At 62.6% G+C, this 115343-nt stretch carries 89 protein-coding genes, 1 tRNA gene and 1 pseudogene (2 of these 91 only partly in view); 38 read left to right on the top strand and 53 right to left on the bottom strand.

What is annotated here, in order from left to right; all coding sequences use genetic code 11:
• The 3 genes in view from QQL85_RS01515 to QQL85_RS01505 are tightly spaced (each overlapping or abutting the next) and all read left to right on the top strand, a layout consistent with a single transcriptional unit that may run on beyond the window.
• Window positions 1-724, top strand: the 3' portion of a protein-coding gene (locus QQL85_RS01515) for a glycine betaine ABC transporter substrate-binding protein (RefSeq protein ID WP_284354883.1). Its footprint begins 191 nt before the window's first position; only the last 724 of its 915 coding nucleotides appear in the window; the start codon falls outside the window, past its left edge; the stop codon is at window positions 722-724.
• A complete protein-coding gene (locus tag QQL85_RS01510; protein WP_027609536.1) occupies window positions 721-1374 on the top strand; it encodes an ABC transporter permease in 654 nt (217 codons plus the stop codon). Before QQL85_RS01515 ends, QQL85_RS01510 begins: the two co-directional genes overlap by 4 nt.
• Window positions 1371-2528 (top strand): osmoprotectant ABC transporter ATP-binding protein OsmV, encoded by a 1158-nt coding sequence (locus QQL85_RS01505; RefSeq protein WP_284354882.1) that lies wholly within the window; start codon window positions 1371-1373, stop codon window positions 2526-2528. The genes QQL85_RS01510 and QQL85_RS01505 overlap by 4 nt, the downstream gene beginning before the upstream one ends.
• Window positions 2529-2634: 106 nt before the next feature.
• Here the strand turns inward: QQL85_RS01505 and QQL85_RS01500 are convergent, their stop codons facing one another.
• The 3 genes from QQL85_RS01500 to QQL85_RS01490 all read right to left on the bottom strand — a co-directional run bounded on the left by QQL85_RS01500 (window position 2635) and on the right by QQL85_RS01490 (window position 6640).
• Window positions 2635-5064 (bottom strand): TonB-dependent siderophore receptor, encoded by a 2430-nt coding sequence (locus QQL85_RS01500; RefSeq protein WP_284354881.1) that lies wholly within the window; start codon window positions 5062-5064, stop codon window positions 2635-2637.
• 107 nt (window positions 5065-5171) lie between these two features.
• Window positions 5172-6134: a FecR family protein gene (locus tag QQL85_RS01495; RefSeq protein WP_284354880.1), complete on the bottom strand. Its 963-nt coding sequence runs from the start codon at window positions 6132-6134 to the stop codon at window positions 5172-5174.
• Window positions 6135-6154: 20 nt separating this feature from the next.
• Window positions 6155-6640, bottom strand: coding sequence for a sigma-70 family RNA polymerase sigma factor (locus QQL85_RS01490; RefSeq protein ID WP_284354879.1), 486 nt, complete (start codon window positions 6638-6640; stop codon window positions 6155-6157).
• Between the two features lie 507 nt (window positions 6641-7147).
• Between QQL85_RS01490 and QQL85_RS01485 the strand changes: the two genes are divergently transcribed.
• Window positions 7148-8311, top strand: a complete 1164-nt coding sequence (locus QQL85_RS01485) for a type III PLP-dependent enzyme (protein ID WP_012270610.1) — start codon at window positions 7148-7150, stop codon at window positions 8309-8311.
• Window positions 8312-8468: 157 nt separating this feature from the next.
• On the opposite strand, the gene QQL85_RS01480 is transcribed toward QQL85_RS01485, so the two are convergent.
• Together QQL85_RS01480 and QQL85_RS01475 are read right to left on the bottom strand one after the other, a co-directional pair.
• The gene (locus tag QQL85_RS01480; protein ID WP_284354878.1) at window positions 8469-9218 is read right to left on the bottom strand and encodes a tetratricopeptide repeat protein; all 750 of its coding nucleotides are present in this window, start codon (window positions 9216-9218) and stop codon (window positions 8469-8471) included.
• A 3-nt stretch (window positions 9219-9221) separates the two neighbouring features.
• Window positions 9222-9902: a Fe2+-dependent dioxygenase gene (locus tag QQL85_RS01475; protein ID WP_284354877.1), complete on the bottom strand. Its 681-nt coding sequence runs from the start codon at window positions 9900-9902 to the stop codon at window positions 9222-9224.
• 222 nt (window positions 9903-10124) lie between these two features.
• Here QQL85_RS01475 and QQL85_RS01470 point away from each other — a divergent pair, with 222 nt between their 5' ends.
• Window positions 10125-12416, top strand: coding sequence for a TonB-dependent receptor (locus tag QQL85_RS01470; RefSeq protein ID WP_284354876.1), 2292 nt, complete (start codon window positions 10125-10127; stop codon window positions 12414-12416).
• Between the two features lie 102 nt (window positions 12417-12518).
• The gene (locus QQL85_RS01465) at window positions 12519-15074 is read left to right on the top strand and encodes a sulfite reductase flavoprotein subunit alpha (protein ID WP_284354875.1); all 2556 of its coding nucleotides are present in this window, start codon (window positions 12519-12521) and stop codon (window positions 15072-15074) included.
• 160 nt (window positions 15075-15234) lie between these two features.
• Here the strand turns inward: QQL85_RS01465 and QQL85_RS01460 are convergent, their stop codons facing one another.
• The 21 genes from QQL85_RS01460 to trmJ form a co-directional block, all read right to left on the bottom strand.
• Entirely contained in the window at window positions 15235-16026 is a 792-nt protein-coding gene (locus QQL85_RS01460; RefSeq protein WP_284354874.1) for an amidohydrolase, read from the bottom strand.
• A complete protein-coding gene (locus QQL85_RS01455; protein ID WP_284354873.1) occupies window positions 16014-17162 on the bottom strand; it encodes a pyridoxal phosphate-dependent aminotransferase in 1149 nt (382 codons plus the stop codon). Before QQL85_RS01455 ends, QQL85_RS01460 begins: the two co-directional genes overlap by 13 nt.
• 211 nt (window positions 17163-17373) lie before the next feature.
• Complete coding sequence (der, locus tag QQL85_RS01450) at window positions 17374-18837, bottom strand: ribosome biogenesis GTPase Der (protein ID WP_284354872.1); 1464 nt, start codon at window positions 18835-18837, stop codon at window positions 17374-17376.
• A gap of 116 nt (window positions 18838-18953) precedes the next feature.
• Window positions 18954-20096, bottom strand: coding sequence for an outer membrane protein assembly factor BamB (bamB, locus tag QQL85_RS01445; protein ID WP_003248513.1), 1143 nt, complete (start codon window positions 20094-20096; stop codon window positions 18954-18956).
• A complete protein-coding gene (locus QQL85_RS01440) occupies window positions 20097-20738 on the bottom strand; it encodes a tetratricopeptide repeat protein (protein ID WP_284354871.1) in 642 nt (213 codons plus the stop codon). It abuts the gene before it with no gap.
• A gap of 39 nt (window positions 20739-20777) precedes the next feature.
• Entirely contained in the window at window positions 20778-22067 is a 1290-nt protein-coding gene (gene hisS / locus QQL85_RS01435; protein ID WP_284354870.1) for a histidine--tRNA ligase, read from the bottom strand.
• A 25-nt stretch (window positions 22068-22092) separates the two neighbouring features.
• Complete coding sequence (gene ispG / locus QQL85_RS01430; protein WP_016713199.1) at window positions 22093-23202, bottom strand: flavodoxin-dependent (E)-4-hydroxy-3-methylbut-2-enyl-diphosphate synthase; 1110 nt, start codon at window positions 23200-23202, stop codon at window positions 22093-22095.
• Between the two features lie 3 nt (window positions 23203-23205).
• Window positions 23206-24240: a RodZ domain-containing protein gene (locus tag QQL85_RS01425; protein WP_284354869.1), complete on the bottom strand. Its 1035-nt coding sequence runs from the start codon at window positions 24238-24240 to the stop codon at window positions 23206-23208.
• A complete protein-coding gene (gene pilW / locus QQL85_RS01420; protein ID WP_284354868.1) occupies window positions 24237-24998 on the bottom strand; it encodes a type IV pilus biogenesis/stability protein PilW in 762 nt (253 codons plus the stop codon). The genes QQL85_RS01425 and pilW overlap by 4 nt, the downstream gene beginning before the upstream one ends.
• A gap of 14 nt (window positions 24999-25012) precedes the next feature.
• On the bottom strand, window positions 25013-26158 hold the full coding sequence (rlmN, locus tag QQL85_RS01415) for a 23S rRNA (adenine(2503)-C(2))-methyltransferase RlmN (RefSeq protein WP_284354867.1): 1146 nt from the start codon (window positions 26156-26158) through the stop codon (window positions 25013-25015).
• 28 nt (window positions 26159-26186) lie between these two features.
• Window positions 26187-26612, bottom strand: coding sequence for a nucleoside-diphosphate kinase (gene ndk / locus QQL85_RS01410; protein WP_012316140.1), 426 nt, complete (start codon window positions 26610-26612; stop codon window positions 26187-26189).
• Between the two features lie 88 nt (window positions 26613-26700).
• Window positions 26701-26901, bottom strand: a complete 201-nt coding sequence (iscX, locus tag QQL85_RS01405; RefSeq protein ID WP_003248529.1) for a Fe-S cluster assembly protein IscX — start codon at window positions 26899-26901, stop codon at window positions 26701-26703.
• Between the two features lie 10 nt (window positions 26902-26911).
• Window positions 26912-27253 (bottom strand): ISC system 2Fe-2S type ferredoxin, encoded by a 342-nt coding sequence (fdx, locus tag QQL85_RS01400; RefSeq protein WP_012270595.1) that lies wholly within the window; start codon window positions 27251-27253, stop codon window positions 26912-26914.
• A 3-nt stretch (window positions 27254-27256) separates the two neighbouring features.
• The gene (gene hscA, locus QQL85_RS01395; protein ID WP_284354866.1) at window positions 27257-29119 is read right to left on the bottom strand and encodes a Fe-S protein assembly chaperone HscA; all 1863 of its coding nucleotides are present in this window, start codon (window positions 29117-29119) and stop codon (window positions 27257-27259) included.
• Between the two features lie 42 nt (window positions 29120-29161).
• Window positions 29162-29683, bottom strand: coding sequence for a co-chaperone HscB (gene hscB, locus QQL85_RS01390; protein WP_284354865.1), 522 nt, complete (start codon window positions 29681-29683; stop codon window positions 29162-29164).
• A gap of 8 nt (window positions 29684-29691) precedes the next feature.
• The gene (gene iscA, locus QQL85_RS01385) at window positions 29692-30015 is read right to left on the bottom strand and encodes an iron-sulfur cluster assembly protein IscA (RefSeq protein ID WP_003248536.1); all 324 of its coding nucleotides are present in this window, start codon (window positions 30013-30015) and stop codon (window positions 29692-29694) included.
• A gap of 28 nt (window positions 30016-30043) precedes the next feature.
• Window positions 30044-30430 carry a Fe-S cluster assembly scaffold IscU gene (gene iscU / locus QQL85_RS01380; RefSeq protein ID WP_003248539.1) on the bottom strand — a complete coding sequence of 129 codons (387 nt, stop codon included), beginning with the start codon at window positions 30428-30430 and terminating at the stop codon, window positions 30044-30046.
• Between the two features lie 46 nt (window positions 30431-30476).
• Window positions 30477-31691, bottom strand: a complete 1215-nt coding sequence (locus QQL85_RS01375) for an IscS subfamily cysteine desulfurase (RefSeq protein ID WP_012270592.1) — start codon at window positions 31689-31691, stop codon at window positions 30477-30479.
• Window positions 31692-31737: 46 nt separating this feature from the next.
• Window positions 31738-32229, bottom strand: coding sequence for a Fe-S cluster assembly transcriptional regulator IscR (gene iscR, locus QQL85_RS01370; RefSeq protein ID WP_008092572.1), 492 nt, complete (start codon window positions 32227-32229; stop codon window positions 31738-31740).
• 179 nt (window positions 32230-32408) lie between these two features.
• The gene (gene cysE, locus QQL85_RS01365) at window positions 32409-33194 is read right to left on the bottom strand and encodes a serine O-acetyltransferase (RefSeq protein ID WP_284354864.1); all 786 of its coding nucleotides are present in this window, start codon (window positions 33192-33194) and stop codon (window positions 32409-32411) included.
• 3 nt (window positions 33195-33197) lie between these two features.
• Window positions 33198-33953, bottom strand: coding sequence for a tRNA (cytosine(32)/uridine(32)-2'-O)-methyltransferase TrmJ (gene trmJ, locus QQL85_RS01360; protein WP_284354863.1), 756 nt, complete (start codon window positions 33951-33953; stop codon window positions 33198-33200).
• A gap of 151 nt (window positions 33954-34104) precedes the next feature.
• Here trmJ and suhB point away from each other — a divergent pair, with 151 nt between their 5' ends.
• Entirely contained in the window at window positions 34105-34923 is an 819-nt protein-coding gene (suhB, locus tag QQL85_RS01355; protein ID WP_012270588.1) for a type III secretion system regulator SuhB, read from the top strand.
• Window positions 34924-35091: 168 nt separating this feature from the next.
• On the opposite strand, the gene QQL85_RS01350 is transcribed toward suhB, so the two are convergent.
• The 6 genes from QQL85_RS01350 to queA form a co-directional block, all read right to left on the bottom strand.
• A complete protein-coding gene (locus QQL85_RS01350) occupies window positions 35092-35634 on the bottom strand; it encodes a glycine zipper 2TM domain-containing protein (RefSeq protein ID WP_041166378.1) in 543 nt (180 codons plus the stop codon).
• 118 nt (window positions 35635-35752) lie between these two features.
• Window positions 35753-36661, bottom strand: coding sequence for a protein translocase subunit SecF (secF, locus tag QQL85_RS01345; RefSeq protein WP_284354862.1), 909 nt, complete (start codon window positions 36659-36661; stop codon window positions 35753-35755).
• Window positions 36662-36671: 10 nt separating this feature from the next.
• A complete protein-coding gene (secD, locus tag QQL85_RS01340; RefSeq protein WP_284354861.1) occupies window positions 36672-38534 on the bottom strand; it encodes a protein translocase subunit SecD in 1863 nt (620 codons plus the stop codon).
• Window positions 38535-38597: 63 nt separating this feature from the next.
• Complete coding sequence (yajC, locus tag QQL85_RS01335; RefSeq protein ID WP_056795769.1) at window positions 38598-38933, bottom strand: preprotein translocase subunit YajC; 336 nt, start codon at window positions 38931-38933, stop codon at window positions 38598-38600.
• A 42-nt stretch (window positions 38934-38975) separates the two neighbouring features.
• Window positions 38976-40091, bottom strand: coding sequence for a tRNA guanosine(34) transglycosylase Tgt (tgt, locus tag QQL85_RS01330; protein ID WP_284355083.1), 1116 nt, complete (start codon window positions 40089-40091; stop codon window positions 38976-38978).
• A gap of 14 nt (window positions 40092-40105) precedes the next feature.
• A complete protein-coding gene (gene queA, locus QQL85_RS01325; RefSeq protein WP_284354860.1) occupies window positions 40106-41155 on the bottom strand; it encodes a tRNA preQ1(34) S-adenosylmethionine ribosyltransferase-isomerase QueA in 1050 nt (349 codons plus the stop codon).
• A 107-nt stretch (window positions 41156-41262) separates the two neighbouring features.
• On the opposite strand from queA, the gene QQL85_RS01320 reads away from it, so the two are divergent.
• From QQL85_RS01320 to QQL85_RS01245, 16 genes are all read left to right on the top strand, one after another.
• A tRNA-Leu gene (locus QQL85_RS01320) sits at window positions 41263-41347 on the top strand.
• Window positions 41348-41554: 207 nt separating this feature from the next.
• Entirely contained in the window at window positions 41555-42763 is a 1209-nt protein-coding gene (locus tag QQL85_RS01315; RefSeq protein WP_284354859.1) for a tyrosine-type recombinase/integrase, read from the top strand.
• Window positions 42764-42784: 21 nt separating this feature from the next.
• Window positions 42785-43750, top strand: a complete 966-nt coding sequence (locus QQL85_RS01310) for a DUF6387 family protein (RefSeq protein WP_284354858.1) — start codon at window positions 42785-42787, stop codon at window positions 43748-43750.
• 131 nt (window positions 43751-43881) lie between these two features.
• A complete protein-coding gene (locus tag QQL85_RS01305) occupies window positions 43882-44106 on the top strand; it encodes a helix-turn-helix transcriptional regulator (protein WP_182139103.1) in 225 nt (74 codons plus the stop codon).
• A gap of 541 nt (window positions 44107-44647) precedes the next feature.
• Window positions 44648-44923 carry a hypothetical protein gene (locus QQL85_RS01300; protein WP_284354857.1) on the top strand — a complete coding sequence of 92 codons (276 nt, stop codon included), beginning with the start codon at window positions 44648-44650 and terminating at the stop codon, window positions 44921-44923.
• On the top strand, window positions 44920-45222 hold the full coding sequence (locus QQL85_RS01295; protein WP_284354856.1) for a hypothetical protein: 303 nt from the start codon (window positions 44920-44922) through the stop codon (window positions 45220-45222). Before QQL85_RS01300 ends, QQL85_RS01295 begins: the two co-directional genes overlap by 4 nt.
• Before the next feature lie 2 nt (window positions 45223-45224).
• Window positions 45225-45632, top strand: coding sequence for a virulence-associated protein E (locus QQL85_RS01290; protein ID WP_241804169.1), 408 nt, complete (start codon window positions 45225-45227; stop codon window positions 45630-45632).
• A complete protein-coding gene (locus QQL85_RS01285; RefSeq protein ID WP_284354855.1) occupies window positions 45629-46900 on the top strand; it encodes an AAA family ATPase in 1272 nt (423 codons plus the stop codon). Before QQL85_RS01290 ends, QQL85_RS01285 begins: the two co-directional genes overlap by 4 nt.
• Window positions 46900-47193, top strand: coding sequence for a hypothetical protein (locus tag QQL85_RS01280; protein ID WP_047594653.1), 294 nt, complete (start codon window positions 46900-46902; stop codon window positions 47191-47193). The genes QQL85_RS01285 and QQL85_RS01280 overlap by 1 nt, the downstream gene beginning before the upstream one ends.
• A 249-nt stretch (window positions 47194-47442) precedes the next feature.
• Window positions 47443-48732, top strand: a complete 1290-nt coding sequence (locus tag QQL85_RS01275; RefSeq protein ID WP_284354854.1) for a tyrosine-type recombinase/integrase — start codon at window positions 47443-47445, stop codon at window positions 48730-48732.
• A gap of 3 nt (window positions 48733-48735) precedes the next feature.
• Entirely contained in the window at window positions 48736-48966 is a 231-nt protein-coding gene (locus tag QQL85_RS01270) for a DNA-binding protein (RefSeq protein WP_284354853.1), read from the top strand.
• Between the two features lie 81 nt (window positions 48967-49047).
• Window positions 49048-50196 (top strand): phage major capsid protein, encoded by a 1149-nt coding sequence (locus QQL85_RS01265; RefSeq protein WP_284354852.1) that lies wholly within the window; start codon window positions 49048-49050, stop codon window positions 50194-50196.
• A 130-nt stretch (window positions 50197-50326) separates the two neighbouring features.
• Window positions 50327-50524 (top strand): hypothetical protein, encoded by a 198-nt coding sequence (locus tag QQL85_RS01260; RefSeq protein ID WP_033698165.1) that lies wholly within the window; start codon window positions 50327-50329, stop codon window positions 50522-50524.
• 255 nt (window positions 50525-50779) lie between these two features.
• The gene (locus tag QQL85_RS01255; protein WP_284354851.1) at window positions 50780-51139 is read left to right on the top strand and encodes a hypothetical protein; all 360 of its coding nucleotides are present in this window, start codon (window positions 50780-50782) and stop codon (window positions 51137-51139) included.
• A complete protein-coding gene (locus QQL85_RS01250) occupies window positions 51139-51726 on the top strand; it encodes a tail assembly protein (protein WP_284354850.1) in 588 nt (195 codons plus the stop codon). The genes QQL85_RS01255 and QQL85_RS01250 overlap by 1 nt, the downstream gene beginning before the upstream one ends.
• A gap of 386 nt (window positions 51727-52112) precedes the next feature.
• On the top strand, window positions 52113-53720 hold the full coding sequence (locus QQL85_RS01245; RefSeq protein ID WP_284354849.1) for a hypothetical protein: 1608 nt from the start codon (window positions 52113-52115) through the stop codon (window positions 53718-53720).
• Window positions 53721-53863: 143 nt separating this feature from the next.
• Here the strand turns inward: QQL85_RS01245 and QQL85_RS01240 are convergent, their stop codons facing one another.
• On the bottom strand, window positions 53864-54448 hold the full coding sequence (locus QQL85_RS01240) for a hypothetical protein (RefSeq protein ID WP_284354848.1): 585 nt from the start codon (window positions 54446-54448) through the stop codon (window positions 53864-53866).
• A gap of 182 nt (window positions 54449-54630) precedes the next feature.
• On the opposite strand from QQL85_RS01240, the gene QQL85_RS01235 reads away from it, so the two are divergent.
• The gene (locus tag QQL85_RS01235; protein WP_284354847.1) at window positions 54631-55323 is read left to right on the top strand and encodes a DUF6680 family protein; all 693 of its coding nucleotides are present in this window, start codon (window positions 54631-54633) and stop codon (window positions 55321-55323) included.
• Between the two features lie 366 nt (window positions 55324-55689).
• On the opposite strand, the gene QQL85_RS01230 is transcribed toward QQL85_RS01235, so the two are convergent.
• The 3 genes from QQL85_RS01230 to QQL85_RS01220 all read right to left on the bottom strand — a co-directional run bounded on the left by QQL85_RS01230 (window position 55690) and on the right by QQL85_RS01220 (window position 59735).
• On the bottom strand, window positions 55690-58170 hold the full coding sequence (locus QQL85_RS01230) for a TonB-dependent siderophore receptor (RefSeq protein ID WP_284354846.1): 2481 nt from the start codon (window positions 58168-58170) through the stop codon (window positions 55690-55692).
• Between the two features lie 117 nt (window positions 58171-58287).
• Window positions 58288-59229 (bottom strand): FecR domain-containing protein, encoded by a 942-nt coding sequence (locus tag QQL85_RS01225; protein ID WP_284354845.1) that lies wholly within the window; start codon window positions 59227-59229, stop codon window positions 58288-58290.
• Complete coding sequence (locus QQL85_RS01220; RefSeq protein ID WP_284354844.1) at window positions 59229-59735, bottom strand: sigma-70 family RNA polymerase sigma factor; 507 nt, start codon at window positions 59733-59735, stop codon at window positions 59229-59231. The genes QQL85_RS01225 and QQL85_RS01220 overlap by 1 nt, the downstream gene beginning before the upstream one ends.
• 295 nt (window positions 59736-60030) lie before the next feature.
• On the opposite strand from QQL85_RS01220, the gene QQL85_RS01215 reads away from it, so the two are divergent.
• The 3 genes and pseudogenes from QQL85_RS01215 to QQL85_RS01205 all read left to right on the top strand — a co-directional run.
• The gene (locus QQL85_RS01215) at window positions 60031-60678 is read left to right on the top strand and encodes a trypsin-like peptidase domain-containing protein (RefSeq protein ID WP_284355082.1); all 648 of its coding nucleotides are present in this window, start codon (window positions 60031-60033) and stop codon (window positions 60676-60678) included.
• A 170-nt stretch (window positions 60679-60848) separates the two neighbouring features.
• Window positions 60849-61328, top strand: a complete 480-nt coding sequence (locus tag QQL85_RS01210; RefSeq protein ID WP_284354843.1) for a GNAT family N-acetyltransferase — start codon at window positions 60849-60851, stop codon at window positions 61326-61328.
• Window positions 61329-61338: 10 nt separating this feature from the next.
• Window positions 61339-61515 (top strand): annotated as a pseudogene (locus QQL85_RS01205) (bestrophin family ion channel); the annotation flags it as partial.
• Between the two features lie 23 nt (window positions 61516-61538).
• On the opposite strand, the gene phnE reads toward QQL85_RS01205, so the two are convergent.
• From phnE to QQL85_RS01185, 4 genes are read right to left on the bottom strand one after another with little or no spacing between them, the layout of a single operon-like run.
• A complete protein-coding gene (phnE, locus tag QQL85_RS01200) occupies window positions 61539-62306 on the bottom strand; it encodes a phosphonate ABC transporter, permease protein PhnE (RefSeq protein ID WP_284354842.1) in 768 nt (255 codons plus the stop codon).
• Complete coding sequence (locus QQL85_RS01195) at window positions 62303-63130, bottom strand: PhnE/PtxC family ABC transporter permease (RefSeq protein ID WP_284354841.1); 828 nt, start codon at window positions 63128-63130, stop codon at window positions 62303-62305. Before QQL85_RS01195 ends, phnE begins: the two co-directional genes overlap by 4 nt.
• A complete protein-coding gene (locus QQL85_RS01190; RefSeq protein WP_284354840.1) occupies window positions 63124-63933 on the bottom strand; it encodes a phosphonate ABC transporter ATP-binding protein in 810 nt (269 codons plus the stop codon). The genes QQL85_RS01195 and QQL85_RS01190 overlap by 7 nt, the downstream gene beginning before the upstream one ends.
• Window positions 63930-64784 carry a putative selenate ABC transporter substrate-binding protein gene (locus tag QQL85_RS01185; protein ID WP_284354839.1) on the bottom strand — a complete coding sequence of 285 codons (855 nt, stop codon included), beginning with the start codon at window positions 64782-64784 and terminating at the stop codon, window positions 63930-63932. The genes QQL85_RS01190 and QQL85_RS01185 overlap by 4 nt, the downstream gene beginning before the upstream one ends.
• A gap of 126 nt (window positions 64785-64910) precedes the next feature.
• Between QQL85_RS01185 and selD the strand changes: the two genes are divergently transcribed.
• Both selD and mnmH read left to right on the top strand, forming a co-directional pair.
• Complete coding sequence (selD, locus tag QQL85_RS01180) at window positions 64911-65945, top strand: selenide, water dikinase SelD (protein WP_284354838.1); 1035 nt, start codon at window positions 64911-64913, stop codon at window positions 65943-65945.
• Window positions 65945-67057, top strand: a complete 1113-nt coding sequence (mnmH, locus tag QQL85_RS01175) for a tRNA 2-selenouridine(34) synthase MnmH (RefSeq protein ID WP_284354837.1) — start codon at window positions 65945-65947, stop codon at window positions 67055-67057. The genes selD and mnmH overlap by 1 nt, the downstream gene beginning before the upstream one ends.
• A gap of 122 nt (window positions 67058-67179) precedes the next feature.
• Here the strand turns inward: mnmH and QQL85_RS01170 are convergent, their stop codons facing one another.
• The 13 genes from QQL85_RS01170 to hmpA all read right to left on the bottom strand — a co-directional run bounded on the left by QQL85_RS01170 (window position 67180) and on the right by hmpA (window position 79727).
• Complete coding sequence (locus tag QQL85_RS01170) at window positions 67180-67566, bottom strand: lysozyme inhibitor LprI family protein (protein ID WP_284354836.1); 387 nt, start codon at window positions 67564-67566, stop codon at window positions 67180-67182.
• A gap of 20 nt (window positions 67567-67586) precedes the next feature.
• Entirely contained in the window at window positions 67587-68126 is a 540-nt protein-coding gene (locus QQL85_RS01165; protein WP_284354835.1) for a hypothetical protein, read from the bottom strand.
• Window positions 68127-68231: 105 nt separating this feature from the next.
• Window positions 68232-68795: a GNAT family N-acetyltransferase gene (locus tag QQL85_RS01160; protein ID WP_284354834.1), complete on the bottom strand. Its 564-nt coding sequence runs from the start codon at window positions 68793-68795 to the stop codon at window positions 68232-68234.
• Between the two features lie 196 nt (window positions 68796-68991).
• Window positions 68992-69375 (bottom strand): YkgJ family cysteine cluster protein, encoded by a 384-nt coding sequence (locus tag QQL85_RS01155; protein WP_284354833.1) that lies wholly within the window; start codon window positions 69373-69375, stop codon window positions 68992-68994.
• A gap of 126 nt (window positions 69376-69501) precedes the next feature.
• Window positions 69502-70629 carry a hypothetical protein gene (locus tag QQL85_RS01150; RefSeq protein WP_284354832.1) on the bottom strand — a complete coding sequence of 376 codons (1128 nt, stop codon included), beginning with the start codon at window positions 70627-70629 and terminating at the stop codon, window positions 69502-69504.
• A gap of 114 nt (window positions 70630-70743) precedes the next feature.
• The gene (gene alaC, locus QQL85_RS01145; RefSeq protein ID WP_284354831.1) at window positions 70744-71952 is read right to left on the bottom strand and encodes an alanine transaminase; all 1209 of its coding nucleotides are present in this window, start codon (window positions 71950-71952) and stop codon (window positions 70744-70746) included.
• A 338-nt stretch (window positions 71953-72290) separates the two neighbouring features.
• Window positions 72291-73178, bottom strand: coding sequence for a heme o synthase (gene cyoE / locus QQL85_RS01140; protein ID WP_063911282.1), 888 nt, complete (start codon window positions 73176-73178; stop codon window positions 72291-72293).
• 11 nt (window positions 73179-73189) lie between these two features.
• On the bottom strand, window positions 73190-73522 hold the full coding sequence (gene cyoD / locus QQL85_RS01135; RefSeq protein WP_016501428.1) for a cytochrome o ubiquinol oxidase subunit IV: 333 nt from the start codon (window positions 73520-73522) through the stop codon (window positions 73190-73192).
• Window positions 73522-74145: a cytochrome o ubiquinol oxidase subunit III gene (cyoC, locus tag QQL85_RS01130; RefSeq protein ID WP_043204143.1), complete on the bottom strand. Its 624-nt coding sequence runs from the start codon at window positions 74143-74145 to the stop codon at window positions 73522-73524. The genes cyoD and cyoC overlap by 1 nt, the downstream gene beginning before the upstream one ends.
• A 3-nt stretch (window positions 74146-74148) precedes the next feature.
• The gene (gene cyoB / locus QQL85_RS01125; RefSeq protein WP_284354830.1) at window positions 74149-76167 is read right to left on the bottom strand and encodes a cytochrome o ubiquinol oxidase subunit I; all 2019 of its coding nucleotides are present in this window, start codon (window positions 76165-76167) and stop codon (window positions 74149-74151) included.
• A 3-nt stretch (window positions 76168-76170) separates the two neighbouring features.
• The gene (cyoA, locus tag QQL85_RS01120) at window positions 76171-77115 is read right to left on the bottom strand and encodes a ubiquinol oxidase subunit II (protein WP_043204139.1); all 945 of its coding nucleotides are present in this window, start codon (window positions 77113-77115) and stop codon (window positions 76171-76173) included.
• Window positions 77116-77674: 559 nt separating this feature from the next.
• Entirely contained in the window at window positions 77675-78181 is a 507-nt protein-coding gene (locus QQL85_RS01115; RefSeq protein WP_284354829.1) for a disulfide bond formation protein B, read from the bottom strand.
• A 367-nt stretch (window positions 78182-78548) separates the two neighbouring features.
• Window positions 78549-79727 carry an NO-inducible flavohemoprotein gene (gene hmpA, locus QQL85_RS01110; RefSeq protein WP_284354828.1) on the bottom strand — a complete coding sequence of 393 codons (1179 nt, stop codon included), beginning with the start codon at window positions 79725-79727 and terminating at the stop codon, window positions 78549-78551.
• A gap of 154 nt (window positions 79728-79881) precedes the next feature.
• Here hmpA and norR point away from each other — a divergent pair, with 154 nt between their 5' ends.
• The 9 genes from norR to QQL85_RS01065 form a co-directional block, all read left to right on the top strand.
• Window positions 79882-81438 carry a nitric oxide reductase transcriptional regulator NorR gene (gene norR, locus QQL85_RS01105; RefSeq protein WP_284354827.1) on the top strand — a complete coding sequence of 519 codons (1557 nt, stop codon included), beginning with the start codon at window positions 79882-79884 and terminating at the stop codon, window positions 81436-81438.
• Between the two features lie 190 nt (window positions 81439-81628).
• Complete coding sequence (locus QQL85_RS01100; RefSeq protein WP_284368759.1) at window positions 81629-108028, top strand: BapA/Bap/LapF family large adhesin; 26400 nt, start codon at window positions 81629-81631, stop codon at window positions 108026-108028.
• Window positions 108029-108091: 63 nt separating this feature from the next.
• Entirely contained in the window at window positions 108092-109528 is a 1437-nt protein-coding gene (locus tag QQL85_RS01095; protein WP_284356215.1) for a TolC family outer membrane protein, read from the top strand.
• On the top strand, window positions 109525-111693 hold the full coding sequence (locus tag QQL85_RS01090; RefSeq protein ID WP_284356216.1) for a type I secretion system permease/ATPase: 2169 nt from the start codon (window positions 109525-109527) through the stop codon (window positions 111691-111693). Before QQL85_RS01095 ends, QQL85_RS01090 begins: the two co-directional genes overlap by 4 nt.
• Complete coding sequence (locus tag QQL85_RS01085) at window positions 111690-112874, top strand: HlyD family type I secretion periplasmic adaptor subunit (RefSeq protein WP_284356217.1); 1185 nt, start codon at window positions 111690-111692, stop codon at window positions 112872-112874. Before QQL85_RS01090 ends, QQL85_RS01085 begins: the two co-directional genes overlap by 4 nt.
• Before the next feature lie 114 nt (window positions 112875-112988).
• Window positions 112989-113888: a chemotaxis protein gene (locus QQL85_RS01080; RefSeq protein WP_284356218.1), complete on the top strand. Its 900-nt coding sequence runs from the start codon at window positions 112989-112991 to the stop codon at window positions 113886-113888.
• 88 nt (window positions 113889-113976) lie between these two features.
• On the top strand, window positions 113977-114288 hold the full coding sequence (locus tag QQL85_RS01075; RefSeq protein ID WP_284356219.1) for a hypothetical protein: 312 nt from the start codon (window positions 113977-113979) through the stop codon (window positions 114286-114288).
• Window positions 114285-115019: a YkgJ family cysteine cluster protein gene (locus tag QQL85_RS01070; protein WP_284356220.1), complete on the top strand. Its 735-nt coding sequence runs from the start codon at window positions 114285-114287 to the stop codon at window positions 115017-115019. The genes QQL85_RS01075 and QQL85_RS01070 overlap by 4 nt, the downstream gene beginning before the upstream one ends.
• A gap of 269 nt (window positions 115020-115288) precedes the next feature.
• Window positions 115289-115343, top strand: partial view of an efflux RND transporter periplasmic adaptor subunit gene (locus QQL85_RS01065; protein WP_284356221.1) — the start only. It continues 1109 nt past the right edge of the window; only the first 55 of its 1164 coding nucleotides appear in the window; the start codon lies at window positions 115289-115291; its stop codon lies off the right edge, out of view.

Below are 115343 nucleotides of genomic sequence, written 5' to 3'. Positions count from 1 at the left end.
CATCGCGCGCCAAGCCCAGGAGACCGGCCAGCTCGACCTGATGTGGGAATACACCGGCGTTTCGCTGGTGTCGTACAACCACATCGACGAGCGCATGCCCAGTGCCGAAGCCACCTTCGCCAGGGTAAAGGTGCTGGATGCAAAGAAAGACCTGATCTGGCTGGCCCCGTCGAAGTTCAGCAACACCTACGCGCTGGGCCTGCCTAAGCAAGTGGCCGAGGCCTACCCGCAGGTGAACACCATCAGCGACCTCAAGCAGGTGCTGCGTGACGAAAGCCAGCGTACCCACCTGGTGGCGCTGGATACCGAGTTCGCCAACCGCCCCGACGGCCTGGTCGGCCTGCGCGAGATGTACGGCCTGCCGCTGGACCGGCGCAACATCCGCCAAATGGACGGAGGGCTGGTGTACACGGCCATGCGCAACAACCAGGTGTTCGCCGGCCTGGTGTACACCACCGACGGCCGCCTGAACGCCTTCGACCTCAAGCTGCTGGAGGACGACAAGCATTACTTCCCCGACTACACCGCCGCCCCGGTGGTGCGCAAAGCCGTGCTCGACGCCAACCCGCAGCTGGCCGGCCTGCTCAAGCCGCTGGCCGAACAGCTGGATGACGAAACCATGCGCCAGCTCAACGCCAAGGTCGACGTCGAACACCAGAACCCGACCGCCGTTGCCGCCGCCTTCCTGCGTGAGCACCCACTGAACAGCGAGGGCCAGCCATGAACCTGATCGATACCTTCAGCCACCTGGACTGGGCCCAGGTGCTGCAACTGACTTGGCAGCACATCATGCTGGTAGGTGTTGCCGTGGGCCTGGCGATCCTCGTCGGAGTGCCATTGGGCATCCTCATGACCCGCTTTCCGGCACTCGCTGGCCCACTACAAGCCAGCGCCACGGTGCTGCTGACCATTCCCTCGATTGCCCTGTTCGGCCTGTTGCTGCCGTTCTATTCCAAGTTCGGCCAAGGCCTTGGACCACTCCCGGCGATCACTGCCGTGTTCCTGTATTCGCTGCTGCCGATCATGCGTAATACCTACCTCGCCCTGACCAATGTCGAACCCGGCATCCGCGAAGCGGCGCGTGGCATCGGCATGACGTTCGGCCAGCGCCTGCGCATGGTCGAGCTGCCCATCGCGGTGCCGGTGATCCTCGCCGGCGTGCGCACCGCCGTGGTGATGAACATCGGCGTCATGACCATCGCCGCCACCATCGGCGCCGGCGGCTTGGGCGTGCTCATCCTCACCTCCATCAGCCGCAGCGACATGTCGATGCTGCTGGTCGGCGCCGTATTGGTCAGCCTGCTGGCCATCATCGCCGACCTGCTGCTGCAAACCCTGCAACGTGCCCTGACTCCAGAAGGACTGCGCTCATGATCGAACTCAAGAACCTCAGCAAAACCTTCAACGTCAACGGCAAGGACGTCAAAGCCGTCGACTCGGTAAGCCTCACTGTGAATGAAGGCGAGATCTGCGTGTTCCTCGGCCCGTCGGGCTGCGGCAAGAGCACCACGCTGAAAATGATCAACCGCCTGATCACGCCCACCTCGGGCCAGGTGTTCATCAATGGCGAAGACACCACCGGGCTGGACGAAGTGACCTTGCGCCGACATATCGGCTATGTGATCCAGCAGATCGGCCTGTTTCCCAACATGACCATCGAAGAGAACATCACCGTGGTACCGCGCCTGCTCGGCTGGGACAAGCAAGCGTGCCACGAGCGCGCGCGCGAGCTGATGCACATGATCAAACTGGAACCCAAGCAGTACTTGCAGCGCTACCCACGCGAGCTGTCCGGTGGCCAGCAGCAGCGCATCGGCGTGATCCGTGCCCTGGCGGCGGAAGCCCCGGTACTGTTGATGGACGAGCCGTTCGGCGCGGTCGACCCGATCAACCGCGAAATGATCCAGAACGAGTTCTTCGAGATGCAGCGGGCGCTGAACAAGACCGTGATCATGGTCAGCCACGATATCGACGAAGCGATCAAGCTGGGCGACAAGATTGCCATCTTCCGCGCTGGCAAGCTGTTGCAGCTGGACCATCCGGACACCCTGCTGGCGCACCCGGCGGATGAGTTCGTCAGCAACTTCGTTGGCCAGGACAGCACTCTCAAGCGCCTGCTGCTGGTGCGTGCCGAGGATGCGGCGGACAACGCGCCGTCGGTAAGCCCCGAAAGGCCGGTCAGCGATGCACTGGAATTGCTGGATGAGCACGATCGCCGCTATGTGGTGGTGACCGATGCACAGAACAAGGCGCTGGGGTATGTGCGCCGTCGCGACATGCATCGCCAGCAAGGCACCTGTGGTGACTTCCTGCGACCGTTTAATGCCACGGCGTCGCATGACGAGCACTTGCGCATCCTGCTGTCGCGCATGTACGAGTTCAACCGGGCGTGGTTGCCGGTGCTGGATGCCGAGCAGGTGTTCTTGGGCGAGGTGACGCAGGAGTCGATTGCGGCTTACCTGAGCTCGGGGAGGTCGCGGGGGGCGAAGACTTCGATCGTGTCGCCGGCTGAAGCAGTGATTTCCTGAACCGGCCTCTTCGCGGGCAAGCCCGCTCCCACAGGGTCGGCACATGCCTCAGGGGCAGCGCTGTACCTGTGGGAGCGGGCTTGCCCGCGAATCAGGCGACGCGGTGTCAGAACCCTACACTGGCCTGCACATAGAAGGTCCGCGGCTCACCCACATAAATGCCGGCATTGTTGTCGCTGGAACGGGTGAAGTACTGTTTGTCGAACAGGTTCTTAACCCCCGCCGCCAGCTTCAGGTTGGACATCTCTGGCCCGAACTCATACCCACCACGGGCATGCCAGGTCACATAACCCGGAATATCACCATACTGCCCATCGGCACTCGGTTCGGTAATGTAGTCACCGTTGAAGCTGCCATCGGCATTGATCCCGGTACCCGGCGCACGCTGCTTGGATTGGGCGTAGGCGTCCAGGTTCCAGGTCCAGCGATTGACCGCGTAACGCACGCCGGCAGTGGCCACCTGACGTGAATAGAATGGCAAGTCACGGCCCTTGAAGCCCGGGATCTCACCTTCATAGGTGGCGCGGGTAAAGGTGTACCCACCACTCACCGACAGCCCTTCCAGACGCGGGTCCAGCCCGGCCAGGTCGTAGCGCACCGAGGCCTCGATGCCCTGATGCTTGGTCGCTCCGAGGTTGGTCCAGCCCACATCGTTGCTGATGTATTGCAGTTCGTCATCGAAGTCGATGTAGAACGCGGTCAGCTCACCGGCAAAGCCGCCATCGTCATAGCGCGTGCCGATTTCGTAGGTCTTGGCCTTTTCCGGCTCCAGGCCATTGGCCGTGCTGTTGCCGGTACCGCCCTGGCCCAGCTGGAAGTACTGCAGGCTGCCGAACGAGGTTTCGTAGTTGGCGAACACCTTCCACGCGTCGGAGAGGTGGTACATCACGCTCAGCGCCGGCAGCGGCTCGTTGCTGGTGATGCTGCGCTTCTTCTCCGCTACCAGGCGGTTGTTGGCATCCAGCACCGGGCGGTCGCGCCAGTCAGTGTTGATGTGCTCGAAGCGGATGCCCGGGGTGATGGTCCAGTTGCCCACGTCGATCTTGTCATCAATGTAGTAGGCGCTGGCCTCGGTGCCTCCGCTACGGTCCTGGAACACATGGCCGTCTGAGGTTGGAGTAACGGTGGGCACGTTGTCGATCAGCGCCAGGCGGGTCGATTGCTCACGCATCGCTTCTTTCAGGTAGCGATAACCTACGCTGACCTCCTGGGTAGTCGGGCCGGCAAAGAAGATACGCGACACTCGCGGCTCAATCGCGAAGGTATGGTAGTTGCGCGGGTACGACGACAAGGTCTTCATGTCACGCGAAGCGATGGCGCTGCCGCGGAAGCTGTCGGTGTAGTAGGTCAGCACTTCGAACTGGGTGGCATCGTCGAGTTGGCGCTGCCACTTGAACGACACGTCCTTGCGCCGCCCGGCGAAGTAGTCGTAGTCGCGCAGTGACTGGTAGGGGTTGCTGTCGTACTGAGCCTGGGTCAAGCCACCCGGCATGTCGGCGCGGCCATCGTAGTAATGGAAATTGAGCCAGAACTCGTCGACGTCGGTGGGTGCCCAGTGTGTTTTGAGGATCACGTCATCGATGTCGTTGCCGTTGTTGCTTTCACGGTAACCGTTGCCGTTCACCCCGGTGTACAGCAGCGCCACGCCCATGCCGTTGTCTGCCGTGCCGCCGGCGAAGGCCGACTCGGTGTGCTTCCAGCCGCCGTGCTGGGAGGTTTCCAGGGTGGTGGACAGTTCCGCCGACGCCTTTTCCGGAATCGCCCGGGTGACGAAGTTGATCACCCCGCCGACGTTCTGCGGGCCATAGCGTACCGAGCCGGCACCACGGACCACGTCGATGCTGTCAAGGTTGCCCGAGGAAATCGGCGCCATCGACAGCTGCGGCTGGCCATACGGCGCGAAGGCAGCCGGGATGCCATCGATCAGCACCGTGGAACGCGGCGACAGGCGCGAGGTGAGGCCGCGCACGCCGACGTTCAGCGACAGGTCGCTGCCGCCGGTGCCATTGGAGTCCTGTACCTGCACACCCGGAATGCCGCGCAGCACGTCGCGCACGTTCATCGCGCCCTTCTCCACCATCGCCTCACGGCGTACCACGGTGCGCGCGCCCGGATGGTTCTGTACCACGCTCTGTTGGGCATCGCCCAGCCAGTCACCGACTACCTTGATGTCGGTAGGCGCCAGCTCCAGGCTGCCACTGCCCAGGTCAAGGGTAGTCGGCAGCGGCTTTACCACGACGGTGTCCTGGGACATCTCGAAGGTCAGCCCGCTGCCTTGCAGCAACTGTTGCAGCGCCTGCACCGGCGCCAGGTTGCCGGACACCGCCGGGGCCTGCTTGCCTGCGACCAGCTCAGGGCTGAAGAACAGCTGCAGGTTGGTCTGCTGGCCAAGCTGGTTCAGCGCCGAACCCAGCGGTTGAGCCTGAATCTGGATGGCATCGCCGGCCTGTGCAGCCTGGCTGTTGACGGCCACGGCACTGACCGCCAGGGCCAGCGCCAAGGCGCGAAAGCGTGGGAAAGGCTTGTTGTTGTTCACGTCGTCGAAACTTCCTGAATGCGGAATAAACGCCAACCGCGTGCAAATGGAAATGCTTGGCAGTTGCAGCTGGCGAGGAAGACGAACGAGCGGAAAAAAACCTGAATCTATTTCGCGATTATTTCGCGGGAACCGTCTTCATGGGCCTTGATGGCCACCGGCAGGATGCTCGGCAGGGCCCGCAACAGGGCGTCGGTATCATCGGTACTGAAGGTGCTGGACAGGCGTAACTGGGCGACTTTGCCGGGGACAACCCGCAACGGCTGGCTGCGGTAGCGCGAGGCTTCGGCTACCACTTCGGCGAGGGTGGCGTTATCGAACACCAGCTTGCCCTGGCGCCAGGCGGTCACGGCAGCCGCATTGACGGCATAAGGTGCGGTCACCACGCCTTGTGCATCTATATGCGACCCCTGGCCAGCCGTGAGCTGCGCCAGCGACGGCCCCTTGCCCTGCACACGCACAGCGCCCTGCTCAACCGCTACCCGAGTGCTGGCCGTGTCCATGCGCACGTCGAAGCGGGTACCGGTTACCGTCACGCGGCCCTGGGCAGTGTCGACCACGAACGGCCTGGCACTGTCATGGGCGACGCTGAACATCACCTCGCCAGCACTCAGGCGGATATGCCGCTGGCCAGCGCTGAAGTCGACCTGCAGCTGTGTGTTGCCATTGAGTTCGAGGTGCGTGCCATCCGGCAGATCGACCTGACGGCGTTCATTAAAGGCCGTGTGCAAGCTGTCCTGGTGGTTCAGTTGCTGGTAGTGCCAGCTCCCCCACCCCAGGCCCACTGCCAACACCGCTACACTGGCGGCCAGGGCCTGGCGCACGAAGCGCCGGCGCGGCAACTGCTGCACCGGGTCGGGTTGGCACAGCGCTTCAAGACGCTGGCGGGGAATGAAGCTGGTGGCCTGCCACACACGGCTGAGGTGTTCATACTCTTCCCGGTGACGCTCGTCGCTCGCCAGCCAGGCATGCAACTGCTTTTGCAGCCCGGCATCCCGAGGCGCATCCTGCACGCGGGCAAACCATGCGGCCGCCTGCTCGCGGACGGTATCGGTACCGTGCTGTTTCATCGAAAAGGTCTCCTGACTCATCATGCCGACACATCCAGCTGCTCACGCAGGTGCCGGAGCGTGCGGATCATATACTTTTCGACCATGTTCTTGCTCAAACCCATGCGCTCGGCGATCTCCGCCTGGGTCAGGCCTTCGAGCTTCTGCCAGATGAACACCTGTCGGCAGTTGAGCGGCAACTCGGCCAGCGCCCGCTCGACGCTGTCGGCCAGCTCCAGGGCATGTACATAAGCCTCCGGGTCGCCGCTGCCGCTACTGCCCTCATCGAAAGCCTCCAGCTCCAAGGCCTGGCGGCGGTCTTCGCGGCGGAAGCCATCCACGGCAATGTTGCGTGCGGTCTGGTGCAAATAGGCGCGCGGCTGCTCAACCTGTTCGCGCGGGTTTTCCAGTACCCGGACAAAGGCATCGTGGGTGAGGTCCTCGGCCTGCTGACGACTGCGCAACTTGCGCGTCCAGGTGCCGATCAGCTCATGGTAGTGGTCGAGGAAGCCTTTGTGTCCAGACACGGTCGGGGGTCATCAGGGAGGCAGACAAGGGTGCGAATAGTAATGTTTCTCACTAAAACCAGCAAATCCGTCAGTCGGTAACAAAAAATTTATGCGCAATTTCCTGTACATGGGTACCAGGAAAATGTGGCCATAAATATGAACACCTCTGGCCTTTTCGCGGGCAAGCCCACCCCCACAGGAATGGCGCGATCCCTGTAGGAGCGGGCTTGCCCGCGATAGGTGCCACGCGGTCTATTCCACAATATTTAACGCTGCAAACATCGCAGGGAACATCAGCCGGTCACATGGGTCGGTTATTCAAATGGCTGGTCGTCGATCCACGCCGATCACGCCCGGATTACCTGTTGATTCTGCATTCTTCACGCCCTAAAGTGCGCGCCGAACGTCCATGCTGGAAACGATCCATCCGGCTCAAGTACTGAGTAGGCGAACCAAAGTGGGGATACGGAGGACGTTCAGTTTGCAGCCACTTATTCTTTCAGTTTGCCCATGGAGTCCCTGAGCATGTCGATCCAGGTCGAAGACTATTTCGCGCGTGACACCTTCCAGAAAATGAAGGCGTTCGCCGACAAGCAGGAAACCCCGTTCGTACTCATCGATACCCAGATGATCAGCCAGGCCTATGACGACCTGCGCGCCGGTTTTGAATTCGCCAAGGTGTACTACGCGGTCAAGGCCAACCCGGCCGTCGAAATCATCGACCTGCTCAAAGAGAAAGGTTCGAGCTTCGACATCGCCTCGATCTACGAGCTGGACAAGGTGATGGACCGTGGCGTCAGCGCCGACCGCATCAGCTACGGCAACACCATCAAGAAGTCCAAGGATATCCGCTACTTCTACGAGAAGGGCGTGCGCCTGTACGCCACCGACTCGGAAGCCGACCTGCGCAACATCGCCAAGGCCGCACCGGGCTCGAAAGTGTATGTGCGTATCCTGACTGAAGGTTCCACCACGGCTGACTGGCCGCTGTCCCGCAAGTTCGGCTGCCAGACCGACATGGCCATGGACCTGCTGATCCTCGCCCGTGACCTGGGCCTGGTGCCTTACGGCATCTCCTTCCATGTGGGCTCGCAGCAGCGTGACATCAGCGTGTGGGACGCCGCCATCGCCAAGGTCAAGGTGATATTCGAGCGTCTGAAAGAAGAAGACGGCATCGAGCTGAAGCTGATCAACATGGGTGGCGGCTTCCCGGCCAACTACATCACCCGTACCAACAGCCTGGAAACCTACGCCGAAGAGATCATCCGCTTCCTGAAGGAAGACTTCGGTGACGAGCTGCCGGAAATCATCCTGGAGCCAGGCCGTTCGCTGATTGCCAACGCCGGTATCCTGGTCAGCGAAGTGGTGCTGGTTGCGCGCAAGTCGCGTACCGCTGTCGAGCGCTGGATCTACACCGACGTGGGCAAGTTCTCTGGTCTGATCGAAACCATGGACGAAGCCATCAAGTTCCCGATCTGGACCGAGAAGAAAGGCGAAGCCGAAGAAGTGGTCATCGCCGGCCCGACCTGCGACAGCGCCGACATCATGTACGAAAACTACAAGTACGGCCTGCCGCTGAACCTGGCCATCGGTGACCGCCTGTACTGGCTGTCGACCGGTGCCTACACCACCAGTTACAGCGCAGTGGAATTCAACGGCTTCCCGCCGCTGAAGGCTTACTACCTGTAATGCAAAACGGGGCCGCAAGGCCCCGTTTTCATTTGTGTACTGTCAGTGCCGGCCTCTTCGCGGGCAAGCCCGCTCCCACAGGAATAGCGCTACCCTCAGCTATGTCACCGTACCTGTGGGAGCGGGCTTGCCCGCGAAGAGGCCGGCACCGTCGACATCATGCTTCGCGCCGGTCGATCTCTTCGGCATACCGCGCCGCAAAGGCCATCAACACCGGCCCCGCGCCCTGTAGGGTCACCAACGCAGCGCGCAGGAAATTCATGTTCCCCTCAACCCGCGCCTGCTCCAGCCACTGCCCGGCCTCCGCCATCTGCCCACGCTCGACCAGCACCAGCGCCAAACTGAACATCCCGCGAAAATCCCCCGCCTCGGCCGAGCGCCGATACCAGCGCACCGCCCGCGCCGGGCTGGGCGCCGTTGCAATGCCCTGCTCCAGGTAACGCCCGTACAGGTTCATCGACTTGGCATGCCCCAGCTGCGCAGCCTTCTCGTAACACATCAGTGCCTGCGCCTGGTTGGCCGGCACCCCACGCCCGGTGGCCAACAGGTTGCCCAGATTGTAAAGGCCCCAGTCCAGCCCCGCGTCGGCGGCACGCGCATAGTGAATGGCCGCCTGCGTCAGGCTCGGCTCACCGCCCCAACCATGCTCCAGACAACGCCCGAGCATGTTGTGCGCCATGGCGCTGCCGCCCTCTGCCGCAATGCCAAACCAACGCCGGGCCACGGTGGCATCCTCCTGGATACCTCGCCCATCCAGCAGAATCTGCCCCAGCAACAACTGCGCTTCGACCGCGCCCTGCCCCGCCGCCGCCAGAATCGCTTGCGCGGCCTTGCCGGGGCTTTCCTCGAGCATGGCCTGCAAGCCGGCCACATCCACCACTTCCTCACGTCGCAACTGATAAGACACGGCTCAGACCTCGGCCCAGCGGCGCAGCAGGTTGTGGTAGGTGCCGGTCAATTGCAGCAGCGAAGGATGGTCCGGCACATCGGCAGTCAGCTGCTGGATGGCATTGTCCATTTCGAACAGCAACGCCCGCTGGCTGTCTTCGCGCACCAGGCTCTGGGTCCAGAAAAACGCGGCGTAACGCTGGCCACGGGTCACCGGGTTGACCTTGTGCAGGCTGGTGCCGGGGTACAGCACCAGGTCACCGGCCGCCAGCTTGATCTGCTGCACGCCATAGGTGTCCTGGATCACCAGCTCACCGCCGTCGTAGCTGTCCGGGTCGCTGAGGAACAGCGTGGAAGACAGGTCGGTACGCACCCGCTCCGGGCTGCCCTTCGGCTGGCGCAGGGCGTTGTCGATGTGAAAGCCGAAGTTGCCGCCTTCGCGGTAGCAGTTGATCAGCGGCGGGAACACCTTGTGTGGCAAGGCCGCCGACATGAAACGTGGGGTTTTCCACAGGCGGTCGATCAGCGCGCTGCCAATCTCCTTGGCCAGCGGGTGCCCTTCCGGCAACTGCAGGTTGTGCTTGGCCTTGGCCGACTGGTAGCCGGCCGTAACCTTGCCGTCGGCCCAGTCGGCCTGCTCCAGCGCCTCGCGGATACGGGCCAGCTCATCAGCGTCGAACAGGCCTGGGATGTGAAGCAGCATGGCAGCAGCACCGTTAGGAAATGTTAAGGCGCCAATGATATTGATTCCCTTTTGCGCGACACAAGCCCCATTCGCCGCTTAAGACGTTTCAGCCGCATGAAACCGTAAAGGCAAATTGTAAAGATTGTAAATTCTTCACGAATGGTAACGACTCTCAATTGTGAGTCACAATTGCTTACATTAAGATCCGCCGCCTCAACACCTTGGGGAAGGTCCTAAGCAATGCGCCAGTACGTACCATCTGCAGTGAGCTCACCACGCCTGATCGTGTCTGCCATCGGTGTCGCCCTTAGCGCCACGTCGGTCTACGCCGCCGACCCGGCCGCCAACAGCGCCATTACCCTCGACGCCACCAGCGTCAATGGCAAGGCTGAACAAGCCAGCACCGATTACAAGGTCGAGAAGGCCGCCTCGCAGAAGTACACCGCGCCGCTGGTGGACACCCCGCGCTCGGTTACCGTGATCCCGCAGCAAGTGATCAAGGACACCAATGCCTTGACCCTGCAGGACGCACTGCGCACTGTGCCGGGCATCACGTTCGGCGCCGGCGAAGGCGGCAACCCGCAAGGCGACCGCCCATTCATCCGTGGCTTCGACGCCCAGGGCGATACCTACCTGGACGGCGTGCGTGACACTGGCGCGCAAACCCGCGAAATCTTCGCCATCGAGTCGGTGGAAGTGGCCAAGGGCCCTAACTCGGCCATCGGTGGCCGTGGCGCTGCCGGCGGTACCATCAACCTGGTGAGCAAGCGCGCGCACCTTGGCAACTCGCTGGACGGTGCCTGGACCTGGGGCAGCGACCAGACCCAGCGCTACACCTTCGATGGCAACTACCAGTTCAGCGATACCGTTGCCGGCCGCCTGAACCTGATGACCCACGAAAGCAACGTCGCCGGCCGCGACAAGGTCAACTACGACCGTTGGGGTATCGCCCCGTCGCTGGCCTTCGGCCTGGGCACGCCAACCCGCGTCAACCTTGACTACTACCACCTGGAAAGCGACGACCTGCCGGATTCTGGCATCCCTTACACCATCCCGACCAACGGCAGCGCCGGGCGCACCTCGGCGCACCCGAGCAAACCGAATGACGGCGGCGACAGCGACAACTTCTACGGCCTGACCGGTCGCGACTTCCGCAAGAGCCGCGTGGACATCGCCACCTTCGCCATCGAGCACGACCTGACCGACGCGCTGACCATCAAGAACACCCTGCGTCACGGCAACAGCATGCAGGACTACATCCTGACCCAGCCTGACGACAGCAAGGGCAACGTCAATAACGGCAGCGTATGGCGCCGGGCCAACACCCGTGTGGGCAACACCGCTACCACCACCAACCAGACCGACCTGTTTGGCGAGTTCTACGTCGGTGGCCTGAAGAACAGCTTCTCCACCGGTATCGAACTGAGCCGCGAAGAAAGCGAGCGCTCCAGCTACACCGTTGACACCGACACCGTCCCAGGCGGCAGCGCCAATACCAACTGCACCCCGGGCATGATCGGCGCCACCAGCGGGTACAACTGCACCTCGCTGAGCAACCCGAACCCGGATGACCCGTGGAACGGCACCATCTCGCGCAACTACGCTGGCACCACCACCAACAGCAAGACCCGCGCGATCTATGTATTCGACACCCTGGAGCTGACCCCCGAGTGGCTGGTCAACATGGGCCTGCGATACGACCACTTCGACACCGACTACAAAACCTACAACGCCGCTGGCACCACCACTGCCAAAGGCAACGACGTCAGCGAGTTCGTGACCGGCCAACTGGGTCTGGTGTGGAAGCCGGCCGAAAACGGCAGCATCTACGTGTCCTACGCCACCTCCGCTACGCCACCAGGCGCCATGCTCGGCGAAGGTACCGAAGGCAACCCGCTGGGTGGCACACCTGACCGCAACGGGAATCTGCTGGCCAGCGATATGGAGCCGGAAGAAACCACCAACTACGAGATCGGCACCAAGTGGAACCTGCTGGACGAGCGCCTGTCTCTGGCTGCGGCGCTGTTCCGCACCGAGAAAGAAAACGCCCGGGTACAGGTCAACACCAACACCTACGAGAACGTCGGTGAAACCCGCGTGCAAGGTATTGAACTGTCTGCCAGCGGCAAGCTGACCGACAAATGGCAGGTGTTCGCCGGCTACACCTACATGCAGGCACGCCAGATCGACGGCGGCCCGCTGGGCAAGGCCAACGACGGCAACCAGCTGCCGAACACGCCAAACAACAGCGCCAGCCTGTGGACCACTTACGCGATCACACCAAAGCTGACCATCGGTGGTGGTGCGTTCTATGTGGATGACGTGTACGGCAGCGTGGCCAACACCACCATGGTCGACAGCTACGTCCGCTACGACGCCATGGCCGCCTACAAGCTGACCAAGAACGTCGACCTGCAGCTGAACGTGCAGAACCTGACCAACGAGGTGTACTACGACAAGGCCTTCTCCACCCACTTCGCCAACCAGGCGGCCGGGCGGACTGCACTGTTGACCACCAGCGTTCACTTCTAAAGCCGCAACCCAAAGCCCCGTTCATTCCAGTGAGCGGGGCTTTTGCGTATCACGGCATAATGCACGCCGCGCAGGTAGCGGCAGCAACACAAGGTGAGAGATGTGGTGAAGAAGACGCTGTTCCAATTGCACTGGTTCTTTGGCATCACCGCTGGCCTGGTGCTGGCCTTGATGGGCATCACCGGGGCCTTGTATTCGTTCCAGGAAGAACTGCTACGCGCATCCAATGCCGATGTGCTCAAAGTAGAAGTGCGCGCCGACGGCGTGCTGCCACCAGCCGAACTGGTGCAGCGGGTCGAAGCCCAGCAACACGACAAGGTGTCGATGCTGTGGGTCGACGTGCGTGAAGGCAACGCCGCACGGATCTTCTTCATGCCGCCACCCGGCGAACGCCGTGGCGAGCTGCGCTATGCCGACCCGTACACCGGGGAACTCAAAGGCGACGTGGCCGGGCAAGGCTTCTTCAACCTCATGCTCAACCTGCACCGTTTCCTGGCCATGGGCGACACCGGCCGGCAGATTACCGGTGCCTGCACCCTGATGCTGGTGTTCTTCTGCCTCTCCGGCCTGTACCTGCGCTGGCCGCGCAAGGCGCTGGACTGGCGCACCTGGCTGACCTTCGACTGGGCCAAGAAAGGCCGTGCCTTCAACTGGGACCTGCACGCCGTGGCCGGTACCTGGTGCCTGCTGTTCTATCTTCTGTTCGCCCTGACCGGGTTGTTCTGGTCCTATGAATGGTACCGCGAAGGGCTGAACAAGCTGCTGGCCGACGCGCCAGCCGCCGGCCAGCAGCAGAAACGCGGCGAAGGCCGTGGCCGCCACGGGCCGCAGAAAGGCGACAAGAACGCCCCGCCACTGGTGGTCGACTACGACGCGATCTGGGCCAACCTCAAAGACGCTGCCGGCCCAGGCCTGGCCATGTATAACCTGCGCCTGCCGCCGGCGGGTGGCCAGCCTGCCAACCTGTTCTACTTGCTGGACAACGCCGATCACCCGCGCGCATTCAACACCCTGGTGCTGGACCCCGCCACCGGACAGGTCAAAAACCACGACCGCTACACCGACAAGTCCTTCAAGGCCCAGCTGCTGCAGAGCGTCTACGCCCTGCACGTTGGTGAATACTTCGGCCTGCCGGGCCGCATCATCGTCACCATCGCCAGCCTGACCATGCCGCTGTTCTTCGTCACCGGCTGGCTGCTGTACCTTGACCGCCGCCGCAAGAAGCGTCAGGTGCGCGAGGCGCGTGGCAACGTTGCCAGCAACAATGGCGGCGGCGAAAGCTGGCTGATCGGCTTTGCCAGCCAAAGTGGCTTTGCCGAGCAACTGGCCTGGCAGAGCGCCGGGCAGCTGCAAGCAGCGGGCATGCCGGTACAGGTGCGCGCCCTGGCCGAACTGGGTGAAAACGACCTTCGCCAAGCCCGCCGCGCGCTGTTCGTGGTCAGCACCTTCGGCGACGGCGAAGCCCCCGACAGCGCCCGCGCCTTCGAGCGCAAGGTGCTTGGCCAACCTTGGGCGCTGAACAACCTCAGCTACGCTGTACTCGCCCTCGGCGACCGCCAGTATCCGCACTTCTGCGGCTTCGCCCGCCGCTTGCAGGCATGGCTGGGTGAGCGCGGCGCCAGCAGCGCGTTCAGCCGGGTGGAAGTGGATAATGCCGATCAGGCAGCGCTGCAGCAGTGGCAGCAAGAACTGGCGCAACTGACCGGCGCCCAGCCGGTGGCCGCCTGGCAGACGCCAAGCTTTGGCAACTGGTCACTGGTGCGCCGCGAACTGTTGAACCCTGGCAGCCAGGGGCAGCCGGTGTACCTGCTTGGCTTGCAACCGCAAGCGCCTGCCAGCTGGGAGGCCGGCGACCTGGTGGAGATCCTGCCGCTCAATGGCCAACCCCGTGTCGACGCTTTCCTCAATGGCCTGGCGCTAGACACCAGCGCCAAGGTGCAGGTGAATGGCCTGAGCGAAACCCTGGCCCAGGCCCTCGCTGGCCGCCAGTTGCCGGCACGCCGTGATCACTTGATCGGCTTGCAGCCGCAGGCGTTGATCGATGCACTGGTGCCGATCGGCAGCCGCGAATACTCCATCGCCTCGATCGCCAGCGATGGCGTGCTGGAGCTGATCGTGCGCCAGGAACGCCATGCCGATGGCCACCTGGGCCTGGGCTCGGGCTGGCTGACCGAGTACCTGCCGCTGAACGGCACCTTGAGCCTGCGCCTGCGGCGTAACAGCGGCTTCCACCTGCCGGAAAGTGCTGCACCGATGATTCTGATCGGTAACGGCACCGGTCTGGCCGGCCTGCGTAGCCTGATCCGGGCGCGGGTGAATGCTGGCGAGCAGCGTAACTGGCTGCTGTTCGGCGAGCGTAACCGGGCGCATGACCTGCTGTGTGGCGATGAGCTGCAAGGTTGGCTGGAAAGCGGTGATCTGGTACGGCTGGGCCTGGCGTTCTCGCGGGATCAGGCCGAGAAGGTGTATGTGCAGGATGTGTTGCTGCAGCAGGCCGAGGAGTTCAAACGCTGGGTGGCGGATGGCGCCTGTGTGTATGTCTGCGGCAGCCTGCAAGGCATGGCTGCGGGGGTGGATGCAGCGCTCAACGGCATGCTTGGGGAAGCTGCGGTACAGCAGCTGATCGAGGATGGGCGGTATCGGCGGGATGTGTACTGATACTGGCCTGAGCGAGCAACGCATCACCTGTAGGAGCGGCCTTGTGTCGCGAAAGGGCCGCAAAGCGGCCCCAGCAATACATGCATCACCGCCGAAATCCTGGGGCCGCTCCGCGGCCCTTTCGCGACACAAGGCCGCTCCTACAAAGGCCAGTGTCGGTTCAATGGAGTTCGAAGGTATCGGCATCCAGGTTGGCCGGGAACTTGGCCCGGTAAGCCGCCAGCTCCGCCGCGCTCAACACTGCGGTAAACACCCCGTCCGCCTCCCCGGCACTGAGCAGGCTCTCGCCCTGGAAGTCCAGCACCTGGCTATCCCCCGAATACGCAAAGCCTTTACCATCCGTACCCACCCGGTTCACCGCCGCCACATAGCACAGGTTCTCGATCCCCCGCGCCGGTAGCAGCCGGTTCCAGTGCTGGCGGCGTGCAGCCGGCCAGTTGGCGGTGTACAGCAGCAGGTCGGTGTCTTGCGCATCACGGCTCCACACCGGGAAGCGCAGGTCGTAGCAGATCAGCGGGCGAATCCGCCAGCCCTTCAGTTCGAACTGCACCTGGCGCTCGCCAGGCGTGTAGTGCTTGTGCTCACCGGCCATGCGGAACAGGTGGCGCTTGTCGTAATGCAGGATTTCGCCGTCCGGACGTGCCCACAGCAATCGGTTGCGGTGGCTGCCATCAGCGGCCTGGATAATCACGCTACCCGTAATCACCGCGTTGCATTTCTTCGCCTGGGCCTTCAACCACTTGTAGGTCGGGCCATTCTCCGGCTCGCACAGGCTTTCCGACTGCATCGAAAAACCGGTGGTGAACATTTCCGGCAGGATCACCAGATCCACCTCGCCCGCCTGCTCCAGCAGTACCTCGAAATGCGCATAGTTAGCCTCGCGGTCATGCCAGGCCAGGGTGGTTTGCACCAAGGCGACTCTCAGGTTCGGCAGTGTGCTCAGATCGCGCATAGTCGTTCCGCTGCCTGACGCAGCGTCTCCTCTCGTTTGGCAAAGCACAGGCGGACCAGACGTTGCTCAGGGATGGGATGCTGGTAGAACACCGACACCGGGATGCTCGCGACGCCGTGCTCACGGGTGAGCCACAGCGACATGTCGACATCGTTCAGGTCAGGGCGGATCCGCGAATAGTCCACCAGCTGGAAATAGGTGCCCGCTGTGCGGGTAAAGCTGAACCGTGAACCGTCCAGCAGGCCGCAGAACAGGTCGCGCTTGGCCTGGTAGAAGGCCGGGAGTTCATCGATATGCTCGGGGTGTTCGGCCATGAAGTCGGCCAGCGCGCACTGCAACGGCGTCACGCCACAGAAGTTGACGTACTGGTGTACCTTGCGCAGCTCGGCGCTCAGCGCCGGAGGCGCGATCACATAGCCGGTCTTCCAGCCTGTGACGTGGTAAGTCTTGCCGAATGAGCTGACTACGAAAGCACGTTGGTACAACTGCTCATGGGCCAGCACGCTGGCGTGGTGCACGCTGTCGTAAACCAGATGCTCGTAGACTTCATCGCTGACCAGGTAGATATCGCGGCTGGCGATAAGCTTTGCCAACTGATCAAGGTCTTCACGGGTGATCAACGCGCCGCTGGGGTTGTGCGGCGAGTTGAGGATGACCATGCGCGTGCGCGGGCTCAAGGCATCACTGAACTTTTGCCAGTCGATGCGGAAGTCACCGTTGCTCAGTTGCACATGCACGCAGCGGCCACCGGCCAGTTCTACGGAAGGCTCGTAACTGTCGTAGCAAGGATCGAAGACAATCACTTCGTCGCCAGCGTGCACCACTGCCTGGATGGCGCAGAAGATCGCCTCGGTGGCACCTGGGGTGATGGTCACTTCCTGGTCGGCATCCACCTGTGCGCCATACAGCCGCGCGACCTTGGCCGCCACCTGCTGGCGCAGGGCCGGCAGGCCGGTCATCGGCGAATACTGGTTGTGCCCGGCGGCCACATGCCGACCCACTGCATCGAGCAAGGCCTGCGGGCCATTGAAGTCAGGAAAACCCTGGGACAGGTTGAGCGCGCCAGTCTGCACGGCGAGCTGGGACATGGTGGTGAAGATGGTCGTGCCAACATTCGGCAGTTTGCTGCGGATCATGGAGCCCTCTTTCCTGGGGTGTATCCGGCACGGGGTGGAGTCCGAGCATAGCGGATCGAGCAGTCAGGAAAAAGGTTGAAACAATAGGGGCATTGCGCTGGATCAAAGGGCCTCTTCGCGGGTGAACCTGCTCCCACAGGAGCTGCACACGTTTCAAGAACAGCGCAGTACCTGTGGGGGTGGGTTTACCCGCGAAAAAGTCGATGCGGAATCAGCGCTTGTCGCGGCGCTTCTTCTCGGCCTTCTTGTGGTGCGACATCAAGCGGCGCTTCTTGTTGACCTGGCGGTCGGTGAGGGTGTTCTTCTTGCCCTCGTACGGGTTCTCACCGCCCTTGTACTCGATGCGGATCGGCGTACCGACCAGTTTCAGCACGCGGCGGTAGGTGTTTTCCAGGTAACGCGAGTACGACTTTGGAATGCTCTCGGTCTGGTTGCCGTGAATCACGATCAGCGGCGGGTTGGCACCACCGAGGTGGGCATAGCGCAGCTTGATGCGGCGGCCGTTGACCAGCGGTGGCTGGTGCTCGCTGACAGCATCTTCGAGAATCTGCGTCAGGCGGCTGGTTGGCCAGCGGGTCACAGCCGAGGTGAACGCGGCCTGTACCGACTTGTACAGGTTGCCCACGCCGGTGCCGTGCAAGGCGGAAATGAAGTGGATATCGGCGAAGTCGACGAAGAACAGCCGGCGCTCCAGCTCGGTCTTCACATAGGCGCGCTCGCCCGGCTCCATCCCGTCCCACTTGTTCAGGGCAATGACGATCGCCCGCCCGGCTTCCAGGGCAAAGCCCAGCAGGTTCAGGTCATGGTCAACCACGCCTTCGCGGGCGTCCATGACGAAGATCACCACGTTGGCGTCCTTGATCGCCTGCAGCGTCTTGACCACCGAGAACTTCTCGACTTCCTCGTGGATCTTGCCGCGCTTGCGTACCCCGGCCGTGTCGATGAAGGTGTACTTGTCACCATCACGCTCGAACGGGATATAGATGCTGTCACGGGTGGTACCCGGCTCGTCGTAGACCACCACGCGCTCTTCGCCGAGCATGCGGTTGACCAGCGTCGACTTGCCCACGTTCGGGCGGCCGATGATGGCGATCTTGATGCCATCCTTCTCGCTCGGGCCTGGGATGCGGACCGCTTCTTCGCCTTCGGCGACTTCCTGGTCGAGCGCTTCTTCCTCGGCATCACGCGGCAGGTGGCCGAGCACGGCTTCCATCAGGGCGCTGATACCACGGCCTTGGGAGCCCGCCACCGGAATGGCGTTGCCCATGCCCATCGGCGAGAACTCGGCGCGAGCAACATCGGGGTCGATGTTGTCGATCTTGTTGGCGACCAGAATCGCCGACTTGTTGCGCTTGCGCAGGTGCTCGGCAATCATCTGGTCAGCGGCGGTCATACCGGCGCGGGCATCGACCAGGAACAGCACATAGTCGGCTTCTTCGATGGCCATGAGCGACTGCTCGGCCATTTTCTCGTCCATGCCCACTTCGTCACCGGTAATACCACCTGTGTCGATCAGGATGAACGAACGACCCTGCCAGCTGGCATCACCATACTGGCGGTCACGGGTCAGACCCGACAAGTCACCGACGATGGCATCGCGGGTTTTGGTCAGGCGGTTGAACATGGTGGATTTGCCGACGTTCGGGCGGCCCACCAGGGCAATTACGGGAACCATCGGCTCTCCACTCTTGAATTCTTGAAAATGCAAAGGCCGCTGCAAGGCAGCGGCCGGAGTTCGGGCGGCGTGTCCTACGCCGCGGCTTGAAGCCCGCCAAGGCTTCAAGCATAGCTTCAGCGGATGGTCAGTGCCTCGAGCTTGCCGCTGTTGCCAAAGACGTAGATGGTGTCGCCGACCACAAGTGGGCGGGCGCGCAGGCCATCGCTGTCGATACGCTCACGGCCAACGAAACGGCCGTCCACCTGGCTCAGCAGGTGCAGGTAACCCTCAAAGTCACCCACTGCCACATAGCTGCTGAACACTTCAGGCGCGGTCAACTGGCGGCGAGCCATGCTGTCGTTGCTCCACAGGGCACTGGAGGAGCGCTCATCCACACCTTCCACGGTCCCCGATGCTTCGCTGACATAGACGTTACCGAAGCCTTGGGCGACACCCACATAGCTGGAAGCATCGCGCTGCCACAGCTCGCGACCGCTTTCCAGGTCCAGGCCCGCTACACGGCCTTGGTAGGTGCTGACGTACAGGGTACCACCAGACAGCAGCAAGCCGCCGTCGATATCAACCACACGGTCCAGCTCGGAGCGGCCTTTCGGGATGGCCACGCGGCTTTCCCACACCGGTACGCCGTTGTTGATGTCCACCGCCACCACCTTGCCGGTGGACAGGCCGGCGACAGCCAGGCGGTTGGTGGCGATCGGTGCGCCGGTGCCACGCAGGGTCAACACGGCCGGAGAGTTCTCGTAGATCCAGCGACGGTCGCCCGTGGCGGCATCCAGGCCGATCAGGCGGTCGTCCTGGGTCTGCACCACGACCACATCACCGTTGTTGGCAGGCGGGGCCAGCACTTCGCTGGTCACGCGGGAGCGCCAACGCTCTTCACCTGTACTGGAGTCCAGGGCGATGACTTCACCCTTGAGGGTGCCGAGCATGACCAGGCCGTAGCCCACGCCGACAGCGCCGGAAACCTGCAGCTCCAGGTCCTTCTTCCACACCACGTCACCGGTGATGCGGTCGAGGGCGAAGACTTCGCCGTTGACGTCGGAGGCGTAGATACGGTCGTTCTCGATAGCCGGTACCAGGGTGTTGTAGGTTTCACCCTGGCCGTCACCGATCGAACGGCTCCACTGCTTCTTCAGCACCACTTCCTCGGTGAACTTGGTCAGCTCGGCCGGGGGCAGTTCCTTCTTGCTGTTGCTGCTGCAACCAGCGGCCAGTACGGCCAGGGTCAGCACTGCTGCATGTTTCCAACCGATCACTTACGCGTCCCCTTTAGCCAGGTCATCCAGCTTCAATTGCAGGCCACCGACCGCCGCCTCATCGGACAGCGCAGCCTTGGCTTTCTCGTAAGCACTGTGCGCGTCGTCGGCACGACCCAGCTGCACCAGCAGGTCACCCTTCAATTCTTCACGGCTGGCCAGGAAGGCTTTGTCGGCGTCGCCATCGAGCAGCTTGAGGGCGTCCTCAGCCTTGTTCTGGGCGGCCAGTACGCGCGCCAGACGCTGGCGCGAAATTTCGCCCAAGGTCACGTCGGCCGGCTTGTCCAGCACGCTTTTCAGCTCGGCAGCGGCGTCGTCGAGCTTGCCGCTCTCGACCGCGACCTTGGCCACGAACAGGCTGCCGTACTGGGCGTAGGCAGTGCCACCGAACTCGCTCTTGAGCTTGCCGGCCAGTTCCGCGACCTTGGAGGCGTCTGGCTGACCCGTCGGCGTCAGGCTGGTTTCAAGCAAAGCCTGATACAGCTGCGAGGCACCTTGCGACTGGTTGTTCTGGTACTTGTGCCAGGTATTCCAGCCCAACACCACCACACCTGCCAGCAATGCGCCGGTCAGCAGCGGCTTGCCGTTGCGGTTCCACCAGTCCTTGACCCCTGCCAGGTCATCATCATCGGTACTCGACACCCCAATACTCCTTTTCGCCTATTCGCTTGTTGAACCGCGTTACGCCTGAGCGATCGCGGTTTCCAGGTGCTCTGCAAGAGCATCCCAGGCAATGTTCTGTTGTTCGCCCTGACCACGCAGGGGCTTCAAGCCGATTTCTTGCTTGGCCATCTCGTCATCGCCCAGGATCAAGGCGAACAGTGCGCCGCTCTTGTCGGCTTTCTTGAACTGGCTCTTGAAGCTACCGCCACCGGCGTTTACCGCCAGGCGCAGGCCCGGCAGGCGGTCACGCAGGCCCTCGGACAGGCGCAGGCCGGCCAGCTCCGCCTGCTCGCCGAAAGCACACAGGTAGACGTCGATCTGGCGGTTGATGGACTCCGGCACCTTGCCCAAGGTTTCCAGCAGCAGGATCAGGCGCTCGATACCCATGGCGAAACCAACGCCGGTGGTCGGCTTGCCGCCCATCTGTTCGACCAGTCCGTCGTAGCGGCCACCGGCGCACACGGTGCCCTGGGCGCCCAGCTTGTCGGTCACCCACTCGAACACGGTCTTGCTGTAGTAATCCAGGCCACGTACCAGCTTGGTGTTGATCACGAACGGAATGCCAGCGGCGTCCAGGCGGGCCTTCAGGCCCTCGAAGTGCACGCGGGACGCTTCGTCCAGGTAGTCTTCCAGCTTCGGTGCGCCAACCAGCACCGCCTGGGTGTTCTGGTCCTTGCTGTCGAGGATGCGCAGCGGGTTGCTCTTCAGGCGGCGCTGGCTGTCTTCGTCCAGCTGCTCCAGACGCGCCGAGAGGAACTCGACCAGCGCGTCACGGTAACGCGCACGGGCTTCGCTGGTACCCAGGCTGTTGAGCTCCAGCTTGACCGCGTCCTGGATGCCCAGCAGGCCCCACAAGCGCCAGGTCAGCATGATCAGCTCGGCATCGATGTCCGGGCCGTCCAGGTTGAACACTTCCACGCCAATCTGGTGGAACTGGCGGTAGCGGCCCTTCTGCGGGCGCTCGTGGCGGAACATCTGGCCGATGTACCACAGTTTCTGCACTTGGCCGTTGCCGGTAATGCCATGCTCCAGCACGGCACGCACGCACGCGGCGGTGCCTTCGGGGCGCAGGGTCAGCGAATCGCCGTTGCGGTCCTCGAAGGTGTACATCTCTTTTTCTACGATGTCGGTCACTTCACCGATCGAGCGCTTGAACAGCTCGGTGAATTCGACGATCGGCGTGCGGATCTGGCTGTACCCGTAGGTGTCCAGCAGACCGGCCACGGTGCCTTCGAAGTAGCGCCACAGTGGCGACTGTTCTGGCAGGATGTCGTTCATGCCACGGATGGCTTGCAGCGATTTGCTCACGAATAGTCCTTACGAATTCTGTGTGTCAGCCACGGGCGATCAGCGCCGCGTCGGCCTCGGCCTTTTCGGCCGCTTTCTGGCGGATGAGCTTTTCCAGCTCATCGACCAGGTTGTCATTGGTCAGTTTCTGCGCCGGCTTGCCGTCGATGTAGATCAGGTTCGGCGTGCCGCCGGTCAAGCCTACATGGGCTTCCTTCGCTTCACCCGGGCCGTTGACGACGCAACCGATCACCGCCACGTCCAGCGGCACCAGCAGGTCTTCCAGGCGCCCTTCCAGTTCGTTCATGGTCTTGACCACATCGAAGTTCTGCCGCGAGCAGCTCGGGCAGGCGATGAAGTTGATGCCACGCGAACGCAGGTGCAGCGACTTGAGGATGTCGTAGCCGACTTTCACTTCTTCGACCGGGTCGGCCGCCAGCGAGATACGGATGGTATCGCCAATGCCTTCGGCCAGCAGCATACCGAGGCCGACGGCGGATTTCACCGTCCCCGAACGCAGGCCACCGGCTTCGGTGATCCCTAAGTGCAGCGGCTGAACGATCTGCTTGGCCAGCAGGCGGTAGGCTTCGACGGCCATGAACACGTCGGAGGCCTTCACGCTCACCTTGAAGTCCTGGAAGTCCAGTCGGTCGAGGTGCTCGACGTGGCGCAGGGCCGACTCGACCAGCGCCGCTGGGGTCGGTTCGCCGTACTTCTTCTGCAGGTCCTTCTCCAGGGAACCGGCGTTGACGCCGATACGGATCGGGATGCCACGGTCACGGGCAGCATCAACCACGGCGCGCACACGGTCTTCACGGCCGATGTTGCCCGGGTTGATACGCAGGCAATCGACGCCCAGTTCGGCCACGCGCAGGGCGATCTTGTAGTCGAAGTGGATGTCGGCGACCAGCGGCACACTGACCAGCTGCTTGATCTTGCCGAACGCCTCGGCGGCGTCCATGTCCGGCACCGAAACCCGCACGATGTCCACGCCGGCATCGACCAGGCGCTGGATCTGCGCCACGGTGGCGGCTACATCGTTGGTGTCGGTGTTGGTCATGCTCTGCACCGCGATGGGCGCATCACCACCCACCGGCACATTGCCAACCCAGATTTTGCGGGATTCGCGACGTTTGATCGGAGATTCGCCGTGCATGACTTACTGTCCCAACTTCAGGCGAGCGGTTTCGCCACTGGTGAACGGGGCAACATCGACGGCCTGGCCGTTGTAGCTGACCTGGGCGCCACGGGCAAAGCCCAGGCGAACCGCGAACGGCGGCTTGCCGGTCAGCTCGAGGTTGTCCCCCTTGCGCTTGATGGCGCTGAACAGCACCTTGCCGTTGCCATCGGACACCTGGGTCCAGCAATCGGCGGTGAACTGGATGGCAACCTTGGCGCTGCCTGCCGGTACTGCCGCTGGCTCAGTGGCGGCCACAGCCGGCGTCGGAGCCGTAGACACAACAGCGGCCGGTGCCGGGGTAGCCGGTACTGCCGGGGCCGGCGCCGCCGCAGGGGCAGGTTGCACAGGCGCTTGCTGGGCCGGTGCCGGAGCAGGTACTGCAGCAACGGCTGGCGCCGCGCTTGCCGGTGCCTGCTCAGCCGCGGCGGCAGACTGCTCGGCTGCGCCCTGCTCCAGCGCCAACGGTGCGCTTTCGGCTTGCTGGCCAGCAGTAACGGCCTGGTCTTCAGGCTCATCGAGCGGGTGAATCTGGGTGGTGCCGTCGGCGCTTTCGACTTCGACGTGCTCCAGGGCAATCTTGGCCAGGTCCTTGCCACGCAAGCTGCCCTGATCCTGCCACCAGACGAAGCCACCCCCGACCACAGCCACCAGCAACAGCAGGCTGACACCACGCAAGATGTTGTGCGACAGGCGCACCGGCTCTTCGATACGGCCCAGCGAGTGCACCTCGCTGCCTTTGGCGTGAGTACCGGTGTAGCGGTCGAAGGCGTCTACCAGGCCGGCCTGGTCGAGGTCCATGAGCTTGGCATAGGCGCGAATGTAGCCACGGGCGAACGTATGCCCTGGCAGCTTGTCGAAGGCGCCGGTTTCCACATGGTTCAACGAACTGACAGTGAGGTTGAGCTTGCGGGCCACCTCGGCTTGAGACCAGTCCCGTTTTTCACGGGCCAGGCGCAAAAGCTCACCGGGGTTCTGGCCAGGCGCTACTGCTACTTCGGGATGCGCGGCGTTCATCGTTGCTCCGACAGGTATTGCTGATATTCCGGCGTACCGGGATAAAGTCGTTGTAATTGCTGGCCCAGCTCGGCCAGTGTGCCCTGCTCGTCGAACACCCGGGCAAGGCGGCTGCCCAGCAGCAGGCTACGGGCATCGTGGTCGCTCAGCTGGCTGAAACGATCGTAGTAGTCCCGGGCCGGCACATAATGCCTGTTTTCGTAGGACAACTCAGCCATTTCCAGCAACGCTTTCGGTTGCCGCTGGTTGAGTTGCAACGCTTTCAGCAGGTAAGCCTGCGCCTGGTCGCGTCGTTCGAGCTTCAGGGCAGTCAGGCCCAGGTTCTCGTACACGCGTGAACGCTCAGGATACAGGGTATCGGCGCTGGCCAGGCGAAACATCTGCTCGGCCTCGGCAAATCGCCCCTGAGCATAAAGGAAACTGCCGTAATTGTTGCAAATTCGCGTGTCGTCAGTGCGGGCTTGCAAAGCTTTGCGAAAGTGGGCTTCGGCGAGTGCCGGCTCACCTTCTGCCTGGAACACCAGCGCCAAGGCGGCGTGCGCGTCGGCGTCAGCGCTGTCGAGGGCCAGGGCCTTGCCCAGTGGCGCCTTGGCCTGCTCGGTCAAACCCTGTTGCAAATAACCCAAGCCAAGCTGCACATAAGCCCTACCCGCCTCCGCCCTGCCCTGGCGGCTGGCCAGGGGGTCGCTTGCACCGCCCGACACACAGCCGGCCAGCAGCGAAAGCGCAAGGATCGACAGCGCGGCGCGCAGGCTCATGGGCAGGGTTCCGGTCAGTGGCTGGCGGCGCTGTCTTGCAGCTCGACGTCCGAGGAGAGCTGACGCACGGCAATGTAGCGCTCGCTGCGGCGGGTGCGGTCATTGACCTGGCCGACCAGCTGACCACAGGCGGCGTCGATGTCCTCGCCACGCGTGGTGCGGGTGGTAACGTTGAAACCACCGTGGTGCAGCAAGTCCTGGAAGCGACGAATGGCGTTGTTGCTTGGCCGCTCGTAGCCCGAATGCGGGAACGGGTTGAACGGGATCAGGTTGATCTTGCACGGTACATCGCGCAGCAACTCGATCATCTGCGCGGCATGCTCAGGCTGGTCGTTGACGTCCTTGAGCAGGGTGTACTCGACGGTGAGCACGCGCTTGCCACCCAGGGTGGACATGTAGCCCATGCACGATTCCAGCAGCACTTTCAGCGGGTACTTCTTGTTGATCGGTACCAACTGGTTGCGCAGCTCGTCGTTCGGGGCGTGCAGCGACAGGGCCAGCGATACGTCGATGTGCTTGGCCAGTTCGTCGATCATCGGCACCACGCCCGAGGTGGACAGGGTGACGCGACGCTTGGAAATGCCATAGCCCAGGTCATCCATCATGATTTTCATGGCGGCGATGACGTTGTCGAAGTTCAGCAAGGGCTCGCCCATGCCCATCATCACCACGTTGGTAATCGCGCGGTCGACTTTGGCAGGAACGGTCCCGAAGGATTTGTTGGCAAGCCACACCTGGCCGATCACTTCGGCGGCGGTGAGGTTGCTGTTGAAGCCTTGCTTGCCGGTGGAGCAGAAACTGCAGTCCAGGGCGCAGCCGGCTTGCGACGATACGCACAGGGTGCCGCGGTCGTCGGTTGGAATGTAGACGGTCTCGACGCAGCTGCCGGAGGCAACGCGGATCACCCACTTGCGGGTGCCGTCGGCGGAAATGTCTTCACTGACCACTTCCGGAGGGCGAATCTCGGCAACGGCCTCGAGCTTTTCGCGCAAGACCTTGCCTACGTTGGTCATGGCCGCAAAGTCGGACACGCCAAAATGGTGAATCCATTTCATCACCTGGCCGGCACGGAAGCGTTTTTCCCCGATTGAGTCGAAGAATTGTTCCATTTCCGGCTGGGTCAGACCCAACAGGTTGATTTTGCCAGTAGATGTCGTCATGGATTCACCCTCACCCGTAAGCTTTCGCTTAGCGAGTGGTTACCTCGGTAGCAGCGAAGAAGTAAGCGATTTCGCGAGCAGCAGCAGCTTCGGAGTCCGAACCGTGAACGGCGTTGGCGTCGATCGACTCGGCGAAGTCAGCGCGGATGGTGCCGGCAGCAGCTTCTTTAGGGTTGGTAGCGCCCATCAGCTCACGGTTCAGAGCGATAGCGTTTTCGCCTTCCAGAACCTGAACAACAACCGGGCCGGAAGTCATGAAGGCAACCAGGTCGCCGAAGAAGCCGCGCTCGCTGTGCTCAGCGTAGAAGCCTTCGGCTTCGGCTTTGGACAGTTGCTTGATTTTCGAGGCAACGATTTTCAGGCCGGCTTCTTCGAAGCGAGTAGTGATCTTGCCGATGACGTTTTTGGCAACGGCGTCAGGCTTGATGATCGAGAAAGTACGTTGAACAGCCATGGAAAACTCCAGAATATGAGTGACACGAAAAATTAAACCCGCGAATTATACGCGGGTTCCGGGGGATTGCCTAACCTGCAAGTGACGCTTAGTCGGCTTCGTCGATCCAGGCAGCCTGGATGGCCTCGAGCACTTTCTCACCGCCGCGTGACGGATCGTCGCTGAACTCGGGCAATGCCAGCACCCAGCGGTGCAGGTCTACGAAATTCACATAACGAGGATCGACCTCAGGCTTGCTTTCTGCAAGCTGGATTGCGATCTCAAGTACATCAACCCATTTCAGACTCATGTACAGGCCCTCAGTGCGGTGCTTCGGCAGCGTGGTTGAGCGAATACTTGGGAATCTCGATGGTCAGGTCTTCGTCAGCGACGACCACCTGGCAACCCAGGCGCGACTGCGCCTCCAGACCCCAGGCCTTGTCCAGCATGTCTTCTTCCAGCTCGTCGGCTTCTTCGAGCGAGTCGAAACCCTTGCGCACGATGCAGTGGCAAGTGGTACAGGCCTTGACGCCGCCGCAGGCGCTTTCCATCTCGATGTGATGGTCGTGGGCCAGTTCCAGGATGTTGGTCCCGGTCGGCACTTCCACGGTCAGCCCCTCGGGGCAGAACTTCTCATGCGGCAGGAATGTCACCAGCGGCATCGGTTACTCCTCGATCTCATTCAGGTTGCGCCCGGCCAGTGCGGCTTTTACCGTCGAATCAAGGCGACGGGCGGCAAATGCGTCGGTCACCTGCGACAGACGCTTGGTCTGTTGCTCGATGGCTGCGCCATCGGTGCCGGCCAGCAAATCACGTAGTTCTTGCATCTGGAACTCAATGGCGTCGCGCTCGTCGCTGCTGAGCAGGCGTTCGCCGTCGGCGTCCAGGGCGCCTTGTACCGCTTCAAGCAGGCGCTCGCCGTCCACCTGGTGCTCGCGCAACTGACGGGCCTGCTTGTCGGAACCTGCGTGTTCGAAGGAGTCCTTGAGCATGCGGGCGATTTCGCCGTCGGTCAGGCCGTAGGACGGCTTGACCTGAATGCTGGCTTCCACGCCCGAACCCAGTTCGCGGGCAGCAACGCTGAGCAGGCCGTCGGCATCCACCTGGAAGGTGACGCGAATTTTTGCAGCGCCGGCAACCATCGCCGGGATACCGCGCAGCTCGAAACGTGCCAGCGAGCGGCAGTCGCTGATCAGCTCGCGCTCGCCTTGCAGGACGTGGATCATCATGGCCGACTGGCCATCTTTATAAGTCGTGAACTCTTGGGCACGCGCCACCGGAATGGTGGTGTTGCGCGGGATCACTTTCTCCATCAGCCCGCCCATGGTCTCAAGACCAAGCGACAGCGGAATGACATCAAGCAGCAACAGCTCGCCACCTTCGCGGCGGTTGCCGGCCAGAGTGTCGGCCTGGATGGCGGCACCAATGGCCACTACCTGGTCAGGGTCGATCGAGGTCATCGGAGCGCGGCCAAACAGCGCACCCACAGCCTCACGCACACGCGGGACGCGGGTCGAACCACCGACCATGACCACGGCACTGACTTCTTCGAGTTCGACGCCACTGTCGCGCACGGCGCGGCGGCAGGCCTTGAGGCTGCGGGCAACCAATGGCTCGATCATAGTTTCGAAAGCGGTGCGGCTCAGTTCGCCCTGCCAGCCGCCATGGCTGACACTGACCACGTCGGCGTCGGTCAGGGCTTCCTTGGCGGCGCAGGCGGTTTGCAGCAACGCACGCTGGGTGGCGGGGTCCAGGTCGGACGACAGGCCAGCCTGTTCGATGATCCAGCCGGCAATGGCGTGGTCGAAATCATCGCCGCCCAGGGCGGTATCGCCACCGGTGGCCAGCACTTCGAACACGCCAGCGGTCAGGCGCAGGATGGAAATATCGAAGGTACCGCCGCCCAGGTCATAGATGGCCACGACGCCTTCGGCGTTCTGGTCCAGGCCATAGGCCACGGCTGCTGCGGTCGGCTCGTTGAGCAGGCGCAGCACGTTCAGGCCAGCCAGGCGTGCAGCGTCCTTGGTGGCCTGGCGCTGAGCGTCGTCGAAATAGGCCGGCACAGTGATCACCGCACCGACCAGTTCGCCACCCAGGGTCGCTTCGGCGCGCTCACGCAGCACCTTGAGGATATCGGCGGACACTTCAACCGGGCTTTTCGGGCCCTGCACGGTGTCGATGAACGGCATGTGCGACTCGCCGCCGACAAAGCGGTACGGCAGCTGCTCACCCAATTGCTTGACGTCAGCCAGGCCGCGCCCCATCAGGCGCTTGACCGACAGCACGGTGTTCAGCGGGTCGCTGGAGGCGGCATCACGCGCGGCCTGCCCCACTTCGTTGCGCCCTTCGAGGTAGCGCACCGCGGACGGCAGAATGACGCTACCCTGCGCGTCGGGCAGGGGCTCGCTACGGCCGCTGCGCAATGCAGCGACCAGAGAGTTGGTGGTACCCAGGTCGATCCCCACCGCCAAGCGGCGCTGGTGCGGCTGAGGGCTTTGACCGGGTTCGGCAATCTGCAGTAGGGCCATGCTTATCTGAATACCTTAGGCGTCATCACGGGCGACACCGGGTTAATCGTCGAGGCGCTCTTCCAGTTGGCGCACTTCTTGGGCGAGCTTGTCGAGGAATTGCATGCGGCGCATCAGGCGCTCGGCCTTGTCGCGCTCGCCTGGGGCATCCCAGCAGGCGGCAAAGTCCTCGTTCAGTGTGTCCTGGGCGGCCTTGAGGCGCTTCTTGAACACACCGACACCGTCAAGGTCGGCTTCGTCCTGCAACTCTTCGAGCTCTTCACGCCACTGCATCTGCTGCAACAGGAATTCCGGGTCGTGGACCGTGACTTCCTGGGGCACTTCGTGGCCACTGATGGCCAGCAGATAGCGGGCGCGACGCGGCGCACTGCGCAGGGTCTGGTAGGCGTCGTTGAGAGCGGCGGACTTTTCCAGCGCTATACGCTGCTCACGCTCGGAGGCGTCGGCAAAGCGATCGGGATGGACTTCGCGGGCCAACTCGCGATAGCGAGTGGCCAACTTGTCGAGATCCAGGCGGAAGCTTGGCTGGAGGTCAAACAATGCGTAATGACAAGGAGTACCCACAGCCAGCCTCAAACGTTGAAGCTTTCGCCGCAGCCACACTCACCGCGCACGTTGGGGTTGTTGAACTTGAAGCCTTCGTTCAACCCTTCCTTGACGAAATCCAGCTCGGTGCCGTCGAGGTAGACCAGGCTCTTGGGATCGATGATCACCTTTACGCCGTGGTTCTCGAACACCTGGTCTTCGTCCGCCAGTTCGTCGACGAACTCCAGCACATAGGCCAGGCCCGAGCAACCGGTGGTGCGCACGCCCAGGCGAATACCCTCACCTTTGCCGCGCCCGTCAAGGGAGCGGCGAATGTGGTTGGCGGCGGCTTCTGTCATGCTGATAGCCATCAGGACTCCTTACCTTGCAACAGGCGACTTAGATCAAGCCTTTCTTCTGCTTGTAATCGCGAACAGCCGCCTTGATGGCGTCTTCGGCGAGTACCGAGCAGTGGATCTTGACCGGCGGCAGCGCCAGTTCTTCGGCCAGCTGGGTGTTCTTGATGGTTTCGGCTTCGTCCAGGGTTTTGCCCTTCATCCACTCGGTGGCGAGGGAGCTGGAAGCGATGGCCGAACCGCAGCCGTAGGTCTTGAACTTGGCGTCTTCGATAACGCCCTGCTCGTTGACCTTGATCTGCAGGCGCATCACGTCGCCGCACGCCGGGGCGCCGACCATGCCGGTGCCAACGTCCGGGTCTTCGGCGTTCATCTTGCCGACGTTGCGCGGGTTTTCGTAGTGGTCGATGACCTTTTCACTGTATGCCATGGTGCAATTCCTTCCTCATCAGGGAGCCGCTCTTGCCGGCGACTGCTTAGTGGGCGGCCCACTCGATCTTGGAGATGTCAACGCCGTCTTTGTACATGTCCCACAGCGGCGACAGCTCACGCAGTTTGTTGACGGCCTCGCAGACTTTCTGCGCGGCGTAGTCGACTTCTTCTTCGGTGGTGAAGCGGCCGAAGGAGAAGCGGATCGAGCTGTGCGCCAGCTCGTCGTTACGGCCCAGAGCGCGCAGTACATACGACGGCTCGAGCGAAGCGGAGGTGCAAGCCGAACCGGACGAAACGGCGATGTCTTTCAGCGACATCAGCAGCGACTCGCCTTCGACGTAGTTGAAGCTCAGGTTCAAGTTGTGCGGTACACGGGCAGTCTGGCTACCGTTGACGTACAGCTCTTCAAGGTCCGAGACCTGCTTGAAGAAGCGGTCGCTCAGGGCCTTGATGCGCGCGTTTTCGGCGACCATTTCCTGCTTGGCAATGGCGAACGCTTCGCCCATGCCGACAATCTGGTGAGTTGGCAGGGTGCCTGAACGCATGCCGCGCTCATGGCCACCGCCGTGAATGATGGCTTCCAGGCGAACACGCGGCTTGCGGCTGACGTACAGCGCGCCGATACCTTTAGGGCCATAGACCTTGTGCGCCGAGAACGACATCAGGTCGACTTTCAGCTTTTGCAGGTCGATTTCGACCTTGCCGGCCGACTGGGCGGCGTCAACGTGGAACAGCACGCCGCGCGAGCGGGTCAGTTCACCGATGGCGGCGATGTCGTTGATCGAGCCGACTTCGTTGTTCACATGCATCAGCGAGACCAGGATGGTGTCGTCGCGCAGTACCGCTTCTACCATGGCCGGGGTGACGATGCCGTCTTCGCCTGGCTCAAGGTAGGTGACTTCGAAACCTTCACGCTCCAGCTGGCGAGCGGTATCCAGGACCGCCTTGTGCTCGATCTTGGAGGTGATGATGTGCTTGCCTTTGGTCTGATAGAAGTGCGCAACACCTTTGAGTGCGAGGTTGTCGGACTCGGTGGCACCGCTGGTCCAGACGATTTCGCGCGGATCGGCGTTGATCAGCTCGGCAACCTGGCGACGGCCGTTCTCGACCGCTTCCTCGGCCTTCCAGCCGAAGACGTGGGAGCGCGAGGCCGGGTTACCGAAGTTCCCGTCGACCAGCAGGCAGTCGGCCATTTTCTGGGCCACACGTGGGTCGACCGGGGTGGTCGCGGAGTAATCGAGGTAGATCGGCAACTTCATTTGTCTCTCCTATCAGGCGGTGGCGTCGCTCATCGTCCCTGGGGGATCAATCGACGGCAGACGTCTCAATCTTGTCCAGCTGGGCGGTTCGGCCTGCGACACGACGCAGGTCCTGGCGCTGGGCGACTTCCTGCACCTCACGGCGCATGACGAGGTCGGCCAGGCTGATGCCGCTGAGGAATTCATGGATCTGCTGGCTGAGGTCGCACCACAGGTGGTGGGTCAGGCAGGTATCACCGGCATGGCAGTCCCCGAGGCCCTGGCAACGGGTAGCATCGACCGATTCGTTGACCGCATCGATGACCTGGGCCACCTGGATGGTTTCCATGCCCCGCGACAGCTGGTAGCCACCGCCTGGACCGCGCACGCTGGAGACCAGGCTGCTGCGGCGCAGCTTGGCGAACAGCTGTTCCAGATAAGAGAGGGAAATGCCCTGGCGCTCGGAAATGTCGGCCAAAGACACCGGCCCATGCTGCGCGTGCAACGCCAGGTCGAGCATGGCAGTCACGGCGTATCGGCCTTTGGTAGTCAGTCGCATGGCTATTGGGTACCACGGGAGTTTCGGGATGTGTGCGAGTATGCGATTCCCGAGCATTTAAGTCAACTATTAGACCTAGTGCTTTAGTCGGGTTTGCGTCGGGGAGGCGGGCGCGATTGTAGCAGACGAGGGGCGTGAGCACACGCCCCGTATGTCACTATGATTTCAGCACGGCGCAATCAATGCGACTGAGTGTCGCGCTGGGCCACCTTGGCGACCTCGGTGAAATCATCTTCCGGCAGGGCGGGCAGCTCCTTGGCGCAGTAGTCGCTACCCATCTTGGTCAGGGCACCACACATGCCCTCCAACCGCTCGTCGACGGCTTGCAGATGGTCGAGCATCTGGCCGATGGCACGCGCCACCGGGTCGGGCATGTCGCCGCTGACGCCGTAGGCATCGAAGCCGATCTTCTCGGCCATGGCCTTGCGCTTGGCCTCGACTTCATTGTCTTCGCTCTTGACGATGATCCGCCCTGGGATGCCCACCGCCGTGGCGCCGGCCGGAACGGCCTTGGTCACCACCGCATTGGAACCGATCTTGGCACCAGCACCGACGGTGAACGGCCCCAGCACCTTGGCCCCCGCCCCTACCACCACGCCGTTTTCCAGGGTGGGGTGACGCTTGCCCTTGTTCCAGCTGGTACCGCCCAAGGTCACGCCCTGGTAAAGGGTCACGTCGTCGCCGATTTCGGCGGTTTCGCCGATGACGATGCCCATGCCATGGTCAATAAAGAAGCGACGGCCGATGGTGGCGCCCGGGTGGATCTCGATCCCGGTCATCCAGCGGCCGAAGTTCGATACCAGCCGGGCCAGCCATTTGAAATCACGCTTCCACAGGGCATTGCCCAGGCGGTGCAGCCAGATGGCATGCATGCCGGGGTAGCAGGTGAGCACCTCGAAGGCATTGCGCGCAGCCGGGTCACGGTGGAATACGCTTTGAATATCTTCACGCAGGCGTTCGAACATCTGTCAGTCCTTCCGTTTATGCGGCTCGCCCCGGACCACTTTCTGGGTCTCGGTAAGGATGCCGCGCAAAATGCTCATTTCCGTACGCTCGACCGCTACCCGCCCATACAGCCGGCGCAGGCGCGGCATCAGGTGCTTGGGTTTCTCGGGATCGAGGAAGCCGATGCCCACCAGGGTTTTCTCCAGGTGGTCGTAGAACAGCTCCATTTCGTCCATGGTCGCCAGCTCGCTGGCTTCAACCTTCTCGACGTTGCCCGGCGCTTCACCGGCGGCCAGCCAGGCCATGCGCACCTCGTAGGAGAGCACCTGGACAGCCGCAGCAAGGTTCAGCGAGCTGAAGTCGGGGTTGGAGGGAATGTGCACATGGAAGTGACATCGCTGCAGTTCTTCGTTGGTCAGGCCGGCGTGTTCGCGCCCGAACACCAGGGCGATTTCTTCGCCACCGTTGGCATGCTCCACCGCCTTGGACCCGCACTCGCGCGGGCCAATCAACGGCCAGGGGATGCTGCGCTCACGGGCGCTGGTACCCATCACCAGGTTACAGCCGACCAGCGCCTGCTCAAGGCTGTCGACCACCAGAGCGTTATCCAGCACATCGTCGGCACCCGAGGCGCGGGCACTGGCATCCAGGGCGGGGAATTCTTTCGGCTGCACCAGCACCAGGCGCGACAAGCCCATGTTTTTCATGGCACGCGCAGCGCCGCCGATGTTGCCGGGGTGGCTGGTATTGACCAGAACAACACGAATATTTTGCAGCAAGGTGTTGTGCTCACAGATGCAGGAATCAGGGCCTTCGATCTTACAGAACCGACGGACGTAACGCCATGAAAGCAAATGTGACACTTCTGCCGCCAAAGTTTTCTGCTAGAATGGCCGGCTTTCTTCTTTAACATCTCCAGGTGACCCGCCCATGCAGCCTATGCTGAATATCGCCCTGCGCGCCGCTCGCAGCGCCAGTGAACTGATTTTCCGCTCCATCGAACGCCTGGATAGCATCAAGGTGGACGAGAAAGAGGCTAAGGACTACGTTTCCGAAGTTGATCGTGCCGCCGAGCAAAAAATCGTCGACGCGCTGCGCAAGGCCTACCCGAACCACTCCATCCAGGGTGAAGAGACGGGCATGCACGCGGGCACCGGCGAAGAAGGTAAAGACTACCTGTGGATCATCGATCCACTGGACGGCACCACCAACTTCCTGCGCGGCATTCCGCACTTCGCCGTCAGCATCGCCTGCAAATACCGCGGTCGCCTTGAGCACGCCGTAGTGCTCGACCCGGTTCGCCAGGAAGAATTCACCGCCAGCCGTGGCCGTGGCGCCCAGCTCAATGGCCGCCGCCTGCGTGTCAGCTCGCGCACCAGCCTGGAAGGCGCCCTGCTGGGTACCGGCTTCCCGTTCCGTGACGGCCAGATGGCCGACATGGACAACTACCTGGGTATGTTCCGCGCCCTGACTGGCCAGACCGCCGGCATCCGCCGCGCCGGTTCCGCCAGCCTGGACCTGGCCTATGTGGCTGCTGGCCGTTTCGACGCCTTCTGGGAGTCGGGCCTGTCCGAGTGGGACATGGCAGCCGGCGTGCTGCTGATCCAGGAAGCCGGTGGCCTGGTGAGCGACTTCAACGGCGGCCATGACTTCCTCGACAAGGGCCACATCGTTGCAGGCAACATCAAGTGCTTCAAGGCAGTCCTGACGGCCATCCAGCCGCACCTGCCAGAGAGCATGAAGCGCTAAGCGCTGATTGCCGGAACGCAAAAAGCACCCCTCGGGGTGCTTTTTTATGCCTGACAGATTTTTACTGCCTCTGCCGGCCCTTTCGCGGGTGAACCCGCTCCCACAGGGATCGCATTACATCTGTGAGAGCGGGTTTACCCGCGAAAAGGCCAGTTCAGGCAACATCAATCACTGGCCAGCTTCACTCAGGATCAGCTTGCCATTCTTGTCCAGCGGGATGGTCGACCCGGGCTCACGGTCCATCTTCACCTTGCCGACCTGATCGCCAATGGAATAGGTCACGTTGTAGCCCACCACCTTTTCACTGATGTCGTTTACCGTGTTGCAGCGGGTTTGCGTGGTGGTGTAGGTGTCACGCTCCTGCATGCCTTCCTGCACCTTGTTACCGGCATAACCGCCACCGACCGCACCGGCCACGGTGGCGATCTTCTTGCCGGTGCCGCCGCCAATCTGGTTACCCAGCAGGCCACCGGCAATGGCACCCACCACGGTACCGGCAATCTGGTGCTGGTCCTTGACCGGCGCCTGACGCGTCACGGCAACGTCCTTGCAGACTTCACGCGGGGTTTTTACCTGTTGTTTGATCGGTTGCACGTCGGTGACCTGCGCATACTCAGGCCCCTTGTTGACCAAGCTGTAGGTCGCCACAGCACCTCCGGCAGTTACACCGACAGCACCCAGTACCGCACCCACCAGCATTGATTTGTTCACATGAACCTCCTGATCATACTTGCGGGTCCCACCCGCTTCTCCCAGCCTTGGAGCAAAAAAAAAGGCGCGAGTTCAATACTCGCGCCTTTCGGGCCGCCAAACGGCGTGGAGCTGGACCTTACGGACGCTCGTCCACACCCTCGGCCTTGACCGGCGGGATCAGGTCTTCGCTGTTCAGATTCAGCCAGATCAGCACCACGTTGGCGATATAGATCGACGAGTAGGTACCGGCCATGACACCGATGAACAGCGCCAGCGAGAAGCCGAACAGGTTGTCGCCACCAAAGAACAGCAGCGCAGCAATGGCCAGCAAGGTCGAAACCGACGTGGCGATGGTACGCAGCAGAGTCTGAGTGGTCGAAACGTTGATGTTCTCGATCAGCGAGGCCTTGCGCATGACGCGGAAGTTCTCACGAACCCGGTCGAACACGACGATGGTGTCGTTCAGTGAGTAACCGATGATCGCCAGCACCGCCGCCAGCACCGTCAGGTCGAAGGTGATCTGGAAGAACGACAGGATACCCAGGGTGACCACCACGTCGTGGATCAGCGAGATGATCGCACCCACGGCGAACTTCCACTGGAAGCGGAAGGCCAGGTAGATAAGGATGCCACCCAAGGCCAGGAGCATGCCCATACCGCCCTGGTCGCGCAGCTCTTCACCTACCTGCGGGCCAACGAACTCGACACGCTTGAGCGTGGCCGGGTTGTCACCGCCAGCCTTCTGCAGGGCAGCGGCTACCTTGTTACCCAGTTGCGGGTCATCGCCCGGCATACGCACCAGCAGGTCGGTGGTAGCGCCGAAGCTCTGCACCACGGCCTCGTGGAAGCCGGATTCGACCAACTCGGCACGCACCGCCTTGAGGTCGGCCGGGCGCTCGTAGGTCAGCTCGATCAGCGTACCGCCAGTGAAGTCCAGACCAAAGTTCAGGCCTTTCTGCCACCAGCTGAACAGCGCCAGCACGGTGAGGAGCACGGTAATGGCGAACGCGACATTGCGCACGCCCATGAAGTTGATGGTTTTCATCGCAGCTCCCTCAAACCCACAGCTTCTTGATGTCACGCCCGCCGCAGGTCAGGTTGACCATTGCGCGGGTCACCATGACGGCGGTGAACATCGAGGTGAAAATCCCGAGGGACATGGTAACCGCAAAGCCTTTGACCGGGCCGGTACCCATGGCGAACAGGATGCCGCCGACCAGCAGGCTGGTCAGGTTGGCGTCGATGATCGCGGTGTAGGCGCGGTTGAAGCCTTCGTGGATGGCGCGCTGTACCGACATGCCGGCTTTCAGCTCTTCGCGGATCCGCGAGAAGATCAGCACGTTGGCGTCCACCGCCATACCCATGGTCAACACGATACCGGCAATACCCGGCAGGGTCAGGGTGGCACCCAGCAGCGACATCAGCGCCAGCAGCAGCACCATGTTGCCCGCCAGGGCGATGGTGGCGATCACGCCGAAGCCACGGTAGATGGCGATGATGAACAGCGAGACGAACAGCATGCCCCACAGCGACGCATCGATGCCCTTGGTGATGTTGTCAGCACCCAGGCTTGGGCCAATGGTACGTTCTTCAGCGAAGTACATCGGCGCGGCCAGACCACCGGCACGCAGCAGCAGGGCCAGTTCGGACGATTCACCCTGGCCGTTCAGGCCGGTGATGCGGAACTGGCTGCCCAGCGGCGACTGGATGGTCGCCAGGCTGATGATTTTCTTCTCTTCCACGAAGCTTTGTACGGCAACGTCCTTCTCGACGCCGTCGACGGTCTGCTTGACGTAGCGGGTGACCGGCTTCTGCTCGATGAAGATCACCGCCATGCTACGGCCAACGTTGCTGCGGGTCGCGCGGCTCATCAGTTCGCCACCGTGACCATCCAGGCGGATGTTCACTTGTGGGCGGCCGTGTTCGTCGAAGCTGGCCTGGGCATCGGTCACCTGGTCACCGGTGATGATCAGGCCGCGCTCGACAGGGGCGGAGCGGCCGCCTTCGCGGAACTCGAACACCTCGGTAGTGGCTTTGGACGCGCCCGGCTCGGCACCGAAGCGGAACTCCAGGTTGGCCGTTTTGCCGAGGATACGCTTGGCTTCGGCAGTGTCCTGCACGCCTGGCAGCTCGACCACGATGCGGTTGGCGCCCTGGCGCTGTACCAGCGGCTCGGCCACGCCCAGCTCGTTCACGCGGTTGCGCACGGTGGTGAGGTTCTGCTTGATCGAGTATTCGCGGATCTCGGCAACTTTTGCCTGAGTCAGCGCCAGACGCAGCACCGCAAGCTCGTTGCGCTCGGTGGTGGTCAGGTCGAAATCATTGAAATTCTTGCGGATCAGGGCACGTGCCTGTTCGCGGGTAGCATCATCAGCGAAGCCCAGCATGATGCCGCCATCCTGCTGAGGCAGGCTGCGGTAGCGGACGCGCTCTTTGCGCAGCAAGGTCTTGACCTCGCCTTCGTAGACTTTCATGCGGGCTGTCATGGCCTTGTCCATGTCCACTTCCAGCAGGAAGTGCACACCACCGGACAGGTCCAGACCCAGCTTCATCGGGCTTGCACCCAGGTTGCGCAGCCATTGCGGGGTAGTCTGGGCCAGGTTCAGGGCCACGACGTAATCATCGCCCAGCGCCTTGCGCACTACATCCTTGGCTGGCAGCTGGTCTTCCTGGTTGGTCAGGCGGATCAGCCCGCTGCCCTTCTCACCCAGGCTCGCGCCCTTGACGGTGATCTTGGCATCGACCAGCGCCTTGCTGACGCGATCGAGGTCCGCCTGGTTCACCTGCAGCGCCGAACTGGCACCGCTGATCTGCACCGCCGGGTCATCCGGGTAGAGGTTGGGAGCGGAATAAATGAAACCGACCACCAGTACCAGCACGATCAGTGCATATTTCCACAGAGGGTATTTGTTCAGCATCACGCCGCCCGTTCAAGACGCGGGGCGCGTTGCGCGCCCCGACTGGAAAATAAAACCGGTAACTCAGATAGCCTTGAGCGTACCTTTTGGCAGGGTGGCCGCGATGGCGCCCTTCTGGAACTTCAGCTCGACAGTGTCGGAAACTTCCAGCACCACGAAGTCATCGGAAACCTTGACGATCTTGCCGGCGATGCCGCCGTTGGTGACAACTTCGTCACCTTTCTGCAAGTTGCCCAGCAGGTTCTTCTGCTCTTTGGCACGTTTGGCCTGCGGGCGCCAGATCATCAGGTAGAAGATGACCAGGAAACCGACCAGGAAAATCCACTCGAAGCCGGTACCGGCTGGGCCAGCGGCAGGTGCTGCAGCGTCCGCGTATGCGGCGGGGATCAAGAAGCTCATTGGGCACTCCTAATGTAATTTTCTAATAATGGATGCGGACAGTCAGTCCAAGGGCGGTACAGGAAGCCCGCGCTTGGCGTAGAAGGCGTCGACAAAGGCGGCCAATTTACCCTGTTGAATAGCCTCGCGTAAACCGGCCATCAAGCGCTGGTAATGGCGCAAGTTGTGGATGGTATTCAGCATGCTGCTCAGCATTTCGCCGCACTTGTCCAGATGATGCAGATAGGCGCGGGAGAAGTTGGTGCAGGTGTAGCAGTCACAGGTCGGATCCAGCGGCGATTCATCGTGGCGATGGAACGCGTTGCGGATCTTGATCACCCCTGTATCGACGAACAGATGGCCGTTGCGCGCATTACGCGTCGGCATCACGCAGTCGAACATGTCGACGCCGCGGCGCACACCCTCAACGAGATCTTCCGGTTTGCCTACCCCCATAAGGTAACGAGGTTTGTCAGCAGGCATCATGGCGGGCAGGTAATCCAGCACCTTGATCATTTCGTGCTTGGGTTCGCCCACCGACAGGCCGCCGATGGCCAGGCCGTCGAAGCCGATGTTTTCCAGGCCTTCCAGCGAGCGCATGCGCAGGTCCTGGTACATGCCGCCCTGAACGATACCGAACAGCGCCGCGGTGTTGTCGGCATGGGCGTTCTTCGAGCGCTGGGCCCAGCGCAGCGACAGTTCCATGGAGGTGCGCGCTACATCATGTTCGGCCGGGTACGGGGTGCACTCGTCGAAGATCATCACCACGTCCGAGCCCAGGTCACGCTGCACCTGCATCGACTCTTCCGGCCCCATGAACACTTTCGAGCCATCGACTGGCGAGGCGAAGGTCACGCCCTCTTCCTTGATCTTGCGCATGGCGCCCAGGCTGAACACCTGGAAGCCACCGGAGTCGGTGAGGATCGGGCCTTTCCACTGCATGAAGTCGTGCAGGCCGTTGTGCTTCTTGATCACCTCGGTGCCCGGGCGCAGCCACAGGTGGAAGGTGTTGCCCAGAATCATCTCCGCGCCAATGGCTTCGATGTCGCGCGGCAGCATGCCCTTGACCGTGCCATAGGTGCCCACCGGCATGAACGCCGGGGTTTCCACGGTGCCGCGTGGGAAGGTGATGCGGCCACGACGGGCCTTGCCGTCGGTGGCCAGCAGTTCGAAGGACATTCGACAGGTGCGACTCATGCTTGATCCTCGGGCCCGCGTGGCGCCGGATTGCGGGTGATGAACATGGCATCACCGTAACTGAAGAAGCGGTACCCCTGCTCGACCGCTGCCGCGTAGGCAGCCATGGTCTCGGGGTAGCCGGCGAAGGCCGAGACCAGCATCAGCAGCGTGGACTCCGGCAGGTGGAAATTGGTCACCAGGGCGTCGACCACATGGAACGGCCGGCCTGGGTAGATGAAGATGTCGGTGTCACCGCTAAAGGCCTTGAGCACACCATCGCGCGCCGCGCTTTCCAGCGAACGCACGCTGGTGGTACCCACTGCGATCACCCGGCCGCCACGCGCACGGCAAGCCTCGATGGCATCGACCACATCCTGGCCCACTTCGAGCCACTCTTTATGCATGTGGTGGTCTTCGATCTTGTCGACCCGCACCGGCTGAAAGGTGCCCGCCCCCACATGCAGGGTCACGAATGCCCGTTCCACGCCCTTGGCGGCGATCTTTTCGAGCAGCGCCTCGTCGAAATGCAGGCCCGCAGTGGGCGCCGCTACCGCACCGGCACGCTGGGCATACACGGTCTGGTAGCGCTCTCGGTCGGCGCCCTCGTCAGGGCGGTCGATATAGGGCGGTAGCGGCATATGGCCAACGCGGTCGAGCAGTGGCAGCACCTCTTCGGTGAAGCGCAGCTCGAACAGCGTGTCGTGGCGCGCGACCATTTCGGCCTCGCCACCCCCATCGATGAGGATGACCGCACCGACTTTGGGCGCCTTGCTCGCGCGCACATGGGCCAGCACCTGGTGGCTGTCGAGCACGCGCTCGACCAGCACTTCCAGCTTGCCGCCGGAAGCTTTCTGGCCAAACAACCGCGCCGGGATCACCCGGGTGTTGTTGAACACCATCAGGTCGCCTGGGCGCAGGTAGTCGAGCAAGTCGGGGAATTGCCGGTGCGAAAGCGCGCCGGTCGGCCCATCGAGCACCAGCAGACGGCTGCCATGGCGCTCGGCCAGCGGGTGGCGGGCGATCAGGGAATCAGGGAGTTCGAAGGAGAAATCGGCGACGCGCATGATGATGTTCGGTTCGGCAGGGCCGGGAAGTTTAGCCCAATGCGTGAAAATTCACCATGAAAGCCGATTGACCGACTAGCGGCACCTCTCTATACTGCGCGCCACACGCCCTGATGGCGGAATTGGTAGACGCGGCGGATTCAAAATCCGTTTTCGAAAGGAGTGGGAGTTCGAGTCTCCCTCGGGGCACCATCATATAGTTCCAAGCGGTCCCTACCAGACCCGGAACACCAGAGAAACCGGCCACTGAGCCGGTTTTTTTGTGCCTATCGTTCCCAGTGATTCCCTTGTAAGCCCCAAAGTATGTGAGTAGATTTGTGAGTAGGACGAGTTCGGTCCAGAATCCTACTCACACACCGACCGCAATCCAGCGCGGTTCGGCACTGCAAGGGAATAGCCGTGGCGCTCACCGATACCGCCATCCGCACCGCCAAACCCCGCGACAAGCTCTATCGCCTCGCTGACGCCCAGGGCCTTTGCCTCGAGGTGACGACCGCTGGCGGGAAGCTCTGGCGCCTTCGCTACCGATTCGAGGGCAAGGCCAAGATGCTGGGCCTGGGCGCCTACCCCGCCGTCACACTTGCCCAGGCACGCGAGCGCCGAGATGCCGCGCGAAAGTTGCTGGCACAGGACATAGACCCAAGCGCACATAAACAGCAGGAAAAGGCCGCTGCTGCTGCCCAGGTCCTGACGCTCGAAGTGCTAGCGCGGGAATGGTACGACTACAACCAGCCACGATGGGCGCCAGCCACCGCATCGAAGGCGAAGCAGTATCTGGAGTCGGACATATTCCCGGTGATTGGCAAACGGCCCGCTGCCGAGGTGCAACGCCCTGAGCTGGTTGACCTGGTGCGCAAGATCGAGCGGCGCGAGGCATTCAACGTCGCCCGCAAGGTTCGCCAGTGGCTGAGCCAGATATTCCGTTTCGGCTTGGCCAAGGGCGTGGTACCCGGCAACCCCGCCACCGATCTGGACGTGGTAGCCGCGCACGCCCCGCGCACTCGCCACCATCCGCACGTATCAGAAGGCGAACTGCCCGAGCTGCTGGAGATACTGGACGCGGCCCAGTGTGATATCACCAGCAAGATCGCCATTCGCCTGTTACTGCTGACAGCAGTGCGACCCGGTGAGCTGCGGCTGGCGCCCTGGGACGAGTTCGACCTGGAGTCAGCGACCTGGACTATCCCAGCAGCGCGAATGAAGGCACGACGCCCTCACATCGTCCCGCTCCCACGCCAGGCCGTGGTCCTGCTGCGTGCCCTGCATGAACTGACCGGCACCTACCCCCTCGCCTTCCCTGGGCGCAACAACCGCGCCAGGCCAATGAGCGAGAACACGGTGAACAAGGCACTTTCCTCGATGGGTTACGAGGGGCGCCAGACTGGCCACGGTTTCCGCCATCTGCTGAGTACCAGCCTGAACACCCGAGGCTACAACCGCGACTGGATCGAGCGGCAACTGGCCCATGGCGATCAAGACTCGATCCGCGACACCTACAACCATGCACACTACCTAGATCAACGCCGCGTGATGATGCAGGCATGGGCTGACGCGATCGACGCACTGTGCGCGAATGGAAACGTTATCTGCATAGGCCGATCAGCCTAACCTTCAGACAAGGCATCAGACATGGCTAAGATTGACAACGTAAAAGATTTACCGACCTGGTTCGACTTGAACAACTACAAGGCGACATCTGAGTTTTCGGCGAAAGACTGGTTGTTTCACATTCAGTTACGAGCAACCATGCTCCCAATGCTGCCCATGCTCAAACTTGATTATTTAGCGGTTATACCAAAGCTTCGAGAGCTGAGAAAATCAGGCTCTACGGAAGCTATGTACATTCTCGACATGGTGGACGCTCTCAATCAAGTTCGCGACAACCCCATCAATTGCTACCTGCCTGGAAACTTCTATTGGGATGCAGCACGCCGCTCTATTTCCAATGACGACCTTGCTGATCAACGAGCCATAAAGCCGCTCACGCTTTACGACATGCTGCGCCAAAAAATATCTGATCAATTTTCGGTTGAAGATGGAGAAGCGGACAGTTCAAGCCTAACCCTATGGGATTACCTTGAAAATGAGGAACTGTCTGCATATCCAGAAAACGAGATCGACTTAGAATCAGACGAGGAAAGTCAAAGCCTCACATTGACGGAGCTACTGTCCAGGGAAGACAAATACGATCTTTTCTCATGCACGCCACATGTCGAGATAAAAATCGATAGGAAAATTAACGAGAAGTGGCATAGCCCAGCAATCACCGTTGACCTTAACGCACCGGACGCTGCCATTCTCAAATCATTCAAAGAGTGGCTGAAAACAGAAAGAACCAATTCCCCGAAAGATGCAGGCACCCCAAAAAAACCAGCATTTGACTGGTGGGGTGATTACGGTTTGTTGCCTTACCTAGACCTTTACTTGTGGTCTTTGGAGACTGACAACCACATCCCGGACCGGGTGATGGCAAATGCAATCTCCGCTGATACGTTCGGCGAAGACCGTCTGCGAAAAACCGTGAAGCCACTAGCCTCAGACCTAAGCACCTTGATAGATGGCTTGAAGCCTTTTGCTGCGGAAGATTTTGGCTAACCAAAAGATCCGGAATAAATTCACTCCCAGTAAATTCCGGAACATTTTCATGGTAGGAATTTGGATCGAAAACTAGTTTGGTTACCTATTAAATCCATAGCCATCCAACCACGCCCAAGGAGGCGCAGACGATGGCTATCCCTACCAACATCACCCCACCCGCTCGCCGCTTCATCAAGCGCCAGGACGTAGAGTCGATCACCGGCCTGTCCTGCACCGAGATTTACCGCCGTATCGCGGCTGGCGCTTTCCCCAAGCAAGTCACGCTCGGCCCGAAGTGCGTCGTGTGGATCGAGGCCGAGATTCACACCTGGTGTGATGAGCAGATCGCAGCCAGCCGTGGCGAGGTGGCGTGATGACCCGCCCTGCCTCCACTGATGCCCTTTCTCCTTACTCGTGCCCATATTTCTCACTCGTGCCCATGCACAGGGATGGGCACGAGTGGAAAAAATGGGCACGAGTAGGACTTGCACCCATTCAGCACTCGCTGTATCGTCCACGAGTCGCTGCAAATTCAGCGACCGGGTTTGGCGACCCGATTACTGTTAGGCGCACAAGCGCCCCCTTGATGATTGCAGGCGCTTTTTTTGTGCCCGCACATCCTGTTTATGGCGGCTGTGCGCGGGAGACCTTCGGGTCTGCCGGGTGCCTAACGTCCCGGTTCGCCAACCTGCGCACAGCTGCCACCCTAAATCGTTTGGCGACGATCCGTGGCAGTTCCTCAACGTTAGGAGCTGAACCGATGACCACCCTCATTCCGTCCAAAATCCGCGCCCTTGCCCACCGCAAGATGGCCCTCTGCGCTCTCCGCGCAAACTCATCCTTGTCCGTCCGCTTGAAGCGCTACAACCACCACATGGACCAAGCTCGCGCCCTCGAAGCCCAAGGGGGTGTGCAATGAACTGCTTCCCAAGTATCTCGCCCCTTGAAGGCGAAGTTCTGCCAGAGGCATTGATCGATGCCCGCGACATGTGCTCGATGAACTTCGCTCGAGACGAGTTCCACAAGCTCTACGCGCTGCTCTATCCGATGTGCTCAAGCCATGAGGAAGGGCCAATGTGTGACATTGCGCGGCATCTGGAACAGATCATCTTCTTCAGCGGTAACTTCCTTTGGAAGCACCGTCACCTAGGCGCCTCACATGGGGAGATCAAATCCGGGGGTGCCCAATGAGCTTGATCAATTGGAACGGCCTTCTTCCCAAGCATGAAGCAATCAAAGAAATGTCGGTCGATGAGCTTCGGAAAACTGCCGACTCAACGAAGGAATACGCCTGCACACTGGCGCACGGCATATCTGGCATAGGCAATTTGCTTGCGTGTACTGCTTCGAATGGCGAAACCGGTTTGAGCGATCAAGCTGTGACTAGCGTCGGCTGGATGCTTGAAAGCATGGGTACTCTCATCAGCAACTTAGTCGATACACAAGCAGCTGCCGAGTACCACCTGCAAGCCAAACTCCCGAGGGCATGATCATGAAAATCCAAAACGGTGCATTTGCGCCGACGGGATCGGCTTGCCTGGATAAATTGCTCAACCGGTTAGACAAAGTTAAGTCCGCTGGCGCCGATAAGTGGAAAGCCTGCTGCCCTGCACACGATGACAAAAAACCGAGCTTGGCGATTAGTGAAACATCGGATGGCGTCCTCTTGCTCAAGTGCTGGGCCGGCTGCACAACTAAAGAGATTGTCTCAGCAATTGGTCTGGAGTTGCGGGACTTGTTCCCCGGCGACAAGCAACCACGACGCGGGCCAAGTAAGGCTGCAGTTGAACATGAGCGCATGGTGTTTCGGATCGGCCAATCACTCCAGCAGCAAGGAAGCTTGGCAGATGACGACCTGGTGCGCTTCAACCTCGCCAAGCAGCGCCTGGGGGTCAAATGACTACAGATCGCTTTGCACAAGAATGGACCGAGCCTCTTAGCCCCATCAATCGTGAAAACGTAACCCCCCTATGGCGCGTCAATGCGGTTAAGGCGTCGACAATCAAAGCCGTTCCCATCCGCTGGCTGTGGCCTGGCTGGCTGGCCAAAGGAAAGCTGCACATCCTCGCCGGCGCTGGCGGTACCGGGAAGACCACGCTGCTGATCGGTCTGATCGCCACCATCACCACTGGTGGACGCTGGCCCGATGGCAGCCGCTGTAGCGAGCCGGGTAATGCACTCATCTGGTCGAGTGAGGATGATCCAGCCGATACGCTGATCCCCCGCTTAACCGCTGCGGGCGCTGACATGAGCCGGGTCTACATCATCCAGGGGCTCACCAACGCCAGAGGCGACGCCGATCCATTCGACCCAGCCAACGACATTGTCCGTTTGCGTGAGACGGCCAGCGAGATTGGCGGTGTGTCGCTTCTGATGCTCGACCCCATCGTCAGCGCAGTGAAGGGCGACATGCACAAGGCCAATGACGTCCGTCGGGCGCTGCAAGGCGTAGTGGACTTCGCCGAACAGAACCTTTGCGCCGTGGTGGGAATTTCCCACTTCGCCAAGGGTGGCGCTGGCTCGTCGCCTGCTGATCGAGTCATTGGCTCGCAAGCGTTCTCGGCGCTGGCGCGCACGGTACTGGTAGCCGCCAAGCAGGAAGACTCCGACCAACGTGTGCTGGCGCGAGCGAAGTCGAACATCGGCGCTGACGAGGGAGGTGTCTCCTATACCGTCGAGCCATGCGACATCGGAGATGGGATCGAAGCCACTCGCGTGGTGTGGGGCGCAGCCATCGAAGGTAGCGCCCGGGAGATCCTGGGAGAAGCGGAGGCATCCAGTGATGAGGAGGCACAAGACCTGGATGATCCCAGCGACTGTCTGTATCGGATCTTAAAGGACAACCCCCTCGAAAGTAATGAAGCAAAGGCCCTGATGAGGCGTAATGGCTACACCGAAAAGCAGATTCGCCGGGCCAGGGAAAAGCTGTCTGTTGTCACTGCCAGAACCGGCAACAAAAAGGATGTGAAGTCCTTCTGGTCATTACCCCAAGTGGGTGGCTCATTCGCGCCCTTTCAACCACTCGTGCCCTCAGAATCCCACTCGTGCCCATCCCCCGGAGTGGGCACGAGTAACGAAAATGGGCACGAGTGGGAGGATCAGCATAAAGAACTGCTGCCGGGTGGCGCGTCGTTTTCATCGCTGGATGATGACGCGGAGGACCTTTGATGGCCGCGCTCGACTACCTGCTGGAACGTGGATTTTCCGCAAAGAAGCAAGGTATGCGGGTGCGGATCTCCCCCGCCTCGAAGCTGACCGACGATGTGCGCAAATACGTCAAAGCTAACCGGCTGGCGCTGCTGGCAGAACTGGCTGCGAACGACGGCCTGGAGCGCCGCTGCAACTGGACGGTGCTGGTGCCGGGGTGCCGGCCATTCACGATGATCAGTGAGCCGATCACCCGCGACGAGGCCTTGGCTGACGTTCGTGTGCGCTGGCCAGGCGCGGAGGTGGGGCCGTGACGAGGCTCAGTGGACACCTAGACGAGCAATCGGCGAGCGCTCGACGAGGTGGGCGGGAATTCCCGCTTTGGCAAAACACGGGATTTTCCCACCGTACCGGATCGCCCGACCACGTTCGCCACTGTGTAGGAAACGCCACGGTGTGTTGCTTTCTGCACGGTGGCGCCCAGATCCGAATCGGCTCATTTGGTCTGATTCGGATTATCTGGCCCCGTTCGGTGCAACACCCCCTCGGTTTGAGGAGCAAGCATGACTACCAAACACATCACCTTCACCGACGCCGAGATTCGCAAGCAGGCCGGCCAGCCGGTGCGCCAATTGCGTGACCCGCGTTACCCCGAGCTGCGATTCCGCTATTCCACTGTCGACCGTGCCCGGGGTGCCTGGCACGTTGTTGTCAGGGGGAAATGGGGCAAGGCCGGCGACTTCCCCAGCTTGACTACCAAGGCAATGCTGACCGCGCTGCCGGCCATCCTGGGGCGCCGCGCCGCAGACGCCGAGGCCACCTCGCTGACCAGCACCTGGAGCCGTACCGGTGAGCTGCTGGACTGGTACCTGGATCGCATGCTGCGCGACCGCAATTTGTCGGCCAAGCGCAAGGCCGGCGCGAAGTCGGCCATCACCTGCCACCTAGCGCCACGGCTGCATGACTTGCCACTGGCCGAGGTGAGCAAGGCCACGCTCGATCAGCGGCTCATGTGGCCACTGCAAGAGCGCTATGCACTGTCGTTCGTGCGCCTGGTGTTCAACGTGCTGGCGGTGGCCATGCGCAAGGCACATCGGCTCGGGATGATCGAGCAGAACCCCATGGGCTCGCTGCGCTTTGGTGATTTCGTCGGGGTGCGGATCAAACCGAAGTCGTCACGGCTGCGGGAGCGAGACTTGCCCGATCTGCTGGCCAAGCTGGCAGGCTGGAGCGAGGCGCGGCCCGGTGACGCCCTGCTGGCGCTGATGATGCTGTGCCACGGTACCCGCCTGGGCGAGACGCGCAGCGCACTGTGGCGCAACGTCGATCTACAGGCCGGCCAGTGGTTCATCCCCGCTGACGACACCAAGACCAAACAGAACCACACCCTGCCGCTCACCCGTCAGGCCTGTGCACTGCTGAGCCGCTATCAGGCCCAGCAGGCCGCCCAGAGCTACCAAGGTGCCTACCTGTTCCCGGCCAGCCGGCGCGGGCCACTGGGAGCCACGGCAGCGAGCCAGGTGTTTGCCGAACTGAGCGACCGCCAGTGGACTAGCCATGACGTGCGCAAGGTCGCCCGCACCTGCTGGATGGACCTGGGCGTGGATTACCTGGTGGGCGAGATGCTGGTGAACCACGCCCTGCGCAACATGGACGCGACCTACATCCACACCACCGCCGAAGCCCTCAAGCGTCAGGCCCTGGAACGCTGGCACGACCATTTAGACGGGCTCGGGTTGAGCGCACTCACAGGCGAGACATACCCGAGATACGCATTTTCACAGAATCCGACACAGGCCACAGACCACGCGGCCTCTAGCGGAAACCCGGATGCATCACAGAGGAGCATGTAAATCATGGTCGACGTTGAGCAGGACGTTACCCAGCGGTTGACCCAGGCCGGCATCACGCCATTGATTGGGGGCCTGGTGCCCGAGCCGGCCACGGCAGAACTGCTGGGATATGCCCCCAGCTACCTGCGCCGCCTGGCAGCCGAGGGTCGTTCACCGCTTCCATTCGTGCGCCGTGGCAATCGGCGGTTCTACAAAATAGCCGACATAGTGCGCTTTGCGACGGATACCGACTGAGAACGTCGAAGTTAACCGCTGACCGGGGTGTGCGTGCGCGCATAGGGTAGACGGCATCGTTTACACACCCCGGAGAACCCCATGCCAGATCCCTATCAGCAGGACATGACCCAGCTGAATCAAGCCATCACCAAGATCGGTGCGCAGATCACCGAGTTCAAAGACGGCTTCAACACCAAGCAGGCCGAGCTCAGCGCCCGTTTGCTCGAAACTGAGCAGAAGCTCGCTTCTGGTCGCCACGGCAGCGCGGCCCCTGGTGGCGTCACTGATCGCAACGTCGTCACCGCTAGCGTTCTTGAAGCAGATGGCGTGGGCGAAATGCGCAATGGCCGCCAGAAATCCACCGGCCAAATCAATTGCGAGGTGGGCATCCGCGCGGCGATCACCAACCCGAACAAGGGCGGTGCCGATTCCACCAGCTATCCAACCGCACCACAGCGTGACGGTGCTGGCATCCGTGGCATTCCACAGCCGCGCCTCACCTTGCTCGACGTTCTGCCAGTCATCCCTGTAACCAGCGCCACCTACGAATTCGTACGTCTCGATGGTTACCTGAACGGTGCGGCCTACCAGAAGAAAGAAGGCGACGAGAAGGCCGAGGGTGAAGTAGCGGGTAAACCCGTGCGCGCTGAGATCGCCACCATCGCCACCTGGATTCCAGCAAGCCTGCAGGTGCTGCAGGACAACGATCAGCTCAGTGGCCAAGTGGATCTGCTGCTGGGCGTGGGTGTGCGTCAGAAGCTGGAGGCTGAACTGATTACCGGCGCTGGCGGCGATGGCGAGATCCTCGGCTTCAACGCCCAGGCCACCGACGCAGGTATCACCACCGGCCAGCCAGTTGACCGCATCGGCGCCGCGCTCACTGACCTCAAGGCCGAAGGCTGGAATCCGAACGTTATCGTGATGAACCCGCGTGACTGGTTCGCTATTGAAAGCGAGCGGGCCGAGGACGGCGATGGCCAGTATGTGATCGGCACGCCACGCGATCCCGCGCCGCCCAGCCTGTGGGGTACACCTGTTGTCGTCACCAACGGCATGCCGCAGGGCAAAGCGCTGATCCTCGACACCACCACCGCCGCGCTGCTGGACCGTCAGCAGGTAACTGTCGAGGCCAGCCGCCACGACGGTGACAACTTCCGTCGCAACCTGGTGACCATTCTGGCCGAGCTGCGCGCCGGCTTGGCGGTGTTCGCTCCTACTGCCACCCGCCTGGTGACGCTGACTCCGTAAGCGCAAGCGTGGGTTAGCTGTGAGTGCCACGTAGCCCCTAACCGCAGCAGTCGGAGCCCTTCTTTCCTTTGTGGGGTGATCCGGCACTGGCCCGCACTCGCGGGCCTTTTCATTCACACCGGAGAAGACCATGAGCCATACCCATCTACCCAAGCCAGTTCAACGAGCCCTTAACCAGATCGCCCACAGCCGCGCCCTGTTGCGCCAGATGGAGGAGCGTGAGCGGTTGAGCAAAGAGATTGATCGACTGTTGGCCAGCGGCCTGAGCGCAGCAGAAGCGCTGGAGCAGATCCGGTCGGCGCCGCCGTACATCGCGCCGACCTACTGAGGGGGGCGGGTCGAAAGTCTGGAAGGTCCGCTGACCTAGACCGCCTCCGACCCCACGTACACATTTTTTCCCGTGTTAAAAAAAGTTAAAACGAGGTTAACACCATGCCGAACGTGCATGGGGCTGCAAGCCACGCGATTAGAGGCTTAGAGGCCATTCCTACCCCCTCGACCCATGTTAATGGGGTTAACACCTTTAACACCGATAAGTTAACGCTTTAACACCGACGAGTTAACACCTGGAGCCTTACCGCTGATGACCATTCAACCAGCTCCATCCACCTTTCAAGAGCGTTTCGCCCGAGCCTGCGACGTGGCCACCTTCACCCTGGACAAAGGCGGCCCCTGCTATCTGCTATGGGAAGTCGACCATGTTCAGGCGGGCCAGAGGATCAAGCTTGATGGCGTGTTCTTCACCGAGGAGGAGGCGCGGATTTCCGCAGACTTGCTGCGTGGCACCATGCGCGGCGCTCGGGCCTCCATGTCGAGCTATTCGCCGAACTGGAACCCTGATCCTGCCCGGGAGGCCTCCATTCGCATGGAGGCGTTGCAGTGCCGCGAGATGCTTGCTCGGCGCCTGGGTGTGCACTTGGCTATGCCACAGGAGGCCGTGTGATGGCCGCGACAGTGATCGACTACGCCCCTAAAACCAAGATCCGCCTGGGCGGCTTCTTGGGCAAGAAATACGGCAAGCACCATCATTTCCTGCTGGAGCGCGGGGACGCAAAAGAGGCCGCCAAAGCGCTGGATGCTAACTTTCCTGGCTTCGCCCGCGACCTGGCTGAAGCAGAGGGTCGTGGGCTGCGCTTCGCCGTCTTCAAGAACGGCAAGAACATTGGCGACGGTGAGCTGGATCTGGGCGGTGCTCGAGAGCTGTGGTTTCTACCGGTAGTGCATGGCAGCAAACGTGCCGGCCTGCTGCAGACGATCGTCGGAATCGCCCTGATCATTGCAGGCCCGTTTACCGGAGGCGCCACCTACGGGCCTGGTATTGCGTTGGTCGCTGGCGGCGTGATTCAAATGCTCAGCCCACAGGCTAAGGGCTTGTCGCAAAGCGCGGCGCCTGAGAACCTGCCGAGCTACGCTTTTGGGAGTGCCAAGAACACCACTGCCAGCGGCTTACCCGTACCGATCTGCATCGGCCATCGTCGCTGGGGCGGAGCGATCATCTCGGCTTCGATCGTGGCCCAGGACAAGGCTTAAAGTGAGCTAGGATCTCTTTACATACCCGAGTTAGGGCTATGTAGGGGTGTCCTCAGTTTTGAGGGAGCCCCACAATTCGGCGCCGAACGCTGATGCAACCAGGCACCCGACCTTCGAGCGCTTCAGTGAGTGGCCTATTCCTCGTTCAATGGATTTGCATTCCTTTGCCAAACCTTGCACTCAGTGCAATGGCCTGTCTGTTACCAGAGCCCGCAGCGGGCCTGGGCCGGGCATTACGTTGAACTACCCACGCCTTTGCACTTTTTTGCGATGGAAAGCGCGTCGGCGGGAGGGCGATAATTGATTTTCCTCCCTCGTTTTTTCTCCGAGAAGGATTTTTCTGGATATGCTGGCGTACTTGATGAACACGGCCAGGAGGGAGCCGCATGGGCAGATATATCGGACCTGGTGGTGAGCACATAATCCAATATTGGTGCGAGCTTTCGGGTATCACTGCGAACCGATCAGACCCCGATCGCCATGGCTGGGACCTGCATTTCGAAATGCCGCAACTCGCGAGCATCATCAATGCCGGGGGTTTGCATGAAGCAAACATTGAATGCAAGGTTCAAGTTAAGACTACTGACACAAAGAAAAAATCAGAACCTATTCGTCTTTCGAGCTTGCGTGCGATGGCAACATCTACGCTGCCTACATTTTACATCCTGATAGAACTGGCCGGCGGTCAGCAAGTTGTGGCCGCTCACCTCCTACATATCGACGAATCCCATTGCTCGAAAATCCTTGAGCGAATCAGACGGGAAACAGCGAAGCCGGGCAAGATTGATCTTAACAAAAAGACCATGTCACTGGATTTCAGGAAAGGCGTAAAAATCCTACCCCTAAATGGAGAAGGTTTGAAAGCCGAAATACTTAAATGCATCGGCCCATCACAGTCGGACTACGTCATCAAGAAGCAAAAATTTATCAAGTCTTGCGGCTTTGATCCTGATAGCTTCAAGATTAATTTCAAAGTAGACACTGAGCATACGGACAAATTTGTACGAATGTTGCTCGGCGAGAGCGATTCGCTGGAAGTTAAAGCAGTCGAGGGAACTATCACTCGATTCGGGATCTCTGAACCATTGACCGAACTACAGAGTGACACTGCAATAGTCAGCCTTGGCAACATCCTGCCTGATGGTTTTGCCAAAGTTGTTTTCCGAAACCGAAAAACCGGCACCGCACTTGAATTTGGCTTCGATATATTTCGGGGAGGCGCAATTGCATGTGTGCCAGCGAAGTTTAGAATAGTAAGGCTAAAGTCCGAGCGATTTTCCATCGATTTGTCTATGCGCGACAATTCTATGAATATTTTCTTTCACGCCAGAGAAGATATTGAATGTGATATTTCTGAACTATTTAAGAATTACAAGCTGATTAAAATGATGACTTGTCCATCTGACGTGGACTTTAGCATCGAGATTGAAGGTAAAACTCTCAACGGAAAATTCAGTGGTGCGGGCTTCGAAGGAGATTTCGATAACTCTCTGGAAATACTTGAGTCTGCACACTATGTTAAGAGCTTCTATGAGTACCATAACCCTTTAAAAGTGGTTCCTGAATGGTTTGCACGAAATGGACACATACTGGTCGATGGCGCCAAGTTCCTGAAAGATTTTTCTACTCTAAACAAAGTAATTCTTGGATTTACGCTTGCTGATGGGTCTACGGACTTGGCGGACGCAGAATGCATTGCGGCAATCCCAGTACTTGTTGGTGATATTTGCTTTGTAAGCTTGTTTGCTTATGGCGGAAACCTTGTGAACAAGGGGGGAGCTAGCTACGAGTTGACGCCTACTAAAGTTGAGGTTATCTATAAGACTCACTTCACAATCGAGTATCTGGCTTCCGGAAAAGCGGTACGCGACTTGGAAGAAGCCGTTGACAGGTATGAGGGGGCTGAAACAGTGGTGCCTTTCATAGACACCTATATGGATCCTCTGGTTGCCAGTGCCAAGCGAGCTCTGAGTAAAGAAATCGGCCCGCGTTAAGCGGGGCTTTTTTATCATGCGGCTTCATCGAAGGTATCTCCGAGAGGAAGAAGTCCGCCACACCTGATGGCCGCTGAGAAAACGCCATTTGGGTGTAAGAGGTTGGGTGTCCTCAGATCTGAGGACACCCACTGAAACGGAAATCAAGCAGCAGCAGCTAGGGCGCTCACCGCTTTGGTAATCGTCGCAATACTCGGCAGAGCGCCCAGTAGCGCAGTGACGATAGTTTTTTTGGGCTTACCGGAGTCGAATTGATTCTTCAACTCCTTCACCACCTCTAGAGCTTCGGCGCGCTCGGAAGGCGGAAGATCAGCCTTCTCGATCGCTTCTCTAATCGTGTCGAGATTACCTTGCACTTCCGAGTCGATCAAAATCGTGTTGACGGAGTTGTCGACGGAGTTATGGTTAACCCGAGCGCCTGCACCAGACACGTTGTAGGTGATGCTCTGTACGTGCTGCTTGGCCTCAGGGATGCCAAGTTTACGGACTCGAATTTGGTAGTGCGCGGCAATGCTGCCATGTTGCTCGTAGAAGACAGGGTCCACGACTTCATAGGTTTCCTCAGCGCCGATCGAGGTCGTCCTGATGAGTAGATCCTGCGGTGCAATCACCTCTTTTGCGAAGGTGAAAATTTTCCCCTGCTGCACGCTGGCCTGTAGACCCGAAACCCTCGTACCGTCCTGCTTGAGGAGATCAACCTTGTCCTTCATTAAGCTCTGCAGTGCCATCCCTTGTGTCTCCGTGCGTTGGTGAAAATGTGCAGATTACAGTGAAGCCTACCTCAGCGCTTCGCAGGAAAAATCAACCATTTTTTGACGTCAGATAAGTGACCAGAAAAATTCGAGCAGGAGGCACAACCAAAACCAAAATGGCAGAATGCTTCCATCATCACCGGGAGTGGAAGAGCGATATGGACAACGTAGTGATAATCGGTGGCTGTACAATTCTAGCAACACTGCTTGGGCCAATATTGGCGGTTCAGGCGCAGAAGTATCTTGAAGGGCGACGAGGCTTGAAGGAGCAGAAAATGCGCATCTTCTCGACTCTGATGGCCACACGGGCGGCCCGAATGTCACCCGATCATGTTCAGGCACTGAACATGATCGATCTTGCGTTTAACGGGGGTAGCCGTACTCGGCGGCGCTCAGAGACCGACGTTCTGGATGCATGGCGCGATTATCTCGATCACTTAACATCAGCGATTGGTGATGCTGAGCGCTGGCACGACCGGCAAGGAGAACTTTTCATCATCTTGTTGAGCTCCATGGCCAGTGATTTAGGCTTGCGGTACGATCGCGTTCTTCTGAGAAATGGTGCGTATATGCCAAAAGGGCATACAGATATCGAAGAGGAGCAGCTTCAAGCCCGTAGACTCCTTTTGGAGGTATTGTCCGGGCGGCAAGCCGTGAGTATGAATGTGACAGGCCTGCCGATAGACCCTGACTTCGCACAGTCGCAACGTGATGTCCAGGATGCGTTAGCGAAAGCGCTTTGTGGTGAAGGAGCTCTAAGAGTTGCATTTGATGTTCCGCAAAATTCTTCGCAAAACCTTGTGACTGCTGACGAGGCTCCGCTCGACCTGAGATCTAATCAGGCGGGGTAATTCTCGGGATTGCTGCTAGAGGGATGATAGCTAGGACGTTAGGCGCTCCTCGTAGCTGAAGAGAGAAAGGTCACTCTGCAAAGTGTGAGTAGGATTGTGAGTAGAAATTCGACGACACCCAAACAGAACGGCTAATCTCATAGCCAGAAGAGCAGACTTTGAGTCTCCCTCGGGCACCAAAATCCGGAAAAAACCGACCTTATAGGTCGGTTTTTTTTCGCCTGAATTTTGATCTCTCGTACAGGTCGCAACTTGCACGGTCACTGTAGGAGCGGCTTTAGCCGCGAACACCGGCAAAGCCGGTGCCATCCACCACAGCGTCTGATTCGCCGGTGAACCCGCTCCCACAGTAGATCGTGCCCGGCCTCAGAAATCCGCCCGCAGGGTAACGGTATAGTTACGCGGATCCCCGTAGTAGTTCGCCGCATACAGCCAACCGATGCTGGAGAAGTACTTCTTGTCGAACAGGTTGTTGCCGTTCAACGACACGCTGAAGTTCTTGTTGATCTGGTAAGCCACCCGGGCGTTCCAGATGGCGTACCCCGCCTGCTCGATCTTCCCTACCCCGTCCGTACCACCAAAGTTGCCATGGTAATTGCGGCTCTGGATGTTGGCCCCAGCGCCCACGGTCCAAGGGTCCAGTTCGCCAGGCAGGTTGTAGTCGGCCCAGAAGCGCAGCAGGTGCTTGGGCGTGTAGGTGTTGAAGGTGCCGCCGGCCTCCGACTCGCCATCAGCCGGGTCGTTGCGGTACTCGGTGTGGGTGTAGGTGTAGCCAGCAAACAGCTGCAAGCGGTCCAGCACTTCACCGCTGATCTCTGCGTCGAAGCCCTGGGTACGCACTTTGCCACCAGCCACATAGCAGTTCTCACCACCGCCAGTACCGCACTCGGTGGCCTGGGCACGGTTTTCCTGGTCAACCTGGAACAACGCGAAGCTGGTATTCACGCGGCCATCGAACAGCTCACCCTTGAGGCCCAGCTCATAGTTGGCGCCTTCGATGGGCTTGAGCGGGGCGTTGTCCACGCTCAGCTCGGTCTGCGGCTTGAAAATGTCGGCATAGCTCATGTAGGCCGACCACTGGTCGTTCAGCGCGTAGATCAGGCCACCATAGGGCGTGAACTCGCCGCTTTCCCGCGAGTGGGCCGGGGTTGGCGATACACCGTTGAAGCGGTGCAGCTCATAGTCATAGGTGTAGTTGCTGGTGCGCCCGCCCACTACCAGGGTCAACGGGTCGGTCAGCTTGTAGCGCGTGACCGCATACAGGCCGTTCTGGCGGATCTTGCCCTTGGAAGTGCCGGGGTAGGTGTTTGTAGTTCCTGTGCCCAGCAGTTGGTCCTGGGTCGGGCGCTGCGGCGAGACCGGGTCGTAGATGTTCATCGGCCCCAGGTTGATGAACCCGCCTTGCAGGTCGTCGGTCTGTAGGTCGCTGGCGTTTGCCCCCACCACCACTTCGTGCTCCCGGCCAAAGGCACGCCACTTGCCGGTCAGGTTGATGTCCCCGCCTTTGTTGATGTTCTCGAAGTCGTACAGGTAGGCACGCGAGCGCATGCCGTCGCCGGTGGCCGGGTCGACGGCGCCACGGCCGAAGCTGTAGAGGATGTAGTTGGTTTCGCGCATGTAGCTGCCGGAAGCCTTCAGGCGCCAGTCTTCGTTGAAATCGTGGGTGACGTCGGCAAAGTAGGTGGTCTGTTTGTTATCCCATGTGTTCCAGTCGGCACCCGTGTAGGTGGAACGGCTGACGTTCACGGCGCTGCCGTCCTTGTTGCGCGGCAGGCCGCTGAAGAATGGCGTGGAATGCAGGTCTTCGACACTGGCGCCCGCCGCTACTGTGGTGGCATCGCTGAGGTCGTATTCAAGGATGCCGTAAAGTACGTTCTTGCGGCTTTCGGCGGTGTCGTAGAAGTAGTTCTGGTCTTCATGCCCGGCCACCACACGGCCACGAAGCGAGCCATCGGCATTGAGCGGGGCGCCGGCATCGACGGTTTGACGATAGGTATCCCAGGAACCGGCGCTGGCAGTCACGGACAAGAACGGTTCGGCTTTCGGCCGTTTGCGCACCAGGTTGATGGCTGCACCGGGGTTGCCGCTGCCTTGCAGCAGGCCGTTGGCACCACGCAGGATTTCGACACGGTCGTACAGCAGCGTGTCGGAAGTGAAGCTACTGCCGATGGCATAGTAACGGCGGTCGAGTGGCACGCCGTCGTATTGGATGGTTTCCACCTCGAAACCACGCGAATAGATGTACTTGCCGCCGGATGGGCTTTGCAAAGTGGTAATGCCCGTGGTCTTTTCCAGCACTTCATCCAGGGTATCGAGGCGCTGATCGTCCATGGCCTTGCGCGTCACCACGCTGACCGACTGGGGGATGTCCTTGAGGCGGTGGGTGCCCTTGCCAATGGTGACGGCGTTGGAGGTGTAGCTGCCTGAGCCCTCAGTGGTTGCGTTATCCTGGACGCCATTGATGTTCAGCGGTTCCAGGTTCAAGGCGGCGCCGCCAGACGCTGCACTCAGGGGGACGGGCTGCAGGCCATAGACATTGTTGCCGCGGCGAACGGCCTGCAGGCCGGTGCCGCTCAGCAGCTGCTGCAAACCTTCTTCGACACCATACTGGCCCTGCAACCCCGGGCTGGAGAGGCCACGGGTCAATTCCGAGGTGTATTGCAGGGTAAACCCTCCTTCACTGGCGAACCGGGCAAGCACTTGGGCCAGACTACCGGACGCGATGCTGAAGGCTTGCGGCGCCTGCACAGGCGCGGCCAGGGCGTGTACGCCAACACCTTGCAGGGCGATGGCCAGAGCGCTCAAGGCGAGTACCCGTCGATAGCTGGGCAGGCGTGGTTGAACCATGGCAAGGCCGGTCGTGGCGACCGGTGAAGAAGAGCGGATCATTAAGAAGTTGTCCCTATTATGTGTGGCAGTTCCACAGATAAGGACTGACGAGTTTCAAAAACGGGCCAATTCTCATTAACGTTTGCTGACGGTAACCCAGTAGCGGGTGCGGTAATCCACTTGCACTGCCAATGTGGCAGGCAGCGCGGCCAGGATTTCATCGGTGTTTTCCAGCTGGAATGCGCCGCTGATCAACAGATGCCCAACGTCGGCCTGGCAGCGTAGCCAGCCCGGTCGGTAGCGCCCCAGCTCGCTGAGGAATTCGCGCAAGGGCATCTCCTCGACCACCAATTGGCCACGCGTCCACTGGCTGTCCTGCTCACGGGCTGCGACCAAGGCACCCTGCCCCGAGGCATCGAAGGTCAGCTGCTGGCCGGCCTCAAGGGTTTGCCCTAGGCCACGGGCAGGCGTCACCCTTACCGCCCCCTGGAACACGGCCAGTTGTGTCGTGCCTTCGCGCTGGCGGACCATGAAGCGCGTACCCAGAGCCTCCATCAGGCCTTGCCGGGTAGCAACGCGCAGTGGCCGGTGAACGGTGCTGTGGCTATCTGGCCCGCAGTCGACCAGCACCTCGCCACGGCGCAGGCTGATCAGCCGTTGCTGCGCGTCGAAGTCCACGTCCACGGCGGTATCGGTGTTCATGTCCAGCAACGTGCCGTCAGCCAAGGTCATCTGTTTATGCTGGCCAACGTCAGTGGCATAAGCCGCCTGCGGCACAAGCTGGCGATAGCCCACATAACCGAGCGGCGCGACGATGGCCAGCGTCAGCATCTGCTTCATTACCTGCCGGCGCTCACGGTTCAAGGTGCCCATGGCCAACTGTTGCGGCAGCATGCCCAGTTGGGCCTGAATCCGTAACGCCTTCTGCCAGGCCCGCTCATGTTCGGGCGCTGCCGCGCGCCAGCGGCTGCAAGCAGCGAGCTGGGACAGGCTGACGGTTTCATCGAGCATCAGCATGTGCCAATTGGCGGCTTGCCGAGCCACTTCCGGCGTGATGCGAGGTTGCTGGCCAGGCATCAGAAGTCTTCGTCGAACAGGATGCAGGCTTGCAGGGCATTGGCCATGTGCCGCTTCACCGTGCGCTCGCCAATACCCAGGCGTCGTGCTACCTCGATGTAGGTCAGGCCCTCCAGTTGCACCAGCAGGAACACCGAGCGCACCACCGGTTTGAAGGTGTCGAGCAGTGCGTCCAGTTGCTGCAAGGTTTCGCGCATGGACCACTGTTCTTCGGCAGACAGCGCGAACAGCTCAGGGAGTTGCGCGAGCATTTCCAGGTAGGCGCGCTCCAGTGACTGGCGCCGGAAATGGTCATGCACCAGCCGCCGGCTGACCGTTGCCAGGTAAGCCCGGGGGCGCTGCAGGCTCAGGCTGGCACCCGCCTTCTGCTGAGCCTGAAGAATCCGCAGGAAGGTGTCCTGAGCCAGGTCCGCAGCTTGTGCCGAACAGCCCAGCCGGCGGTAAAGCCACTGCTTGAGCCATCCGTTGTGCTCGGCATAGACCTGACTCAGATCGTCATTAATCACGGGTATCCCTCCGGGCGAGGATGGCACCTTAGATGATAACGATTATCAGATCAATTATTCCTGTGCCGACCCTGTCACCGCGACAGGTAAAAATTGGCGGCACCCCAATGACTGTGGGGCCTCTAGCCATGCATGAAGCCTATTAGCCATCTTGCCCCCCACTACTTAAGCTGTCATTCATCGGATATATGCCGAAAGTATTGATAGCGTAATGGCACTTAGCCATAGTTGCGCTCCATTTTCACCAAGCACCGTGTGACCCATGAAAACAATCGCGCCCTGCATGGCGGCAATGATGCTGCTCAGTGGGTGCAATGGAGTGCCAACCTCGTACGTTTCTGATCCCGTCTACAGCCAGGCTTTCGTGGTTACCTCCGGTGCCCCGTTGCCCATGTTGCTGATGGCCAGCGCCATCCAGTGGAACGAGGATTACGCCGTAACCGCCAAACACACCCCCTTCCTGCGCAACGTGGTCCACGAGGGCCTCGGTGACGTGGTGTTTTTCAAGCACAAGGCCAGCAACGTGCCGCACTGGCGCCAGTATGTGCCTGGCGAAGCGGTGACAGCAGTGGGTTTCAACAGTTTCATGATGCCGATGCAGGGCAAGGGCCATGCAATGCCGTCACTGGTACGGCTTGAAGGCACCCCAGGCAGCGTCTTCTACTCGGTGCACGACGGCCCGATCACGAAAGGCATGTCGGGTGGGCCTGTGTTCGCCGATGACGGCAAGGTGGTCGGCATCAACGTCGCCATCATCCCTACAAGCGAGATCGATGCCGGCAAGCGCCCGGATCTGGCTGGCAAGGAGCGGATCAGCGTATTCATGTCGTTCAACGAAATCGACAAGGAATGGCGGCGCTTTCTGTACCTGACGGCGCACAAGGGCAAGCCTCAGGCACCGGCTTCGGTCAAAGGCTATGTGGCGGTTGCCGCCAAGCCGTGAGACAGGTCGCGTTTTTGGATGGAAAGCGGCCTATGATGTGAGGCTGATGGCCCCTTCGCGGGCAAGCCCGCTCCCACAGGTACAACACAGGCCTCAAGTGCTGTGGAAATCCTGTGGGAGCGGGCTTGCCTGCGAAGGGGCCCTAACAGCCAGCGTAAGAAGGACCTGCCATGCACCTGGCCCACCGCCCTGTCCGGCCTGACGACATCCCCGTCATCTGCAACTTTCCACAAAGCCCGGACGAACTGTTCTACATGTTCCCCAAAGCGACGTACCCCCTCACCCCCGCCCAGTTGAGCGATGCGGTCGCCCAACGCAGCGGCTCCACGGTGGTGGAAGGCAACGGCGCAATTCTCGCCCTCGCCAATTTCTACAAGGCCGAGCACGACGGCGTGTGCGCCTTGGGCAACGTGGTCGTGGCGCCCAACGCCCGCGGCCTTGGTGTAGCACGCTACCTGGTCACCACCATGATCGCCCTCGCCCGCCAGCAATACGCTGCCAGGGAGGTGTGGGTGTCATGCTTCAACCACAACACTGCGGGTTTACTCCTTTATCCACAGCTGGGCTTCGTGCCGTTTGGCATCGAGGAACGGCAGGGGTGGGATGGCACGCGGGTGGCGCTGGTGCAGATGAAGCAAGTGTTCGGCTAGCAAGATATGTGTGCGGGTCACCATCGATTTCATGCTGTTCTTCAACAGCAAGTTCACCCTGCCACTAATCCCGTTGACCTTGCTGGGTTCAGCGCTGGTGGTGCTGGTAAGTTTTCGCAACAGCAGCGCCTACAACCGCTGGTGGGAGGCCCCCATGTTGTGGGGGGCGCCGGTGAACGGTTCGCGCTGCAACGCGGCCCCGGCTATCGGTCAGGCGCGCACATAGCGCTGGCGCAACACATCACTCAACGTGTCAACCAGCAACACCAGCACCAGCATGCCCAAGATCACCGTGCTGGCCTGGGCCTCCTGGAACAGGCTCAGGGTGGTGTACAGCATCTGCCCCAAGCCACCCGCCCCGACAAAGCCCAGCACGCTGGCCATGCGGATATTGTTCTCCCAACGGTACAAGCTGTAGGCCAGCAACTGTGGCCACAGGTTAGGCAAGGTACCAAAGCAGAACGCCGCTACTTGGCTGCCGCCCTGCAGGCGGATGGCCTCCGCCGGCTCTGGCGGTGCATTCTCCAGCGCCTCGGCAAACAGCCGCCCAAGCACGCCAGCTGTGTGCAGCGCCAAGGCCAGAGTGCCAGCATTGGGCCCAAGCCCGGCCGCCAGCACCGTCAGCGCCGCCCAAACCAGCTCCGGAATGGCGCGCAGGGCATTCAGCAGCAACCGCGCTGCCCCCTGCAAAGGCCAACCGAACCGCCCTGCCGCTGGCAGTGCCAGCAACATCCCCAGTACCATCGCCAACAAGGTCCCCATGCCAGACATGGCCAGGGTTTCCAACGCCCCACGCCATACTGCCTTCAGATGCCCGGCCGACACATCCGGGTGCAGGAAACGCCCGGCATACTCGCCCATCTGCCCCAACCCGCCGTTACCGACCAGTGCCTGCAGGTCCAGTTCCAGATAAGTGAACGAAGCCACTACCGCCACCACGATGGCGCCAAGCAACATCAGGTTGATTAACCGGCTCATGCCAGCCGCCAACGCAACAGGCGGCTAAGTAGATCGGCCAGCATCACCAGCACCAGGAACGTCAGCAGCATGCTTGCTACTTGCGCACCGGCGAACATGCGCATCGACAGGTCAATCTGCTGCCCCAACCCGCCAGCACCGACAAAACCCATCACCACCGAGGCCCGTACCGCGCACTCCCAGCGGTACACGGTGTAGGACACCACTTCGGGTGCCGCATTGGGCAGGATGCCGTAGAAAAACGCCGTCAGCCGGCCGCTGCCCGCCTGCAACAAGGCATGGGCCGGACGCTGGTCGACCGACTCGAAGATCTCGGCGTAGACCTTGCCGAGCATGCCGCTATAGGTGATGGCGATTGCCAACACTCCCGCCGTCGGCCCCAGCCCCACGGCCCGCACGAACAGCAGCGCCCAGACAATTTCCGGCACGCTGCGCAGGAAAATCAGCAACCCGCGTACCGGCAGCCGCAACAGTCGCGACCAGAACCCGACCCGCCCGCCACGAGAAGCAGCACGCAAAGACAAGGCACGGCTAGCCAGCAAGCCGGCCGGGATCGCCAGCAACAGCGCCAGCACCATGCCGGCGGTGGCCACGGCCAGGGTCTGCAAGGTGGCTTCATACAACAGCCCAAGGAAGTCAGAATCGTGTGCCGGCGGCCAGAAGGCGCTGGTAAAGCTGGCGATCTGCTGCTGGTTTTCCGCCTGCAGCAGCACCCCAGGGTTCAGCTCGCTCAACTGAATACCTGGCCATAACACCGCCACGGCCAGCAGGGCCAGCAGCAACCGCGGCAACACGGCAGGGTCGCGGGTGTCAGCCTTCAGCATCGCGGAATCTGCACCGTCAGGGTCGGCCCGTGGGTTGGCGGCGAACCCAGCTGTTCGTTGGCGTACAAAGCATCCAGCAATTGCTCGGTAACGGCTTCGGCCGGGCTGTCGAACGCCACTTGCCCTTCACGAATACCGATCACCCGCGGGAAGTGTGCCAGTGCCAGGTCCACCGCATGCAGGCTCGCCACCAGCGTCACGCCGTTGGCCTGGGCATGCCGGTTGAGCAACACCAGGCTGTGGTCAGCCAGCACCGGGTCCATGGCCGACACCGGCTCGTCGGTCAACAGCACCTGTGGCCGCTGGTACAGCACCCGGGCAATGCCCACCCGCTGCAACTGGCCACCAGACAGCTGCCCGCATGGCACGAACAGCTTGTCAGCCAGGCCCAGTTCGGCCAACACCTGGCGCGCGCCCGGCACATCGCTGGGGTACAGCAGGTTGAGCAAGCCACGCGTTACCCCCCACTGCCCCAGTCGACCGGCCAGGACTGCCGTAACCACCCGTTGGCGCGGTGGCAAGGGCGGAGCCTGATGCACCAGGCCGATTCGCGCCCGAAGGCGCTGGCGTGCCCTGGCGGACAATGCCCAGGGCTGCTCGCCAAGCAACTCCACGCGCCCGCTGCTGGGCTGGATGGCCGTAGCCATCAGGTGCAGCAAGCTGGACTTACCCGCCCCCGACGGCCCAATGATAGCGACGCGTTCGCCCTGCTCGATGACCAGGCTGATCGCGTCAAGCGCGCGCACCTGGCCATGGCGCAGGCCGGCACCGTGCAGGTGGATGGCCACGTTCGAAGCAGTCACTTGAGCAGGCCAGCCTCACGCGCAGCTTGCTCGGTGCCCACATAGTTTTCAGGCTTGGTCTCGATAAAGCGGCTGGCGGCCTGCAGGTCGAGGATCGCCTTGTGCTCGGGGTTGGCCGGGTCGAGGTCGAGGAAGGCCTTCTTGATCTTGTCTTTCAGCGCTGGGTCCATGTTGCCGCGCACGGTCCAGTTGTAGTCGAAGTAGGTCGGGGTGGTCGCGAACACTTTCACCTTGGCGGTATCGACCTTGCCAGCATCCACCAGCTTCTGCCACACACTGGCGTTAAGCACGCCACCATCGACCTTGCCCGCCTGCACCCAAGCCACGGTGGCGTCATGCGCGCCAGAATAGGCCACGCGGCTGAAGTACTCTTCAGGCTTGATGTTGTCCTGCTTGAGCATGAAATAACGTGGCATCAGGCTGCCCGAAGTGGACGAGATGGAACCGAAGGCAAACGACTTGCCCTTGAGGTCGGCCAGGCTCTTCACATCGGGATTGGCGGTGATGAACCTGGAGGTGAACTGCGCATCCTGTTCACGCTGCACCAGCGGCGTGGCGGTCGGGTCCTTCAGGTGTACCTGAACGAAAGTGAAGCCTCCCAGCCAGGCCAGGTCGAGGCGATCGGAGGCCAGCGACTCAACCACCGCAGGGTAATCGGCCACCGGCACGAACTTCACCTCCATGCCCAATTGCTTGGCCAGGTACTCACCCAATGGCTTGAACTTGCGCTGCAGTTCGGTCGGTGCTTCGTCGGGGATGGCGCTGACCCGCAGGATTTCAGCGGCCTGGACGACGACGGCACAGCAAGACAGCACGAGGCCGACGGCGAGCGCCATGGGGCGTTTGAGCATGGGTGTTCTCCGGTTCAATAGCGGGGAAATGCCGACAAGTACGCCGACAATGAGAATTATAAGAGGCACAGGCGCAAAGGCCAGCTTTGCTACAATCGCGCAACAATTTGACCTGCTGAGGTACATATGAGCGAGCCGATTCGCCTGACCCAGTACAGCCACGGTGCCGGCTGTGGCTGCAAAATTTCTCCCAAGGTGCTGGACGTGATCCTCGCCGAAAGCGGAACCTACGCCCTGGATCCGAAGCTGTGGGTCGGCAACGCCTCGCGCGACGACGCCGCCGTGTACGCGCTGGACGACGAGCGCGGCGTGGTCTCGACCACCGACTTCTTCATGCCGATTGTCGATGACCCGTACGACTTCGGCCGCATCGCCGCCACCAACGCCATCAGCGACATCTACGCCATGGGCGGGGACCCGCTGATGGCCATCGCCATCCTTGGCTGGCCGGTCAACGTGCTGCCACCTGAAGTCGCCCGCGAAGTGATCCGTGGCGGCCGTGCGGTATGCGCCGAAGCCGGCATCCCGCTGGCCGGCGGCCACTCCATCGACGCCCCCGAACCCATCTTCGGCCTCGCCGTCACGGGTGTGGTCAGCAAGCGCCACCTCAAGCGCAACGACACCGCCACTGCAGGCTGCCAGCTGTACCTGACCAAGCCACTGGGCATCGGCATCCTTACCACTGCCGAGAAAAAGGCCAAGCTGCGTGCGCAGGACCAAGGCCTGGCCCGCGACTGGATGTGCACCCTCAACACCCCCGGCAGCCGCTTCGGCAAGCTCGATGGGGTCAAGGCCATGACCGACGTCACCGGCTTCGGCCTGCTCGGCCACCTGGTGGAATTGGCTGAGGGCAGCGGCCTTACCGCGCACCTGGACTACGCCGCCGTACCACGCCTGCCCAGTGTCGAGCACTACCTGGCCGAGGGTTGCATCCCTGGCGGCACGCTGCGCAACTTCGACAGCTACGGCCACAAGCTCGGCACCCTCAGCGACGAGCAGAAACACCTGCTGTGCGACCCGCAAACCAGCGGCGGCTTGCTGGTGGCGGTTGCTCCGGAAGGTGAAGCCGAGTTCCAGGCAGTCGCTGCCGAACTGGGCCTGCAACTGGCGCCGATCGGCAAACTGGTCGAACGACAGACCCACGCGGTCGAGGTCGTCTGATGCGCCCCGACTGCACCGATTTTCGCCAGCTGTTCCTCGACGACGTGCCAATGATGGACATGCGCGCACCCGTCGAATTCGCCAAGGGCGCCTTCCCCGGCGTGGTCAACCTGCCGCTGATGAACGACCAGGAGCGGCAGAGGGTTGGCACCTGCTTCAAACAGCAGGGCCAGGCCGCCGCCATCACCCTTGGCCACCAACTGGTCAGCGGCGCCACCAAACAGGCTCGGCTGGACGCCTGGGTGGCATTCACCCAGGCCCACCCCGAAGGCTACCTGTACTGCTTCCGTGGCGGCCTACGCTCGCAGATCGTGCAGGGCTGGTTGCGCGATGAGGCGGGCATTCAGTACCCGCGCGTCAAGGGCGGGTACAAGGCCATGCGGACCTTCCTGCTGGAGACCACCCAGCAGGCGGTGGCGCAATGCGATTTTGTGCTGCTGGGCGGCCTTACCGGTACTGGCAAGACCGACGTGCTGCATCAGCTGAGTAACGTGTTGGACCTGGAAGGCCACGCCAACCATCGCGGCTCCAGCTTCGGCAAACGCGCCACCGCGCAGCCGGCCCAGATCGACTTCGAGAACCAGCTGGCCATCGACGTACTGAAGAAACGCGAGCGAGGCATTGAACAGTTCGTACTGGAAGATGAAGGCCGCATTGTCGGCAGTTGCACCGTGCCGCTGACGTTGTACCAGGGCATGCAGCAATACCCACTGGTGTGGCTGGAAGACAGTTTTGCCAATCGGGTGGAGCGCATCCTGCGTGATTATGTGGTCAACCTGAGTGCCGAGTTCGTCGCTGTGCATGGCGAGGAAGAAGGCCGCCGGTTGTTTGCCGAGCGCATGCTGCAAAGCATGGCCAACATCTACAAGCGTTTGGGCGGTGAGCGTTATCAGCGGTTGTCGGCGCTGCTGGGCCAGGCGCTGGAAGCGCAGCAGCGCAGCGGCGCGGTGGAACTGCACCGGGGCTGGATCGAGGGCTTGCTGAACGAGTATTACGACCCTATGTATGCCTACCAGCGTGCGGCGAAGGCAGAGCGTATCGAGTTTGCCGGGGATGCCGTGGAAGTGCGCGAGTACCTCAAGTCCCGGGCGCTGCGCGAACCTCGAAGATAAAAGCGGGCCGCTTCGCGCCCCATCGCCGGCAAGCCAGCTCCCACAGGGATCGCGCTGCAGCTGAGAGCGCTGCGATCCCTGTGGGAGCTGGCTTGCCGGCGATGAGGCCAGAACAGGCAAGCTCACTGCACCGGGCTGAGCACCCGTTCCAGCTCCGCCGCCCGGTCGCGGGTCATGTCCATCACACACGTCCCACCTTCCAACTGCGCCAGGGTCCCGCCACTGGCCTGCACATGGAATTGGCAGTTGCCATCGCGGTAAGCCATCCACTTGCGCTGCACATCCCGCAGGCTCTTCTGCTGCCCGGCATCCAGCTTGCCCATCAACTGCTTGTAAGCCCGGTTCAACCGCTGGTCCTGTACCTGCGTCTCAGCCTGGATGCACGCGCTCATGGCCACCGTGCTGGAAGCCTTGTCCATGCACTGCCCGTAGGCCGGTGTGTAGTCATCCGCCACTGCCATCGGCAGCACGCAGGCCAGCGCCAGGCCTGTCAGGTAATGCTTGGTCATGCGGCCCCTCCTTGTGGGTATCAAAGCGTCTGTGGCTGCTCTGGCGGCATCAGTACGTTACCCGGCTCGAAGCGCAACGATGGCATCTGGGTTGCCGCGTAAAGCGTCACAGCCAGCGCGGCGATCAACGCTACATCAAGCCAGTTCCAGCCCGGCATGTCGTTGGCGCTGCGTGCTTTCCAGCAATGCCAGGCCTGGCCCGCACAAAACACCACCATCGCCGCCAGCCACAGGTAGAAACCGGCACCAAAGCCGGTGCGCTCATGAAACGCGTAGCTCTGGTTGTCCGGCAAGCGGTCTATTGCGAAACTGCTGGCGGCCAGGTACACAGCTGCCAACCCTGCCAGCAAGGCCAGCCTGCGAAACCGCCGATGGGCAAGGATGGCCAGGGCCAACAGCGGGTTGGCAAACCATTGGAACAAACCGAAGGGCATGCCCCATGGCCCGTACAGCAGCATCTGCAGGGCCGGCATGTGGCGCTCGCCGCTCATCAGCGCGCCATCGAAAAACAGGGCGAGCACATACAGCAGCAAGCTGATGCTCAGGTAGAAAACGGGCAAGGGGCACACCTGGGGGAAACGGGACAGTCTACGACCTTAACCCAGGCCTTGCCCCGCTTCCAGACCCTGGACAGGCGCCGCACAGCAACACCATGCGGCGCAAGACTATGCAACCGCTGGCTCAAGCAGCAAGCCATAGATACCCGAGTCAGACAACTCGCCGGCCACGCACCACCGCGCCCGCAGGGTGCCTTCTAGCACAAAGCCCTGGCGCTCGAGGGTACGCGCCGAGCCCTGGTTACGCGGGTCGATCTCTCCTTCAAGGCGGCGCATGTGCAGGGTGTGGGCGAGGTAGTCGATGAAGCAGGTGAGCGCTTCGTCCATGTAGCCCCTGCCCTGCACCGCGCTGGCCAGGCAGTAGCCAATCTCGCCGCGGCGGGACACATCGTCGATGTTGAACAGCTGCACCATGCCGATGAGTTCGCCGTTGTCACGCCGGTACATGCCGAGCTTGAGCTGGTCGCCATTGGCATAGGCTACGCGGTCGGCGGCCAGGGCGCTTTCGGCTTCGGCCAGGTCTTGCCAAGGGGCATGGTGCCAATAACGCATGACCTCGGGGTCGGCCATGATCGCCAGCCATTGCGCAGCATCGGCATGGCGCATAGGGCGCAAGTGCAGACGCGGGCTGTCGAGGCAGAGGTCACTGGGGAAACTGCGGGGTGGGGTCACGCCGGATCTCCTGTCCATTGCTGGGGAGATGACAGTTTAACTACATGTGGGGTGGGAGGGCATGTCTTGATCTAGGGTGGCGCGAAAATCGAGCACCACCGCCCGGCGTTTCGCGGGACAAGCCCGCTCCCACAGTGCGTTTCCTATGGGAGCGGAATCACCCGCAAAAAGGCCGGTACAGGCTAACGAAACAGGCTCAGGCCACCTCAGCCCCATCCCCCGGCCAATGCGGCTCATTGGCCCCCGGCGGGGTCAGCGGTGGCAGCCCATACGCCGCCCGCGCATCGTCACAGCTGGGGTTATGCACCCCACCTTCCCACGATGCGTCGAACTCGCGGCAAGGGCTGGAGCGGTTGGCATAAATGGTACAAGCCACTTCCTTGCCAATCTCACCATCAAGGCTGACACAGCGGCATGGCTTGGCGTCGGTGCCAATCATGGCAACGCGGGTGGGGTTGATCTGCACCACCAGGTCGTCCGGCACAACGCCCCCGGCAGACTGGCATTCGCCCCAGAAGAAGGACACACGGAAGTACCCGCAGCAGGCGCCGCAGTCAAGGCAAGGGTTATATTCAGACATGATGTCACGGAGGGAAGGTTGTTGTTATCGGGGCTGGCCCGCGGCGCCATTTTCAATCGAACCCGGGGCGGCTGGATAGAGGGGCCATGCAAAATATTTTGCCGCTGATCCGGCCGGCCGCATCAGCTACCGCAGCGCCTTGTAGGTAGTCGTGTCCCAACGCGTCAAAGCCAGGCCTTCGGTCGGCTCATAGTCATCGCCGCACACCTTGCTGAAGTGCGTGCGGGCCTCGCCACAATGCACCAACCGATTGTCGTTCTCACCCTCGGTCAGCACCGTGTAAGACTGGCTGCGCATGGCATGGTACTGCCCCTCGGCAGCGGCCATGGCCTGGTGATAAAGCATGAGCTGCCTATCGCTCAAGGCCAGTTGTTTGTCCAGCTCAACGCCCCAGCGGGTCAGGCAGACTTCGGCGAAATGGCGAACGATCAGCCCGGGCTCCTTGAGCACCTTGCCGTCGCTCGCACCATCGACCGACGCATTGCCCACCAGCGTGGCATGGCGCCCCGGCATCGGATAAATGCAGATCTGCGTACCACTGGCCACTGACGGGATCACGCAGGCAAACCCTTTGGAACGCTCATCCCGCGAATAGAAGCCGACATATTCACGCACGTTTCCCGCCAGCGTGATGCGTTCGGCTTGCACATTGCCAATCCCGGGCACCGGATCGATGGCAAATATGTTCACCGGTATGTCCCGCAGTACCGGGTCTTGCGCCATGGCGTTGGCCAGCATGTGGCAACTGATCCCTCCCCGGCTCCAGCCCACCAGGTTCACCTGGGTCGGAATGCATGGCTTGCGGAACATGCTGATGATGCGCTCTTGCAGTTCCTGTGGTGTCGGGTGGCGCTCACCGTAGTCGTAGGTGCGCCAGAACCAGGAGGCTGTGGAGGAAGCCTCTGGAATGGGCACACCAGCGTCCTTTAGCCGCTCGTACTCTTCTTCGCTCAGCTCGGTGCGCTGCCAGCTGCTTTCGCCTTTGATTACCTGCAGCACATGGTTGACGTTCTCTTCCCAGCCGCGGCCAAACAGCTGACCCGTCCAGTTGAAATAGCCGCCGGGTTCAACGAACAGCTTGTCATCCTGCAGGTTTCCGCTGCCAGGGCCATCTACGGCGATCCAGTGGGCGAATTCGCGACCCTGGTCGTTGCTGGCCAGGGTCGCGACCAGTTCGCCGTTCCAGAAGTTGGGGTTGGCGTCGTCGAAGCGGTGGGAGCCGGTGCCGCAGAAATAGGCGGTGAAGACACTCATGTGTGGATCTCTGTGGTGAGAAATGAGTGCTGAAGATAGGTAGGTAAGTCGGTGGAAAGCAGGCGGAAAGGTCTCACCTGAACCAATGGGGGCCGCAAAGCGGCCCCTTGAAGCTTACTTGTTGGTCAACCCATCAGCCCGGAACATCTGCCGGATCCCGCGAATGGCCTGGCGAATGCGGTCCTGGTTCTCGATCAGGGCAAAGCGCACATGGTCGTCACCATAATCACCAAAGCCGATCCCTGGCGACACGCAGACCTTGGCCTCGGCCAGCAGCTTCTTGGAAAACTCCAGCGACCCCAGGTGCGCATACTGCTCCGGGATCTTGGCCCACACATACATCGACGCCTTGGGGTTTTCGACCATCCAGCCCATCTCGTGCAGCCCCTTCACCAGCAGGTTGCGGCGCTGGCGATACTGCTCGGCAATGTCACGCACGCACTGCTGGTCGCCTTCCAGTGCAGCGATGGCCGCCACCTGCAGCGGGGTGAAGGTGCCGTAGTCGTGGTAGCTCTTGATCCGCGCCAGGGCACTGACCAGCTCGGGGTTACCGACCATGAAACCAATCCGCCAGCCGGCCATGTTGTAGCTCTTGGACAGGGTAAAGAACTCCACCGCAATGTCCTTGGCGCCGGGAACCTGCAAGATGGACGGGGCTTTCCAGCCGTCGTAGACGATGTCGGCATAAGCAAGGTCATGCACCACCAGCACATTGTATTGCTTGGCCAGGGCCACTACGCGCTCGAAGAAGTCCAGCTCAACGCACTGGGCGGTGGGGTTGGACGGGAAGCCGAGGATCATCATCTTCGGCTTGGGGATCGACTCGCGGATGGCCCGTTCGAGTTCGTTGAAAAAGTCCACACCCGGTACCAGCGGTACCGAACGCACCTGGGCACCGGCGATGACCGCACCGTAGATGTGGATCGGATAGCTGGGGTTGGGCACCAGCACCGTATCGCCCTGGTCGAGGGTGGCCAGCATCAGATGCGCCAGACCCTCTTTCGAGCCGATGGTGACAATCGCTTCGCTTTCCGGGTCGATGTCGACCTCATAGCGTTCCTTGTACCAGTTGGAAATGGCCCGGCGCAGGCGCGGGATGCCGCGAGAGGTGGAATAGCCGTGGGTGTCTTCACGCTGGGCAACCTGCACCAGCTTCTCGACGATGTGCGGCGGGGTGGCGCCATCGGGGTTGCCCATGCTCAGGTCGATGATGTCCTCACCACGGCGGCGGGCAGCCATCTTGAGCTCGGCAGTGATGTTGAAGACGTAAGGGGGGAGACGATCGATGCGCGCAAAGCGGCGCGGCGAACCTGGGTTGGCCATGGCTTCCTCTGAGTACGTAAGCGCCCGGAACCGTCCGAGCGACGTTGGCCGATGTGGCGGCCTTGATCAGAAGATAGTGCCGAAACAGGATACCTGTAAAGGACAATTTCCTGTTTTGTTAGAATTTTTCAGATGTATTTTTTGAAAATTAGAGATTTATGTTTTCAGGGCCGGCCTCTTCGCGGGCAAGCCCGCTCCCACAGGTACAGCGCAGCCTTCGGGGGCCTGTGGAGATCTCTGTGGGAGCGGGCTTGCCCGCGAAGAGGCCGGCACAGGAAAAACACCCATAAAAAAACCCGGCACAATGGCCGGGTTCTTTAGTGAAGCACTCGCCTCGATCAGCGCGCATAGGTCATCAGCACGTCCGCAGCGGTCTGGCTGTCCACGCCCATCATCACGCTCAGGGCAGTGACGGTGAGGATCGAGAAGCCGAACACCTTGCGGGCCCACTTGCTGTCGTCCTCGGCCTTGTAGCCACCCCAAGCCATGTACAGCCAGTACAGGCCCATGGCTGCTGCCACGGCCAGGTAGCCGAGGCCGGCGTAACCGCCGAGGGTAAGCATCAAGGTGGCGAGCACGAAGGCCAGCACATACAGCACGATCTGCTTCTTCGCCGCGAGAACACCACGCGCCACCGGCAGGACCGGAATGTTGGCAGCGCTGTAATCCTTGAAGCGGAAGATGGCGATGGCAAAGCTGTGCGGCATCTGCCACAGGCTGAACATCACCAGCAGGGTAACCGCAGCCAGGTCGAAGCTGTTGCTGACGGCGCAGTAGCCGATCACCGGAGGCATGGCACCCGACAGGCTGCCGACCAAGGTGCCGTGCACCGATTTACGCTTCAGCCACAGGCTGTAGAAACCGACGTAGACGATGAAACCTACAGCTGCGCAGAACGCCGACAGCGGGTTGGCCTGAACATACAGCAGGCTGAAACCCGCCACCCCAAGCAGGGTGGCGTAGATCAGCGCGAGGGGCAGCGACATGCCGCCCTGCACCATGACGCGGTTCTTGGTGCGCTCCATCTTGTGGTCGATGTCACGGTCGATGCAGTTGTTGAACACGCATCCGGACGCAACCACCAGCGAAGTACCGATCACCACCGCCAGGAACAAGGCGAAATCCACATGGCCCTTCGAGGCAAGGAAGAAACCGCCTGCCACGGAAAGCACGTTACCGAAAATGATCCCCGGTTTGGTGATTTGGATAAAGTGCTTAACGGACATGCAGTCTTACCTCACTTGGCCATCATTTCGATATGGATGTTGAACATGATCCACAGCGACAGGCCGACCAGCAGTGCAATTACCAGTACGGTGAACAGGAACGTCGACACGTTGTTGCGTTGCTCTTTCGAGCGGTCCATGTGCAGGAAGTACACCAGGTGTACGACTACCTGGATCACGGCCATGGCAACAATGATCAGAACGGTCAGGTTCTTCGGCAGGCTGGCGGTCATGGCCAGCGCGAACGGGATCGCAGTCAGGATGATCGACAGGACAAAGCCGATCATGTACGACTTGACGCTGCCGTGGCTGCCTTCGTGATGAGTGTCGTGTGCGCTAGCCATTACAGAACTCCCAGCAGATAGACGACGGTGAACACGCAGATCCAGACCACGTCCAGGAAGTGCCAGAACAGGCTCAGGCAGCTCATGCGGGTCTTGGCGGTCGGCGTGATGCCATGCTTGTTGATCTGGTACATCATGATTGCCATCCAGATCAGGCCGGCAGTTACGTGCAGACCGTGGGTACCTACCAGGGCGAAGAACGCCGACAGGAAGCCACTGCGCTGCGGGCCGAAGCCCTCGCTGATCAGGTGATGGAATTCGTAGATTTCCATCGCGATGAAGCCTGCACCGAACAGGAAGGTCACAGCCAACCAGCCCAGTACGCCAGCTTTCTTGCCGTCGAACATCTTCAGCATGGCGAAGCCGAAGGTGATCGAGGACAGCAGCAGGAACAGCGTTTCAACAGCTACGAAATCGAGCTGGAAGATGTCATGACCCGACGGGCCGCCGGCAAAACTGCCGGACAGCACCGCGTAGGTAGCGAAGAGCGACGCAAACAAAATGCAGTCGGTCATCAGGTACAGCCAGAAACCCAGTACGGTCATCTGGCCCGAGTCGTGGTGGTGGTCGTCATGCCCATGGTCGTGACCATGTGCAGCGCCGTGCATTACTTGACTGGACATTGATTACACCCGCTCAAACGATTCGACACGTGCGCCGGCAGGCAGAGCACCTGCTTTGGCCAGCGCTTTCATACGCTCGCCTTCGATGCGCGCCACTTCTTCGGCCGGAACCATGAAGCCCTGGTCGTCACGTGCAGCGTGGCGAACGAAGACAGCGATGGTTGCAACCAGGCTCGCGCCAACCAGCCACCAGATGTGCCAGATGAAGGCAAAGCCGAAGACGGTCAGGAACAGGCCCATGAACAAACCGGTAGAGGTGTTGCTCGGCATGTGGATAGCGTCGAACTTGGTCGCCGGCTTGTAAGCCTTACCGGTTTCCTTGGTTTCGTGCCAGGCGTCCAGGCCAACCTGCTCAGGCATGTGAGCGAAGTTGTAGAACGGAGGTGGCGACGAAGTCGACCATTCCAGGGTACGGCCGCCCCATGGGTCGCCGGTCACGTCCAGGTTCTCGTTGCGATCGCGGATCGAAACGTAGAGCTGGATCAGCTGGCAAGCGATACCGAACAGGATCAGCACGGCGCCGACAACGGCTACGTACAGGTAGGGTTCCCACAGTGGGTTGTCGGAGTGGTTCAGACGACGGGTCATGCCCATGAAGCCCAGGGCGTACAGCGGCATGAACGCAACGTAGAAGCCCGACAGCCAGAACCAGAAGGCAGCTTTGCCCCACTTCTCGTTCAGGGTGAAGCCGAAGGCTTTCGGGAACCAGAAGGCGAAACCGGCGATGTAGCCGAATACCGCGCCACCGATGATCACGTTGTGGAAGTGCGCAATAACGAACAGGCTGTTGTGCAGAACGAAGTCAGCACCTGGAACGGCCAGCAGTACGCCGGTCATGCCACCAATGGAGAAGGTGACCATGAAGCCCAGGGTCCAGAGCATCGGTGCGGTGAAGCGCACACGGCCTTGGTACATGGTGAACAGCCAGTTGAACAGCTTCACACCGGTCGGAATGGAGATCAGCATCGTCGCCAGGCCGAAGAAGGTGTTGACGCTGGCGCCGGCACCCATGGTGAAGAAGTGGTGCAGCCATACCGCAAAGCCGAGGATGGCGATCGCGCCCGATGCGTAAATCATCGAGTGGTGGCCGAACAGGCGTTTGCCAGAGAACGTCGAGGTGACTTCCGAGAACACGCCGAAGGCCGGCAGGATCAGGATGTAAACCTCAGGGTGACCCCACGCCCAGAACAGGTTGACGTACATCATCGGGTTCCCACCAAGCTCGTTGGTGAAAATGTGGAAGTCCAGATAACGGTCAACAGTCAGCAGCGCGAGTGCAGCAGTCAGGATCGGGAACGAAGCAACGATCAGTACGTTGGCCCAGGTGCAGGTCCAGGTGAAGATCGGCATGTCCATCAGCTTCATGCCAGGTGCGCGCATCTTCATCACGGTGACGAGGAAGTTCACGCCGGTAAGCGTCGTACCCAATCCGGATAGCTGTAGCGCCCAGATGTAGTAGTCGACACCCACCCCAGGACTGTACTGAATGCCCGCGAGCGGCGGATAGGCAACCCAGCCGGTCTTGGCGAATTCACCAACGCCCAGCGAGATGTTGACCAGCAGCACGCCTGCCAGCAGCAGGTAGAAGCTCAGGGAGTTCAGGAACGGGAAGGCAACGTCACGTGCACCGATCTGCAGAGGAACCGCCAGGTTCATCAGGCCGGTGAAGAACGGCATCGCCATGAAGATGATCATGATCACACCGTGAGCGGTGAAGATCTGGTCATAGTGTTCAGGCGGCAGGTAGCCTTCGGAGCCACCGGTTGCGGCAGCCAGCTGGGTACGCATCATGATGGCGTCGGCAAAGCCACGCAGCAGCATGATCATCGCGACGATGATGTACATCACGCCGATCTTTTTGTGGTCGACAGTAGTCAGCCACTCGCTCCACAAGTAGGTCCACTTGCGGAAATAGGTGATAAGACCGACGACAGCGATACCGCCGAGCGCGATCATGGCAAGCGTCACCATGACTATCGGCTCGTGATAGGGTATCGCCTCCAGGCTTAGTTTACCGAACATCTCTTACTCCTCTGCACCGGCAGCTGGTTGCATACTCGATTCCACACCCTTGGTTGTGGCCAGATCTTTGCTGCCTGCTTCTTCGTGGACCGGCTTGCCGCGGTTCATGCCTTCGTACTTGTCGACGATGGACTGGAACAGCTCTGCTGGCGCCTCGCTGTACAGCGCGACTGGGTTGTATTCGCTAGGCTTGGCCAGAGCTTCGTACTCGGCTTTGCCCAGTTTCAACGGCGACTGCTTGACCTCGGCGACCCACTTGTCGAAGTCTTCCTGAGAGGTGGCAGTAGCCTTGAATTTCATGCCGGTGAAACCAGCACCGCTGTAGTTGGCGCTGATACCGTCAAACACACCGTTCTCGTTGGCGATCAGGTGCAGCTTGGTGGTCATGCCGGCCATCGCGTAGATCTGGCCACCCAGGCCCGGGATGAAGAACGAGTTCATCACGGCGTCGGAGGTGACGCGGAAGTTCACCGGGGTATTAGCCGGGAAGTTGATCTTGTTGACGGTGGCAATGCCCTGTTCCGGGTAGATGAACAGCCACTTCCAGTCCAGTGCGACCACGTCGATCTGGATCGGCTTCACGTCCGAATCCAGCGGACGGTACGGGTCCAGCTTGTGGGTGGAGTGGTAGGTGACGTAACCCAGGGCGATGATGATCAGGATCGGGATGATCCACACCGCGGCCTCGATCTTGGTCGAGTGCGACCAGTCAGGGGTGTAGGTGGCTGCCTTGTTGGAAGCACGGTACTTCCAGGCGAACGCCAGAGTCATGATGATGACCGGAATAACCACCAGCAGCATCAGGCCGGTAGCGATCAGGATCAGGTTCTTTTGCTCAATGCCGACCTGGCCCTTCGGGTCGAGCAGGGTCCAGTTGCACCCACTGAGTAAAAGCATGCCTAAAAAGGGCAATATGCCAAACAGTCTGGGGTAACGCTTTTTACTCATCTCACGACCTCTAGATCAGCTTGCTTCAATGCAATTTGTGTTTTGGTAGCCAACACTTCGTCCTGCCAAGTGAGGCATTTCGCGCCCGTACTCGCTCCTGCCTGGGGTCCGACTGCAGGACCTTGGCTTCAAGCGTGTTAGCGGTGCTTATGGTTTCGTAGGCAACAGGCCTGTACTTCAGACCAAGTCCATTTGGTGCGGGAAAACGCGGAGGGGGGTCCGCCCGGTATCGCCGTTGGGCGAAACTTGACGAAGTCAGCAAAAAGGAGCGCTGGGGCTTCCTTCAATCCTGCGACTCGCAAGCAGTGCCGAACGGAAATTGGGGGCGATTGTAGTGAGGTCGCCTACCCTTGACTATGACTTATTGAGCAACAGTCTTTTACAGAATGCGTAACAATGCTACCCAACAATTCAACTTCGCGACAGTTTGTCGCACCCCGCTTGTTAGCCCTCAAAGCCGCATTCTTCAAGGCCTGGAGGTTGATCTGGATCAAGGGGTGCGCAACTTTTCCCTCATCGCATGCGCTGCAAAAGACCCTCTGCAATTCGGGACTTTTGTCTAAGCCTGGCGTCGGTTGCGGTAGATGCCGAGCGGAACCAGGACGGCGGTCAGGACAAACGCCACAAGCGCCCATTGCGCCAGCGACAAACCGAGGATCGGCGGGTACGGCGTGCTGCAGAAGCCGTCGACCTGGAACGCGAGCGGCCAGAGCTTGGCCAATGGCAGGTCGTCCACGATCGGCTGCAGGGTGTCGATGCCACAACTGACCATGGGGTTGGCGAGTATATACACATGGTTGCCGGCCGCAATGATTCCGCCAACGGCGCTGAGCACCACCAGTGCCTCGAAGAAGGTCAGGCTACGGCGTCCGGGCATTGCTGCGGCAATGAAGGCGAACACGGCAATGAACAGCAGCGCGTAACGCTGCAGGATGCACAAGGGGCACGGAGCCTCGCCCAGCACCACTTGCATATAGAGGGCGCCGCCGATCAGCGAGAGGCAGATCAGGCCCAACAGCACCAGAAAGCGCCGTTCCCGATTCAGGCGCGATGTTTGTTCGTTCATTGCCGGTTCCTTCGATGGATAGTGGCAGCGTGGTCCGCCTGCCTGGACGCAAGTCTACACGCTGGGCAGGGCCTGTGAGCGTGCCGAGAAAGCGGTGTGAGACACTGCGCAGGGCTATCCGGTGTGGCTGAGACCGGCCGCAACGACGTCGGTTCAACGTCGGGCGGCAAAAAAGCGGCTGCCCGGGTGCCGCGCAGGGGCAAGCCCCTCGACACCCGGGAGTGAAGGATACCGTGATTAACGGAGGATTAATGATGAAAGCGGTGAGCCCGGTTTCATCTTTCCTTATATATAGGCAGGAGGTGTGTATTGCCTGTACCGGCCTCTTCGCGGGCTTGCCCGCGAAGAGGCCGGTACAGGCAATACATCACTCCAAGGCAGCCGCCGGCCCGAAGAACTCGTAACGGCTCTGCTGCTCCGGTACACCCAGCCCCTTCAACTGGCGCTTCACTGCCGCCATGAAGCCCTTGGGCCCAAGGAAGTAGGCATCCACGTCACGCGCCTGCGGCAACCACTCGGCCAGCAGGTCTTCACTCAACAGACCCACGGCATCGGCGGCCACCCCACCTTCCGGCTCGGCATAGCAGTAGAAGCGCTTGAGCTGTGGATGACGCGCCGCCAGGCCATCGACCCAGTCACGGAAGGCATGCACCGCGCCGTTACGCGCACAGTGGATGAAATGTACCTCGCGCCGGGTTTGCAGTGCCGCCTGCAACATTGCCAGGGTCGGGGTAATGCCAACGCCCCCGCTGATCAGCACCAGTGGCTTGTCGCTGGCCGTCAGGGTGAAGTCGCCCGCAGGCGGGAACAGTTGCAAGGTATCGCCCACCACCAGTTCATCGTGCAGGTAGTTCGAGACCTTGCCACCCGCCTCACGCTTGACGCTGATGCGGTACTCCTTGCCATCGCACAATGCCGACAGGGAATAATTGCGGCGCTGCTCGACACCGTCGATGTCCAGCTTCAGGCCAATGTACTGGCCAGGCTCGGCCTTGAGCACCGGCTTACCATCCACCGGGGCAAAGTAGAACGACACGATCTCGCTGCTTTCCTGCTCGCGGCGCACCACCTGGAATTCGCGGGTACCACGCCAGCCGCCTTCGGCCTCTTCCTTCTGCTTATAGAGGCTTTCTTCAGCACCAATCAGGATGTCGGCCAGTTGGCCATAGGCCGCGGCCCAGGCGTCGATTACCGCAGGGGTGGCGATTTCCTTGCCGAGCACTTCCTCGATGGCGCGCAACAGGCAGCTGCCGACGATCGGGTAGTGTTCCGGCAGAATCTGCAGGGCAACGTGCTTGTTGATGATCTGCCCGACCAGGCCGCCCAGTTGCTCCAGCTGGTCGATGTGGCGGGCATACATCAGCACGCCGTTGGCCAAGGCGCGTGGCTGGTCACCGCTGGCCTGATGGGCTTGGTTGAACAGCGGCCGCACCTCGGGGTACTCGCTGAGCATCATCTTGTAGAAATGGGTCGTCAGCGCTTCGCCGCCGCTTTCCAGCAGGGGTACAGTGGCCTTGATGATTGCACGTTGTTCGGCATTGAGCATTGCGAGAACTCCTGAGCCTTTGGCTTCAAATGACTGCCTTAGGCAATTCAGCAATCGTGCCAACTTTTATAGCCAGTAAAATCAGGGCGTTGACGCCAGTCATGTCAAAACGACCCATCCCAGCGTATAGTCATATTGACCGATAGGAGTCTTTATGACCACAAAGCCACTGCTCACTGCCCTGCTGCCCTTGGTCAGCGACCTGTCCCGCGACCTTCCTGACCAGGAACGCTACCGCCGCTTGCTGCAGGCCATGCGCGGGTTGTTGCCGTGCGATGCCGCTGCTCTGCTGCGCCTGGATGGTGAATGGCTGGTACCACTGGCGGTCGATGGCCTGAGCCCTGACACTTTGGGCCGGCGCTTCCGGGTCAGCGAGCACCCGCGCTTCCAGATATTGCTCAGCCGCCCGGAACCCACTCGTTTCGCCAGCGACTCCGAGCTGCCCGACCCTTACGATGGCCTGGTCAACGCCCCCGATGCCGACCTGGAAGTGCACGACTGCATGGGTTGCCCGTTGATGGTTGATGAGCGTCCCTGGGGCCTGGTCACCCTCGACGCCCTCACCCCCGGGCAGTTCCAGAGCCTGGAACTGGATGCGCTGCAGGCCTTCGCCAGCCTGGCCGCCGCTACCGTTACCGTGGCCGAACGCATTGAGCACCTGGCCCTGCGCGCCGAAGACGAACACCTGCGGGCCGAAATCTACCGCCAGGCCAGCGGCCAGGACAAAGAGCTGATTGGCCAGAGCCCGGCGCACAAGCGCCTGGTGGAGGAAATCCGTCTGGTCGGCGGCAGCGACCTGACTGTTCTGATCACTGGCGAAACGGGCGTTGGCAAGGAACTGGTGGCCCAGGCCCTGCACCAGGCCAGCAACCGGGCCGACAAGCCACTGGTCAGCCTCAACTGCGCCGCCCTGCCTGACACCCTGGTGGAAAGCGAACTGTTCGGCCATGTACGCGGTGCCTTCACTGGCGCGCACGGCGAGCGCCGGGGCAAGTTCGAGCTGGCCAACGGCGGCACGTTGTTCCTTGACGAAGTGGGCGAACTGCCGCTGACGGTGCAGGCCAAGCTGCTGCGTGTGCTGCAAAGCGGCCAGCTTCAGCGCCTGGGCTCGGACCGCGAGCACCGCGTGGACGTGCGCCTGATCGCCGCCACCAACCGTGACCTGGCAGCAGAAGTGCGCAATGGCAACTTCCGCGCCGACTTCTATCACCGCCTCAGCGTGTACCCGCTGCATGTACCGCCCTTGCGCGAACGTGGGCGAGATGTGCTGCTATTGGCGGGCTACTTCCTCGAACAGAACCGTTCGCGACTGGGTCTCAACAGCCTGCGCCTGAGCCACGACGCCCAGACTGCGCTGCTGGCCTATGATTGGCCAGGCAACGTGCGCGAACTGGAACACCTGATCGGCCGCTCAGCACTCAAAGCGCTGGGCCAGCACCCCGACCGGCCACGCATTCTCACGCTTGATGCCATCGACCTGGACCTGCGCGCGTTGCCCGCAATCCCAGGCCCCCAGCCCTCCCCCACAGCCCCTGCCCAGCTGGCAACATTGCCTGAGGGCGGCCTGCGCGAAGCGGTCGACATCTATCAGCGCCAGGTGATCGAAGCCTGCCTGCAACGGCACCAGGATAACTGGGCGGCAGCGGCCCGTGAGCTGGGCCTGGACCGTGCAAACCTGAGCCGACTGGCCCGCCGGCTGGGGCTTCGCTGAGGTTCACCTACAAAAGGATTAACCCAGAAAGCCATCTGGTTGCTTCCCGCCTGGCTGCTATATCTCCCTAACCACCCGAATTTCGACTGCCTGGTCGAGACTGCGCGTAACACCCTACAGGGGCCCTGTTACGCAGGTTGTGGCTCGAACGGTTCGGGCCGGGGGATCCGGATACCAGCAGGGAGCATCCATGGACAACATCGTCGTCGCCGACAAGCAAACCGAAGTCGCCACTCAGAACGCCTGGGGCAATATCAACCTGAAAGGGCCAGGTGTCGTGCAGATGCCGGTGTCTCCCGACAAAGTGGCCACTGTTACCCAACGCGGGCAAGACCTGATCATCACCCTGAAGTCGGGTGAAAAGGTCACCATCGGCAACTTCTTCGCCGTAGACCAGGCCGGGGTCGGCAGCGACATTGTCTTTGTCGGCGAAGACGGCACCCTGTGGCATGCCCAGTACGACACGGCAGCGTTCACTGGTTTTACCTTCGAAGACGTGGCCTCGCTGGACGAGTTGGTCGCGGGTATCGGCACCGCCGGTAGCGCCATGCCGACCTGGGCAATTGCCGGGCTAAGCCTGCTCGGCGTCGGGGGCGCAGCAGCAGTGGCAGACAACAACAGCGGCAGCAGTGGCGGCGGCTCAACCCCTGATACCACTGCACCGGCCACGCCCATCGACCTGCTGGTGTCGCCGGATGGCCTGCGCCTGACCGGCCGTGGTGAAGCAGGCACCACGGTAAGCATCCGTGATGCCGCCGGCAACCTGATCGGCAGCGGCACCGTGGGTGCCGACGGCACCTTCGACGTGACGTTGAACCCGCCGCAGGTCAACAGCGAGAACCTTGAAGTCACCCTGACCGATGGCGCCGGCAACGTCTCGGCGCCTGGCACAGTCATCGCCCCGGACGTGACTGCGCCGCTGGCACCTGCCGACCTTGCCATCAATGAACAGGGCACCACACTCACCGGCCGTGCAGAACCAGGCTCTACGGTTTCAGTGCGGGGTGCCGACGGTGTGCTGCTGGGCTCAGCACTGGCCGGTGCAGACGGCCAGTTCAGTATCACCCTGCAACCGCCACAGACCGAAGGCCAGGCGTTGGAGGTCAGCGCCAAGGACGCAGCCGGCAACACCTCGCCTTCGGCCAGTATTGCAGCACCAGACGTCGAGACACCTGATACTACCGCCCCTGACCAGCCTACCGACCTCGCCCTGGCCAGCGGCGTAACCCTCACTGGCCGCGGTGAACCAGGAGCCACCGTACAAGTGCGTGATGCCACTGGCACTATCATTGGTACAGGTGTGGTGGGTGCCGATGGCCTGTTCAGCGTCACCCTTAACCCTGCTCAGGCCAACGGCGAGGCACTGGACATACGTCTGGTGGATGCTGCCGGCAACAGCTCGATCCCGCTTGAATTCACAGCACCCGACATCACCCCGCCAAGTGCAGTCAGCGACATCCTGGTCGGCAGTGGCGGCCTGGCCATGAGCGGCCGAGGCGAACCCGGTGCCACTGTCGAAGTCCGTGATGCCAACGGCACCGTGATCGGTACCGGCGTGGTCGGGGCCAATGGCACCTTCCTCATCAACCTTGATCCAGCCGTGCAACCGGGTGACCAGTTGAGCCTGGTGCAGACCGACCCAAGCGGCAACACCTCCGTTGCCCTCGAATACGATGTGCCACTGACCACTGCGCCAGACAGCCCGAGCAACCTGGCCATCGATGCCGACGGCACCACCCTCACCGGTTCCGCCCCTGCTGGCAGCCGTGTCGAAGTCCATGATGCCAACGGCACGCTGATCGGCAGCGCCATTACCAATGCCGACGGCACCTTCAGCATCGAACTGAACCCGCCACAAGCTAACGGCGAGCTGCTGGATGTCGTCGCCATCGATGAAAGCGGCGTCTCTTCGCTGCCCGCACAAATCACCGCACCGGATATCACCGCGCCAGAAGCCCCGACCGAACTGGTCATCGGCCTGGCCGGTAGCCAGCTCACTGGCCGTGGCGAAGCCGGCACCAGCGTGCAGGTCCGTGATGCCGCAGGCAATGTCATCGCGACAGGAACAGTGGGTGCTGATGGCACTTTCACCGTCACCCTCGCCCCTGCCGTGATCGATGGCAGCGCCCTGCAGGTCACCCTCACCGACGCCGCAGGCAACGTCTCGTTGCCGGGCTCGGTCACCTCCGCCGACCTGTTGCCTCCGGCTCAACCCAGCGAACTGGCCTTGGCCGATGGCGTGACCTTCACCGGGCGCGGCGAACCGGGTGCCACCGTGCAGGTGCGCGATGCTGGCGGCAACATCATCGGTACGGGCGTAGTCGGTGCCGATGGGCTGTTCAGCGTCACTCTCTCGCCTGCCCAGGCCAATGGCGAAGCGCTGGATGTGCGCCTGGTGGACGCTGCCGGCAACAGCTCGATCCCGCTTGAATTCACAGCACCCGACATCACCCCGCCAAGTGCAGTCAGCGACATCCTGGTCGGCAGTGGCGGCCTGGCCATGAGCGGCCGAGGCGAACCCGGTGCCACCGTCGAAGTCCGTGATGCCAACGGCACCGTGATCGGTACCGGCGTGGTCGGGGCCAATGGCACCTTCCTCATCAACCTTGATCCAGCCGTGCAACCGGGTGACCAGTTGAGCCTGGTGCAGACCGACCCAAGCGGCAACACCTCCGTTGCCCTCGAATACGATGTACCGCTGACCACCGCACCAGACAGCCCGAGCAACCTGGTCATCGATGCCGACGGCACCACCCTCACCGGTACCGCCCCTGCTGGCACCCGCGTAGAGGTCCATGACGCCAACGGCACGCTGATCGGCAGTGCCATTGCCAACGCCGACGGCACCTTCAGCATCGAGCTCAATCCCGCCCAGGCCAACGGCGAGTTGCTGGATGTGGTCGCCATCGATGACAGCGGCGTCTCTTCGCTGCCAGCACAGATCACCGCACCAGATATCACCGCGCCTGCCGCCCCGACCGATCTGGCCGTCAGCGCAGACGGCACCGTGCTTACCGGCCGTGCCGAACCGGGCAGCACCGTGCGCATCGTTGCCGCCAATGGCACCGAACTGGGTACCGCCGTGGTCGGCCCGACGGGTGTATTCAGCATCAGCCTCGCCCCACCGCAAGTAGACGGCGAAGTACTGCAAGCTACTTCAACCGATGCGGCCGGCAATACTTCGACGGCCAGCTCGGTCACCGCACCAGACATTGACGGCGGTGACACTACCCCGCCAGAGGCTCCGACCAACCTGGCGATCGGTCTCGCGGGCAGCCAACTCAGTGGCCGAGGCGAAGCCGGCGCCACCGTGCAGGTCCGAGATGCCGCAGGCAATGTCATCGCGACAGGAACAGTGGGTGCTGATGGCACTTTCACCGTCACCCTGGACCCTGCCGTGATCGACGGCAGCACCCTGCAAGTCACCCTCACCGACGCTGCCGGCAACGTTTCGCCGCCCGGTTCAGTCACCTCCGCCGACCTGCTGCCGCCGGCTCAACCCACCGACCTGGCCTTGGCCGATGGCGTGACCTTCACCGGTCGCGGCGAACCGGGTGCCACCGTGCAGGTGCGCGATGCTGGCGGCAACATCATCGGTACGGGCGTAGTCGGTGCCGATGGACTGTTCAGCGTCACCCTCTCCCCTGCACAGGCCAACGGCGAAGCGCTGGACGTGCGCTTGGTGGACGCGGCTGGCAACACCTCTGCACCGCTGCAATTCGATGCCCCGGATATCACTCCACCCGATGCTGTGAGCAATATCGCGGTCGGCGCCGGAGGAACATCCCTGAGCGGGCGTGGTGAGCCGGGGGCAACGGTCGAAGTGCGTGATGCCAACGGCACGCTGATCGGCACGGGAGTTGTCGGTGCGAACGGCACCTTCCTGATCGACCTCAATCCAGCTGTGCAGCCGGGTGACCAGCTGAACCTGGTGCAGACCGACCCAAGCGGCAACACCTCCGTTGCCCTCGAATACGATGTGCCACTGACCACTGCGCCAGACAGCCCGAGCAACCTGGCCATCGATGCCGACGGCACTACCCTCACCGGTTCCGCCCCTGCCGGCACCCGCGTAGAGGTCCATGACGCCACCGGCACCTTGATCGGCAGCGCCATCGCCAACGCCGACGGCACCTTCAGCATCGAGCTGAGCCCGCCACAGGCCAACGGCGAACTGCTGGATGTCGTCGCCATCGATGACAGCGGTGTTTCCTCGCTGCCCGCACAGATCACCGCACCGGATATCACCGCGCCGGCCGCCCCGACTGAACTCGCCGTCAGCGCTGACGGCACCGTGCTTACCGGCCGTGCCGAGCCGGGCAGCACCGTGCGCATCGTTTCGGCCAATGGCACCGAACTGGGCACCGCCGTGGTCGGCCCGACCGGCGTGTTCAGCATCAACCTGACTCCGCCGCAAGTAGACGGCGAAGTATTGCAAGCTACTGCAACCGATGCGGCCGGCAATACCTCAACGGCCAGCTCGGTCACCGCACCGGATATCGACGGCGTCGATACCACGCCACCCGCAGCGCCAACCAATCTGATCATCAGTTTGGCAGGTAGCCAGCTGAGCGGGCGTGGCGAAGCCGGCACCAGCGTGCAGGTCCGTGACGCCGCAGGCAATGTCATCGCGACAGGCACAGTGGGTGCTGATGGCACTTTCACCGTCACCCTCGCCCCTGCCGTGATCGACGGCAGCACCCTGCAAGTCACCCTGACCGACGCTGCCGGCAACGTTTCGCAGCCGGGCTCGGTGACCTCTAGCGATCTGCTACCGCCGGCACAACCCACCGACCTGACCTTGGTTAATGGCGTGACCTTCACCGGTCGCGGCGAACCGGGTGCCACCGTGCAGGTGCGTGATGCCGGCGGCAACATCATCGGTACGGGCGTGGTCGGTGCCGATGGACTGTTCAGCGTCACCCTCTCCCCTGCACAGGCCAACGGCGAAGCGCTGGACGTGCGCTTGGTGGACGCGGCTGGCAACACCTCTGCGCCGCTGCAATTCGATGCCCCGGATATCACTCCACCCGATGCCGTGAGCAATATCGCGGTCGGCGCCGGAGGAGCGGCCCTGAGCGGCCGAGGCGAACCGGGTGCCACCGTCGAGGTGCGTGATGCCAACGGCACCGTGATCGGTACCGGCGTGGTCGGGGCCAATGGCACCTTCCTCATCAACCTTGATCCAGCCGTGCAACCGGGTGACCAGCTGAGCCTGGTGCAGACCGACCCAAGCGGCAACACCTCCGCTGCCCTCGAATACGATGTACCACTGACCACCGCACCAGACAGCCCGAGCAACCTGGTCATCGATGCCGACGGCACCACCCTCACCGGTTCCGCACCTGCTGGCACCCGTGTCGAAGTCCATGATGCCAACGGCACCCTGATCGGCAGCGCCATCGCCAATGCCGACGGCACCTTCAGCATTGAACTCAATCCCGCCCAGGCCAACGGCGAGCTGCTGGATGTCGTCGCCATCGATGACAGTGGCGTTTCCTCGCTGCCCGCACAAATCACCGCACCGGATATCACCGCGCCGGCCGCCCCGACCGATCTGGCCGTCAGCGCTGACGGCACCGTGCTTACCGGCCGTGCCGAACCCGGCAGCACCGTGCGCATCGTTGCCGCCGACGGCACCGAACTGGGCACCGCCGTGGTCGGCCCGACCGGCGTGTTCAGCATCAACCTGGCTCCGCCGCAAGTAGACGGCGAAGTCCTGCAGGCCACCGCAACCGATGCTGCGGGCAATACCTCCGTAATAAGTTCGGTTACAGCACCGGATATCGACGGTGGCGATACCACGCCGCCTGATGCCCCGACCAATCTGATTATCGGCCTGGCCGGTAGCCAACTGAGCGGGCGCGGCGAAGCCGGCGCTTCCGTGCAGGTGCGTGACGCTGCCGGCAACCTGCTGGCGACCGGCACAGTGGGTGCTGATGGCACTTTCACGGTCACCCTGGCCCCTGCCGTGATCGACGGCAGCACCCTGCAAGTCACCCTCACCGACGCTGCCGGCAACGTTTCGCCGTCCGGTTCAGTCACCTCCGCCGACCTCCTGCCGCCGGCTCAACCCACCGACCTGGCTTTGGCCGATGGCGTGACCTTCACCGGTCGCGGCGAACCGGGCGCCACCGTGCAGGTGCGTGATGCCGGCGGCAACATCATCGGTACGGGCGTAGTCGGTGCCGATGGACTGTTCAGCGTCACCCTTAACCCTGCCCAGGCCAACGGAGAGGCACTGGACATACGCCTGGTGGATGCTGCCGGCAACAGCTCGATCCCGCTTGAATTCACAGCACCCGACATCACCCCGCCAAGTGCAGTCAGCAACATCCTGGTCGGCAGTGGCGGCCTGGCCCTGAGCGGCCGAGGCGAACCGGGTGCCACCGTCGAAGTCCGTGATGCCAATGGCACCGTGATCGGTACCGGCGTGGTCGGGGCCAATGGCACCTTCCTCATCAACCTTGATCCAGCCGTGCAACCGGGTGACCAGTTGAGCCTGGTGCAGACCGACCCAAGCGGCAACACCTCCGTTGCCCTCGAATACGATGTACCGCTGACCACCGCACCAGACAGCCCGAGCAACCTGGTCATCGATGCCGACGGCACCACCCTCACCGGTACCGCCCCTGCTGGCAGCCGTGTCGAAGTCCATGATGCCAACGGCACGCTGATCGGCAGCGCCATTACCAATGCCGACGGCACCTTCAGCATCGAGCTGAGCCCGCCACAGGCCAACGGCGAACTGCTGGATGTCGTCGCCATCGATGACAGCGGTGTTTCCTCGCTGCCCGCACAGATCACCGCACCGGATATCACCGCGCCGGCCGCCCCGACTGAACTCGCCGTCAGCGCTGACGGCACTGTGATTACCGGTCGCGCCGAACCGGGCAGCACTGTGCGCATCGTTTCCGCCAATGGCACCGAACTGGGCACCGCCGTGGTCGGCCCGACGGGTGTATTCAGCATCAGCCTCGCCCCACCGCAAGTAGACGGCGAAGTATTGCAAGCTACTGCAACCGATGCTGCCGGCAATACCTCAACGGCCAGCTCTGTCACCGCGCCAGACATTGACGGCGGTGACACTACCCCGCCAGAGGCTCCGACCAACCTGGCGATCGGTCTCGCGGGCAGCCAACTCAGTGGCCGAGGCGAAGCCGGCGCCACCGTTCAGGTCCGAGATGCCGCAGGCAATGTCATCGCGACAGGAACAGTGGGTGCTGATGGCACTTTCACCGTCACCCTGGCCCCTGCCGTGATCGACGGCAGCACCCTGCAAGTCACCCTCACCGACGCTGCCGGCAACGTTTCGCCGCCCGGTTCAGTCACCTCCGCCGACCTCCTGCCGCCGGCTCAACCCACCGACCTGGCTTTGGCCGATGGCGTGACCTTCACCGGTCGCGGCGAACCGGGCGCCACCGTGCAGGTGCGTGATGCCGGCGGCAACATCATCGGTACGGGCGTAGTCGGTGCCGATGGGCTGTTCAGCGTCACCCTCTCGCCTGCCCAGGCCAATGGCGAAGCGCTGGATGTGCGTCTGGTGGACGCTGCCGGCAACAGCTCGATCCCGCTTGAATTCACAGCACCCGACATCACCCCGCCAGCGGCGGTCAGCAACATCCTGGTCGGCAGTGGCGGCCTGGCCCTGAGCGGCCGAGGCGAACCCGGTGCCACCGTCGAAGTCCGTGATGCCAACGGTACCGTCATCGGTACGGGAGTAGTCGGGGCCAATGGCACCTTCCTCATCAACCTTGATCCTGCGGTACAGCCGGGTGACCAGCTGAACCTGGTGCAGACCGACCCAAGCGGCAATGCCTCCGTTGCCCTCGAATACGATGTGCCACTGACCACTGCGCCAGACAGCCCGAGCAACCTGGCCATCGATGCCGGCGGCACTACCCTCACCGGTTCCGCACCTGCTGGCACCCGCGTGGAAGTTCACGACGCCAACGGCACCCTGATCGGCAGCGCCATCGCCAATGCCGACGGCACCTTCAGCATCGAGCTGAGCCCGCCACAAGTCAACGGCGAACTGCTGGATGTGGTCGCCATTGATGACAGCGGCGTCTCTTCGCTGCCCGCACAAATCACCGCGCCGGATATCACTGCGCCTGCCGCCCCGACCGATCTGGCCGTCAGCGCTGACGGCACCGTGCTTACCGGCCGTGCCGAACCGGGCAGCACCGTGCGCATCGTTTCTGCCAATGGCACCGAACTGGGCACCGTCGTGGTCGGCCCGACGGGTGTATTCAGCATCAGCCTCGCCCCACCGCAAGTAGACGGCGAAGTATTGCAAGCCACCGCGACCGATGCTGCCGGCAATACTTCGACGGCCAGCTCGGTCACCGCACCTGACATTGACGGTGGCGATACCACGCCGCCTGATGCCCCGACCAATCTGATCATCGGTCTGGCCGGTAACCAACTGAGCGGGCGCGGCGAAGCCGGCGCTTCCGTGCAGGTGCGTGACGCTGCCGGCAACCTGCTGGCGACCGGCACAGTGGGTGCTGATGGCACTTTCACGGTCACCCTGGCCCCTGCCGTGATCGACGGCAGTACCCTGCAAGTCACCCTCACTGACGCCGCAGGCAACGTTTCGCCGCCCGGCTCAGTCACCTCCACCGACCTGCTGCCTCCGGCTCAACCCACCGACCTGACCTTGGTTAATGGCGTGACCTTCACCGGTCGCGGCGAACCGGGTGCCACCGTGCAGGTGCGTGATGCCGGCGGCAACATCATCGGTACGGGCGTGGTCGGTGCCGATGGACTGTTCAGCGTCACCCTCTCCCCTGCACAGGCCAACGGCGAAGCGCTGGACGTGCGCTTGGTGGACGCGGCTGGCAACACCTCTGCGCCGCTGCAATTCGATGCCCCGGATATCACTCCACCCGATGCCGTGAGCAATATCGCGGTCGGCGCCGGAGGAACATCCCTGAGCGGGCGTGGTGAGCCGGGGGCAACGGTCGAAGTGCGTGACGCCAACGGCACGCTGATCGGCACGGGAGTTGTCGGTGCGAACGGCACCTTCCTGATCGACCTCAATCCAGCTGTGCAGCCGGGTGACCAGCTGAACCTGGTGCAGACCGACCCAAGCGGCAACACCTCCGTTGCCCTCGAATACGATGTACCGCTGACCACTGCGCCAGACAGCCCGAGCAACCTGGTCATCGATGCCGACGGCACCACCCTCACAGGTTCCGCCCCTGCCGGCACCCGCGTGGAAGTTCACGATGCCAACGGCACGCTGATCGGCAGCGCCATTGCCAACGCCGACGGCACCTTCAGCATCGAACTGAACCCGCCACAAGCCAACGGCGAACTGCTGGATGTGGTCGCCATTGATGACAGCGGCGTCTCTTCGCTGCCCGCACAAATCACCGCACCGGATATCACTGCGCCTGCCGCCCCGACCGATCTGGCCGTCAGCGCTGACGGCACCGTGCTTACCGGCCGTGCCGAACCGGGCAGCACCGTGCGCATCGTTTCTGCCAATGGCACCGAACTGGGCACCGTCGTGGTCGGCCCGACGGGTGTATTCAGCATCAGCCTCGCCCCACCGCAAGTAGACGGCGAAGTACTGCAAGCTACTTCAACCGATGCGGCCGGCAATACCTCAACGGCCAGCTCGGTCACCGCACCAGACATTGACGGCGGTGACACTACCCCGCCAGAGGCTCCGACCAACCTGGCGATCGGTCTCGCGGGCAGCAAACTCAGTGGCCGTGGCGAAGCCGGCACCACCGTGCAGGTCCGTGACGCCGCAGGCAATGTCATCGCGACAGGCACAGTGGGTGCTGATGGCACTTTCACCGTCACCCTCGCCCCTGCCGTGATCGATGGCAGCACCCTGCAAGTCACCCTGACCGACGCTGCCGGCAACGTTTCGCAGCCGGGCTCGGTGACCTCTAGCGATCTGCTACCGCCGGCACAACCCACCGACCTGACCTTGGTCAACGGCGTGACCTTCACCGGTCGCGGCGAACCGGGTGCCACCGTGCAGGTGCGCGATGCTGGCGGCAACATCATCGGTACGGGCGTAGTCGGTGCCGATGGGCTGTTCAGCGTCACCCTCTCGCCTGCACAGGCCAACGGCGAAGCGCTAGATGTGCGCCTGGTGGACGCGGCTGGCAACACCTCTGCGCCGCTGCAATTCGATGCCCCGGATATCACTCCACCCGATGCCGTGAGCAATATCGCGGTCGGCGCCGGAGGAACATCCCTGAGCGGGCGTGGTGAGCCGGGGGCAACGGTCGAAGTGCGTGACGCCAACGGCACGCTGATCGGCACGGGAGTTGTCGGTGCGAACGGCACCTTCCTGATCGACCTCAATCCAGCTGTGCAGCCGGGTGACCAGCTGAACCTGGTGCAGACCGACCCAAGCGGCAACACCTCCGTTGCCCTCGAATACGATGTACCGCTGACCACTGCGCCAGACAGCCCGAGCAACCTGGCCATCGATGCCGGCGGCACTACCCTCACCGGTTCCGCACCTGCCGGCACCCGCGTGGAAGTTCACGATGCCAACGGCACGCTGATCGGCAGTGCCATCGCCAACGCCGACGGCACCTTCAGCATCGAGCTGAGCCCGCCACAGGCCAACGGCGAACTGCTGGATGTCGTCGCCATCGATGACAGCGGCGTCTCTTCGCTGCCCGCTCAGATCACCGCACCGGATATCACCGCGCCGGCCGCCCCGACCGATCTGGCCGTCAGCGCTGACGGCACCGTGCTTACCGGCCGTGCCGAACCGGGCAGCACCGTGCGCATCGTTTCCGCCAATGGCACCGAACTGGGCACCGCCGTGGTCGGCCCGACCGGCGTGTTCAGCATCAACCTGACTCCGCCGCAAGTTGACGGCGAAGTACTGCAAGCTACTTCAACCGATACGGCCGGCAATACTTCGACGGCCAGCTCAGTCACCGCACCGGATATCGACGGCGTCGATACCACACCGCCCGCAGCGCCCACAAACCTTGTGATCGGCCTGGCCGGCCAGCGTTTAAGTGGCCGTGGCGAAGCCGGCACCACCGTGCAGGTCCGTGATGCCGCAGGCAATGTCATCGCGACAGGCACAGTGGGTGCTGATGGCACTTTCACCGTCACCCTCGCCCCTGCTGTGATCGATGGCAGCACCCTGCAGGTCACCCTGACCGACGCTGCCGGCAACGTTTCGCCGCCCGGCTCGGTAACCTCCAGTGATCTGTTGCCTCCGGCTCAACCCACCGATCTGGCCTTGGCCGATGGCGTGACCTTCACCGGGCGCGGCGAACCGGGTGCCACCGTGCAGGTGCGCGATGCTGGCGGCAACATCATCGGTACGGGCGTAGTCGGTGCCGATGGGCTGTTCAGCGTCACCCTCTCGCCTGCCCAGGCCAATGGCGAAGCGCTGGATGTGCGTCTGGTGGACGCTGCCGGCAACAGCTCTATCCCGCGTGAATTCACAGCACCCGACATCACCCCGCCAGCGGCGGTCAGCAACATCCTGGTCGGCAGTGGCGGCCTGGCTCTGAGCGGCCGAGGCGAACCGGGTGCCACCGTCGAGGTGCGTGATGCCAACGGCACCGTGATCGGTACCGGCGTGGTCGGGGCCAATGGCACCTTCCTCATCAACCTTGATCCTGCGGTACAGCCGGGTGACCAGCTGAGCCTGGTGCAGACCGACCCAAGCGGCAACACCTCCGTTGCCCTCGAATACGATGTACCGCTGACCACCGCACCAGACAGCCCGAGCAACCTGGTCATCGATGCCGACGGCACTACCCTCACCGGTTCCGCCCCTGCTGGCACCCGCGTAGAGGTCCATGACGCCAACGGCACGCTGATCGGCAGTGCCATTGCCAACGCCGACGGCACCTTCAGCATCGAGCTCAATCCCGCCCAGGCCAACGGCGAGTTGCTGGATGTGGTCGCCATCGATGACAGCGGCGTCTCTTCGCTGCCCGCACAAATCACCGCACCGGATATCACTGCGCCTGCCGCCCCGACCGATCTGGCCGTCAGCGCTGACGGCACCGTGCTTACCGGCCGTGCCGAACCGGGCAGCACCGTGCGCATCGTTTCTGCCAATGGCACCGAACTGGGCACCGCCGTGGTCGGCCCGACCGGCGTGTTCAGCATCAACCTGACTCCGCCGCAAGTAGACGGCGAAGTATTGCAAGCTACTGCAACCGATGCGGCCGGCAATACCTCAACGGCCAGCTCGGTCACCGCACCGGATATCGACGGCGTCGATACCACGCCACCCGCAGCGCCAACCAATCTGATCATCAGTTTGGCAGGTAGCCAGCTGAGCGGGCGTGGCGAAGCCGGCACCACCGTGCAGGTCCGAGATGCCGCAGGCAATGTCATCGCGACAGGCACAGTGGGTGCTGATGGCACTTTCACCGTCACCCTCGCCCCTGCTGTGATCGATGGCAGCACCCTGCAGGTCACCCTGACCGACGCTGCCGGCAACGTTTCGCAGCCCGGCTCGGTAACATCCAGTGATCTGTTGCCTCCGGCTCAACCCACCGATCTGGCCCTGGCCGATGGCGCGACCTTCACCGGTCGCGGCGAACCGGGTGCCACCGTGCAGGTGCGCGATGCTGGCGGCAACATCATCGGTACGGGCGTAGTCGGTGCCGATGGGCTGTTCAGCGTCACCCTCTCGCCTGCCCAGGCCAATGGCGAAGCGCTGGACGTTCGCCTTGTAGACGCGGCTGGCAACACCTCTGCGCCGCTGCAGTTCGATGCCCCGGATATCACGCCACCTGCCACGGTCAGCAACATCGCGGTCGCCAGCGGCGGCCTGGCCCTGAGCGGACGTGGCGAAGCCGGCGCCACGGTCGAGGTGCGTGATGCCAATGGCACACTGATCGGCACCGGCGTGGTGGCTGCCAACGGCACCTTCCTGATCGACCTCGACCCGGCCGTGCAGCCCGGCGAGCAACTGAGCCTGGTGCAGACCGACCCAAGCGGCAACGCCTCCGAAGCGCTGCAGTTCGAAGTCCCGGTAACCACCGCCCCGGCCAGCCCCAGCGAACTGGTGTTCGCCGAGGACGGCACCAGTATCAGCGGCACGGCGCCTGCCGGTACCCGCGTGGAAGTGCACGACGCCAACGGCACGCTGATCGGCAGTGTCGTGGCCAGCCCTGATGGCAGCTTCACCGTCGTTCTGGCCCCGGCCCAGGCCAATGGCGAACTGCTGGACGTAGTAGCCATCGACGATGCTGGAGTATCGTCGCTGCCAACGCAGATCAACGCGCCAGACATTACCGCGCCTGCCGCCCCGAGCGAACTGGCCGTCAACGCCGATGGCACTGCCGTCACCGGCCGCGCCGAACCGGGTAGCACCGTGCGCGTGCTGGCCGCCGATGGCACCACCGTACTGGGTACCGTCGTGGTTGGCGCCACCGGAAGCTTCAGCATCACCCTAAGCCCACCGCAGGTCGACGGCGAAGTGCTGCAAGCCACTGCCACCGATGCGGCAGGCAACACCTCGACCGCAGGTTCAGTCACCGCGCCAGACATCGACGGTGGCGATACCACGCCACCCGACACTCCGACCAACCTGGCGATCACACTGGCCGGCAGCCAGCTGAGCGGGCGTGGTGAGGCCGGCACCACCGTGCAGGTGCGTGACGCCGCCGGCACGGTTCTGGCAACCGGTACGGTCGGCCCGGATGGCGCTTTCACCGTGACCTTGACCCCTGCCGTGAACGACGGCAGTACCGTGCAGGTCACCCTCACCGACGCCGCCGGCAACGTCTCGCAACCCGGCTCGGTCACCTCGCAGGATCTACAGGCTCCAGCGCAACCCACCGACCTGGCACTGGCCGATGGCGTCACCTTCACCGGTCGCGGAGAACCCGGTGCCGTCGTGCAGGTGCGCAACAGCGCCGGCAATGTGATTGGCACGGGACTGGTCAACGCGGGCGGTACCTTCAGCGTCACACTGTTCCCTGCCCAGGCCAATGGCGAGGCGCTGGACGTGAGGGTGGTGGATGCCGCCGGCAACAGCTCTGCGCCACTGCAGTTCGATGCACCCGACATCACCCCGCCTGCTGCCGTCAGCAGTGTTGTAGTCGGTGCCGGTGGCCTGGTGCTCAGCGGTCGCGGCGAAGCGGGGGCCAACGTTGAAGTGCGTGATGCCGGCGGTACCGTCATCGGCACCGCCACGGTCGGCACCAACGGCACCTTCGTGGTCAACCTCGACCCGGCAGCCCAGCCGGGCGCCGTGCTGAGCCTGGTGCAAACCGACCCGAGCGGCAACGCGTCGGAAGCCTTGCAGTATGAGGTGCCACTGACCACTGCCCCCGACAGCCCGAGCGGCCTGGTGGTTGCCGCTGATGGCACCCGCCTCGAGGGTTCTGCCCCGGTCGGCAGCCGTGTGGAAGTGCGTGATGGCAATGGCAACCTGGTCGGTAGCGTGGTGGTGGGCGCCGATGGCACCTTCACCATCATCCTCAACCCGGCCCAGGCCAACGGCGAACTGCTGGATGTGGTGGCCATCGACGGCACAGGGGCATCGTCCCTTCCCGTGCAGGTCAGTGCGCCGGACATCACCGCCCCGGTTGCCCCGAGCGAACTCGCGATCAATGCCAATGGCACCGTCGTCACCGGCCGCGCCGAGGTGGGCAGCACCGTACGTGTGCTGGCAGCCGACGGGTCTACCGTGCTGGGTACGGCGGTAGTGGGTGCGACAGGTAGCTTCAGCATCACCCTCAGCCCACCGCAGGTCGACGGCGAAGTGCTGCAAGTCACCGCCACCGACGCCACCGGCAATGCCTCCAGTGCCGGTAACGTCACTGCGCCAGATATCGACGGTGTCGATATCACGCCACCTCAGGCCCCGACCAACCTGACGATCACCTTGGCCGGTGGCCAACTGAACGGCCGTGGCGAAGCGGGTGCAAGCGTGCAGGTGCGCGATGCCCAGGGCAACGTGCTGGCCAGCGGCACGGTCAACCCGGATGGCACCTTCCAGATCACCTTGGCCCCGCCGGTCAATGATGGCAGCACCCTGCAAGTGGTGCTGACCGATGCCGCCGGCAATGCCTCAACCCCTGGCACGGTGGCCTCCCCAGACTTGCAGGCCCCAGCGCAGCCAACCGGCCTGGACCTGGCCGGCGGCGTTACGTTGACCGGTAGCGGTGAGCCTGGCGCCACCGTGCAGGTGCGCGATGCCTCAGGCAACGTGATCGGCAGTGGTGTGGTCAACCCGAACGGCAGCTTCAGCGTTACCCTGTCCCCTGCCCAGGCCAATGGCGAAGTCCTCGACATCCGCCTGCTGGACGCCACAGGCAATACCTCGACGCCGCTTGCGTTCAACGCCCCGGACATCACCGCACCTGCGCAGGTCAGCAATATCGTGGTCGGTGCCGATGGCCTGACCCTGAGTGGGCGCGGTGAAGCCGGTGCCACCGTAGAGGTGCGGGATACCAATGGCACGCTGATCGGCACAGGCACAGTGACCGGCAACGGCACCTTCCTGCTCGACCTCGACCCGGCTGCGCAGCCGGGTGAACGCCTGAACCTGGTGCAGACCGACGCCAGCGGCAATGCCTCCGACGCGTTGACCTTCGACGTACCGCTGGTGACCACACCGGCCAGCCCGAGCGACCTGGTAGTCGCCGCAGACGGCACCAGCATCAGCGGCACTGCACCGGTCGGCAGCCGTGTGGAAGTGCATGATGCCGACGGCTCCGTGGTCGGCAGTATCGTGGTGGGTGCTGGGGGCACCTTCACTGTTGTGCTCAACCCGGCTCAGGCCAACGGTGAGCTGCTCGACGTAGTGGCCATCGACAGCAACGGTACCTCGTCGCTGCCAGCACAAGTCACCGCGCCCGATATCACTGCGCCCGTCACGCCAAGCGAACTGGCCGTCAGCGCCGATGGCAGCGTGGTGACTGGGCGTGCCGAGGCCGGCAGCACCGTGCGTGTGCTGGCCGCCGACGGCACTACCTTGCTGGGCAGCATCGTCGTCGGCGCCAACGGGGCCTTCAGCATCGGCCTTACTCCGCCACAAGTGGCAGGCGAGCAGTTGCAGGTGACCGCTACCGATGCCGCTGGCAACGCCTCCACGGCAGGTAGCGTTACCGCACCGATCGTGGACAACGGCGGTGATACTACGCCGCCGCAACCTGCTACCGAGGTGGTCATCAGCAACGATGGCCGTACGGTCTCCGGTCGTGGCGAAGTGGGCGCCACCGTGAAAGTGCTCGATGATCAGGGCCAAGTGCTGATAAGCGGCACCGTACAGCCCGACGGCAGCTTCAATGTGCAACTGCCAACCCCGGTGGTCGATGGCTCGGCCCTGCAAGTGACCCTGACCGATGCTGCCGGTAACGTCTCCACACCTAGCCCGCTGACGGCACCAGACCTTGTGGCACCGCTGCAACCAACAGGCCTGGTACTGACCGATGGCGATAGCCTGACCGGCACTGCCGAAGGCGGCGCCCGGGTGGAGGTGAAAGATGCCTCGGGCAACCTGATCGGCAGCGCCATTGCTCAACCTGATGGCAGTTTCAGCCTTACCCTCGACCCGCCACAGGCCAATGGCGAAACCTTGTCCATTACCGTGACAGACGCGGCAGGCAACAGTTCGGTACCACTAAGCTATGTGGCACCGGACATCACCGACCCGACACTTGTCACCGACGTGGTGGCAGCTGATGGCAGCCTGGCCGTGTCTGGCCGTGGCGAACCCGGTGCCAAGGTGGAAGTGCGTGATGCACAGGGCACCGTCATCGGTACCGGCAACGTGGCTCCGAATGGCAGCTTCGTGGTCGACCTTGAAGTGCCGCTGGCTGCGGGCGAAACCCTCGTGCTGGTGCAGATCGATGCCGCTGGCAATACGTCGGTGGGGCTCAGTGTGACGGTTGCCAATGCACCGCTGCCCGAGAGCCCGAGCGGGGTGGTGATAGCCGGCGACGGCTCCAGCGTCGCCGGTATCGCACCGGTAGGCACGCAAGTGCAGGTGCGCGATGCCCAGGGCAATGTGTTGGGCAGCGCCCAGGCGGGCCCGGGCGGCAGCTTCGTCATCAACCTGAACCCGTCACAGGCCAACGGCGAAACCCTGGATGTGGTGGCTGTCGATGGCGCGGGCAACAGCTCGCTGCCGACCCAGATCACCGCCCCCGATATCACCCCGCCCAATGAAGCCAGCCAACTGCAAGTAAGCGCCGATGGCAGCCTGCTCACCGGCCGCGGTGAACCAGGCACCACCGTGCAGGTCATAAGCGCCCAAGGTACCCTGCTGGGCAACGCCCAGGTCGGCGCCGACGGCGTGATCAGCGTGGTCCTCAACCCGCCGCAGACCGACGGCCAAGAGCTGGACGTGGTGCTGCGCGATGCTGCCGGCAACACCTCAACCGCCACCCTCATCGCACCCGATACCGATGGCCCGCTGCAACCCTCGGGGATGGCTGTCGATACCGCAGGCATTCACCTGACCGGCCTGGGCCAAAGCGGCTCCATCGTCACCGTGCGCGATGCCAACGGCAACGTGCTGGGTATCGCCACGGTGGGTGGGGACGGCCGCTTCGACGTCACCCTCAACGCACCACAGCGCAATGGTGAAAGCCTGAGCGTCGAGGCCACCGACAACCTGGGCAACAGCGCGGGGCCGGTGAGCTTTACAGCCCCCGACTCCACGCCACCGCAGGCGGTCAGCAACCCGACCATCGATGGCACCGGCACCACGGTCACCGGCAGCGGCGAAGCTGGCGCCACCGTGACCGTGCGTGGGCCGGATGGCAGCGTGTTGGGCAGCACACTGGTCGGCGCCGGCGGCGCGTTCGAAATTACCCTCATCCCACCGCAAACCAACGGCCAGGCACTGACCGTTGAGCAGCGTGACCCAACCGGCAACCTGTCACCGGCAGTCGACCTGCCGGCGCCGGACACCGAGTTGCCAGCTACCCCGACCGGCCTGACCCTGTCCGGCGATGGCCGGACCATTACCGGCAGCGGCGAGCCGGGGGCGCAGGTGAGTGTCACCAACACCGCGGGTACCGTGCTGGGCACCGCCACGGTTCAGCCCGATGGCAGCTTCCTGGTGAGCATCGACCCGCCGCAGCTCAATGGCCAGACCCTGTCTGTCACCCAGGCAGACAACGCTGGCAACGACTCGCCCGCCGGTACCGTGACTGCGCCTGACTTCGAGGCACCGCTACCGGCGCAAGGCCTGGGCCTGGATCCGACCGGTACCCTGCTCAGCGGTCAAGGCGAGGCAGGCAGCACCGTAGAGGTTCGCAACGCGGCAGGCGACCTGCTGGGCAGCATTCAGGTGGAGCCCGACGGCACGTTCGAAGTACCACTCGCCCCCGCCCAAACCAACGGCGAAGTATTGTCCGTGGTCTTGATCGATGGCGGTGGCAATGCCTCACCCTCTGCCAGCCTCACCGCCGATGACAGCAGCGCGCCAACGGCACCGGGCGGCCTCACCATCACCCCTGGCGGCAACGCCATCCAGGGTACCGGTGAAGCAGGGTCCACGGTGGAAGTGCGGCTTACCGACGGCACCCTGGTGGGTACCATCGTCGTGCCGCCAGGTGGCCGCTTCACAGTGCCGCTCTCGCCCGCCCAACTGGACGGCCAGTCACTCAATGTGACCCTGACCGATACCGCCGGCAATGTGTCCCTGCCCGGCCAGATCAATGCGCCGGACATCACGCCACCTGCGGCGCCCACAGGTGTGCTGGTCAGTCCGGACGGCAGCACCGTCACTGGCAGTGCGCCTGGCGCCAACTCGGTGTCCGTGAACGACGGGAATGGCAATGTGGTCGTGGTGGCCGTCGATTCAGATGGCAGTTTCAGCGTACCGCTGGATACCCCGCTGACCAATGGCCAGACCGTGACCGTGGTGGTGACCGACGCAGCCGGTAACGACTCTGCTCCGGTCTCCGTCAACGCCCCGGATACAACCAAACCGGATGCGGCCACCGGCCTTACCGTGAACCCGGACGGCAGCACCGTGGGTGGTACTGCGGAGCCTGGCAGCACGGTGGAGATCCGCAACCAGGATGATGGCAGCGTGCGCGGCACGATAACCGTAGGGCCCGACGGTACCTTCGTGGTTGACGTCGACCCGCCGCTGACCACCGGCGAAACCGTCGATGTGGTCGTGATCGACCCTGCCGGCAACGAATCGCCCGAGGTGCCACTGGCTGGCCCGACCGGCACCGAGGTGGCCACGCCATCGGCCCTGTCCATCAGTGCCGACGGCTTCCTGCTGACCGGCCAGGGCACGATCGGTTCGCTGATCACCGTGACCTCTGGTAGCACCACCCTGGGCACCGCCACCGTCGGCAGCGATGGCACCTTCCGCGTGTTCTTCCAGAACGCCCAGCTCAACGCCCAGATCTTGCAGGTCAGTGCCAAGGCTACCGTCGATGGCCTGCCTTCGGTGCCGGCCATCATCGTGGCCAATGACACCACGGCACCCAACGCGCCAACCCAAGTCGTGCTAAACGCCACCGGCAGCACGCTGACCGGCCAGGGCGAAGTGGGCGCTACCGTGCGCGTGGTGGATGCGCAGGGCAACGTGCTGGGTACTGCACCCGTTGGCAGCAACGGCCTGTTCAGCATCAGCTTCTCGCCAGCCGTGGCCAATGGGCAGAACCTGATCGTGACCCAGGCCGACGCTGCGGGTAACGTTTCACTCGCGGCCACTCTGCAAGCACCCGACCTGCAGGCACCGCTGGCTGCCAGCAACCTCAGCCTCAACAACGCGGCCACCGTGCTCAGCGGCCAAGGCGAAGCCGGCGCTACCGTGACCGTACGCGATGCCAGTGGCGCCATCCTGGCCACCGGCACCGTCAACCAGAGCGGCCAGTTCCAGGTCACCCTGCCCAGCGCGCAAACCAGCGGCAGCCCGCTGCAAGTCACCCTCAGCGATGCCGCCGGCAACATCTCCGGCCCGGCCAGCCTGGCCACGCCAGACCGCACGCCACCGGCCGCCATCACCAACCCGGTACTGAGCCAGGACGGCCGGCAGCTGTCCGGCAGCGGCGAAGTGGGTGCTACCGTGCAGGTGCGCAACGCCGCCGGTGCCGTACTGGGCACGGCCACCGTGGGTGCCGACGGTCGCTTTACGGTGACCTTCGACACCCCGCAAACCACTGGCCAGGCCATCGGTGTGACGCAAGCAGATGCCGCCGGCAACACGTCGCCAGCCGTCAACGTGGCAACCCCGGACCTGACCCCACCAGCCCCGCTGACCAACGTGGCGCTGAACAACAACGGCCTGACCCTGACCGGACTGGGCGAAGCCGGGGCCACGGTCACCGTGCGCGGCCCGGACGGCACCATCATCGGCACCGGTCTGGTGGCTGCCAACGGCAGCTTCACCCTGACCCTGAACAGCGCCCAGCTCAATGCCCAGTACCTGAGCGTTACCCAGACCGACGCGGGCAACAACACCTCTGCTGCCGTGGCGGTGACCGCGCCGGACTTCACGCCACCCGCCGCACCGACCGCACTGGCCCTGGCGGCCACCGGGCTGCAACTCACCGGTAACGCCGAAACCGGCAGCACCGTGACCGTGCGCGATGCCAGCGGCAATGTGCTGGGCACTGCGGTCGTCGGCAGCAACGGCACCTTCCAGGTCACCCTGAACAGTGCCCAGACCAACGGGCAGGCCCTGCAAGTAACCGCCACCGACGCAGCCGGCAACGTGTCGCCGGTCACGCCTTACACCGCAGCCGATACCACGCCGCCAGCGGCCGTGACCAACCTGGCGGTTTCTGCCAGTGGCACCACCCTGACTGGCAATGGCGAAGCCGGTGCGACAGTCACCGTGCGGGCACCCGACAACACCGTGCTGGGCACAGCCACAGTCGGCGCTGACGGTCACTTCAGCGTAACCCTGTCGCCAGCCGCGATCACGGGTGAAAGCCTGAGCGTGGTCCAGGCCGATGCCGCACAGAACGTCTCCCCCGCACAAAACGTCACCGCGCCGGGCCTTCTGGCACCGGCAACACCGGACAACCTGGTACTGGCCGCCGACGGCCTGTCGGTGACTGGCACCGCAGCGGTGGGCAGCACGGTCAAGGTGTATGGCCCCAATGGCGCATTGTTGGGCAGCAGCCAGGTGGCCAACGACGGCACCTTCACCGTCAACCTCGGCAGCGCCCAGGCTAACGGCGAGGTGCTGGAAGTGAGCGCCACCGGCAGCGACGGCGCCGTATCGCTGCCGGCGACCCTGCAGGCGCCGGACACAACGGCACCGCTACCGCTGACCCACCTGGTGCTGTCCAACGACGGCCTGGTACTCAGTGGGCGCGGTGAGCCTGGGGCTACCGTTACCGTGACAGGTGAAGGCGGTATAGACCTGGGCACCGCCGTGGTCGATGCCAGTGGCAACTTCAGCGTCAACCTGAGCGCCGCGCAAGTCAACGGCGAACAGCTCAGTGCCAGCCAGTCCGATGTAGCCGGCAACGAGTCCAACAGCGTCAGCCTGACCGCCCCGGACCGCGTGGCGCCAGATGCCCCCGACAACCTGGCCTTCGCCGGCGGTGGCAGCCTGCTCAACGGTTCCGGCGAAGCGGGGGCCGCTGTTCGCGTGCTCGCCGCCGACGGCACGGTGCTGGGCAGTGCAACGGTACGCGCCGACGGCACCTTCCAGGTCAACCTCGCCTCGCCTCAAGCCAACGGCCAGCAGGTGCAGGTAGTGCTGACCGATGCGGCTGGCAACCAGTCCGCCGCCAGCACCGTCACCGCGCCGGACACAACGCCACCCGCAGCACCCGCCGAGCTGGCCATCTCCAGTGATGGCGTGACCATCACCGGCCGTGGCGAAGTCGGCGCGCTGGTGACAGTGACCAACCCGGCAGGCCAGCCAATCGGCAGCGCCACCGTCGATGCCAGCGGCCACTTCACCATCACCCTGAGCCCGGCGCTGGGCAACGCCGAGCTGCTCAGCTTCACCCAGGCTGATGCGGCCGGCAACGTGTCGGCCGTGGCCACCCTGCAAACCCCGGACTTCACCCCGCCGGCCGCGCTTACCGCAGTGGTGATCAACGCCGATGGCAGCGTGGTCAGCGGCCTGGGCGAAGCGGGCGCGACAGTCACCGTGAGCAACGCCGCCGGTGCCGTGGTGGGTACCGGCACGGTACTGGCAGACGGTACTTTCCGCGTTGAGCTCTCACCCGCGCAAATCAACCACCAGGTGCTGTCGGTGCAACAGGCCGACCCACCCGGCAACATCAGCTTGCCGGTCACCGTGCAGGCACCGGACCATACGCCGCCTGCCGCCGCGACCGAGCTGCGGCTCAATGTGGCAGGCGATGAACTGGGCGGTGTCGGCGAAGCAGGTGCGACAGTGCGCGTCTATGTCGGCACCACACAGGTCGGTACGGCCGTGGTGGCCGCCAGCGGCACCTTCGTGGTCGAACTGGATACACCGCAACTCAATGGCCAGGTGCTGCAAGTAACGCTGACCGACAGCAGCGGCAACATATCGTCGATCAGCACCGTCACGGCGTTGGACACCACACCACCGGCCACCGTGATTGCCTCGATCAACGACAGCGGTACCCAAGTGATCGGCACCGCCGAAGCCGGTACCCACGTCACCGTGCTCAACAACAACGGCGACCTGCTGGGCCAAGTGACTGTCGACCCGGATGGCACTTTTGTCCTCGACCTGAACAGCCCGCAAATCAACGGCCAGGTACTGACCGTCATCACCCAGGACGCCACCGGCAACCCGTCGGCGCCCCTGCAGATGACCGCGCCAGACCTGACGCCGCCTATGCAGCCAGGCAACCTGCTGCTCAACCCCGCAGGCACGTCAATGACCGGTACGGCAGAAGCCGGCACCACCATTACCGTGCGTAACCCAAGCAACACCGTCGTGGGCCTGGTTGTGGTTGGTGACAACGGCCAGTTCACCGTTGCCATCAGCCCGGCACAGAACAACGGCCAACTGCTGACAGTGGTGTCCACGGACGCTGCCGGCAACGCCTCGGTACCCGCCAGCTACCAGACCAGCGACACCTCACCACCCGCCTTGGTGACCAACCTGGCGATCGACAACACCTACAGTTCGCTGACTGGCAGGGGCGAAGCCAATGCCACGGTCACCGTCAGAATCGGTGGTATCAACGGTACCGTGATCGGGACCGGTTTGGTGGACGCTGCGGGCAACTTCCAGATAAACCTTTCGCCGACGCCGGGCGCAGCCGCATTCCTTTCCGTGACACAGTCCGACGGCACCAATACCTCCGGGGCCACGACATACATCACCCCTCTGCTCCCGCCACCCGAACCACCGACCAACGTGATCCTGGGCAGCGATGGCCTGACCTTGACCGGTACCGCAGCAACCGGCGCAAGCATCCGCGTCTACGATGCCGCAGGAAACCTGATCGGCTCAGGTACCGCTAACCTAGGCAATGGTGGTTTCAGCCTGACGCTGAACTCGCAACAGCTCAACGGCGAGCACATCTCGGTGACGGCAGTCTCGCTGCTGGGCAGCGAATCGCAGCCCGTCTTCCTGCAAGCGGCCGACATCACCCCACCAGCCAACCCGGTGGTCACCAGCCTGTCGGCCAACGGCCTGGTGCTGAGCGGTACCGGTGAAGCCGGTGCCACGGTGACGGTGCGTGACGCCAGCAACAACGTGCTCGGCACGGCGTTGGTAAATGGCGGTGGCGTGTTCACCGTCAACCTCAACGCTGCGCAGCTCAACGGCCAGGTACTGGGCGTGAGCCAGGCCGACGTCGCAGGTAACGTGTCTGGCAGCACCCACTACACGGCTGTCGACGTTCAGCCGCCAGCCGTACCGACCAATGTGGCCATCAACGGCACGGGTACGGTACTGACCGGTAACGGCGAAGCAGGCGCAACCGTCACCGTGCAAGGCCCGAACGGCCAGGTCGGTACCGGCCTGGTGCAACCCGACGGCACCTTCAGCATTACCCTGACCGCGCCACAGAACGACGGGCAACTGCTGGTGGTGCGCCAGACCGATGCTGCTGGCAACCTGTCCGCCAGCACCAGCCTGACCGCACCGGACACCACGCCGCCAGCGGCGCCGTTGGCCAGCATCAATACCAACGGCACCTCGGTCAGCGGCTCTGGCCAGGCCGGCAGCACCGTTACCGTGCGCAATAGCGCAGGTACCGTTCTGGGCACGGCAACGGTAGGCAGCAACGGCGTGTTCGTGGTCAGCCTGGCTGCCGCGCAAATCGACAACCAGGCGCTCAGCGTCACTCTCACGGACAGCGCCGGCAACGTCTCCACCAGCACCGCGCTGACCGCGCCCGACCTGACCCCACCCGCAGCCGCCGGCAACCTGCAGATCAGCGCCGACGGCGGTACCCTCACAGGCAGTGGCGAGGCGGGCGCGACGGTCACGGTGCGCAGCGCCAGCGGCACGGTGCTGCAGACCGCGACCGTGCAACCGAACGGCAGTTTCACTGTGACCCTGACCCCGCCACAGGACAACGGCCAGGTCCTTTCGGTGACCCTCACCGACCCGCGTGGCAACGCGTCGGGCAACGTCACCGTCACAGCACCCGATGTGGATGCCAACGCACCGGTCATCGCCAGCGACAACCTGGCGACGGCAACGGTCAACCTGGTGCCGGTCTCCGCCACCAAGACCTACACCGACAGTTTCACCACGCTTTTGTCGGGCTTCACCAAGACCTACACCTGGACCGTAGCCGCCGGCACCACGGTGGACCCGACCCTCACGCTGACCACCAACAGCGTGTTGGCGTTGCTCAATAACTCCACGTTCACCCTGCAAGTGAAAGACGCTACCGGCGCCTGGGTGACCCTTGCCACCGGCAATACCCAGGGCCTGCTTGACCTGATCGTGCTGCCGCTGGGGCTGCAAGTCGATATAGGCACCCTGCAAGCCGGCGACTACCGTCTGACCGTGGGCAGTGGCGGCATTGGCCTGATCACCAACGTGACCACTTCGCTGGACATCACGGCTACCAGCCTGACCCAGTTCACAGGGACTGGCACCGCCACCACCGGCAACGTCATCACCGACGTGGGTACCGACGGCACCGTCGATGCCCGCGGCCCGGACAGCGGTGCCGTGCTGCAGGTGTTCAAGGACGGCAGTTATGTCGCGGCAGGCACCGCCACCACGGTACAAGGCTTGTACGGCACCCTGGTGATCCGCGCAGACGGCAGCTACACCTACACGCCGAACGGCAGCCCGGCCAGCGTCGGCAAGGTCGATGTGTTCAGCTACCAGCTGGTGCACGCGAACGGCCTGTCCGACTCTGCCAACCTGTATGTGCGTATCGACAGCCCACAGGCCACGGAGGTGTGGAGCAACAGCAACTACGCTGCACCGGCCACGGTGGTGGATGCGGTCAATGACGTGGGCAACAGCCATATCAGCCTGATCAATCCGGAATCGACCACAACCATTACCTTTACACCGCTCAGCCTGCCGGTGGTCGGTTCACGCTCTGCCACCTATACCACCACGGTCGCAGCCAATACCTTGACCGACCTGCAGGTCGTGGTGAACTCCACCAACCTCGTGGGCCTGCTCAGCGGGACCACCATCGAGCTGCTCAAGCTCAACCCGGCGACCGGCCTGTACGTTTCGGTACAGACGGTGAATGGGGGCTCGCTCATCAGTTTGCTCGGAGGTGGGGCCGCCTACACCTTCCAGGACCAAGGCCCTGGCACATACCATGTGAAAGTGACGTCAGGCGGGATCGGTGGCGGCTCGATCACCACCACCGTCAATGCCACTGCCACGCACCTGGACCAATTCGTGGTGGGCAGCGCTACCCAGGCTACCGGCAACCTGCTGAGCGACGATAACGTCGGTTCGGCACTGACCGTGCTGAGCGTGCTGACAGCGGCGAACACCTACACCATCCCGGGCTACAACGGGGTCAGCGTGGCGGGTACCTACGGCACGCTGCTGGTGCATGCCGACGGCAGCTACACCTACACCCTCAACACCGGGTTGACCTCGGCAGTGATTGGCCAACACGACACCTTCACCTACGAACTGACCCATCCCAACGGCACCACCGACACGGCAACACTCACCATCAACCTGGACAACGCCGCCAACCTGACCACCACCATGGCGCTGCTGGCCGACACGGGTGACGAAGGGGTAGCACTGGCCAGTGTCGCAGCGGCGGCCTCCAGCGAAGTGATCGCGGGCACCGATGGCAACGATCACCTCGACGGCAGCCAGGGTGGCCATATCACCCTGCTGGGTGGTGCGGGTAACGACACCCTGGTGGTGGTCGACCAGAACTTCGCCAGCGTCGAGGGTGGCACAGGCACCGACACCCTGCTGTGGGGCGGCGGCGATGCCAGCATCGACCTGGGCAACCTGGCCGATCGGGTGCATGACATCGAAATCATCGACCTCAACGACACCAGCGCGGTGGCGCTCACCCTCAACCTGTCGGACGTGGTGGCCATCACCGAAACCGGCACCGACACACTGATCATCAAGGGGGACGACAAAGACACGGTTCACATGACGGACAACTGGACCCTGGTCGGGAACCAAACCGCCGACGGCATCGACTATAACCAATACACGGCCCAGGAGGATCCGAGCCATCACCTGTGGGTACAGAACGGTATCCATGTGGTCTGAGGCCGCTGTAATCCCGCCGGGCACACGCCCGGCGGCATGGACGACCAGCAGTAAGGGAACTATGTGAAGCGAAGCAGTCCGCTGTCACCGCTGTTGCTGGGCGCCTTCGGGCTCCTGGTGCTGAACTTCCACCCGGCCGCCCAGGCAGCCGACGACATCGACCCACAACTGCGCCAGATCGGGCCATCGCTGCTACGCGATGCGCCCGAAGCGGTGCCCGCCCGCCCTCCTGTCGGCATGGCCCCGGTTGCCAGTGGCGACCGCCTGGGGCTGACTGACGCGGTGCTGCAAGCCGCGCAATGGCATCCCAGCATCGCCGAGGCCATCGGCAACCTGTACAAGCAGGGCGAAGGCATCAACGTCGCCCGCGCAGGGTATTACCCGCAGATTTCCGGCGGTATCCGCACCGGTTATGACACCGGTTATGGCGGCGACCGCAACAGCCAGGCCGTGAACCTGTCGCTTAAACAGATGCTCTACGATTTCGGCAAAGTCGACAACGCCGTCAACGCGGCACAGGCCGCCGCCGCCCGTGCTCAGGCCAACATCCTGCTGGTGGTCGACGACCTGGCCCGCGACACGGCCTACGCCTGGATAGAAACCCGCCGTTACGAGCAATTGATGACCATTGCCCGCGACCAGATTCGCGGGGTCGGCGACATTGCCGGCATGGCCCGCCAGCGCAGCGACATGGGCGCCAGCACCCGTTCCGACGTGGTGCAGGCCGAGTCCCGCGTGGAGAGCGCACGCGCCACGCTGGAGGAATACCAGTCACAATTCGAACGCTGGCGTTCGACCCTGGCGGCACTGATGGGCCGCGTTACCCCACCGGCGCTGACCGAGGAAACACCACCCGAGCTGAACCTGGCCTGCAAACGGCCCTCCCAAGGCGATGACCGCCTGCCCACTGTACTGATGGCCTTGGCCCAGCGCGCCCAAGGACAGGCCGAACTGGCCCAGGCCAAGGCCGAGGCCTACCCGACCCTGTCGTTGCAACCGCAGGTCAACCACTACCTGGACGACGACTACAACCGCGACAACGCGCGCCTGGACCGCACCCAGGCCGGCATCTACCTGAACGTCGAGGTACCCATCTACCAGGGCGGTGCCATCAGCGCCCGCACCCGCGCTGCCGGCCACGCGCTGACTGCCGCCGACTCCGCCGAGGATGCGGCACGCTTGCAGGCCCGTCGCGGCCTGGCCGAGGCCATGGCGCAAACCTCTGGGTTGGGCCGCCGGCTGACATCGCTGGAAGCACGCCAGGTCAGCATTCAGGAGGCGCGCATGCTGTACGGCCGGCAGTATCTGGACCTGGGCACGCGCCCCCTGCTCGACCTGCTCAACGCCGAGCAGGAAATCTACCAGTCACGCTTCGAACTTGCCGGCACCCGTTCCGACCTGCTGCGCCTGGATGTCGACTGCCTGTACAACACCGGCGCCCTGCGCACGGCCTTTGGCCTCGAGGGGCGCAACCTGCAAGGGGTGGAGATCCAGCCATGACCGATTCCATCAATGTGACCCTGCCGAACCAGACGCCCGCTGCGGCCCCCGAAGAGGCTCACCGGCCAGACCTTGGGCCATGGCTGGAGGTGATGCTGCAAGTGGCGCATCACTACCGCCTGGACGTGTCGCCCCAACGCATTCGCCTGGCCGCCGTCGAGGACGCCCGCCCGCTGGACGAAATCCTCCGTCACATGGCACGCCAGGCCGGCCTGGCCCTGCGCTTCGTGCGCTTCGATGCCAAAGGCTTACGGCAATGGCGCACCCCGTTGGTGCTGGAGCTGGACGATGGCCAGCTGGCGGTGGTCGAGTCGGTCACTGAAGAGGACGACCTGGCGGTGGTGTTTGCCGGCGACCAGGGCCTGACCTCACGCCTGCCCCGCGACAGCCTCAAGGGTCGCATCAACCGCGTCGCCCTGCTGCGCCCGGCGCGGCCGCTGCGTGACGTGCGCACCGACGACTACACCGCACCCTACGACCGCCACTGGTTCGCCCGCATTGTGCTGCGCGACCTGCGCCCCTATGGCCAGGTAATGGTCGCTTCGCTGGTGGCCAACGTGCTGGCCCTTGCCGGCGTACTGTTCTCGATGCAGGTGTACGACCGGGTGATCCCGGCCGAATCGCTGCCCACCCTGTATGTGCTGTTTGGCGGCGTGGTGCTGGCGCTGGTGTTCGACTTCAGCATGCGCCTGCTGCGGCTGAAGGTGACCGATCTGCTTGGCAAGCGCGCCGACCTGCGGGTAAGCGACCTGGTCTACGGGCATGCCCTGCGCCTGCGCAATTCGGTGCGGCCCAAGTCCACCGGTTCGTTTATCTCGCAGCTACGCGAACTGGAGTCGATCCGCGACCTGATCACGTCCAGTACCGCAACGGCCTTGGCCGACCTGCCGTTCTTCCTGCTGTTCCTGCTGGTGTTTTGGCTTATTGGCGGTGTGCTGGTGTTCATCCCGCTGGTTGCGCTGCTGGCCATGGTGGTGCCCGGGGTGCTGGCACAACGGCGCCTGGCGCGGCTGGCCAATGCTTCGATGCGCGAGTCGGCGCTGCGCAACGCCATGCTGGTGGAAAGCATCCAGGGCCTGGACGAGATCAAGGCCTTGCAGGCCGAAGCGCGCTTCGAGCGGCAATGGAACCAGTACAACGCCGCCTGCGCCCACACCAACCTGCGCCTGCGCACCCTCACCAACGGCCTGGTGACCTGGACCCAGAACGTGCAGGGCGCGGTGTTTGCCGTGGTCATCGTGGTCGGCGCCCCCATGGTCATCGCCGGCGACCTCACCACGGGTAGCCTGGTGGCGGCGTCGATGCTCTCGTCACGGATGATGGCGCCACTGGCGCAACTGACCCATGTGCTGACCCGCTGGCAGCAGGCCAAGGTGGCCCTGCAAGGGCTGGACAAGCTGATGCAATCCCCGGTTGACCACCCCGAAGGCGAAGCCCGCGTGCACTTGCCAGCCATTCGTGGCGAATACCGCCTGCGCCAGGCCAACTTCCGCTACAGCGAAGAGTCGCCGCCCGTGCTGAACATCGGCCAATTGGACATCCAGCCCGGCGAGCGCATTGCCGTGCTCGGGCGTAACGGCGCCGGCAAGTCGACCCTGCTGCAAGCCTTGGGCGGGGCCATGGACCTGGTGCAAGGCGAGGTCAGCCTGGACGGTATCGCGATGGCCCACCTCGACCCTGCCGACCTGCGCCGTGATGTGGGCGTGCTGGCGCAATACGCGCGCTTGTTCCACGGCACCCTGCGGGAAAACCTCACCCTCGGCGCCGGCCAGGCCAGCGACCAGGAACTGGTGGCCGCACTGGCTGCCACAGGTGCGCTGGACTTCGTCCGCCGCCTGCCCAAGGGCATGGACCACCTGATCCTGGAAGGCGGCCTGGGCTTGTCTGGCGGCCAGCGTCAGGCCCTGGTGCTGTCGCGCCTGCTGGTACGCCAACCGCAAGTGCTGCTGCTGGACGAACCGACCGCATCGCTGGACGACATGACCGAGCGCAAGCTGCTGGATAACCTTGAGCGCTTCTGCCAGGGCCGCACCCTGGTGATCGCCACCCACCGCCTGAGCGTGCTGCAACGGGTCGACCGCATCCTGGTGCTCGACGGCGGGCGCATTGTCATCGATGACACGCGCGATGCCGCGCTGGCCAAACTGCAAGGAGCCCAGGCATGAGCAACCATGAACTCCCGGCTTCCTACCTGGATGGGCAGGACGACCAGGCGGTGTTCCGCGCTGGCCGCATCATCACGATTTGCGCCTTGATGCTGGCCGCGTTCCTGGCCTGGGCCGCCTGGTTCGAGGTGACCGAAGTATCGACCGGCACCGGTAAGGTGATCCCCAGTTCGCGGGAGCAGGTGATCCAGTCGTTCGAGGGCGGCATCGTCGCGCAGATGAGCGTGGCCGAGGGTGATCTGGTCGAGCGCGGCCAGGTGCTGGCCCAGCTCGACCCGACCAAGACCGCCTCCAGTGTCGGCGAGAGCGAAGCCAAGTACCGCGCCGCCAAGGCCAGCCAGGCCCGCTTGCAGGCAGAGGTGACCGGCAAGCCGCTGACCTTCCCGGACAGCCTGCGCGACTCCCCTGAGCTGATCGACGCCGAAACCGCCCTGTACCAGACCCGCCGCCGCGGCCTGGAGCAGACCTTGGCAGGTATCCAGGACTCGTTGCAACTGGTGCGCAGCGAGCTGAAGATCACCGAAAACCTGGCAAAGATGGGCGCTTCCAGTCGGGTCGAAGTGATCCGCCTGAACCGCCAGCGTTCGGAGCTGGAGCTCAAGGCCAACGAAGCCCGCTCCGATTACCTGGTGCGCGCCCGGGAAGAACTGGCCAAGGCCAGTGCCGAGGCCGACAGCCTGTCGGAAGTGGTCCGTGGGCGCAGCGACTCGCTTACCCGCCTGACCTTGCGCTCGCCGGTGCGTGGCATCGTCAAGGACATCGAGGTCAACACCCTGGGCGGCGTGGTACAGCCCGGCGGCCAGGTGATGAAGATCGTGCCGATGGACGAACGCCTGCTGATCGAAACCCGCATCGCCCCACGTGACATTGCCTTCATCCACCCGGACCAGCCGGCCAAGGTCAAGATCAGTGCCTATGACTATTCGGTGTATGGCGGGCTGGACGGCAAGGTGGTGGGGATTTCGCCGGACACCTTGCAGGATGAAGTGAAGCCGGAAATCTACTACTACCGGGTGTTCATCCGTACCGAGCAGGACAGCTTGCAGAACAAGGCTGGCAAGCACTTTGCGATCGTGCCGGGGATGATAGCCACGGTGGATATCCGTACCGGGGAAAAGACCATTCTGGATTACCTGATCAAGCCGCTGAACCGAGCAAAGGAGGCGCTGCGGGAACGCTGATCCAGGCCCGTGCCCACAGGACCCCATGCATTCTCGGGTTCTGTGCAAAATGCCTAAAGCCCGACCAGAACAGGCCGATAACCGGTTATCCCCTGTTCTCCACCGAAGGTCACCATGGCCACGCACAATGCCCGCGCGGACTCGCTGTCCCTGCTGCTGTTCACCCTGCGCAGCGGCAAGTTGATGGCAATCAACCTGCTCAAGGTCAGCGAGATCATCCCCTGCCCGCCACTGACCAAGCTGCCCGAAGCGCACCCTAACGTAAAAGGCGTGGCGACCCTGCGCGGCCATTCGCTGTCGGTCATCGACCTGTCCCGCGCCATCGGAGAGCGCCCCCTCGCCGACCCGGACGGCGGCTGCCTGATCGTCACCGAGATCAGCCGCTCGCGCCAGGGCCTGCATGTGCAGGCGGTCAGCCGCATCGTGCATTGCCTGAGCACCGACATCAAACCGCCGCCCTTTGGTTCGGGCAACCGCTCGTTCATCACCGGCGTGACCCGCGTGGACAACGCCTTGGTGCAGGTGCTGGACATCGAGAAAGTCATCCACGCCATCGCCCCACAGGTGGCCGAGCCGCGTCACGGCACCTTGAGTGAAGAAGACGCCAGCCTGCTGGCCGCCGCCAACATCCTGGTGGTGGATGACAGCCAGGTCGCCCTGCAACAGTCGGTACACACCCTGCGCAACCTGGGCATCGACTGCCACACCGCGCGCAGCGCCAAAGACGCCATCAACGTATTGCTGGAACTGCAAGGCACCGCGCAAGAGATCAACATCATCGTCTCCGACATCGAAATGAGCGAGATGGACGGCTACGCCTTCACCCGTACCCTGCGCGAAACCCCCGACTTCCAGCACCTGTATGTGCTGCTGCACACCTCGCTGGACAGTGCCATGAGCAGCGAAAAGGCGACCCAGGCCGGGGCCAACGCCATCCTCACCAAGTTCTCCTCGCCAGAACTGACCGATTGTCTGGTGGTGGCGGCGCGTACCGTGGTGTTCGCCGAGCACTGATATATTCCGAGACAAACTCCCCGGTTTGCCGCCGGGGGTGAGCCGGGCATAATTCGCGCCCCTCGTGAGAAAACTGCCGGAATCGCGTATGAAGTTTTTCAGCTCCATCCTGATCAGCTGCGCCCTCTTCAGCGGTGCTGCCCAGGCCTCCAGCAGCCAGGCCTGGAACGAGCAGCGCCAGCAGATGCTCAAGGCCTGCCTGGCCGCCAGCCAGTTCAAGAACGCCCACGCACGCGGCAAGCCCGCCGAGTTCGATGACCAGGTCGGCATGAGTGCCCTGCTGATCGAAGGCGTCTACCCTCAGAAGCACATGCAGCAACGCACCGGTACCGAGCTGTGCCTGTACGACCGCCAGCACCAGCGTGCCTTTGTCAGCGAATGGAGCCCGGAGGCCAAGTGAGCGACAGCTTGCGATTCGGCTGTACCGGTTGCGGCAAGTGCTGCACCGGGCACCATGTGCCGCTGACCCTTGATGAAGCGCGACGCTGGGCGGACGATGCCGGCCAGGTGGTGGTGCTGATCGAGGCGTTCGTCACCGACGGCCCCGGCATGCCGGCTGATCAGCGCGAGCATGTACTGCGTCGCTCCCATCCCGTGCACTGCGGCGACAGCGAAGCACGCGTGTCGGTGACCTTTGCTGCGTTCAACCCTGGGCGCTGCCGTAACCTCGACGACAACGACCTTTGCACTATCTACGACCAGCGCCCGCTGGTCTGTCGCATCTACCCGGTGGAGATCAACCCACACATTCCGCTGCGTCCGGACAACAAGGACTGCCCGCCGGAAGCCTGGCAGCAGGGGCCGGAACTGATCCACGGTACGCAACTGGTCGATGCCGAACTCGAAGCGCTGGTGCAAGCCTCGCGGCAGGCCGACCGGGATGACATTGCGGCCAAGGTGACGGTGTGCCAGGCGCTGGGCATGACCACCAGTGCGCTCAAGGGTAATGGTTTTACTGCTTACCTGCCGGACATGGGGGCGTTTGCCTCGGCGCTGGCGCAGGTGCCGGGGGATGACGGGGGGCAGTGGACCTTGCATGTGCAGGATGAGGCGCTGGTCGCGAGCTTGCAGGGGCTTGGTTTGCGCACTACCAGCGAAACTCCGGTGTATTACGCGTTCATTGGTTTCTAGACAAGACCTACGCGGTCCCCTTGTAGGAGCGGCCTTGTGTCGCGATCGGGCTGCGAAGCAGCCCCAGGATTTCAGCGTTACCAAATAGATTGCCGGGGCCGCTTCGCGGCCCGATCGCGACACAAGGCCGCTCCTACACGGGATCGCATTCTGCCGTGAGCGAAACTGACACGGCTGTCAGCCAGCGGTCACGCTGCCGACCCGGTTCGGGGGCTATAAGCTGTATACAGACCCTCCTTCCCTCCCCTCTGGCCAAGGTGCCCGCACCGATGCGACGTCCGTCCCGCTCTGTCATCCTCGCCGCCCTGGCGCTGCTCGTCCTGG

The organism is Pseudomonas putida (assembly GCF_030159595.1).
In the GTDB taxonomy this organism is placed as follows: domain Bacteria; phylum Pseudomonadota; class Gammaproteobacteria; order Pseudomonadales; family Pseudomonadaceae; genus Aquipseudomonas; species Aquipseudomonas putida_AC.
Note: the sequence above shows the minus strand (reverse complement) of the source record. Positions and strands in the feature narration are given on the sequence as shown.

Coding starts and splice junctions, on each gene's coding strand:
- QQL85_RS01510 (WP_027609536.1), top strand. CDS start 721: ATGAACCTGATCGATACCTTCAGCCACCTGGACTGGGCCCAGGTGCTG.
- QQL85_RS01505 (WP_284354882.1), top strand. CDS start 1,371: ATGATCGAACTCAAGAACCTCAGCAAAACCTTCAACGTCAACGGCAAG.
- QQL85_RS01495 (WP_284354880.1), bottom strand. CDS start 6,134: ATGAAACAGCACGGTACCGATACCGTCCGCGAGCAGGCGGCCGCATGG.
- QQL85_RS01485 (WP_012270610.1), top strand. CDS start 7,148: ATGTCGATCCAGGTCGAAGACTATTTCGCGCGTGACACCTTCCAGAAA.
- QQL85_RS01475 (WP_284354877.1), bottom strand. CDS start 9,902: ATGCTGCTTCACATCCCAGGCCTGTTCGACGCTGATGAGCTGGCCCGT.
- QQL85_RS01470 (WP_284354876.1), top strand. CDS start 10,125: ATGCGCCAGTACGTACCATCTGCAGTGAGCTCACCACGCCTGATCGTG.
- QQL85_RS01460 (WP_284354874.1), bottom strand. CDS start 16,026: ATGCGCGATCTGAGCACACTGCCGAACCTGAGAGTCGCCTTGGTGCAA.
- QQL85_RS01455 (WP_284354873.1), bottom strand. CDS start 17,162: ATGATCCGCAGCAAACTGCCGAATGTTGGCACGACCATCTTCACCACC.
- der (WP_284354872.1), bottom strand. CDS start 18,837: ATGGTTCCCGTAATTGCCCTGGTGGGCCGCCCGAACGTCGGCAAATCC.
- ispG (WP_016713199.1), bottom strand. CDS start 23,202: ATGCACGGCGAATCTCCGATCAAACGTCGCGAATCCCGCAAAATCTGG.
- QQL85_RS01425 (WP_284354869.1), bottom strand. CDS start 24,240: ATGAACGCCGCGCATCCCGAAGTAGCAGTAGCGCCTGGCCAGAACCCC.
- pilW (WP_284354868.1), bottom strand. CDS start 24,998: ATGAGCCTGCGCGCCGCGCTGTCGATCCTTGCGCTTTCGCTGCTGGCC.
- rlmN (WP_284354867.1), bottom strand. CDS start 26,158: ATGACGACATCTACTGGCAAAATCAACCTGTTGGGTCTGACCCAGCCG.
- ndk (WP_012316140.1), bottom strand. CDS start 26,612: ATGGCTGTTCAACGTACTTTCTCGATCATCAAGCCTGACGCCGTTGCC.
- iscX (WP_003248529.1), bottom strand. CDS start 26,901: ATGAGTCTGAAATGGGTTGATGTACTTGAGATCGCAATCCAGCTTGCA.
- fdx (WP_012270595.1), bottom strand. CDS start 27,253: ATGCCGCTGGTGACATTCCTGCCGCATGAGAAGTTCTGCCCCGAGGGG.
- hscA (WP_284354866.1), bottom strand. CDS start 29,119: ATGGCCCTACTGCAGATTGCCGAACCCGGTCAAAGCCCTCAGCCGCAC.
- iscA (WP_003248536.1), bottom strand. CDS start 30,015: ATGGCTATCAGCATGACAGAAGCCGCCGCCAACCACATTCGCCGCTCC.
- iscU (WP_003248539.1), bottom strand. CDS start 30,430: ATGGCATACAGTGAAAAGGTCATCGACCACTACGAAAACCCGCGCAAC.
- QQL85_RS01375 (WP_012270592.1), bottom strand. CDS start 31,691: ATGAAGTTGCCGATCTACCTCGATTACTCCGCGACCACCCCGGTCGAC.
- iscR (WP_008092572.1), bottom strand. CDS start 32,229: ATGCGACTGACTACCAAAGGCCGATACGCCGTGACTGCCATGCTCGAC.
- cysE (WP_284354864.1), bottom strand. CDS start 33,194: ATGTTCGAACGCCTGCGTGAAGATATTCAAAGCGTATTCCACCGTGAC.
- suhB (WP_012270588.1), top strand. CDS start 34,105: ATGCAGCCTATGCTGAATATCGCCCTGCGCGCCGCTCGCAGCGCCAGT.
- secF (WP_284354862.1), bottom strand. CDS start 36,661: ATGAAAACCATCAACTTCATGGGCGTGCGCAATGTCGCGTTCGCCATT.
- secD (WP_284354861.1), bottom strand. CDS start 38,534: ATGCTGAACAAATACCCTCTGTGGAAATATGCACTGATCGTGCTGGTA.
- yajC (WP_056795769.1), bottom strand. CDS start 38,933: ATGAGCTTCTTGATCCCCGCCGCATACGCGGACGCTGCAGCACCTGCC.
- tgt (WP_284355083.1), bottom strand. CDS start 40,091: ATGTCCTTCGAACTGCTGGCCACCGACGGCAAGGCCCGTCGTGGCCGC.
- queA (WP_284354860.1), bottom strand. CDS start 41,155: ATGCGCGTCGCCGATTTCTCCTTCGAACTCCCTGATTCCCTGATCGCC.
- QQL85_RS01310 (WP_284354858.1), top strand. CDS start 42,785: ATGGCTAAGATTGACAACGTAAAAGATTTACCGACCTGGTTCGACTTG.
- QQL85_RS01305 (WP_182139103.1), top strand. CDS start 43,882: ATGGCTATCCCTACCAACATCACCCCACCCGCTCGCCGCTTCATCAAG.
- QQL85_RS01300 (WP_284354857.1), top strand. CDS start 44,648: ATGAACTGCTTCCCAAGTATCTCGCCCCTTGAAGGCGAAGTTCTGCCA.
- QQL85_RS01295 (WP_284354856.1), top strand. CDS start 44,920: ATGAGCTTGATCAATTGGAACGGCCTTCTTCCCAAGCATGAAGCAATC.
- QQL85_RS01290 (WP_241804169.1), top strand. CDS start 45,225: ATGAAAATCCAAAACGGTGCATTTGCGCCGACGGGATCGGCTTGCCTG.
- QQL85_RS01285 (WP_284354855.1), top strand. CDS start 45,629: ATGACTACAGATCGCTTTGCACAAGAATGGACCGAGCCTCTTAGCCCC.
- QQL85_RS01280 (WP_047594653.1), top strand. CDS start 46,900: ATGGCCGCGCTCGACTACCTGCTGGAACGTGGATTTTCCGCAAAGAAG.
- QQL85_RS01275 (WP_284354854.1), top strand. CDS start 47,443: ATGACTACCAAACACATCACCTTCACCGACGCCGAGATTCGCAAGCAG.
- QQL85_RS01270 (WP_284354853.1), top strand. CDS start 48,736: ATGGTCGACGTTGAGCAGGACGTTACCCAGCGGTTGACCCAGGCCGGC.
- QQL85_RS01265 (WP_284354852.1), top strand. CDS start 49,048: ATGCCAGATCCCTATCAGCAGGACATGACCCAGCTGAATCAAGCCATC.
- QQL85_RS01260 (WP_033698165.1), top strand. CDS start 50,327: ATGAGCCATACCCATCTACCCAAGCCAGTTCAACGAGCCCTTAACCAG.
- QQL85_RS01255 (WP_284354851.1), top strand. CDS start 50,780: ATGACCATTCAACCAGCTCCATCCACCTTTCAAGAGCGTTTCGCCCGA.
- QQL85_RS01250 (WP_284354850.1), top strand. CDS start 51,139: ATGGCCGCGACAGTGATCGACTACGCCCCTAAAACCAAGATCCGCCTG.
- QQL85_RS01245 (WP_284354849.1), top strand. CDS start 52,113: ATGGGCAGATATATCGGACCTGGTGGTGAGCACATAATCCAATATTGG.
- QQL85_RS01240 (WP_284354848.1), bottom strand. CDS start 54,448: ATGGCACTGCAGAGCTTAATGAAGGACAAGGTTGATCTCCTCAAGCAG.
- QQL85_RS01235 (WP_284354847.1), top strand. CDS start 54,631: ATGGACAACGTAGTGATAATCGGTGGCTGTACAATTCTAGCAACACTG.
- QQL85_RS01230 (WP_284354846.1), bottom strand. CDS start 58,170: ATGGTTCAACCACGCCTGCCCAGCTATCGACGGGTACTCGCCTTGAGC.
- QQL85_RS01225 (WP_284354845.1), bottom strand. CDS start 59,229: ATGCCTGGCCAGCAACCTCGCATCACGCCGGAAGTGGCTCGGCAAGCC.
- QQL85_RS01215 (WP_284355082.1), top strand. CDS start 60,031: ATGCTGCTCAGTGGGTGCAATGGAGTGCCAACCTCGTACGTTTCTGAT.
- QQL85_RS01210 (WP_284354843.1), top strand. CDS start 60,849: ATGCACCTGGCCCACCGCCCTGTCCGGCCTGACGACATCCCCGTCATC.
- phnE (WP_284354842.1), bottom strand. CDS start 62,306: ATGAGCCGGTTAATCAACCTGATGTTGCTTGGCGCCATCGTGGTGGCG.
- QQL85_RS01195 (WP_284354841.1), bottom strand. CDS start 63,130: ATGCTGAAGGCTGACACCCGCGACCCTGCCGTGTTGCCGCGGTTGCTG.
- QQL85_RS01185 (WP_284354839.1), bottom strand. CDS start 64,784: ATGCTCAAACGCCCCATGGCGCTCGCCGTCGGCCTCGTGCTGTCTTGC.
- selD (WP_284354838.1), top strand. CDS start 64,911: ATGAGCGAGCCGATTCGCCTGACCCAGTACAGCCACGGTGCCGGCTGT.
- mnmH (WP_284354837.1), top strand. CDS start 65,945: ATGCGCCCCGACTGCACCGATTTTCGCCAGCTGTTCCTCGACGACGTG.
- QQL85_RS01170 (WP_284354836.1), bottom strand. CDS start 67,566: ATGACCAAGCATTACCTGACAGGCCTGGCGCTGGCCTGCGTGCTGCCG.
- QQL85_RS01155 (WP_284354833.1), bottom strand. CDS start 69,375: ATGTCTGAATATAACCCTTGCCTTGACTGCGGCGCCTGCTGCGGGTAC.
- QQL85_RS01150 (WP_284354832.1), bottom strand. CDS start 70,629: ATGAGTGTCTTCACCGCCTATTTCTGCGGCACCGGCTCCCACCGCTTC.
- alaC (WP_284354831.1), bottom strand. CDS start 71,952: ATGGCCAACCCAGGTTCGCCGCGCCGCTTTGCGCGCATCGATCGTCTC.
- cyoE (WP_063911282.1), bottom strand. CDS start 73,178: ATGTCCGTTAAGCACTTTATCCAAATCACCAAACCGGGGATCATTTTC.
- cyoD (WP_016501428.1), bottom strand. CDS start 73,522: ATGGCTAGCGCACACGACACTCATCACGAAGGCAGCCACGGCAGCGTC.
- cyoC (WP_043204143.1), bottom strand. CDS start 74,145: ATGTCCAGTCAAGTAATGCACGGCGCTGCACATGGTCACGACCATGGG.
- cyoB (WP_284354830.1), bottom strand. CDS start 76,167: ATGTTCGGTAAACTAAGCCTGGAGGCGATACCCTATCACGAGCCGATA.
- cyoA (WP_043204139.1), bottom strand. CDS start 77,115: ATGAGTAAAAAGCGTTACCCCAGACTGTTTGGCATATTGCCCTTTTTA.
- QQL85_RS01115 (WP_284354829.1), bottom strand. CDS start 78,181: ATGAACGAACAAACATCGCGCCTGAATCGGGAACGGCGCTTTCTGGTG.
- hmpA (WP_284354828.1), bottom strand. CDS start 79,727: ATGCTCAATGCCGAACAACGTGCAATCATCAAGGCCACTGTACCCCTG.
- norR (WP_284354827.1), top strand. CDS start 79,882: ATGACCACAAAGCCACTGCTCACTGCCCTGCTGCCCTTGGTCAGCGAC.
- QQL85_RS01100 (WP_284368759.1), top strand. CDS start 81,629: ATGGACAACATCGTCGTCGCCGACAAGCAAACCGAAGTCGCCACTCAG.
- QQL85_RS01090 (WP_284356216.1), top strand. CDS start 109,525: ATGACCGATTCCATCAATGTGACCCTGCCGAACCAGACGCCCGCTGCG.
- QQL85_RS01085 (WP_284356217.1), top strand. CDS start 111,690: ATGAGCAACCATGAACTCCCGGCTTCCTACCTGGATGGGCAGGACGAC.
- QQL85_RS01080 (WP_284356218.1), top strand. CDS start 112,989: ATGGCCACGCACAATGCCCGCGCGGACTCGCTGTCCCTGCTGCTGTTC.
- QQL85_RS01075 (WP_284356219.1), top strand. CDS start 113,977: ATGAAGTTTTTCAGCTCCATCCTGATCAGCTGCGCCCTCTTCAGCGGT.